Here is a 115,343-nt window from a genome sequence, read left to right on the forward strand (position 1 = left end):
GAAGCTCCTGCTTCTGACGAAACCACCTGAATCGAGCATTGCTTGACTCAATGGGTTTAATACCGAAAGCCGGTCCTCTTCATGGGGTCCGGCTTTTTTTCAATAGTGATTGCGAAGATGACTCGCGCAGAGACGCGGAGACGCAGAGTTGGATCGTGCCCGACCTCGTGGGATTGTCTAGCTTAGCCCCAGTTGCTTTTAGCTTGATTGGGATTAGTCTTGGCATAGCAACTGAACTACCACCGGCTGAAGCCGATGGGTTTTGGGATTCGTGAGCTTCGGACTGAAGTCCTTCGCTCACGAATTATTAGCCCCGGGATTTATCCCGGGGTTCCGAGGGAGTATCCAACCATCGGTCGAGCAAGAAGCGTTATCGAAAGGCGGGGCATTACCGAGACCGAAATGAGCCGCGGCCTATTTCGACCTCAGCAACGCTCCGTTGGCCAAAAATCTTAATAATTCGGTCGAACACCGACAAACCACCTGTTTCCCTGGGATAAATCCCAGGGCTAATAAGACCCTAAAGGTTTCGCTTGAAGGCGGGGGTTTTGACCCATCGCAAAGACAATAAACACCTGGGCAAACGATAGCAGACCTCTGCTGTCTCAGCGCCTCTGCGCGAGGTAGCGACTTCCCATTGAGCAATTAGCATGGCATCGTCACGTAAATCAGACATCGAAAAAGAGCAGCCGAGATGGCGTACTGCGGCGACGGTGGCAATTCTTTTACATCTGTTTTGCTTGAGCCTGGGCGTGTTGAGTAACGCCGGTCGCGAGTCGGCGATCCGTGGGGCATTAGGGAATGTGCCGCTCGCTCCCGCTTATCTTCAAGTCTTGGGGATGAATCGCTCTTATGAGTTTCCGATGGCTGGTGCTTCCGTGCAGGACGGCCAGCATATGTTGGTTGCCAGCGGCGAGTCGGAAAAGTTTCCTGCCTCGCTGCCCGCGGAAGCGATGTCTCGCTTGCGTCGAGCAAGGTACGAGACGCTGGCCTTCTGGACCGCTCAGTTTGATCGGACTTACGAGGAGAACACTGATGCTCGCACGGAGTTGCCTCACCAGATCGCATCAGCTTGGCTTGAATCGCTGGGGATCGACTCAGGCACCTACGAGCTGACCTGCTTGCGACAAGCTCCCGTCCGCTGGCAGAGCGAGGAAGACGGTAACACGGATTCCTCTGAGCCCGAATCGCTCATCCTCTTAAAGCTATTGTGGGACGAACCTTCTCGCGATTTGCTGGTGACACTCGTCGAGGAGGCGAGCCAGACGGCCACGGTGGTTGATCCCGACTCTGATCCTCGAACAACAGACGGGGAGCAGCCATGATCGGCATTGCCCGTCAGTATCTCTCCGAGCTTGCCGACGCGACCGGCATCGCCTGGAATCGGTTTTGGTTCGCGCCCAGTGGCAGCGAGACTTTGGGACTGGTACGCATCGGTGCGGGCGTCCTGGCGCTCATCACGATGGGCTCTTTCGGCAGCGATTTGCAGTGGCTTGTTGCCGGCGAGGGGATGTTGCCTCGTGATTTCGTTCGTGATCACTACCCGCTGTCGTTGTCGTTGTTCGACTTCGTGCCGGGCTCACTACTAACGCCCGTCTGGATCGCGACGCTAGTGGCTGCCGTGCTGATGATCTTGGGGATTGGCGGTCGGTGGTCGGTGATTGCGACGGCGATTGCTCTGCTTTCCTATTTGAATCGCGTTCCGCTGTTGGTGCAGCCTTACGAGACGGTTCTCTCGTTTGTTTTGATCTACTTGTGCGTAGGGAATTGCTGGGAACATCTCTGCTTGCGATTCAATCGCAAAGAAGTCACAGCGGCTAAGCCACGAGTGGCGAATCAGGTTTCGCTCCGGCTGATCCAAGTTCACTTGGCGGTGGTGCACGCGATGATGGCCATTGCTCAACTTACCGAGCCCGAAGGTGTCTGGTGGACTGGCGAGGGGATGTGGCTATTGGCTTCGCGTGAGGGGATGCCTCTGATTGATCTCAGCGCTTGGTTTGAGAATCGCAAACTGGCCAGTGGCTTGGCTCATATGGTCACTCTTTATCTGGCGGCGTTCCCGATTCTCGTGTGGGGACGCTGGACGCGGCCACTGGTGCTCGCGGCTGGGCTCGTCGTGTGGCTTCTCTTGCTAATTGTCAGTGGGCGCGTGATGCTCTGTCTGACGATGCTTACCGCGACGTTAGTGTTTTTGCCCAAGGAAGCACCGGCGGAGGCGTAGCTCCGCGGCTAGGTGGTATGCTGAATCTTCGCTCAATTGCCACGCGGAGCTGCTGTTGAAGCGACGAAACGTCGGCTACAATCTGGGCTCTTCCTTGATTCGCCTCGATCGTTTTCACTGGTAGCAGTTTAAGTAATCAGTTCTCGTAACCCGAAGCGTGAGCGAGGGGCCGTGCTCTTAGGGTTTTTCCCTCGCTTACGCTTCGGGTTACGATTTTTGAAACAACTTCTTAAAAAATGAACCCAAGGCACGACCAATCATGGCTGGTTACTTTCTCTCGACCCTAGATCGGGCGAAGTTTGAACAACTCATCACCAACCCCTCTGATGAACAGGCAACGCTGCTTGCCGAAGCGTTTCTCGAAGAGTTGGAAGACTTTTTGGAGGATGTCGAAGAAGAGTCGGATCGAGAATTGTGGCCAACGGATGAAGAGGGGTTAGCGGCGTTTATCAAGAAGCGACTGGCCATGCCTGACTGGTACTCGGACCTTTCGCTCGACAACGCGCTGGTTTGGGATCGGCTCCACGATTTGTTCTTTGACGAGCCGGGCGAAGAGATCGGCCTCGACCCGCAGATGTCTGACTACGAGAGCATCTACTGGGATTGTGCGGAGATCGCTGCCGCGCAAGGGGCTTCGCTGATGGCGGAACCGAAGTTCGGCAACAGCGGTTTCCGGTACCACGGCAAGCCGAGTGACGGTGGCGTGTACCCCATGTATTCCGTGTTTGCTGGTGAGGAGCTCAGTGAGCTTGCAACTCAAGTGAAGTCAGTCGAGAGCCACTTCGCCACGCTGGAAGAAGGTGAGGACACGCCGCGGGAAATGTTCTTCGAATGCCTCCTCCCGATGGTCACCGGAGCGGTAGAGAACGACCGCGTGTTGTGGGTGCAGACAGATACTTGAGCGACGGTGTTGGGAAATAGCCGCGAAGCGGCGCCAGCATGTAGCCAGGGGCGCATGCTCGTGGTGGCCTTTGGCGAGTGTCCGCGCCCGTGCTACGATCGATTCATCAGACCGTGGTTGCGCCGCCGTAGAGGATGAGTAGGGCTACTCTTCGGTTGTTTCGAGTTTGTCTGCGGCGGATTCTTTGTCAAGAGCATCTACTTCATCAGCAAAAGCTTCGGCTTCGAGGCGGTCACGCTCAAAAAGTGATTCGAGTGTGATGTCCTTCACGTCACCCTCGTAGTCATCGAGTTCGTAGGTGCCGTTTTCGTCAGTACCGTTTCTGCCAAGGCTGTAGAGTAAGAACTCTTCATCGCTAAGTCTTCGGTAGCGGAGTAAACCTCTTTCGGCGTCATACGGATCTACTAAGGAGTCAATTCCACCAATTGGCTTTGTCTCTTCTAGCATCTTTGGAAGTGCATTGTGTGCCTCTTGGAAGTCGATGATTGCCATCGCTGCAAGTAGCATGCGGGCTTCCATTTCTTCTGTTCGGAATACCTCGATAAGGTGATTGGCGTAATAAGAATCTGCGTCTTCAAAAACTTCTTGAAGGTGAATGCGAAGTTTACCCATCCAGCTTGAGGTTAGCACTTTCCAGTTACGGTTGCGTTTGACGATCTGTTGGATCGGTTCCCTAGAGAGTAGATGAGCAGTTACTCGTTGGCAGACTTGTGTTCTTTGTTGCGCGTTCAGTCTGTTACGAATCTCGCAGATCTGATAGTACGCGGTTCGATTCAGTGATGCCCCTATCAGGTGATGAGATTCTAAGCCGCCCTTAGCCGTCTTTCGCCCTAGGTCGACTAGATCCAGGTTGACCTCCAAAGCGTCTTGCCATTCTCGATTCACGGCATGAACGCTTGCGACCTCAGACAAACAACGTGCTAGACTTCGCAAAGCCTGGATGTCTGCGAAGTAGTCGGTGTTGGTAAACAAGTTCACCCGCGTTTGATAATCGATTGGGACGACCGAATCCAATCGCATAGCTTCCCGGGCCTGCCTGACTTGGTGTTCGACTTCCGCAACCGCTTTTTCTCTCTCAGGGGTTGGAGCAACAACTAAGCCGTAGATGGAGTCGTTGATCGTCGAGTTTTGCGTCTGTGTAGCCAAAGCAACGAGTCGGTCGTATCCGTTAGGGTCTGGGAGCTGGACTTCTGGTGCGTCAGGTGGATCGACGAATCGCCAAAAGGTGGCCAATAGCGGAAGAACCATTGCGATCAGCGATACAGATAGGAAGGTGAAAGTAGCAGCTTTCTTTCGAGGCTTCTGGCTACTCGCATAGACAAATCCACATAGCCAAAGGGCTACCAGTATCGATGAGCAAGAGGCAACGACACACCAAGCAAAGTTCTGTTGATTCAGCGAGCGTAGTTTGATGAAATCCCCAGCCGTTAATGACGGCCAGTTGGGTTCGACCGGAGGCCAACCATAGGTTTGGCTTGCAAAGTAGTTTACGAAGTAGTCGAAGCGTGCCAAAAGAATGGCTGATAGTATCGTGAAAAAGATGCAAGCAACTGCAACGAGCCATCGGTGGCTCGTTTTGACGACGACAGTCACCCAGGCGAGATAAGTCCACACGGCGGCAGACACGCCAATGCTTACGACATTTCCCCACGCAACTTCGTTGAGATCTAGAGAGGGTAGCCTCGCAGCTATCGCAGCCAGGTACGAAAGAACGATCATTCCCAGCAACAGATCCGCTAGCCCGAATCGTAATGACACAATGCGTTCCTTAGGTTGCCGTGTAGACCGTCGGCGACGCTTATCCCAGCGGTAAACGAGAGTCCCCAATGCAAACAACGCTAAAGCAGGTCCAACAAACCAAGCGCCTTGCCAAGCGGGCCCATTGATTTCTAGATTTGTCAAATTCGCTAAGAACGCTCCGGTATAAGCACACAGTACGACCGTTAGAAGAAAATCGAGCGCTCCGTATTCCGCGTTGTCAGGAGTAGATTTTTTTTCTTGGTCCTTGCAACGCTGTAACCCGCGGACAATTGAGATGACAAGTGCAACTACTGCTCCTTGTACCAACAAGGCTACCAGCAATTCGTACGCAGGGATCAATAGTAAGGGTGCAAGTACCCCAAGAAATGCCCCCGTCCGCACGAACCAATGCCGTTGACTAGTTGAAGCCCAGAGAGCCAGAAGGCCAGAGCACGTAAACGTGCAGATCATCAAGACGCAGAGAGCGGTAAGCATGACCTAAGGACTATACTTCGCTCCCTTCGCCATCGTACGAAACGCCTTGGCCTTTGCGTTGACCAGTTTGGCTGGGCCGTAGAATTTGACGAACCAGGTGCCGTGTTCTTTGGTGGGGATGATCAGGCCCAGCATGCGATAGCCGGGGCGGTCCGTTTTGGGACCGAAGGGGCCGCGGGGGGAGTCGGCGAAGGTGCCGCGGAGGTCGACCAGAGTGGATTCGACGCCGTCGCCTTTGATGGGTTCGACGTAGACGCCCTCTTTGTCAGCGGCAGGTGGGTTGCCCTTGTCGTCGGGCTTGAGGGCTTGTAGGCCGGTGCCGTCGGCATTCTTGAATTGGCCGATCCAACGGGCGACGTTGGCTTGGACGCCGCCGGTGGCGCTCATGAGGGTCATGCGGCCGGGGGTTGGTTCTTTCGCTTCTTTGTCGTCAGATCTGGCTGGGGCGATCGAGAACTCGTGCTTGAGGATGCGGCTGCGGGGTTGGACCTTTTTCCACTCGGCGGGCATTGAGAGCGTCAGAGCGCCGTCGGCCAGTTCCAGCGTTTGTAGCTTTTGTTTGGTTTCTTCTTTCGTTTCGCTCCCCGCTTGCGGCTGTGCTTCCGTTTGGGCCGGATCGGTTTGCGCACTGCTAACTGTTGGCACGGCGAAGACGCAAGCGAGTAGCAGCGCCGTAATGGCGTAGTTCGTTTTTTTCTTATTCAGTTTCTTGGAGAGGGAGGGCATATCTTAATTCCTTGGTGATCGAGGTTCGTGTTTCAAAAAGTGCCTCCTGAGCGTTCCTCAAGGTCTTCCTCAAGATCCTCAAGTTCTTCATCATCAGCTTCTTCGATGGGCTCTTCTTCGGCTATCTCTTCCTCTGGCTCTGCGACGGGAGCGACTCGCTCAGTTGAGTTGGTTGGCGGCTTGGGAGTTTCCAGCGACTTTGGCCACAGGACGTAGGCCAGCACGCCGCCGAGGGCGAGCGTCAGCACGGCTAGCACGATCGTGATGATTTGGTTGCGTTTCTTCTTCTTCTCTCTGGCCAAACGTCGCGCTTCCGCGGCGCCGGTGGTTGGGCTCTTCTCTTGCTTGAACGGATTCTGAGAAGCAACGGAAACCGAGGGCTCACTCAACGTTGCTGCGGCAGCGCCCATCGCAGCTGCGGGCTCAACGGGCGGGGCGATGGGGTTGGACGCGTTAACCTCAGCGATGGCTTCGGTGCCCGGCTTCCAATCTTCCCAGCCAGTGCGCCACGTCCAACTGTCGGCGGCGACACGGCCTTGTTCGATCCACTCTCGCATCGCCTCGGAGCCGGCCGGGCCGAACTGCTCGCCGGTTGCGCTGCGGACGTACCAGACCGTTTCGGTTGCTGGCTCTTCAGGCTGGGGCTCTTCGACAAGGGCTGGCGGCGCGGGTGGCTCCGGCGGGGAGGGTTCGGCTGGCGAAGGCTCCTGCGGAGTAGTTTCCGTAGCTTCGGGCTTTGCGTCGTTCGTAGGAATGTAGATCGACTGATCAAGGTCGGTCGGGCCGGTCTCTGGGGCAGCCGATGTCGGGGCTTCCGGCTGCGTTGGCTCTGCCTGTTGAGGAGCTGATTGTTTAGCGGCCGGTTGTTCAGAAGTTGATGCGGGCTGCTCTGCGGGCGCCTTCTGTTCGGCGCTGTTTTCGTTTGCTTCCTCAAGGGTAGGGATCAGCAGCTTCGTTTTGCACTTAGGGCAGATCGCACGCTTGCCGGCGAGCTCAGCCTTGACGTTGAGTTTGTGCCCATTGGGGCAGGCGAAACGGATGCCCATAGTGCGTGCGGACCGAAACGAGGGGTGGGCGAGAGTTCGCTCGCCATCGAAGAATGTTCCAGTTTCTAGTGTATCTGCACCTGCAAGCACCGAGAAGCCGCAGACAGGCCTTCTTGCTGTGATTATAGTGCCTTGCTAAAAGGATTGGCCGAAGGGTTCATCCCGTGGCGGTTCTAACGAATACAAGGCCCCGTTTGCTGGCGAACACGACAACGAGATCAATTGATGACGACTTGGGAAATCATTCTGCTGGCCATCGTGCAGGGGCTCACGGAGTTTCTCCCGGTGAGTAGCTCCGGCCATTTGGTCGTTGCCAATGCCGTGTTGGAGGCATTGGGCAGCGAGCCGGTGAAGGACCTCGTCGAGGTGAGCGTGGTCTTGCACTTAGGCACTTTGGCGGCAGTGTTGATTTTTTACCGGCGTCAAATTCTTCGGCTGCTCACCGAAGACAAGCGGGCGATCACGCCGTTGGTGATCGCAACAATCCCTGCAGTGATCCTCGGGCTGGGAATCAAGAAAGGGCTGCCAGAGAGCCTGGAAAAAACGGTCTTGGAAAGCCCGCTGCTGGCCGGCTTGATGTTTCCGATTACTGCAGCGGCGCTGTGGTGGATTTCGCGACAAACACCAAGCGACGGCGAGTACACCGAACTGACTCCCGGGCAGTCGCTCAAGATCGGCCTTCTGCAAGCGTGCGCTCTGTTGCCCGGCATCTCGCGCAGCGGGGCGACGATCGTCGGTGGTTTGGCCAGCGGACTGAAGCGAGAGCAGGCGGCAACGTTTGCGTTTCTGATGGCCATTCCCGCGATTGGGGGTGGCGGACTGCTGGAAGGAATCGAAGCCTACCAGGAAGGCACCACGGGGACGCCGATCGGGTTGCTGACGCTCGGCTTCTTCGTTTCGATGATCGTGGGCCTCGTCGCGCTGTCGCTGCTGATCCGCTGGGTGAAAGCCGGGCGGCTGGCGATGTTTGCCTACTACCTCGTGCCGCTGGGCGTGGCGGTGACGGCTTGGCAGTTGCTGCAGTAGTGTTGCCGATAGAAACTTATTCGCGATAAGGTTGGTTCTGCGGAGTAAGCAGGGGAACCGCTAGATGCCCCGCTCCTACTTCGCGTGAAGTTGGCACGTCGAGAATCTGCAGGCAGAGCGGCAAGATGTCGACGCTCCGCGGATTCGCTGGCAGCTCCATCTCAAGAGGAAGGCCCGCTGCGATCAACGGCGAAGTGCTGTCCAACGTGTGGAGCGAGCCGTGCGAACCTCTCTCGTGAAGTTCAGTGTCTGGGATCATGAACTCGCACCCGGGAACTGCCGTTGCCCAGAGATCGCCCGACTCTCTGGTGAAAGCAAGGGCAATGCGTTCGAGGGCGTTGGGGTAGTTTCCATAGGCGATTTTTCCATCCGCTTCGAGCCGAGCGTCGATCACTTCCAGATTGCCGTCCAGTCGCCAGCGATTTCCGTATTCGTCGGTGGGAGCCCCTCCTTGATCGTTGGCGTGGGAAAAGCTCAACTCACCGCGATCTCGGGTAGCAATGGTCCACCGCTCGCGTGATTCGGGGTCGTCGTCATTCGGCGATTGCCAGAAGACCTGATCGACGCGGCTATCGCAGAGTAGCTTCTCAACGATCTCTTGCCGTAACTGTTTTTGGTTCTCGCGTAAGTAGATTTGTGCCGCTCGCATGTTGGGGCAGACCATCAGGTCCTCTTCTCTGTCCCAACTGGTGCCTGCTTTTGCGAGTGAGAATGGAGCGAGCAGTTCTTCGAGTTGGATGCCGCGTTCCTCTTCCGATTCGGATTGATCCGTTTGCGAATGGTCACCAGTGACTAAGACGGAGACTTGTTCCAACAGTGCTTTCCATCCATCGCGTGCAACGGCGAAGCGTCCGAGACATTCATCAACTTTGACGACGGTTTCCAACGCTTGTTCAGGGCCGTGGTCGTGGCTGGCGTAGTCGTTGTCAGGGAAATAGGCGAGCGTGAAATCGGGCAGTTCCTCAGCTTCCGCGAGCGATAGCAGATACTTCCCGCTCGCTGCGTCGTTGAATCCATACCGGCTGAAGATCGTATCGTCGATTCGCGGTGGCTCGCTTGTTTGATCAGAAACTGCCGAGGAGATAAAGTCGCCCAGAAAGAGCTTTTGTGGGCCGCTGATTCTCTCCGGAAAGTTGGCACCTGGGAGCAGTTGCAACAGCAGCGGCACGTTCAGTTCATGGGGGACTTCGCCGCGAATGCAGAGGTAGTTGATGCAGGCAGTTTCAAGCCCGTGCTTCTCGATGAGTTGAAAAATCGACTTCGCACGCAGTTGCTGATAATTGAGTTGCTCAACGTAATCGCGAAAGAACTCGCCGAAGCCTTTGTTGATCAGCACCCAAAAATCGTCGCCCAAGTAAACGACTTTGTCTTGCGATTCGTCGTACCAGTAGTTGCCGAGAATCCCATGCCTTGCCGGATACTCACCTGTAGCGATGGTGGTCGTGGCGGCGGGCGTGATGGAAGGGAACGCGGGCGTGCAGCGTGGCACGAAGTGGCCCGCCTCGACGAGTTTCGCCAAGTTGGGGAGTTTCCCCTCTGCAAGAGCTGGCTCAATGACACGGGTCGCCAAGGCATCGATGACGACGAGCAGGACTTTCTTTTTCGCCATGAAGATGCCAAATCCACTAGGGGCATGAAAACAGCGGATGAGCCTAACGCCTTCTCATTGATTGAAAGGCTTCAGGCTCATCCGCTGCCAAGAGTCCTGCCGTTGGGACTCGAACCCAAGACTTCTGGATCCACAATCCAGTGCTCTACCAACTGAGCTACAGCAGGAGGTTAGCCGGGGCACCGACACGCTTTTGACGGTCAAAATGCCTCAGCGAATCGCCCAGTTTAAGGGGCTGAGGGACTGATGACAAGACGTTCAGGATGGCCAGAACTGGTGTCTAGCGGTTGAATAGTCCCGTTAAACACGCAAAATGATGAGCGGTCAGATAACGAAAAGGTTCAACAGAGATTCACAAACATGGGGCACTTCGTCTGCTGCCCGCTTCAAGGAGATCGCCCGCATGCCTGAGCCCGAAACGATTCGTCCCATCCGTATTGGTGTCTATGAGACCGTAGCATCAGCTGAGCAGGCAGTTGCCTCGCTGAAGGAGGCTGGGTTCACTGATAAGGAAGTCTCGGTCCTTTGCAGCGATAAGCACCAAGCACAAGAGTTCTCCGATGATCTCTCCGAGGTAGAAAACAACTCGGAGGCAGCGACTGCCGCGATTGCTGGCGGAGCCTTGGGGAGTTCGTTAGGCGGGCTGATGGCCTTGGCCGGTCTTGCCACGGTGGCCGGAATCCCCGTAATAGCTGCTGGGGCGTTTGCGGCCACACTTGCTGGTGGCGTTGTTGGTGGACTTGCCGGTGCGATGGTTGAGCGCGGATTTGATAAGGAGCCGGCAGACTACTTCGATCAAGCGGTGACCGAAGGGAAGATTTTGGTTTCCGTCGAGCCTGCCGATCGCGATAAGCAGCGGCTCGACCAAGCAGCACAGATCCTCAAGGATGCGGGAGCGGAGCCGATTTCGTTGCTAGAGGGCTAATACCCATTAGGTTGCTTTAACCGTTAAACTCCCCCCGAGCGACATACGCGGAAAATTGCTGGCATCTGTTGTCAGATGCACCATCGGTATTCGATACGTAACAAGCCAGGCCAGGTTCCTACCGTTACGACGAATATCATGCTTCTGCGGATTCCCTTCATTCTTGCAATCCTGACGTGTGGAACGCTTCTCTCGGGGTGTAGCTGCCCCTCGAAGTGTTGCCTGCCGCCGACGCCGACGGCGCCGTGCGTTTGCGAACCGGCTTTCCCGCCGGCAACGCCGCCCGATGTGGCAGCGACGGTGCCCGTCTACGACGATGCTAGCATTCTGCAGCCGTTGCCCGCCCCGAGCGAGACGTTCTGTCTGCTCGAACCAGCCACCTGTCAGTGCAACGCCGCGACGAACGCCAACCTTGCTAACCTGGTGAAGCTCGAACAGCATTGGGCGACGACCATCATCGAGTGCGATTCGCGGATCGTGCGTGAGAATCTGTGCCTCAACCGCGACTTGCTCGTGCTGCATGAGTACGATCTGCGAGCCGAGGCTGCCGCCGCCGCGATGGAGGCGTACTACAACTTGGCAGCGTTGGAAGCACGGCTGCATTATCTCGATCGTGCGATTGAAGAGAATAAGCAATCGCTGGCCCGGATTGACGCTCTCGTCGAGAAGGATCTGCCGACCGAAGGGCTTGATCGCGGGGAAGTAGAGATTGTGATCAACGCTCTGCACGATCGTCGGTTACAAGCCAACTACGCTCGTTTGCAGTTGAACGGCCAGTTGCAAAAGCTGTTAGCGTGTTGCTCGAACGAGTACCAATTCTATTGGCCAACGTTTGAGTGGGCACCCGACCTCACTCCCTTGGATGTGGCTGGTGAAGTGGCACAGGGAATGGCCCATCGCTCTGACATTCGCGGCCTACAGCTTGTGCTCTGCAAACTGGAGAAGCCAACGCTGCGTGTTGCCCGTGGTGTGCTGAACATTGCCGACTCGACGCTCGGCTCGGTTGAACCGACCGAGGGTTGGATTCACCGTTTGCGTTGCATTCGATGTAGCGACCATGAGGTGGATGTTCGCTGTAAGCAACTCGCGCTTTTGCTGACCGACACGGAGCAACTGGCTTCGGCCGAACTCAAGAACGCGGCTTACAAAGTTGCGTTGCAGCAGCAACGCGTGACCTTGGCACGCCAAGCCGTCGAAGACCGACGTGAAGCACTGTATCGCTTGGAAGCAAAGCGTGAGGTCGACGACATCACGATCTTTGAGATCAGTCGCGAACGGAGCCGCCTGTTCGACGCTGAGGGCGAGCTTATACAGCAGATCGCCAACCTAAAGATCGCCCGCGTGAAACTACGGATGGCTCAGGGCGTGCTTGGTCAGGAGTGTGGGTACACACGCATCCTCTGCACGGAAGGGTGCTGCGACGGGGCTTGTATGCGGTGTGGGAAGTAGAGCCGCCACTTGAGTACCTCATGTTGCGATTGGGTGGCTGGGGACGAGTGGAGCGAGCCCCCAGTTTTCTAGCTTCGAGGAAAGAGTAAACAACTGGGGGCAGCCTCAAGCTGTCCCCAGCCACCCGGACGCTTTCAGATTCATCCACGTTCTGGCGAACGTAGCTACCTTTTCGAGACAGCTGGCGAATCCTTTAGGTACCAGCGCCACCGCTTTTCGACGCCCTTGCTAATGCCGATTCGCGTCGTGTTCACGATGAGTGACGGATTGCTGCTCAATTGAACTTCTTGTCTCTTTAGTCTCTGTGCAACCCAAATGCCCGTTTGCTTGCCAAGTGGCGATTCGGTCATCTGGCGGTCGATTTCGAGTGCCTTGCACAGCTTCCCCGGTCCGGCGGCGATTCTTTCGATCTTTCCGCTGGACTGCTGAGCGTGCCAGGGCAGGGCAGTGTCGAATTCGACGGCGCGAATCAGCACGGCACTCAGTTCTCCATCGTCGCCGGTGACGATGTTGAAGCAGTGGTACATGCCGTAGATGAGGTAGACGTAGATGTACCCCGCCGGGCCGAACATTACCGCCGTGCGCTTCGTCTTGCGGCGATGTCCATGGGTGGCGGGGTCGCCGGCTTGGTAGGCTTCGGTCTCGACGATGGTTCCCTCGGTCTTCAGGCCGTTGATCTGGCGGATGAGGCGGCAACCGATGAGATCGCGAGCGACTTCAGGGGCGGGGCGGGCGAACCATTTGTGGGTGAGCATGCTTCAGGAATTCCGAATCAATAAATTGTGTCATTCCGACGGGAGGCTAGCCGACCGAGGAATCCGGTTTGCACTCTTGATGACTCAACACTGCTACCAACCGGATTCCTCGGTGGCTGGAAGCTCGGTCAAAATGACACGCTGGTCAACGCTAGCAACTGCGAGGCTCCCTATTTTACCTCTCTGCACTTATCCGCAAGATCGAACGCACATCCTGCCGATCACGATTGATGAAGCGCTTTTCTGAAGCCATTTTCGAAGACTCTACTCTCATCTCGATCGTGTCGTCCCATGCAACCTGCTCGTGAACAGGCTGGTCTGAATGTTATTGGAAAGCCGTCGGAGATTTCGGCGGCGCAGGTGCTAGCGGGTGAGGAGTCGCGGCATTGTCCCTACTGCTATGAGACGATTAGCGTTAACGCGAAGAAGTGCTGGCGTTGCCACGAGTACTTCGCGCCGCCGCGTGAGGATCTCGACGATCGGATGTTCCAGCTCGCCCGTCGCGAGGTGCTGCAAGACTGTCTGATCGATATCAAGAAGTGGATCACCCGGATCGGTATCGGCTCCGTTGCCGGACTGCTTTTGATTGGCACGCTCAGTCTCTTTCGCTTCCAAGACATGCTGGAAGATATGGTCGCCCGACGGGTGGAGGTGGTCAGCAGCCCGGTGCTCGTCGAAACGGTAGAGAAACTTGGCGAGACGGAGGATGTGCTGGATGACGTGCATGACAATATTCGGCTCGCCCAGCATCGCATTTCGCAGTTCGATCAAATGGACGATAAGCTTGTGCAAACGCATACGGCAATCGCCAAGATCGAAACCGCCAAGCAACGTTTGGAGAGCCGGGCTCAGCAGCTTGATTCGCAGTTCGAACAATTAGAATCGCGGGTGATCAGTGCGAAGCGAGAGCTGCGGGACGATCGTGATCGTAAACTCGAAGAGACGCTCGGCGAGTTCGCCAGCCAGGTGGTGACCTACGATAAGTTGCAAACGATGCTCACGGGTGCGAATGCTCCACAGAACCGTGAGCTTCTCACCGCACTAACGCCGATGCAGTTTCGGCGAATCAGCCTGATCAGCCCGTTCACCCTCTCGTCCGGGCATCCGACGGTGGTCTTTCTGCCTTCGGTGCGTTTGGAGTGGCACTTCGAGAATACCGAAGTCGGTGAAGTGCTGTATCGTGTCCACTACGACACGCGGCGGGACTTTAAGAGCAGCCACGTGGGAACCGGGACGACGCGGCTCACCAACTTCAGCTTGCCGCAGAGCTTTCCTCATGGACCGGTTTACTGGCGGGTTGAAGCGGTGGATGCTCAAGGCGTCGTGCAGGCCACCAGCGATATCGGCTATTTTGAGTATTACGCGAACAGCCTCGATCGGATTCGCAGCACGGGCGTGATTCGTATTGGCGTGGCGTGTGCTGCACAAAGTGAGTTCGCTTACTACGATGAGAACCAAGGCCAGCTCACGGGCTACGACATCGAGCTTTCACGCTGGCTGGCGGCTCGTCTGATGCCCACCATGCCTGAGGTGCGTCCGGTATTTATTGGCTACACTTGGAATCGTCTGCTGGAGACCGTCCATCGCAACGAGGTGGACTTCATCATCTCGACCATCACGATTACTCCGCAGCGTGAAGAAGAATACGGGCTGCGGTTCAGCAAGCCGTACTACTCGACTCGGCAGGCTTGCGTGGTCTGTGAGAAGGGAACGATTCACACCGCCACGGATTTACACAACCGCCGGATTGCCGTCCAAGCGGGGACATCCAGCGAGCCGGTTGGTGAGGCGTTCACGGAATCGACCAACCTGATGCGGGTTCCCAGTACGGAAGTGGCGTTTGAGAAACTTATTAGCGGCCAAATCGAGGCGGTGATCACCGACTACGACTTCGCCCAAAAAGAAGTCCGCCGCTTGAGCCGTCCGTGCAAGGTGATTCCGATTGCGTCGAGTGACTATCCGCAGGATTATCGCGGAATGCGTGTCGACCAATACGGCATTGCCGTGGCGAAGCCGGAGACGGATCTGCTAGAGCGAATCAACAACGCCCTCGACGCGGCGAAACGGCAAAACGTACTGCAAACGCTCAAGAGCCGTTACGTGAACCGTGATATCAGCTCGTTCGTGTTGCAGCCGCTGCCGGTTGAGCCTGCAAACCCAGCGTCGGTTGCGACGCCGATGATGGGGAAGAAGTTGCCGATTAACGTTTTGCGGCGGTGATAGCTTTCTAGGTGATTCCCGGGTGAGGCCTAGCTCGCCGGCTAATGACTGGCCACTGCCGACTGCCCCCTGCCCACTTTTAGGTTCGCCCAGCCAATACGCTACGCAGCTCGGACTCGAACGTTTTGCTCTCGTTCAGCACGGCTTGGAAGTCTTCTTTGCCGAGGGTGTAGAACGTCGTTTCTTCCAGTGCCCGTACGGTTGCGTTGCGGGGTTGCTCGGTGATGAGGGCGGCTTCGCCGAAGAATTGGCCTTGGCCTAGCTCGGCGACTTTTTGTTCTTTGCCCCCCTCTTCGACGATGACTTCTACGCTACCGGCACGGATGAGGTAGAACAGATCGCCCGTGTCGCCTTGCTGGATGACGGTGTCGCCGGGGAGCGATTGGAGGACCATCATCTTGTCGGCCATGTCGGTGAGCGTATTGGGCGTGAGCTCCGCAAACAGTGGGTACTGGCGGAGGAATTCGCAGATGACCGACGCTTCGACCACGGCAACGTCGCTCTTGATGTGGCCTTGGACCATGTTCACAATCCGGTCAGCGACGTCGAGGATGCGGTTGTCGTGCGTCACCATAATGACGGTGGCGCCCTCTTCCTTGGCCATCTCTTGAAAGAGCGTGACGACTTCGCGGCCCGTTTTTTCATCGAGGGCGGCGGTCGGTTCGTCTGCGAGGATGAGCTTCGGGCGGTGGACCAACCCACGGGCGATCGCCACGCGTTGTTTTTGACCTCCCGAGAGCGAGTTCGGCTTGTAGTGAATGCGGTGCCCAAGGTCGAGCCGCGTGAGCAGGTACTCGATCCGCTCCTTGGACTCTTTGCGCTTCATGCCTTGCAGTTCGCAGGCCATGTTCACGTTTTGGAAAGCGGTCAGGGATTCAAACAGGTTATGCGCTTGGAAAATGAAACCCATGTCATGACGGATACGGTTGATCTCGTCGCGGGAGGCACCGTTGAGCTCATTGCCAAGGACTTGCAGGCTGCCCTCACAAACGGTGCGCAGCGTGCCGATTAGCGTGAGGAGCGTCGTCTTCCCCGAACCCGAGGGGCCGGTCATGATGACGATTTCACCACGACGCACCTCCAGGTTGTTGTTAAAGAGCGCCTGCGTGCGCTGTTCGCCCTCGCCGAAGAAGTGATTCAGCCCGGCAACCTTGACGGTCTTTGGGAGCTGCGCTCCATCGGCAAACGCGCCGCTGGTGGCTGGCAAGGAAAGATTGGCGGTGGCAGTCATGACTATCTTCTTCGGTTCACGGTTTTGTCATTTCTCGGTCGGCGGGGCTCGGTCGGAATGACATAGGCGTTAGAACAAACTCGCTGGATCGGCGGACAGTAATTTTCGCACCGCCAATAAACCTGAGGCGATGCACATCACGATGGTTAACGTCAGAACGAATAACGCTGAAGGCGTGGACATCATTAGTTGCAGGCCGGTGGCATTGGCCAAGTAGCGGTAGACGCCCCAACTGACGAGCATCCCCGGGATGAAGCCGACGATTGCCAAGAGCAACCCCTCGACGGCGATCATGCGGACGAAGTAGCTGTCCTTGTAGCCCATCGCCCGTAGGGTGGCGAACTCCGACATGTGGTCGGCAATGTCGGTGTAAATCACCTGGTAGCAAATCACGATTCCGACGATAAAGCCGATGATCGTGCCGGCTCGGAAGATCAGGCCAATCGGCGTGCTGGCGTCCCAGAAGTTGCGCTCCTTGTCGCGGTATCCGTCGCGTGTGAGGACTAGCACGTCGTTGGGCAAAAGGCTTTCGATACGTGACCGGACGGTTTCGACATCGACGCCTTCTTCCACGTGAACAATGCCCAGGTCGACTACTTCTAACGGATCGCCAAATTGCTTGCGCTGGGGAAAGTATTTTGCAAAGTTCTTGGCGCTCATAACAAGGTTGCCGTCATGGGCGAAATCGGTCCCGAGTTCGAAGGACCCGGCCAGTTGCAAACGCTGGCCGGCAAGTTCGGTTGGCTGCTGGGAAAGCTCCGCGGGATCGTTGACCGGGAAGTCGAAATAAATCTCCTTGCTACGGACATCGATCAGTGCCGTGTCGGGCAGCCGGAGCTTGGGTAGTTGCTGGCTTATTCCCTGAGCATTAAAGACATACGGTTGGTTTTCGAGATGAAAGCCGATCGAGCGAATCGGATAGCCTTTCGACTTTTTGCCATCACCAAAGTTCTTTAACACCGAAAGGGTAAGTTCGGAGTAAACGGGATACGCCCCGGCCACGCCGTAGCAGGAGCTCGCCTGATTGATGCGTTCCTTGGGGAAACGCTTTTCCGCGGCGAGCGTATATTTCGCTTTGCTTACCAGGATGATATCGCCTTCGAGGTCGACGATCAGCTTCACCTGGCTGGCGAACAGGGCTTTGCGAAACCCGACCTGCGTGAACATCAGCAGCACGGCAAACCCAATCCCGGCCAGCGCAACCGCCAACCGACGCTTGTCATGCGTCAGGTTTTTCCAGGCGAGCGGTGTTTTGCGGAGGGTTGGCATACGAACAAGCGAATGGAGTGCGGTTAGAACAGATCAGCCGGGTCGGCTTGGAATAACTTTCTCAGTGCCGCCAGGCCTGAGACGACGCACATGACGACGGCCAAGCCGAGGACGATCGAGGCGATTCCAAGACTCATTGCCATCGGCATCCCGGAGTAGTAAGTCACCAGGTGGTAGAGTCCCCAGGAGATAAAGATCGAGGGGATGTAACCGATCAAGGCAAGTAGCACGGACTGATGGAGGACGACCGAGGTGAGGTAGCCGTTGGTGTAGCCCATCGCCTTGAGCGTGGCGTACTCGCCCATCATGTTGGCGATATCGGTCGAGAGCACCTGATAGACGATCGCCACACCGACAAATAACGCTACCCACACACCCAGCTTGAATATCTGCCCCAAGGGCATTTCTTCGACCCAGCGTTTCTCTTCGCGGAGCTTGACTTCGTCGCGGGTGAGGACCTCGACGTCGGCGGGGATCGCCGTCGGTGGGCCGTTTTCTTGGATCGGACCGAGTAGTTGTTGCAACTCCGCCTGTACGCTAGCTAGGTTAGCCCCTTCGGCGACGGACACGAGCCCGAAGTTGACTTGTTGCAGCGGTTGCCAGTAGCAGGCTTTGGCAAACCCATCGGGGTTAGTGATGCAAGCTCCGTTGGCGGCCAGGCCGGTGCCCAGCTCGAAGGTTTCAACGATCTTGAATCGTTCCTTGCCCAGGACCGTTTTCACGCCGATGTCTTGGGGGCCGAATTGCACTCCGTCGCGGGGGCCAAAGTCGTCCTTGGTTTTGCGATCGATGAGCAGGAAGCGACTGTCGGTGAGCTGTCTGACTTTTTCTCGAATCTCCGCGGGCCTGAAGGCGGGGTTGGCCGGATCGGTGCCCATGCAGATGATGCCTCGCCATTCGCCTTTGTAGTCTTTCGGCTTGGTGTTCTCTGGCTGCGGAGCTTGCCATTCGGTCAGGCCGAGGTAGAACGCCTTCGCGTCCTCAACTTCAGGCAGCGAGGCGGCTTGGTAGATTCGTTCGCGGGGGAAAGTGCGCGGATCAGTCAGGTGAAAGTAGGTTGGTGAGCGGAGCATGAGATCGAACTCAAGCTCATCGTAGATCTGGGTGGCGGTTTTTCGGACTGCGCCCAAGAAGCCCAATTGCATGAACATCAGAATGACGGCAAAGCCAACGCCTGCCAGCGCAACGGCAGTGCGGACTTTGTTGTGGACGAGGTTTTTCCAGGCCAGCGGAGTTTTCACCATGAGTTCATTCCTATGGTGCTGACTGGAAGCGACGCAGCATGAAGGCGAGTCTTTTGAGTTCCTGGGGGCGTGACTTTCGTGAGAAGACGCGAAGCGGGGAGGGCTTTGGTTGTCAGGAAACGGCAGTGTTTTTTGATTCGTCGCTTTTCGATTCTTCGCTTTCAGTTTCGTCCTTGGTTTCCGTCGAGGCAGTCTTTTCGTTTTGCTCTAGGGCTTGGAACTCGACGGTGACCTGCAAGCCGATACGGTCGGCAGCTTCGGCGGTCATGGCTTCCAGGAGTTGCTTCTTTTTCGCCTCGTCCTCGACCTTGGGATCTAGAACGATCCGGACATCGACAACCGATCGGTCGCTGGGGGCCAGCGGATTCCGGTTGGTGAGTTCCGGGTTGCCGATCATGGAACTGATCAGATCAACTTTGCCTTCGAGTCCGTCCTTAAACTCTTTCCCAAACGAAGCGCTTCGGATCACCACGCGCTGACCTTCCTTGATCTGGGTGCGGTCGCCTTCGTAGACTTCGGCGATGCACACCATTTGGCTCAGGTCGGCGACTTGCAAGACAGGCAACTGCGTAATGAATTCGCCTTCGTCAACATGTTTTTTGAGAACTGTGAGCGGCGGGTCACCCGGATTGCCTGGGGCACGCAACTCAGACTTCCGCAACGTTTCCTCAGTGACCTCGATTTCGAGCTTTACCACATCAGCCGGATTCATTCCTGCGAGCTGCTCAATATTGCTTTCAGCGATCTTGAGACTTTCCTCTGCAGCTTTGATCGCAGCGTTAGCGGCTTTCTCGGCAGCGTTCAAACTGTAGGAAAGCGATAAGTACTCCGATTCAGCGCGGGCGACTTCATTTTCTTTTCGCTTGAGTTCGTGATCCGTGACGAGTTCAGGATCTTCCTGCTGCAAGTTACTGAGAAGCTGGACATCGAGCTTGGCGATCTCGACTGCTTTCTCTAATCCGCCGAGTTTGATCCGCTGTGCCGCTATCTCATCCAGCTTCGCCTCGGCCTCTGCTTTGCTCGCTTTTGCTTGCTGCACTTGAAGCATGGCAGCGGACTTGTCGTACTCATGTTTCTTGGAAGTTACCTCCTGCTTCTTGCGGAGGGCTTCAAGTTGTTTCTCACCTAGTGAATCGCTTGAGAGTGAGGCAAGGCGGCTACCGGGCTCAACCGTTTTGCCTTCCTGGACACCTTCGGCATATTCAATGACCTGTTCACCGGGGATTGCACTAATGGAGATGATTCCGCCCGCCGGTTGAAGTCTCCCGAGAGCGACGACTTCGCGTGGCCCGGGGGAGGTTGCCCCACTGGTCTTTGGGGGAGCCTTGGTTGTCTGATCGCAGCCTGTTCCTAAGAACAGGGCAAAAGATAGCACGCAGACGCAGGATCGCAGGCAGTATGGAAAGCTAAGAGGCGTCATTCTTATTGCGATCGCTGAGATGATAATTGGCTGTGACGACAAACTTCCTAGCCGGTGCTGATTGATGATCGGCCTGCCTACAAATGCTGCCGATCCACAAATTTAGGGTATGCGCAGGCCCACCGAAGGACTTTCCCACCCTAAATTAACTACTCCGTCTAGAATGAGCAGACCTAGCCGACATGTCAAGCAAACGACCGTGACGCAAGTCTTAGGCGCATCGTCACTTAAACGCAGTTTCGGCTTGCTCAGCGAGATAGTTGCGAATATCTCAGTTGAGGCTTGTGCCTGCTATTTGCCGCAAAACTGGTACAGCCATTCGCAACCGTCAACTTCGTTATGAACGGTCGGCTCATTGGGAATCGCCGCTCTCACGCTGATCGGGTTAAAGCGTCAGATGCGGAGCGGTCTCTAGTGTGGCTACGATCCGGTATTGGGTGTTCGCAACCGGTTATGTCCACCTGACTTCTGCACAATCACTCTCAAGCAATTCAAGATGCGACTCTGGTCACTAAAACCGCCGAGCGATAAGCAGATTCGAGAGTTTTTCACGCAGCAGGCTGACCAGCCCGTTTCTTATTTCGAGTCGTCCCCCTTAGACAAGCAACCGCCTGAGGGGTTTGTGCTGGATGATAATCGGGTATTTCTTGGGAGCGGTGAACAGGCTTTTCAGCACGCTTGCGATGCACTCCGGCGTTGGGAAATGTACCCGCAGGGATGGATAAAGCTCGTACCTCACCGGCCGATTCTGCAGGCTGGTGCCGTCGTGATGATTGTCGCGAAGGCTCACGGGGTGTATTGGAAGAGCGCTTGCCGGGTCGTCGAAACTTTCGATCAGCAATACCCCGCCCCGTTGTCGGCAACTGGGCACTGCCTCCAGTCCTTCGGTTTTGTCTATGCAACGCTGCCTGGACATGTTGAATGCGGGCAGGAACGATTTTTGATCGTTCGCGACGCGAAAGATCAAGTTTGGTATGAGATTCGTGCGTTTTCTAAGCCTCAACATTGGCTAGCAAAGATTGCCTATCCGCTGGTCCGTCGATTCCAAAAGCGATTCTTTGCCGAGTCGATGTCTCGAATGGTTGCCGCCGTGGAAAAGGCAGGACCCCAGCACGGGGCAGCGACTACCCGGTCTGCGGCGAAAGGCTCGCCGATAGTGTTCTCAAACCGTCAGTAGGCCGTATTGGCGAGCTTCGTTAGCGAACACTTCGTCGTTGCCTGGCGTATCTGACCTGTACTCTCGGTGCGAGATTCGACACACTATCGTACAAGAGATGCCTGTATTGAGGTGATCGAGGTTTTTTCTAGGGAAGTCTCTTTAGGAACGGGTTTTTAGGAACGGGGCCTGCTAGCCATGAAACGACTCTCTGCTTTTATCATGGGAATGGTGGTTGGCGGTGCGTTGCTCTACATGGCGTTGCACTACCACTTGCTCAGGGCACAGGATGGAATGCACCTCGTCCCTAAGGCGGAAACTTCTTTGGCCGCTACCTACGTCGATATCCGTCAGTTTGGGCCTCGTGATTGGGCGAATCATCCCAAGCTTGCAGCAGCCTTGTTTGAATCGGGACAAGAAGATCTGATGAACTCGGCGATCGACGGCGCACTCCAAAACGGCATTGATCGGTTGCTGGGCGATCCGCAGAATCGCTAGAACCGCACGGACTAGCACGACTAGTCTCTGCGGAACTTCTCATGCTTGCCGTAAATAACGGGTTCTTCCTTACCGACGTTCGCTGCGTCAGAATTCGCGCAACAGTCACGTGAATCGAGTTGTTGGTTTTCTTCGGCTCAAGGATTCGATAATTCTCTTAGCGACCGTTTCGTCTGTCGCGCTGGCATGCGCTCCGAGGAGACGTGCAGCCTAGCGGCGTGGTCATCGAGTCGCGATTCGCTTTCCTCCCCAGCGATCTTTGTTAGGCAGGTACCGTGGAATTCAATCGTAATCAGTGGTTCTTTATCGGAATCTTCGTCTTGCTGTTGGGCATCCAGTTCCGCATGGTGACGGAGTACGTGCTCAACTCAGAGACGACGCAGTTTCTCGCTGAGCGTGCCGGCTCCGATGCTGATGCGGCGAATTTCAATCTGGCGACCGACATGGGCGCTTCGCCGCAGAAAGTTGTACGGCCACCCGATTGGCTCGGTTGGTGTACGATTTCGGTCGGCGCCGTCTTCGTGTTGCAGAGCCTTGCGATGAGAAAGCCGGGTGGATGATGATCCTTGTAAATAAGAAACACCTGGCGTACTTTCCCCCTGGGCGAACAGCATTGGTGCTGCTGGGGATGTTGGTCCTCCTGCTAAGCTGGCCCCCCGCTGCGCAGGTTCAAGGGAAGACCGGACCTTCGACAGAAAGCTTGCGATCAGAAGTTAGTCAAGCGGGCACGGACAGCAATAACAGTGGCAAATCGTTTCGCCTACGAGAAGGGACCAAAATCGAAAGCCGACTGGGGCGTTTCGAGCACAAGAGCCAATCGGCCACTTTCCGTACCGAAGATGGCTTGGTGTTCGGCAGCCTGCCGAATCTGAATTTGCAACGGATTCTTGAAACGCTCAAAACAGCTGACAAGCCGGAAACCATGTGGTGGAGCGTCAGCGGAATCGTGACCGAGTTTGGTGGGAAGAATCACCTGCTCATTACCAGGGCCGTCTACAAGGCTAGGGTCATTACGCCGTCCAGCGAGTCCGTGATTCCGTAGTCTCGCTCTCGTGTCATTTCGAGCCCCCGTTTCAGGCCACTTCCCTTTTCTCAGCTGTGAAGATCACTTCTCGCCTAGTCGATGGTGATTCGCTAGAATTAGGTACGTTCATAGGCCCCGGAACATCCCTTCAACAATAGCGGAAACGAAGCGAGTTATGGCAACCACGAAACGAATTGAGGTTAGCGAGTCTGCGTCCGTAACGGTCGTGCGGTTCAAGGATTCGAAGATCATCGACCCCGAAGCGATTCAGGAGTTAGGTTCCGAACTCTTCGACCTGATCGAGCGGGATAACAAGGAAAAACTTCTCCTAAACTTTGCCGACGTCGAGTTCCTTTCCAGCGCAGCACTAGGCAAGTTGATCACTTTCGAAAAGAAGGCCAAGCGATCTGGCGCACGGCTCGTGCTGACGAATATCTCCCCCGAGATTTTCCAAGTCTTTGCAATCACGAATCTCGACAAGTTGTTCGAAATCAAAGATACCGAAGCGGATGGACTGGCAGTTCTCTAGAATCTGAAGTCTGTATTCTCCCAGGTTGGCACCTCACGATTCGAAATCGCTTGCGATCTCCATGTCCGCGGAACACGACGCACGAACGCTGCAAACAACTTTGCCAAGTTCCCTTGATAGCTATCACGGGTTCGTGCAAAAGGTGCTTGATGAGTTAGAGGCCCTGGGCTGGCCCGGCACGCCCGACTTGTTTGCCATCCACATGGCCCTCGAAGAATCCATCAGCAATGCTATCCGCCACGGCAACAAAGAAGATGCTGGCAAAAAAGTCGAAGTCGAGTGCCGAATTAGCCCGAACGAGTTCTGGGCAAAAATCTGCGACGAGGGCGACGGCTTCTGCCCCGACGATGTCCCCGATTGCCGAGAAGAAGACCGCCTCGAAGTGCCAGGAGGCAGGGGGTTGGCTCTAATCAAGGCTTACATGACGCGAATGGAATATAACGACTGCGGCAATTGCGTAACGCTCGTGAAAGAGCGGGGGGAGCAGCCAAAGTCGGCCTGATAGCCGATTTCTAGCGGGACCTTCGCGAACCGACTCACCCTTGCTCTGGTCCGTTTTGTGGAGTATTTTTAGAGGTCTGAGAGGATATTCCCCTGTAGCTCAGTTGTCCATGATTTCAAAACTTGGGCAAGTCCCGACGCGTCTGGACTAACCGCTTTGTCTGCAGTAGAAAACAATCCGATCCCCTGTAGCTCAGTTGGTAGAGCAAGCGGCTGTTAACCGCTTTGTCGTAGGTTCGAGTCCTACCGGGGGAGCTAGGCCGTTCTGCGAGAAATCGCAGGACGGTGCCAGCTTCTGCAAAACGCTATTAAAACCAGCCGTTATTTCGCTCCCCTGCAGGGTCTCTCAGGTCGTTACTTATCACTGGCCACTGCTCGGTAACTCTTTCAGGTTCTTCTCCGCCTAAGATCGTATCAATTCCGCGTACTTCCTTAAGCGCAGCGAATTAAGTGCTGTCCGAATATCTCTGGGCGACGGGATAGAGCGGTGCTATGTCTTGAGACTGGCATAATCTCGCCTATTTCTATTCTCAATAAATCCTTACGTTATTGATTCTCTACTTGGAGGTAGACGGTCAGACTTTAAGTCGGGGCCCAAAGGCAAGTTTTCAATAGGAAAACAGTGAAATGGGCAAGGGAATTCTCAACGTATTTTGTGTTCTAGCTATTTTGGTTCTCTCACTATTGAATAGCAATTTGAATGCTCAGACCCTGCCTTCGGGTGTCCTCAGTGTGCCCGAGGATATAGCTTCAATAGGCGATTCGGCGTCTATTGGCTCTGACACAACTTTATACCTACGCGCTGGTGGCGTTATCGGCAAGCGTTTCGACGCAGGGAATAATGATGGGTCTAGCACCAATGTCGAAGTTAATATCTCGGGAGGTGCGGTAGACGATTTCTTTACTGCAAACTACGGCAGCGTGATAAACATCTCCGGCGGAACGCTCGGTCGTTCCGTTCGCGCCGGTGGAGTCCCAACTTCTTCGGAGAGAACCGTTGAGATGAACATTTCGGGAGGGACTTTCGGAGGATCTTTTTCTGCTAGACCTGGGAGCTTCGTAAGCGTTTCCAACGGTGAGTTTGACAACGATTTTCAAGCCTTTACCGGGAGCAAGGTAACCTTATCAGGCGGAGATTTTGGAGACGATTTTGAGGCCCATAGAGGAAGTCGCGTAAACATCTCAGGGGGCAATTTTGGTCTGGGATTCTATGCTCAAACGGACAGCGAGGTAAACATTTCCGGAGGGACTTTTTCCAGGAAGTTTTATGCGTCCACTGACAGCGCTGTGAATCTTTTCGGAGGAGAGTTTCTGATAAACGGTCGGACCCCGGCTTCCACACAGATTACTCTTTCAAGTTTAGACGTGTTGAGCGGGACGCTGGAGGATGGTTCCCCCTTCATCTTTTCTCAGTTAGGAAACTTCTCGGACAGGCTTAACGCAGTCAGCCTCGTTTCCAGGCCCCTACCAACTCTAAGCACGGTTCCCATAGCTGTAAGCAGCAACAATGCTCCCGCTGGATTAAGACCTGGCCAGAGTCTTATGCTCGCGGAAGGAGGAGTCTTGCCAAGGGATTTTTCGGCAACTAATGCGAAAATCATGGTTAACGGGGGCACTGCTGATTGGATGGAGGTTACGGGAACTCGTTTGGATATACTTGGAGGAAACGTCGGCAGTTTTCTGTATGCCTCCTACGGTAGCGAAGTAAATCTTTCCGGAGGAACTATAGGGGCTCGTTTCAAATCGCAAGGAAGCATTGTGAACATTTCCTCTGGCAGCATCGGAGATTCGTCGGACATTGAAAACGGAAGCAAGCTGAATATGTCTGGCGGTTCTATTGGCGAGCGACTAAGCGTTCAATCAGGTAGCGTAGTGAGCATCACTGGAGGGAAGATCGGCAATAAACTCAACGTTGAGGCTGATACAGTGATAGAAATCTCAGGCGGCGAAATCGGCGATGAATTTCTTGCAGGACCGGGTAGCCAGGTATCAATATCGGGCGGTTTCATAGGAGATAAATCTAGACTCATAACCAACACGCAGGTATCTGGAGGGACGTTTGGTCAGCAAGCTCGGGTCCGCGGCGTACTCTATGGGGACAACTTTCTGATTAATGGCGAACCTCCTACCAGGGATAGCCTCTATACGCCCCGATATGGCACTCTCACGGGCACGCTGAAGGACGGATCGCCGTTCATATTCTCTGAGTACAACTCTGACGACATTAGCAGTGTTGGCTTTGTCATAACCCCTATCCCGCCAGCTGACATGACGCCGATAACTATTAGTCGTGGAGTTGGTCCCAATGGGTTACGGCGTGGGCAAAACCTTACTTTGGACAGCGAGGGAATTCTCCATAAGAACTTCGCCGCAGTAGGGGCGACCCTCAAGATTCACGGAGGCACAGCGGAAAGGCTAGAAGTAGTAGAGTCTAAGTTAGAGATAGCTGGTGGAAATGTCGCGCTAGGGTTCAGCGCCTTTGGAGGCAGTGAGGTCCATGTATCCTCGGGGAAAGTGGGGGACCATTCAAAAAGCTACGATAGCGAAATCGAAATCTCAGGGGGATTCGTTGGAGATTACTATGTTGCAGGATCGGGCAGTAATGTGAACATCTCCGGCGGCGTAGTGGGCGGAGCTTTCCTGGCGGAGATTGGCAGCTCGGTTGCCATATCTGGCGGCACAGTTGGTGATGCGTTCTCGGGTTCCCGAGATACCGTTCGACTATCTGGTGGAACAGTAGGACGTAAATTTCAACCAGGGAGTGCAACAATTCTTGGTGGCGAATTCGTGCTAAACGGAATTCCACTTAGTGATTCTACGATCACTCAAACGCACCATGACATCTTGACCGGTACATTAGAAGATGGCTCCCCCTTTATATTCTCGGGTGCCCAAAATTCATTCACTTCTTTCATCGACTATCTCTATGATACGAACTTGGTCAATACTAGTGTTCCGCCAGTGGATATGTCTCCAATGATTATTGACGGAACAGATGCTCCGAATGGTTTGCGAGCTGGACAAACGCTTACGGTGAAAGAAGGTGGGGTCTTAGGAAACAACTTTGCAGCCGTTGATGCAACGCTCAATGTCGAGGCAGGTCTAGTAGAGCGGCTTGAGGTAGTCCGCTCCAAGGTGACCATATCAGGCGGCAGCGTTGGCGCGTCGTTTCACATACTGCCAGAAAGCGAAGTTACCATTTCTGGCGGCACTATCGGGCGGGTGTTCAAGATATTCGGAAGCGTGATGAATATATACGGGGGAGTTACTGAAGCTCGTGGCGAGGCAGATTCAGCTAGTATCGTCAATGTTGTAGGCGGCACTCTTGGCCGACAATTCATGGCTTACGGCAGCGAAGTGAATATTATGGGCGGGGTCGTGGAACCCTATTTTCAAGCCGATGATGGTAGCGAAGTCTATATCTCAGGAGGGATAGTCGAAGAGGGGTTTTCTGCTCATTGGAACACCGTTGTGAATATAACTGGCGGTAGGGTTGTCGAGTATTTTCAAGCAAAGTCTGGTAGTGAAGTCAACATCTCTGGAGGCAGTATTGGCCCCAGATTCATAGCCGACCGAAACAGCACCGTAAATATTTCAGGAGGGCATTTGGAAGACGATATCTTCGCCCTTTCTGGGGCCACCATCAACATTAGCGGCAGCCATTTCCAACTAAATGGCGTCCCCATCCATTCACTGGCATACCGACAGAAACTGGTGCTTGCAGAACGAGACGTGATACTCTCGGGGCTTCTCGAAGACGGTTCGCCCTTCAGCTACGGGCTCTACACTCAAGAGAATCAAGCATCTAGCTACTTTGCGAGTAACGTTACGCTGACAGTTACGTTAGTGCCCGAGCCACATGCTTCTCTTGCCGCTTTCTTCACTTTAGCAGCTCTATCTGGCCTGAGAGTTCGGGCTGATCAACGAAAAGTTTTTGGTGGTTGAGTACAAGGGACAACAAGCGGGCAATCCCGAAGAAGAGAAAAAACGCCAAGTCGGCCAAATGTGGGAGGCGAAAGCGCCCGAGCATCTGGCTTTCGTCTGGGCGACCAAAGAGGACTGGCAGGAAAAAATCCGCGCGGCGATCGAACGACTCATGCAGCCTGCGAAGACGACCACCTGAGAACCGCTAGTCGAAGTCCGGGTAGCTTTGTCAACTTGATCGTTTTCTGATGATAGAATCCTGCAATGAAATCCTATCTGCTTGCTGAGGTTCTGATGAAACCCTTTTGCTTGCTCGTTGCTTTGTTACCGTTTGCCCTCGGCTGTGGCCCCAGCCTGTCCGACAAACGCACGGTAACCTTGGAAGTGGGCGAGATCGTGGCGATCACGGTTGATGCCGTGGGGAAGGAACGCACGATCAAGGTTGCGGCGACTTCGACGGGTGGGTCGATTGACTTGCATGTCTATCTCAAGGCAGACGAACAGGCGATTGAGCGGATGATTACGCTCGGCAAGCCGCCTGAAAACCTGCTGGGGGTCGAGGAGGCGGCCGAGGTGATTGCTTTCGACGTGAAAGTGCCCGCAGATAAAGAAGCCGTGGTGCGATTGCAGTCGGCAAGTCGCGAGACCGCTGAAGTTTCCGTGGAGATTACTGCGGAATAGCAGCCTTCTCGGTCTGGCCTGCCTTTACTTCGTGAATCGCGTACAGATGCGTATCGGTCCGCACGATGAGTTCCCCTTCAGCGACCGCGGGTGAAGCCATGTGCTGACCGTCGAGTTGGTTGCGAGCGAGTACTTTCGGTTTGTTTTCGGTAGAGAAGACTGTGGTCTCTCCTTCGCGGCTGAAGAAGTAGATCGCGTCGCCAACGAGAAGTGGCGAAGCGGAGTAGCCGCCACCTAGTCGCTTCGACCAAAGTGGTTCCCCGGTTTCGGCGCTGAGGCATTGGGCGACGCCCATGTCGGTCACAGTATAGATGCGGTCGTTATGAAGTAGGGGCGAAGATTGAGTTGGCGCTTTGCGCTGGTTCTTCCATAGAACGTGCGAGTCGGTTACGTCCCCTTGGCCATCGGTGCGGATGGCGAAGATCCCCTTCCCGGTGAATCCGGAAGGGCAGTAGATGGTTTGTTCATCAGCAACCGGTCGTGGCACGACGGAGAAGCCGTGCCCGTGGTCGACGCGCCAGATTTCGCTCCCATCTTTAGGGGCGTAGGAAACGAACCACTGCGCGCCCGTGATGACGATCTGTTTCTTTCCGTGGTGGTCGATAACCAAGGGCGTGCAGTAGGACTTTCTGAAGTCGGGTTCTTGATCGCGAATCGGTGGGCGGTCAACGTTCCAGGCGATTTCGCCAGAGAGCTTATCGACCGCGACGATGAACTGCTTGTCGGCACCGTCACAGGTGAGGATCAACAGATCGTCGCACACAACGGGCGAGCTGCCTGGCCCGACGAAGTGTTCGATTTCGAAGGCCTTTTTCCAAAGGATGCTGAGGTCTTCCGTGTTGAGGCAAACCGTGCCGTACCTTCCAAAGTGGCAGTAGAGTCTGCCCGGCTCGATAACGGGGGTTGGTGAGGCGTAACTGTTTAGGGAATGGATCGCCTTCGGTTGGGCAACCTCGATGAGTTCGACATTGTGAAGCAGCTCGCCGGTTTGACGATCAACGCAGACGGCTCGGAGTGAAAGGCGACCCGAGAGTTCTAAGTCACTACCGATCGACTTGTGTTGCTTCGCAGCTTCTTGAAGTTCCGTGGGGTCGCCAGGAGTTTCGACGGCGGTCGTCATCCATATATGATTGCCCAAGACGACGGGCGAGGACCATCCGCGACCGGGGATAGCGGTTTTGAAACGGACGTTCTCGGTTTCACTCCAGGTCAGGGGGGTAGACTCGTCTGCGGCGATGCCTTGGCCGGTGGGGCCGCGGAATTCGGGCCAGTAAGGTTCGTTAGCAGAAGCTGATGAAGCGAAGAGAACGAAAAAGATAGCTAGGGATTTCATGGAAAGTGCTTTCAAAATCAGATGCACTGCAACGGGTGGCTGGGGACAGCTTGAGGCTGCCCCCAGTAGAATAACACAGAGGATTTAAGCGACTGGGGGCTCGCGGGGCTCGTCCCCAGCCACCCGATACCCGAACTATTTCTAATCTTGGTTTTGCCGCAGGCGAATGATTTCTTCCAACTTGGCGACAACTTCTTCTGGCGTCAGCCCATCGGTCATGACGGTAATCGAATCCTCTGCCAAAGCGAGACCGCCGTATTTGCGCTGGCAGTCTTGTTCGTCCCGGCGACGTTGTTTTTCCAGAACTCCTTCGTAGTCGACTTGCTCACCACGGCTGAGTAGATCCTCGTACCGTCGCTGGGCTCGTGCTGTTTCGCTGGCGGTAAGAAAGATTTTGCACTCGGCATCTGGGAAGACCACGGTTGCTTGGTCGCGTCCTTCAGTGACAATACCGCTCCCAGCTACGGCCGCTTGTTCGGCGAATTCACGTTGTAATTTGGTGAGGTGCTCGCGCACAGCGAGATTGTCTGCCGCGTGACGCACTAGAGAGGTGATTTCGAAGGTTCGGATTTCTTTAGTGACGTCTTTGCCGTCGAGCAGGACTTTGGTTCCGTCGAGCTGAAGCTCGACCGCCAGGGCGACTTGTGCGAGGGCGGTTTCGTCTGCGAGATCGATTCCTTTTTCATGGGCGGCTAGGGTGATGGCTCGGTACATGGCCCCCGTGTCGAGGAAGCGGAAGCCGAGTCGACGTGCCAGGTCAGCTGCAGCAGTGCTTTTCCCAGAGCCAGCCGGCCCGTCGATGGTAACGATCATGCGGATTCTGAGGGGGACAGTCGGCAGGGGCGGTAAGCGGTCGTCACGAACGCTTTTGAGAGGTGTCGGACGGAAGCCGCCTCGTTACACAGGCGTTACGTCGCGTTGATAGCCCTTTATCGGCGGAAACCGGCCCGCCTGCAAGCGGCACCTTTGTGTCTGACGACTTGTGACGTAACTCGAAGCCGATTCTATACATTGGTCGTTTCTTGACTAGAATGGAGCTACTTGCCGAAGTCCTGGGAAAATTTGACAGTCCAGCCCCAATCTCGATAATTCTCTAAGAGAGAAGCAGAGGCACGGGGGGCGGTAGCATAGGCTCATCTTCCAATCGCTACCGGCAAGTAACGGAAGCCACCGACTGTGAGTCGGCATCGAAGGTCTTGGACGAAGACGTTTGCGCCGCTCAATGGTCTGTTGAATCGATACGTCGTCGGAACAGAGGAAATCTAAGATGGCCAAGGGCAACGCGGTCTGGGGAATTGACATAGGGCAAACAGCGCTAAAGGCGTTGAAGTGCCGTCCTCACGAAACTGAGGAGCAGCAGCTCGTCGTGGAGTCTTTCGACTTCATCGAATACGAGAAGATTCTCACTCAGCCTGAGGCGGATGCTGAAGCGTTGGTGAAGGATGCGCTCGAGCAGTTTCTTTCGCGAAACGATCTGGCCGGCGATCAGGTCGCGATCTCCGTTCCCGGCCAGAGCGGCTTGGCAAGATTCATCAAATTGCCCCCTGTGGAATCGAAAAAGATTCCTGACATCGTCAAGTACGAAGCACGCCAACAGATTCCATTCTCATTGGAAGATGTGGTTTGGGACTATCAGCAGCTCACTGGTGGCAGCGAGGAAGATGGCTTTGCTTTGGAGCCTGAGGTCGGCCTGTTCGCCATGAAGCGAGATCAAGTGGCTCGCGCGCTTAAGCCGCTTGAAGAAGCGGGTATCGATGTTGACTACATCCAGCTCGCGCCCTTGGCCGTTTACAATTACGTTTGCTTCGATCGGCTCGGAGACCTCCGCAGCCAGTCCTACAACCCCGAGGACCCACCACCCTCGACGGTGGTGATTGCGATCGGTACTGATACTACTGACCTTGTGGTAACAAATGGCTATCGGGTTTGGCAACGGAATATCCCCATTGGCGGAAGCCACTTCACGCGCGCTTTAAGTAAGGAATTGAAGCTCACCTTCGCAAAAGCGGAGCACATGAAACGCAACGCGACGAAGGCGGACGATCCGAAAGCCGTCTTCCAAGCGATGCGGCCCGTGTTTAGTGACCTGCTGGCTGAGATCCAGCGCTCGCTCGGGTATTTTAAGAGCATCGACAAGTCTGCCAAAATTGGGGACGTGATTGCTCTGGGTAATGCCGTCAAGCTACCCGGCTTGCAACGCTATTTGGCCCAGAACCTTGAACAGCCGGTCAACGCCGTCGAGGAGTTTGCAAACCTCTCTGCGGGCAGCGTCTCTGGCACGGCGACTTACAAAGAGAATATTCTCTCGTTTGCTCCCGCCTATGGTCTGTGCGTTCAGGCAATGAACAAAGCAGAGATCGGGACCAATCTGCTGCCCGAAGAAATCGTGCGGACGCGTCTTATCCGGGCCAAGAAACCTTGGATGGTTGCTGGCGCCGCCGCAATTCTCGCTGGATTGACGTTTAACTACTTTACGCACGTCTCCGCATGGGCAGAGACAAAAACCGACGCCATGACCAAAGCGTTGGGCGACGCGGATCGAGTCGCTCAGAAGGCGGGTGGGTTTGAGAGTGAACGCAGTGCAACACGTACCGCGTTTGAGGAGATTCAGACGCTTAACGATGACCTGGTCAGCAATGTTGAAGGACGCTTGGCATGGCTCGAGTTAACGAAGGCCATCAATGCCGCCTTGCCACGTGACAAACGGCCAGTCGAAGAGCGAAAAGAGACCGCTGACGACATCATGTCACGTCAAGAGATCCACATCAAAGCGATGGATCAACAGTTCTTCGAGGATATTAACGCTGAGTGGTACGCCAACGTTGAGGAAGTCTACAAAGATGCTCGTTCTGGCGAGGCGGACGCTGAGGAGGCGGGTGACTCAGAAGAGGAAGCGGTCGAGGAAGACCTTGGCTACGACGACGAAGAGTCTGCCGGTAGTACCTTGGAGGGCTCTGGCTGGGTCGTCCAACTTACTTGCTATCACTACCACAATAAGCGCGATGGTCTTCAGCTTCTCGACTTTGTGAATGAGACGTTCGTGAAGAACTTGGAAGAAGCCACCGTGAAGCTACCCGACGGCCCCGGCGGAGAAGAGATCGATGTCCCCATTGCTGATCTTGGAATCAGCTACCCCTTCGTCTCGCATCAAAAACGCCTGATCAAGGAACTCAAAAACCCAGACGAAGCGCTGCTTGGTCCCGGCGGCAAGCCTCGTAGGACCACGGCTACCACAGAAGATGAGGATGAAGAAGGAGAAGAAGTCTCCAAAGATATCGAACTGCAGCGTTACGATTTTATCCTGCAGTTTGCTTGGACCCCCAAGACACGGGCTGAGCGAGAGGAGATTCGCAAGCAGCGTGAGATTGAAGAACAGGAAGCAGCTGAGGCTGAGGCCGCTGCGGAGTTAGACGAAGTTGCAGCGAACTAGGTTGTGAGTTCTTGCAGATCGTATTTATCTCAAAGAGCAGAAAACCAAGAGTGTATTAGCTATGGATCAAATAAGAGCTTTCTTTCGAGTCATGTGGCAGCAGCGGTTCTGGGTGCTGAGCATCACAGCGCTGATCGTCGCTTCACTATGCTGGATGCTTGCGGCTAGTGATATCGATAAGCAGTACCAAGCAGAGATCACGAAAGTGAAGGGTGGCTTTCAGAAAATCCAGCAGATCAACTCGACCCAGTTTCACGGGAATCCTGAGGTTAATGAGAAAGATCGCAAGCAGGCCCAGATACTCCGAAAGCGTGTTCTCAAACTGTGGGAAACACTCTACGAGAAGCAAAAAGAAGAAGCCCTCATCTGGCCTGAGGAAGATCTCAAAGCGAGGTTTGTCAACGAGATTAGCAACAAGCAGTTCGACGATAGCATCTCGCGAACCTCTCGTAATGTTTACTTCAACTACATCAAAGAGAACTTTGATGACCTGCTGACCATCGTCAAGGCGAAGGACGAGCGTAGTAGCACTGGCTCAAGAGGTGGTGGAGGTGAGTATGGCGGCGGCGAATACGGCGGTGGAGAGTATGGTGGCGGGGCCAGCTACACGCCAAGCTCACCCGACGAAGAAGACGATGACTACCTCGTCCGCTGGGTCGATCAGCAAGAAGTCGCTAACAAGATGGATTTCGAGAAAGCCCCTTCATCCCGCCAGATTTGGGTCACTCAAGAAGATCTGTGGGTTTATCAAACACTATTGAAGGTCGTGGCCAATACCAACCAAGCCAAAGGTGCCAATCGTCCCGACAATACGGCAATTCGTGCTATCTTGACTCTAAAGGTGGGCAAGGAGGCTGCCTCAAGCAAAGGAACTCAGGGAGGTATTCTCATGCCGGTCGCCCCCTCAGCCGGTGGAGGCGGTGAGTTTGGCGGTGAGTACGGCGGAGGCTATGGCGGCGGTGAAGCAGGAGGTTATGGTGGCGGCGAGTTCGGCGGTGAGTATGGTGGTGGTTACGGCGGAGAATTTGGCGGTGAATACGGGCGTGGCGGAGCGGGTGCCGATGACTCGACGTTACTGTCGGGACGTTACGTTGATGAAACGGGTACCCCGATTGAAGCCTCTGAGCCAAGTGAACTTGGAAAGACCTACCGCCGATTACCTGTGCGGATGGTCTTAGAAATGGACGAGCGTTGGATCCCCAAGGTGTTGGTCGAATGTGCCAATGCGACTCTTCCAGTAGAAGTCACTCGGTTACGCGTCAACCAGGATCAATCGGGTGAAGGTTTTGGCGGGACTTCTGGAGCCCGCGGCGGAGGGGGCGAGTATGGCGGCCGGGGTCAGAGCAGCTATAAAGGTGGGCTGCGTGATCTGTCGACCGTTGAAATCGAAGGTGTGGTCTCGATCTATTTCCCTCCGCAGCAGGAAGAGATTCCAAGCGTCGGAGGCGAGGAAGAGGAAGACCTATCCACGGCTGCTGCTGAGACGACGTTGAAATAGTTTTAGGTCAGAGGTAACTCCCCAAATTCGGAATGAGAGTTTCAAGATGAGTAAACAACTGAAAAGCGGCAATGCGATCGTCCGACTGTTACTCAAGCACGGCGAGAAAATCGTCATGCTAGGAATCCTCGCCTGCGCGGGGATGCTCGTCTGGTCCTCAATGGGCCGTGAGCGGCTCCCGGAAGCGAACTACCCTGACAAGCTTGAGAGCAATTCTCGACGGGCAGACCAACACGTTCAGAACATGAGCTGGGAGTCGTTCGACCCCGGGGAGCGGCTCGAAGCGAGCGCCGTCCCTCAGAGCTCGGGCGTGATGGATAAGATATCTGCCTCCGCATTTCCTAAGTTCAAGCACCCTTTAGAGCGTCCGGTGTTAGCGGCTGTCGGTTATCGGATGGACCCAACCTTGTTGGCCCCTATCGATTTGGAGGTGAATGCAGGCTCAGGCTTGTGGGCTTCAGCCGACGAAGACGAAATCCTGCGACGCCGGATTGAAGCCTGGAACAAGGCCAAGGAAGAGATACGCGAGAAGGAGCGTGCTAAAGAGAAAGCGGATCGGGACGCAAAGAAGAGTCCGCGTGGTGGGGGTGAGTATGGGGGAGGCGGCTACGGCGGAGAATTTGGGGGTGAGTATGGAGGCGGCGGTTATGGTGCCTCTGGAAGAGCCTCGACCGATCCCGATGGGGCCATTGTGGTGCGTCCCCGCGGTGGTCAGGTTCAGGGCTTCGAAACCATTAAAGAAACTTCCTGGGTTACCGTGCTGGCAAAAGTACCTTATGAAACACAAATGCAACTCTATCGCGATGCCTTGCAGAATGCCCGCGGTTATTCAGAGAAGTTGGATGCACCCCAATACTACGGCTACAAGGTTCAGCGAGCCGAGGTGATCAACGGCAAAACAGGCGAATGGCAAGACCTAGAAACGGTTAGCGATGCTTACATTCTGGAAATCCAAAAGGAATGGCCGCGTAATGCTCGACAACAGGAAGTTGCTGACAAGCGTTATGTGCACCCGATGCTGACCCACCCGTTACCTCCGATGGCGGTCCGCAGTTGGGGCGAGGACGTAACCCATTCTGACTTACCTTTGCCGAGCCTCGAGCCCATCATCGAAGAAAGTGCCGATGCTGAATCGAATGCGGAAGAAGGCGAGGTCGAACTTGATGCCTTCGGGAAGCCAATCGTTGACAAGTCGAAACGGAAGAAGGGTCGTGGCGCCTATGGGGGCGGTGAGTATGGTCGAGGTGGTTACGGTGGTGAATTCGGCGGTGAGTATGGTGGTGGTGGCGAGTATGGCGGGGGCTATGGAGGTGAATTTGGGGGTGGAGGCGAGTATGGCGGAGGTTACGGAGGTGAATTCGGAGGTGGCTACGGAGGCGAGTTCGGGGGTGAATATGGTGGCGGCCCGCCAACCTCTGCCGGGCCGCAAGAGTTGCCACAGTTTGTGTGGGATCAAAAGACCTCGGATCTGCTGTTCCGATACTTCGACAATACGGTCGTCCCTGGGCGGCGGTACCGCTACCGTGTGAAGTTTGCCCTTTATGACGTCAACGATGATCGCCCCGAGCGATTGCTCGACAAGACCGTTACGGAACGTCGTAAGGCGTTGTCGAAGGGTGCCCGTCGATTCCGCCTGACCGAGTGGAGCGAGCCGAGCCCTGTTGCCAGCGTCCCGCTGCCGGGTTTGATTTTTGTCGCTGGTGGTGAAGAGGCAAACAAGAGCAACTATAGCGACGAGCCGGAAGCGAAGCTCATTGTCAAAGCGCTCGATACAAAGTACGCCGCAGAAGTGGCCGTCTCGAAGTGGTTCCGCCGCGGAAGCGTGATCAACGTGCTGGACAATGCAGAGGTGATCTGGGCTTCAAAGTTCCAGCTCGAAGAGGGTGAGAAAGAGCCGAAGTTTCCGTTCTACACGGGGATGACGCTCGTCGACTTCTACGGTGGTGAACCCTTCACCAAGAAGAACGACAAGCTGACCCAGCCGACGCGCGCTCTGTTTATGGACGCCTCAGGAAGGCTCATCCGTCAGAGCGAACTCGACGATCTCGAACCCGTTGAGGAATTCAACGAGATCTTGGAATCGAAAGAATCGTCACAAGGGCGCGGCGGTGGCGGCTACGGCGGCGAGTATGGTGGTGAATTCGGTGGCGAGTACGGCGGGGGTGAGTTTTAGCCACGAATCGAACCGATTGAATAGCTTCACACGGTGGGTGCTTGCACCCACCGTGTGTTTTCTTTTGGGCTCGCCTTGATCAAGCGATTCTGTCCTGTCTGCATTGCTAGCGTTTGGGCGGTTCCTTGGATTTTTCTATTTGAGTCTAGCGACTGGCCTTGACCGCTCTTCGGCTGGCTAGTAATTATCCCACCCTTCTCGTAGGAATCTGCCCCGAAAATGCTTCGAGGCAGGCTCACAACTGCGGGTGGTTTGGGGCGTTCAGCCTAATTCACAAGGTTTTCTTGTGAGTTGCAGTGGATGCTTCAAACGGAAACTAGTAATTGATTCCGCTCAGGACGTCCTATTCGGCCAAAAGGATTTGGCTGAAACGAAGGGGCGTCTCGATAAGGAGAACTGAGTTGAAACGGACTTCAAACGTAATCGCTGCTGGTTTACTTGCACTGCTCACAGCTACGGCTGTTGGCCCTCTGGCGCTGGCCCAGGGTGGAAAAAGCAAGCTCGTGGTTCCTGAGAATCGCCAGCAATTAGACGCTTTAGTCAGCCAATCCCGAGCCGCTCTTAAGGCAGGTAACTTGGAGGAGGCGAACCGTCTGCTCACCGTTGCTGAACGCTCGGAGGTTCGTTATCCAAAGCTCCATTTTGGTGATACCGCGAAGAAGGTTCGCCAAGATTGGCTCAGAGTGACGGAGCAGGGAAGCAGCAAGCGACCTAGCTTTAATCCGTTGGCTGCGTTCAAACGACAGCCCGAGTCGCCGAAGCAAGATCCGTTTCTGGCCGGTACGACAGCCGCAGCCCAGCAGGTGAAGCTTCCCACTGAAATCAATGTGGTGAAACCTACAACAGTTGTTGAAGTGCCCGATGGCGAAACACAAATCATCGCTGGAGTGAAGCGCGATCTTACGAAAAGTGGTCGTGAAGCAAGTGACCATGCATTGCTGACAGCTCGCCAGGCACTGTCCGTGGGGGACTTGCCTCGTGCTCAGCAGTTCCTTGCTCATGCTCAACAGCAGCAGGTCGTCTATCAGGCGGATGAGGACTCGCCTGAACGCGTGCAAGCTTCGATCGACGAGTGTCGTCGGATCGCTCAGATTCGTAAAGCTGATCCACAGGGCGACTCTTGGCGGCACGCCTATGCGAAGTATTTAGTAGTTCAGTCTGAAGCACTCACCCATTGGGGCGATCTCGAAACGGCTGAGCGCACTGCCAGCGAAGCTGGACAGTTGAGCAATCAATTTGCTGCTAATGAAGTGGCACCTCAGGATGTACTGCAACAGATCGCGATGCTTCGCGAGCAAGCGAACTCGCAGACCGCTCGGGCAACGCAGCCCAGCCAAGTTGCGGCTCCAAACGCGATCAAGCAAGACAACGCAGTGACCCCAGCGGGTGCGGAAGTTCCGCAATCGTCTGGCGGAAACGTTCAATTGACGCAAGGAATCTCAGGAGGTTACGACGGGGAAGTGCTTCCTCTTCCGAAGCCAGCACCTGTCGATGCGAATGAACTGCTCAAGCAAGGTGAAGAGCTCTTGCGCAGCGGGCAGCGTGCCGCGGCATTGGATTCCTTCAAAGAGGCTTTTGAGAATAAGGACTCATTGGACCTCGTCAGCCAGCAGCGGTTGCAGGGCCACTTGCAGATGCTATCAGTTGCCCCGGCGGACAGCCGTGAGTTGCCTGCCCCTCAGGCTGGCGGCGGCCTGCTCGGCTCAGTGGATGATGAACGCTCCGTTTTGGCACGACAAATCTGGTCAGACGTGTCCAAGAAGCAATCCGAGGCGACGCGGATTCGCGAGCTCGATCCGCTCCGTTCGCGTGAACTGCTTATGGAAGCAACCAAGCTCGTTGAAGACTCGGGCCTTGATTCAAGGACTCAGGGACGGCTGCTTTCTAGCGTGAACAAGAATCTTGCTTCAACAGAGAAGTACATCAAGGACAACCAAGCAGAGATCGACCTCGAAGCGGCCAACCGTGCCGTGTTGGAGGAGAACGACCGTCGCAGCCGGATGAAGGTGGAAGTCGGTGAGCGAATTGCTGAACTGGTTGACCAGTTCAACAAGCTGAGCGATGAGCAACGTTTCGCCGAAGCTGAGGTCGTGGCAAACAAGTTGTACGAGATGGCCCCCAAAGAGTTGGTCGCCCAACAAGTTTGGCGGCAAGCGAAAACACGTCGTCGCGAAGACTTAAACCGCGAGATCATCGACAAGAGCGAGGAAGGATTCGCCGGGACGATGCTCGACATTCGTGGCGTCAGCGCTGATGCGATGGTCAACGCAACGCGTGACTATGGTTTCGGTCAGGACTGGGAACAGATTGCCAAGCGAAAGGGCTCAAGCGACTATACCTCGCGACGAAATGCTCGCGAGTTGGAGATTGAGCAGAAGCTGAAAACGGACGTTAGTGTTAGCTATAACGAAACTCCGCTCGCTTCGGTTATTGAGGGTCTGTCCGACCTAGCTGGGGTGAACATTCACCTTGATCCACTCGGCTTGAGCCAGCAGGCCGTACGATCGGATACACCAATTACGATTGATCTCAAGCGACAGGTGTCGCTCAAGAGCGCACTGCAACTGATCCTTGAGCCTCTCGGCCTGACTTACACGATCAAGGACGAAGTGCTGAAGATTACCAGCGAGGAAATTCGCGATGGTGATGTGATGGTCGAAACCTACAACGTGGCTGACCTGGTCATTCCCATCCCGAACTTTGTGCCAAGCACGAATATGGGACTCCAAGGTTTGATCAACGATGCCTATGCCGCGACGGCCATGACGGGCAATCTCGGCACGCCTGGCCCAATGGCGGGCTTGGTGGACAGTGGCGGAGTTGCGCCGGCCGCGGGACCGCTCGGACGTAATCAGCTTGGCCAAGCGAACTTCGGTGGCCCCGGTACGGGGAGTGTCTCTTCCCAAGGGAGCGGACCTCCGCTGGGTGGAGCTGCAAATGCTGACTTCGATTCGCTGATCGACTTGATCGTTTCGACCGTCGAGCACGATAGTTGGATGGAGAATGGTACGGGTGAAGGGGAGATTCAACCCTTCCCCACCAACCTCAGCTTGGTAATCAGCCAAACGCAGAGAGTCCACGAACAGATTCGCGATTTGCTTGAGCAACTGCGTCGTCAACAAGATTTGCAGGTGACGATCGAAGTACGGTTCATTCGGCTCTCGGATGAGTTCTTCGAGCGGATCGGAATCGATTTCGATTTTAACATCGAGGATAACATTCCCTTTGTCCCTGTGACGGAGGGTGCTGGGGCTCAAACCTCTTATGCCCCAGGCCAGCCAAGTTCTATCGTCGGTATTTCTGGAGCCAATGATGGCAACGCCGGACCCTTGTTCAACGTGGCTCTGGACACTGAGTTTCGTCAGGGATCGTTCACGCTCTCCAACCCTCAATTTGGAACACCGAGCGACTTCGCGACGTTTGGCTTCTCAATCCTGAGCGACATCGAGGCGTATTTCTTCATCACGGCCGCCCAGGGTGACCGTCGTGCGAACCAGCTCAACGCACCGAAGGTGACGCTTTTCAATGGACAACAGGCGATCGTTGTGGATACCGCGTTCGTGCCATTCGTGATTAGCGTGATTCCAGTGGTCGGTGAGTTTGCTGCTGCCCAGCAGCCGGTGATTGTGGTGCTCTCCGAGGGGACGATGATGACGGTGCAGGCAGTGGTTTCTGATGACCGGCGTTATGTCCGTCTCACCCTGGTGCCATTCTTCAGTCAGATTGGTGACGTGCAGACGTTCACTTTCGATGGTTCAGAAACCACGACGAACACCAGCAACACCACCGATGGTGACGATGATGGGAATAACGAGTCGGACGACAACTCTCAGCAAACCATCCGTAGCGGTACGACGGTCCAGTTGCCGACGTTCCAGGTGATCTCGGTAGCAACAACGGTAAGCGTCCCCGACGGTGGCACGGTGCTGCTTGGTGGTATCAAACGATTGCAGGAAGGTCGTAATGAGTTTGGCGTACCGTTGTTGAGTAAGGTGCCGTACTTAGATCGCTTGTTCCGTAACGTGGGTATCGGTCGCGAAACCGACAGCCTGATGATGATGGTCACGCCACACATCATTATTCAGGAGGAAGAGGAAGAACGACTGGGACTATCGTTCTAGCTTGAAGCTAGATCGATCTCGAGAATCTCAACGTCGCGCGGAGCCGGATTGGTTTCGTGCGACGTTTTTTTTAGTGGGCAGTAGGCAGTAGGCAGTAGGCAGTGAGTAGCCGGGGAGCTACGCCTCCCCAGGTGCAGCGGTATTCTCTAGGGCTGTGCGTGTTAGAATTACGTCAGAGCGCGGTACAAGTTCCCGCGGCGAAACAGTTCTCAACTACTAATGAGCCTAAACATGTCAGTACGTTTGATTCTTCTCTCCGCAGCACTGGTGATGCTCACTGGCGTGGCCATTGGTGCGTTCGGGGCCCATGGCTTAGGTAAGGCACTCGACCGACTAGGCCGTACAGACAACTTAGAGAAACGGGCCGAGTGGCTCGAAACTGGTGTGCGGTACCAACTCTATCACGGCCTAGCCCTGCTCGGGCTGGCCTGTTTAGCAATGCAATTCCCGCAAAGGCAATTGGGATTTGCTGCCATCGCTTTTTTGCTCGGCGTGGTGTTATTCAGCGGCTCGCTCTACGCGATGACCCTCGGACCGGAGCCTTGGAGAAAACTTGGGATGATCACGCCGATCGGTGGGCTGGCATTCCTCGTGGTGTGGGGGCGGTTGGCGTACTATGCTTGGACCAAGATCGAGGCTTGAAGCCGTGTTTTCCAAGAAAAGTCGACGTCAACTGGTTGCGACCTCGGCCATACGTGATGAATTTTCGATCCGTTTCGCTCGGTCGCTCATGGGTGGGGCACCATAACCCAGGGTACGATCACACTCGCTGGGGCTCGTGATGATCGAACCCTGGGCTATGTTGCGTAACGCCTTCGGCGTATTTGATTACTCGCGCGCTACAAAAGGTTTCAACGAAAAAACGCGACGTCGCAAGTTCTACCCACGACGCCGCGCTTTGCGAATAACACATCTTCTCGGTTTCAGAGAAACCAACTCATTCTGCTCAAGCGAGCTATACCGCTTGCAGAAACTCCAACTCCTTCGCGAGTCGCTTCCGAGCTACGTGCAAACGTCGTTTGATGGTTCCCAGCGGAGCGGCGAACTCGTCGCTCATTTCGTGCAAAGTGCGCCCCTTCAAGTAGAACGCAACCAAAGTGCTGCGATCCAACTTCGCCAGGCGGTTCAAGCCGTCGTGCAACTGGCCGACGCGTTCGTCGCCGAGCAGCGATTCCAAAGCGACGGAATCCTCGCCCACGACGCTCTCCAAAGTCTGAGGCTCAACAGCTACCGACTTCGGACGTCGAACGCTGCGGTTGATCGCTTGCCGAACGGCAATCGACTTCAACCAACCTGCGAAAGCCGCAGGCTCCTGCAACTGGTAGAGCTTCTGGAACGCCTTGATGAACACCTCTTGGGCGACTTCCTCGACGTCCGCGTGATCGCGAAGCCGCTGGTAGCAGACTCCGTACACCATGCGCTCGAACCGGCTGTACAGCTCGTTGAACGCGCCGTTGTCGTCCTCTTGCGAGAGGACGACCAACTCGGCGGTGTCTAATTCGCTGTAGTCAACAGGGATCGACTCAGGTGCAACGAAAGCGTTGGACTCTTCGGTAGCAAATTGGGGTTCTAATGATGCTTCAAATAAGGCAGTAGCCATGGTTCTCTCGAATCTGGCCCTTGAAAGCCCTCACTTGTGGAGGATGCTTTGGAAAGGCCGTGAAGTGTTCAGCAAAGGATCCGGTGGAGCAAAACCGTGGGTGCTAGCGAGTAGCACAGGTTCCGCTCAGTGGAGCGAAGCAAACCGATGTGAGTTAGGCGATTTCTCGCGGTAACTTGCGGCTTGCTAGCCGGCGGCGACGTGACGCTTGGCAAAGCGTTTTGTCTGGCCTTGTTTCGTGGCTGCATAACACAGTCCGCGATAACAGGTGGCCGTCGCCGGCGTCGTAATCGGGGATGCCGTTAACGTAGGCATTCCCAACCACATCGCGTGGAGTCGCGCCATCCAAGTGGACGCAGCTAGGGCATGCGCTAGCACCCCTAGCCGATCAACTAGGTGATCGACGACGACTCTTGCTGATTGGCCCAATACGGGCAGGCGCTGTGAAAAGCCACTGAGGGTCGAGTCATTGCGCACAATCAGCTTGGCACTGAAACCTGCGACGATGCCGCGGGCGATGATGTTGCCAAGGTTGCTGATATTTGTGATTGCAATACGCATAATGACCCTCGTGCGCTCTTAACGCCGTTCGAGAGAGTTTGGCAGTCTTTGCGAGGCATCGTTGCCTCGGGGAACAAAGGATCTGCACTGCTTCTAAGTGAAGTGTGTCAGGGGGAAACCGTCAGGTCAAGCGAAAGATGAACTGCGATCCTGAGCCTAAAGGACCAGATTTCCCACTGAACGCCCCTAAGACTACTACATCGGGCGTTGGGTTCGCGCGAATGGGAAGAAAAAAAGGGAAATCCTAGTTCGGACGCAAGTTATTACCGTGCAGTACTTTAAGGCAATATTTGCCGGGGCCATTGGCTCCGAAGGTGGCCTCGATCTACGCAGAGCGAACTAACTAAAGACCTTCTCAAGCAATTCATCGTCTAGCCACGTCTGGTTGGAGGACTCTGCTTCGCTTTCAGCGAGGGCTAGCTGATCGATAGCCACTGGTTCGGCCTGAAGGACCGAATCGGTAGTTCCGCCAGCGATCGCGAAGACCACTTCGAGTGGAGCATGATCTGCGGCGGGTTCTTGTTCAGATTCCTCGATGCTTGTTTGCAAGTGCATGGCCTGGGCCGCATCGAAGAGTTCGGCATCGAGTGACGGTGTTGCGATTGCAGCGAGACTACTTGCCACTGTGGTCGACGGCGAGGATTGTCCGTAGTTGTCTTGCCAGTCGGTGAGGTCGGTTGCGTCGTAGGGGTTTGAGAAACCGCTTTGCCACGTGAGGAAATCAAAACCATCGGTGTCGCCGTCACTGTCGAAGTCGCCGGTAGCTGTGGATTCGACCGCTTCGACGGCGAGGATCATCGAGCTGACACGTCCGCCGCTGTCTGGGAAAGTCACCGAAACCGTGTTGTTTGTCGCCAGCAGATCCATCGACACGGGGATTTCGATCATGCCGAAGAAGTCGTCGCGATTGGCTTGGTCGTAGCCCTTCCAGTCGACGGGAACGTCGACGTTCGTTCCGTTGACGGTGACGACGGGCGCTTTTGAACGATCGTGCTTGCGACCAATGCTCATACGCAAGATCCCTTCGCCCTCACTGGCGGTTTCGACGCCGTTGAAATTGAAGGTGATTGCTTGACTCGCATTAATCGATTGAAGGTGCGTCGAGGTGTAATACTTCTCCGAGTGGACCGTCTTGTTGAATTCGATCGGGGAATCGAAGTTGTAGACCAGCACCGCCGTTCCGCCCGTGTTGAGCGTGACGCTCTCGGGTGCCGTGGTTTGGTTGGTTTCCGTGTAAGTCGGCGTGCCGTTGATGGGGACTTCCATCTCCCGAATCTCGACGTTCTGCAAGCCGTCTAACCCGGAAAGGAAATTGAGATCGACGGTCTGTGTGTTGTCCGCCAGATTGTTGACGGCTACGTAAGCCGTGTTGCCATCGACAAACAGTTGAGCTTGAATGTCAGGGTCGGAAGTGTCGATCACCCCACGTTTGCCTTGGACGTCTTTCCAAAGGTCAAAGAAGTGGATGCGCCAGGTGTACTCGAAGGTTCCGTTACAGTTGCCACCGCTGTGATTGGCGAGCCTCCAAAGCGCCCCGCCGTAGGGCTCGCAATTATTGGCCGGGTTCAGGAACCACTCCGACTTGTCGGTGATGAACGGCACGCTGATCAGGACATCATCTTCCCGCTCCAGAAAATTGAAAAGCAGATGATTGATCGAGCGGAGGCTTTGGGCGGAGCGAAGGTCGCTGTAGGTGTCGCCGTAGCCCTGCTCAATCCCGCCGTACTCGGTGAGAGCATGCGGTTTGACGACGCCCCACTTCGCGTAGCTGTAGGTTTCGACCAGATCGAGAATGGCCTCCGAATTGCTCCCTGACCGGCGATTGTTCTGGCCCGTGACGTTCACACCGTCGTAAAGGTGCACCGAAAAAGCGTCCATATGGTCGCCGGCGACATCCATGAACATCTTCATCCGGGTGTCCCAGTGGCCAAAGTCCCAGAGCTCCATCGAAGGCCACGCGCTGGCGTACCCCACGACGTTCATGTTGGCCAAAGCGGGCGTGTTATCGACGGCTTCACCAATGGCGGCGTATAGCTCGGCCATCTTCTGACGCATCGCTGCTGTGCTGGGAGCATCGGAGAACTCAGAATCCCCGGCGTGCACAAACGGCTCGTTCATGGGCTCGTAGAACTCGGGGACGTCGTTGACGACGGTTGTGTAGTAGGTCGTCACCCAATCGGCAGCGGCTTGCACGTCGGTGTCCCAACGGAGGGCATCCCGTGGGTGACCAGTGTCTACCATTCGATAAACCGGTCGCACTGACTGATCCGAGGAAGGTGTGACGTTAGGATAAACGCCGACTTGCCCTGTTTGGTTTCTTGCATAGGGAAGGGGGCCCCAGAAACGACGCCCGAACTCGACATCGTATTCGTTTCGGAAGGCGGTGATTTGGGAATCAGAGCCTGCGCCAGAATGAAACGTGAAATACTTGTCGCGATCTAACTCCGAGACATCGCCCAGGAAACGCTGTGTTTCCAGATCGACGGAGACGGTCACCGGTTCGGCCGGTTCCGTTTCATCGATCGTGATCGAAAAGTCGAAGCTTACGCCATCTTGTCCCTTAGCAGAGCCAGCACCAGGTCCGTCTGGTCCGAGGCCGACGTAGATCGTATCTCCCGCGGTAAGGTTGCCCAACACGGTATCGAAACTTCCTGAGCTCGCTGGAGCGAGGCTCAACAACTGGGACACGGGTTCGCCATTAACATGGACTGAGACTTCGACGCCATCGCCGTACATGCCATTACGGGTAACCAGACTGTCGGTGATTTCGTAGTGCCCAGCCTCGGTTACGGTGTACGCGGCGATCGCGTAGCGATCAATTCCTCCCGAATCCGCTTCGTCCACGCCGGAGCCCGAGTGAGCGAAGGTTTCGCCCAAGTAGGGGAACTCAGTCGTCGCAGAAGGCCGGTAACGCCAAGCCTCGTGCGTCATCGCGGCGTAATTGGTTGGTGTGCCGAATTCGCCGCTGGCATTCCACAGATATTGCCAGTTGCCCGACGGGCTGGGGGCCGAATAGTCGTTGACGTAATCCGCGACGACAACGGCCAGCAAGTTGCGTGGTTCAAGTTGCTCGAATCCGTAGTGATTTTGCCGAGTTGAACGACGCTGTAGACGTCGACCAAGGTCTGTAAGTTGTGGCTTCATCCTGTTCCGTTAATTCAAATGAGAAAACCAAGGAAAAGACACGCTGAGGTGTGCATTCTCACTAGAATAATGTCTCCGGTGTTGAATAGGTGCCTTTCTCTTTGAATGACCTTATTGCCTAATTCACCGTGTTTCTCCTCGTCACTTGCGGTAATTTGTAGACAAAAAGAGGCAGGCCCGAAGCTAGGTCCGCTGCGAATCGATGATCGAAAGGTTTGCGAATTGTGACTTGGCGGTTCCAAGATATGGTGCCGCGAAACGAAACACGCTTTCATTCGCTACTCTTCAAGGAGATCTCCATTGGACGCTATTCGCATTAGCGACGTCACCAAGACCTACGGGGAACACACCGCGGTTTCGGATCTTTCGCTGACCGTGCCGCGGGGATCGCTGTACGGATTCATTGGACCCAACGGATCGGGTAAGACGACGACAATCCGGATGATCTTGAGAATCATCCAGCCGGATTGCGGATCACATTAGCACTCTAACTCTCGCGCTTCCGACGAATCCACCAGCACACGGGCAGTAGGGCACTGATTACCAGGCTCATGCCCCCGGGCTCGGGCACGGCGGCGAGTGGCGTTCCGCCGGGGCCGGTGGGGTGGACTTCTAGGGTGCCGTATTGGCCTGCAAAGACTCCCAGGTCCGCGGCGTCGGTGGTTTCGTCGCCGTTGGCGTCCCCCTCGCCCCGTTGCCACGCGAGGAAATCCTCACCATCGACGGCTCCGTCGAGATCGAAGTCCGCATCCTCGAAGTTTGCGGGGGCGGTGCTGGGATCAACGATGAGGACGCCAGCGTTGATCAGGTCTTCGACCGTGCCACTGAGCGTAGTATCGAGCAGTACCACGAGGCCTGTGAAATCCCCGCCCACATCGCCATCTTGGTTCACGAAGAGCCCGGGGTGAGTTGAGTTGTCTCCTGAGTCGGTGAACGTTCCGATCGAGACAAAATCGTTGATGTCATCGGTCGCCGGATCATACCCTTGAAGAATGCGTGAGAGGTCGAGCGTGTCAGCGTGTGTGCCGCTGGTCGTGAAATCGTTGACTAATTCTTCGAATTCGTCGAAGTGCGTGAAGACGATCGAGTTACTTCCATCGCCTGCATGAATCTCATCACGGCCTAAGCCAACATACAAGATGTTATTACCAACGCCGCCAGAGAGAACGTCATCCCCCGAGTTGCCAGCAAGCTCATCATCGCCTTCATCACCAGAGAGAAAATCGTTACCGGCATTCGCCCAAATGATGTCGTTCCCGTCGCCACCCAGAACGAAGATTAGGCCGTAGGTGAGGGAGTTGGAAGTCAGGTCGACCAGATCGTCACCCTCGCCCGCGTCGATAACTTCTGTCTGCCGCAGGCGCGCCGTGCTGGGGTCTTCGGCGAAGGGGCTTTGGAGATCATGGAGGAAAAAGGCGTCGCTGCCGTCAGTGAGCACAAGTGCGTCGCTGAAGTCGTCTCCCCCATCGTACAAATCGTACGTTTGATTGTAGCCCGCGAGCGATACCCGCTGCCCACCGTTACGAGGATTGGCCGGGTCGCCCGCATTGCGCGTGATGAAACTAGCCCCACGCTCTGCCGCGAAGTCGTTCCAAGTGTTATCTGCGTTGAAGTAAAGGTTGTCCGTGTCCGGGCCGCCATGCAACGCATCCACGCCAGCACCGGCGTTGAGGAAGTCGTTGCCCGCGTCGCCGTTTAACAGGTCGTTTCCCTCATGTCCGATAAGAAGGTCATTCCCATGACCGCCATATAGATCATCGTGACCACTAGCACCACTCAAGATGTCGTTGTCGTCCTCACCGCGAAGTTCATCATTGCCCGGCCCGCCGTTGATCTCATCGTCGCCGTCGCCGCCGAAGATGGTATCGTGGCAGGCATTCGCCCAAATAAGGTCGTTGCCATTGTTGCCAAGAATCGTCGTGTCGCCGTAACGCAGGGTCGGGTGCGACAGAATGATCACGTCGTTGCCATCACCACCTTCCATAATGTCAATCCAAGAGACGACTTGCTCTCCTTGATCGCTCGTCAATTGAAGGAAGTCACTTAGTGGAGTAAAGATAAGAGAATTATCGCGTGTGTCCCCGGTGTACTCCCCGCTGTTGACGTTGTAGAGCCCTTGAATCGAAATCTGTTCATTGGTGTAAGGGTTCTGCAGCGTCAGGTCGATTTGGGTTTCCGTGCCGTGAAAGCCAAAGATCGCGCTCGTATTTCCTACCACTGGGGGATCGGGCGCACCAGAATGATCACAAGGGTACTCGCCGGACATTGACGCGGCAGGATTGGTCGCGCGGCTGACGAAATCGAAGAGTGCGTGCTCCTCACGAGCCAAGTCAGCAGCAGAAGGAAGCGGCATCAGGAGGGGCCTTGCAGCAAGAGGAGGGTGGGCAGGACGAGCGATCCCGGGTGCGTTTATGTTAAGGCACAGCACCACGCCCCGCCAGAGTAGGGGGCAAAAATGTAGCCCTGTCGCTCCGCGACAGGAATCGCAGAAGCTGTGAGGAACTTCGCACCTCTATTCAATGATGTAAGTCTTTTGACGGCTTCAGCTTTCCTACCGCGGAGCGGTAGGGCTACTTGGGGTGTCGCTCCGCGACAGGAACTGTGGAAGCTGGGTGGGGCTTGGACGACCGCCTGGAAATCGGGCGTATCTGAAGGATGCTGCTTTCCTACCGCGGAGCGGTAGGGCTACGGTTTGCAGTGAACATAAACATATGTATACTTATTGGCATGAGCGATTGTTTGTGGCCGCTGCAAGTTTTTGACCCGGCGAGCGAGTTCACGGTGGTGGAGAGGAAACTACCGCATTGGGCGCAAGCAGGAACTGTCTGTTTCATGACTTGGAGGACGATCGACTCAATCCCCCGATCCGTATTAAGGCGTTGGCGCGCAGAACAAGACGATTGGTTGTGGGAGCGCCGCATCGACCCGCGGGCTTCTGATTGGAAGACGCAACTGAAACATTTGGATACTCGATTGCTCGGTGAGTTCACTCGCAAGTTTGCTCGACGTTGGCATCGGCATCTCGATAACTGTCATGGCGACTGTCTCTTGCGAGAGCCGTGTCTCGCCCGCATTGTGAGCGACAGTCTTCTCAAGTTTGATGGCGATCGCTATCAAGTGACTGATTTCATCGTCATGCCCAACCACGTTCATCTGCTTGCCTCCTTTGCTGATGCTGAGGCCATGCTGAAGCAGTGTGCCGGTTGGAAGCACTACCATGCGCGATTAATCAACAAACAGGTGGGACGGTCAGGGCATTTTTGGCAACAAGATGGCTTCGATCACTTGGTTCGCTCGGTCGAGCAGTACGAAGCCCTGCGTCGTTACATTGCCAGCAATGGTGATAAAGCCGGACTGAAGCCCGGCGAGTACCTGCACTTCACCAGTAGCCCTATCGCTCCGCGATAGGAAACGCAGAAGCTGAGTCGGGTATGGGCGACCGGCAGGTTTTGAGGTGTTTATGAAGGCTCCGGCTTTCCTACCGCGGAGCGGTAGGGCTACTTGTGGCTGCCCTCCGGGAAAAATTCGGGCATAATGTTGAGAGCCCGACATCGATGCCGGGGCTACGCCGTTTTCCCGACGCGAATTGACACGCCCTATGCCCGATCAAAATGAACCGTCGCCGCCGATTGCCCCCGCTTGGGACTTGCACAACAGGCCCGAGGCGCAAGAGCGATTGGCAGCGGAGTGCCCGCGGGTGCTGGCCGAGTTACGGCAAGCAAGTGAGCAGGAGCAGCTTGCGTTTTTGCTCGACACACGGGAGGTGCATCACCGGTTGTTCGAGCCGTTAACCTCGGCGGGTGAAGAGGAAATGGCCGGAACCTATCGGGGCGAGCCGGGGACGATTCTCGCTGAACGCCGCGCGGTGATCACTTACCCGGACACGCCGGGCTTAAAAGAATACGACGTCACCATGCATCCGCGTGATGTGGCTCGTTCCATGGACAATCTGAACGTACTGATCGAAACAACGTGGCAAGAGCGGCTGCCTGCAGAACGACACTTAACCGCTTGCGCGCGGATATTCGCGTTGGTCTGCCTGATTCACCCTTACGCCGAAGGCAATGGACACATTGCACGGCTGATGCTCACACTACTGGCAGAGCGGGGTGACATCGAAGTGAGCCCCGAGTGGACGATTCACCCGCGGCCTTACGACAACACGGTAGGTATCGCCCTGCAGAACTACCAGCATTACCCGGGGATGCTGGAGCAACTGCTGAAAGAATGGTTCGGCGTGTGGCGGGGGAATTACCCGCGATAATCCTCGTGGCACTGACTGCACGATTGCCCCACTCGCCCTGCCGCTTCGCGCGCCTTGGGGAAATCGCCTACGCTGGCTGCGTCACTAACTTCGCTGGCGCTGGTTTGCAGCGCGCGGGCGTATTCGAGATAACCGTCGTCGTCCCAGTAGTCGTATTCTTCGCGTTGGACGATTTCGCCGAGGGCGGAGAGCAGCTGGGCCTGTTGTTGGAGCTTTTCGTTTTCGCGTTTGAAGGCGCGTTCGTTGGCGAGCATCGGGCCGACGTTTTCTTGGGAGGTTTCCATCCAACGCATGAGCAGTTCGCGGTCGGCAAGTGTGCTCCACTTGGGAAGCTCAGCCGGTTCGATGGTAGGACGCTGGCCGCGGAGGAGGTCCTCAAGGTCTTGCTTGCGGAGTGTGGCATCGCGATAGCTTTGGTCCGTGGCGACTTTGCAATTCTCGGCTGTTTTGGCGAAGGCCATTCGCAGCCCGGTGGCTTCCTGCTGCCACCGTGGTTTTTTATCGTGTTCGGCGAGGATTCCAAACAGCACGGCCAGTTGGGCAAAGCTCTGACGGCACTCTTGAAAGCCGCCCGACTTGAAGCGGCTAGGGTTGGCCAACGGCGTGCGGAGGGTGTTGGCGACGCGTTTGATTTCTTGCGTGACCGTCTCCGCACTGATCCGCTGAGACCACGCGAAGCCTCCAGTGGCGGGTTGCTCACCGGCGGCGTTTTTCGAAGCTAATTGTGTGTTCGTAGTGTTTGCTGATGCCGGCCGTTCGCCGACGAGATGCTCGCGGGCGTCGTCGAAGAAGGCGTCGAGAACGTCGCGTGACCATACGGGAGGTTTGGCGCGTCTCGGGGGTTCCTTCGAATGTCCAAGACTTGGAACGAAGCATGCGAATACGAAATTAAAAGCCAAGGCGAATTTCATAGACAGTTTATTGGACTGAAGTTAAAGACTATTTCCGGAAGATGTGTCTTATTCTGGCGATTAGTGATTGTGGTTTCTTACAAGAGGAGTGGCTGACTGATCGCAAATCATAGAACGAGTCGATTTGGACTTCGAAGCCAAAGGATTCAAGCATGCCCTTCAAAGGGTCAGTGCCACCAAAGGGAAATGACCATGGATCATAGACCAATTTGCCTGCACCTTCGGTATATGATAGTGATACAAGTTCGTATTCGCCTGCAAGCAAGCAGTCTAGGATATCCTCAAGAGGCCAAGAAATCTCAGACGTGAGCAATTCTACTGCAGTTTCATCAAGTAAATCTAACCAAGCTGGATTGTCTACTAATTCGTGACGTTGACCGTCTTCGAGAGCTGGATTATCCGTTTTGACTTCTTGCAAGCGACTAAAGACACGAGCTAGGCAAGGAAATCGTTCGGCAGGACCGGTGAATTCAATTCGAAAGTCACACATCAATTGACTCTTGCTCAGATTCGCATGGTGCGTTGCGCTATCGCTCACGCGCCCTCAGCTTGTTCGATTCTCTAAACGCGGTTTTCAACGAACACGATCAACTGCCGAATAGCACCGAAATGATACGCGAGATGAACTGCTGATCCGATTGCTCCCGTCAGAGCGATGCGGTCCCATTCTCGCGGCTCTTGAACGGCGGCGATCCAATTTTGTGATTCCTTTTCTAGCTCCGCGACCAGGCTCTTCCACTCGTCCTCGTTGACGGTTTGTTTTTGCCAACTCGCGTTCCAGTCAGCGTCGGCAAAGGGGTTTTCTTCTCCCCCGGCCCAGCGGTTTAGGAGTGACAAGCCATAAACCAAATGATGCGTGTGGGAGGCGATTGAGTTTTGTCCGGGAGTTGGTTGCTGTGAGGCGACGGCGGCTGGCAGGTTCTTTAGTGTTTGAGAAAGCCCCAAGTCGCCGGGGTTGAGTATCCAGGAAGCATCGTCGGCAGGGCCGAACGACAGCTCTGTGAGGAGGTCGAGGAGGGCATGGAAAGTGAGGTCGGTGTTCATCGTCGGAAATTCTGCCTCTCGATTACTCCTAGATACTTGTCAACAAATGACGCGAATCTCACGAATCTTGTTCGCCATAAACCCATTCGTGAAGTTCGTGTCATTCGTTGACAAAACTCACGGGTGCCCAGCTCGCTCTCAATGGTGTATTTTGGGTGCTTTGCAGCGTCTCTTAAACATACACAATTCCCGTAGAAATAACATGAACGCCCAAGAAGCCCTTGCCGCCGCTGAGCAAGCCGTCGCAGACGAAAAGCTGACCGCTAGTGCCCTTGAAAACCTCAAGTGCTGGCTCACGGAGTCGCGGTATGCGGACTATGTCGATTCAATTTGCCAGCACGTGGCGGACGAGAAGTGGCAGAAGCTGGACGATGTGTTTTGGACCGTCATCCCGTTTGGCACGGGTGGTCGGCGGGGAACGATGTATGAGTTCGGCAGCAATGCGATTAACGAGCGGACCATTGGTGAGAGTGCCCAAGGGCTGGCGAACTACACAAAGGAGCATAATGAAGGTGGTGAACTTTCTTGTGCCATCGCCTACGATACGCGGCATCGGTCGGTGGAGTTTTCCAAGCTCTGCGCGGAAGTGATGGTCGCGGCGGGGTTCAAGGTCTATTACCTCCAGGGGCACCGCAGCACGCCGGAGTTGTCGTTCCTCGTGCGTTACAAAAACTGCTCGTGCGGCATCATGGTCACGGCAAGTCACAACCCGCCGAGTGACAATGCAGTGAAGGCGTACTGGTCAACCGGCGGACAGTTGCTGCCGCCGCATGACAAGGGCGTGATTGACAAAGTGATGAACGTGGAAACGATCGAGCGGACACCGTTTGACGAAGCGGTTGCCGCGGGCAAGATCGATATCTGCCAGGACGAAGTAGACGAGGCGTATATCTCAGCGGTTCTGAAACAGTCGACCGACGGACCGCGGGATTTGAAAGTCGTCTATTCGCCACTGCACGGCGTTGGAGCGACGGCGGTTTGCCCGGTGCTGGAGCGAGCCGGCTTTCAGGACGTGGAAGTCTACGGCCCGCACGCCGAGCCGAGCGGCGATTTCCCCAACGTCCCGGGGCATGTTTCTAATCCGGAGCGGCCCGTGGTTTTCGATGAGATCGTCGAGCATTGCAAACAGGTCGGTGCCGATCTGGCCGTGGCGAGCGATCCTGATTGTGACCGGATTGGTTGCTCAGCACCGCTCACCACAGCAGAAGATTCGGACTGGGATATTCTCACGGGTAATCAGATCGGGGCGTTGCTTGCCGACTACTGTTTGGAAGTTCGCAAGGCGGCGGGAACTTTGACGCCGGAGAATTTCAACATCATCACTCTCGTCACGACGCAACTCACGAGACGAATAGGCGACAGCTACGGTGTAAAGACCGTGGACAACCTGCTGGTCGGCTTCAAGTGGATTGCTGGAGCGATTGATGCCGGGGGAGCGGACAATTACGTCCTCGGCACCGAAGAGTCCTACGGCTACATGGCCGGCACGCACGTTCGCGATAAGGACGGCGGCGTCGCGGCGTTGCTACTCTGCGAACTCGCGGCCAAGCTCAAAGCTGAAGGCAAGACGCTTCATGAAAAACTGGAAGACCTCTTCTGGCAGCACGGTGCCCACGCGGAACGAACCGTCAGCGTGATGATGCCCGGCAGTGAAGGGATGGATCGCATGAAGGAGGTGATGGCCAGCTTCCGAAGCGCCCCGCCGGAATCGATTGGCGGAAACCAAGTGGCTCAGATTCGCGATTACCTGAATCAGACAGTCACCGTCAGCGGCGAAGAGCCTAAGCCCTTGGAAGGCCCGCACGGAGACTTGGTGATTCTCGACCTCGCTCTCGAAGGCAACTACATTGCCATCCGCCCCAGCGGCACCGAGCCGAAGATCAAGCTCTACATGTTCGCCTGGGAACCCGCGGAGCAACTCGCTCACATGGGGCGGACACGGGAAGAGTTGGAAGAGCGGCTGGATTCGTTTGAGAAAGACCTGCGTGGGTTTGCTGGGGTCTAGCGTAGTTTTTTGAACACGGATCGCACGGATGACACGGATTTTGTTTGATCCAATGCAGTGATCCGTGAAATCCTTGTCCCGACGCGTCGGGATGTTCAAAACTCCGGCCCACCTTCTCTGAATGGTCGGACACGCCTAGGATGAATGGCATGTCGGATGAGGATGATCAGTTGCCGGAGAGTGAGCCTGTGCAGACGCAAGGAGAGTTCTTTCTCCTCGCGGCTGAAAAGGTGCGTACGAAGTTTCCCGATACGCCGGGTGTCTATCTGTTCCTCGACCAAAAGGGCAGGGTGCTCTATGTCGGGAAGGCGAAGAATCTGAAGGCCCGGGCGAGCAGCTATTTTCTGAAGGCAGCGGCTGAGGATCAGCGGACCGAGCAGCTCGTCAAGGAAGCTTACGACATCGACTTCATGGATGCCGAGAGCGAGGTCGACGCGCTGCTGATGGAAGCACGGCTGGTGAAGGACGTACAGCCGAAGTTCAATCGGGAACTGCGTGACGACAAGAGTTTTCCCTACTTGCAGATCACGACGCACGAGGATTTCCCGCGGGTAGAGATCACCCGTGAACCGCGAACCACGGGGGCTAAGCTCTACGGGCCGTTTGCTAACGTGGGGCAGCTTCGTGGGGCGGTGCAAGTATTGCAGCGCGTTTTTCAGTTCCGGAACTGTTCGCTCGACATTGAGGATGGCGACGAGAAGTGGCGGTGGTTTCGGCCTTGCTTGTTAGCTTCGATTAAGCAGTGTACAGCACCCTGCAACTTACGTATTAGCAAGGAAGAGTACCGGAAGGACATCGCCCGGCTAAAAAAGTTTCTCGACGGCAATCGGAAGTCGTTGCTCAAAGAAATGGTCGCCGAAATGGAGGAGGCGTCAAAGAACCTCCGCTTCGAGCAAGCTGCCCGGCTGCGGGACGAGATCAAGATGCTCGAGTCGATCCACGACAGAGGCGATCTTGAGAAGCATGAACAGCCGGAAGTGTTTTACGTTGATCCAAAGAAGGGGCTGGCCGGCCTGCAGAAGATATTCAAATTGCCCGAAACGCCGCGGACGATTGAAGGCGTCGACATCGCGCACCTCGGCGGCACGGAAACCGTCGCGAGCCTCGTTCAGTTCATCGACGGGTTGCCGTTTAAGCCGGGCTATCGCCGGTTCCGCATTCGCGAAGTCCAGGGCATCGACGACTACGCGAGCATCCACGAAGTGGTCAGCCGCAGGTTCAAGCGTTTAAGTGACGAGGGTGATGTGTTCCCCGACATCCTGCTGATCGACGGCGGCAAGGGGCAACTCGGCAAAGCAATCCAGGCGTTCGAAGCCCAGGGCATGACGCCGCCGTTGTTACTGTCGCTGGCGAAGAAGGAAGAACTGGTCTACCGCATGGGCGAGCCGGAGCCAGTCAAGATCAGCCGTCATGCGTTTGCGTTGCGTTTGCTGCAATACGTGCGGGATGAATCGCACCGGTTTGCGCAGCACTATCATCACTTGCTGAGGCGGAAGAAGACATTGGGGGAGAAGTAGTTGGCAGAGCCAGTGGCACCCGGCGTCCTTCGGAATCGCCGCAGCGGTCATCGCAAGTCAGGAATCAGCTGCAACGCATCTCCGGCGACATTTCGGAACAGGCTGAAGTGTCGCTGATCGACGGTGAACACAGTGTCGATCGATTCGCGAGCCGCTAAGTGGGCAAGGCAGGCATCGGCTAGATCGATTTGTTGGTCGCGATACTTGGCGAGGACTCCGCCAACCTCGGTGATTTCGCCGACATCAATGTCGAGCACTTCGTAGACGCCGTCGTGAATCATTTCTAAGAACCGATCTACTAGATCAGGTCTTGAGCGTAGCAGGTAACAGGCTTCCGTAATGACGGGCCAACAAGTTAGCACGATGTCAGGTAGATTCGATGCCGTGTGCGCACACTGATTGTGGTGTTGATCCTTGGAATCAAGAATCGCCACAATAGGGCCTGTGTCAATCAGTATCCGCTGGGGCACGCGATTCTCCGAAGCCTTTCATGTGGTCAGGGTTTGTGCTGAGATCCCCGGGGCCTTCCATCGCCCCTATCAACCCATACTCTTTCATAGCATCGTACAAACTTCGTCCCTCACGTGGTTCCCGGCGTGGGCGAGCGACACGTGAGAATAACTCCGCAAGCAGTTCCGCAGCGGAACGGCCTGTTTCTTTCGCACGCTTCGCCAGCAACTCACGCTGCTCTTTCGTGAGTTCGATTTTATCTGGGTTCTCTGCCATGGTCGTCACCTCTTGCAAGCATGTTACCGCAAGTCTGATTCGAGTTCCAATTCTGGTTGGCTTAATTGCTCCTCTGTGACGGCTAAGCCGCGAGCGGGAGGCGGTCTTCGAGAAGCGATTGGCGTTCGTTCGCACCTGTGAAGCGTCGCAGGGCAATTGCCGCTAGGTGGCCGCCGAAGGCGATGCTGGTTTTCATCGCGTGTTCGAGCGGACGTTTCCGACCGACGAGGGGAATGCAATCGAGGTCGCATTCGGGGTCGGGGGTGGTGAGGTTCATCGTGGGTGGGGCGTAGCCGTCGCGGAGGGCGAGGATTGTGAGGGCCGTTTCGACCGCGCCGGCGGCGTTCACTAAGTGGCCGAGGACGGCTTTTGTAGAGCTGACGCAGAGGTCGCCGACTTGGTTGTCAAACGCATTGCGGATGCCGCGGCTTTCCATCACGTCATTCTGCTTGGTGCCGGTGCCGTGGGCGTTAATGTAGCCGATGTCACTCGGGGCGAGCCGCGACTTGCGGAGGGTTTCCCTGAGCAAGTGCGTGAAAGTGGTGCTGTCGGTGCTGAGGTCGGTCACATGATGGGCATCGCCGCAGAGGGCGCCGCCAGTGATTTCGGCATAGATTTGCGCGCCGCGATTGATGGCGTCCGTCTTGCGCTCGAGAACCATCATCGCGGAGCCCTCTCCCATGACGAAGCCTGAGCGGTTGGCATCGAACGGACGGCAAGCTTGGCTGGGATCGTCGTGCTTGGCAAGCACGCGCATCTTATCAAAGCCGGCAGCGAGCAAGGGGTGAATCGCTTGAGCGCCGCCGGCAAGGATCTTATCGCACTGGCCATCCTGAATGGCACGCGCTCCTTGTAGCACGGCAACGGTTCCACTGGCGCAGGCGGTGGAGTTGCACAGACGTGGGCCACGGAAGTCGAAATGCTGGCCGACCGTGTAGGCAGTCGTGTTTGGAAGAAGTTGCCGCCACCAAAGGTTCGGGCTTGCTTCGATGGGTGTGCCAACACGGGTCGCTTCGTTGAGCGGCATGTCGCCCGTGTTGACGGCAACGGATGAGCCGAAGCGTTCGCGGTCGATTTCCAACAGATTCAACCCGCTATCGTCGAGTGCCTCGTGGGCGGCTTGCAGGGCGAAGGGGACGTTGCGTTGTTCGGGCGTATTTGCCGGCGTGCTTTCGACGACTGCTCCGAGAAGTCGTCCCGGTTCGATGCCCGGAAAGTCTGTCAGCGGCTTGATTCCGCTTTGGCCATTGCAGACGGCCCGCCAAGTGGCCTCGCGGGTCTCGCCCGCGGCGGTGACCATGCCGATTCCTGTGATGACGATCGAATCGTCCATTTGCTTCCCGTGTTTTCTTTGCTGACGCGTGGTGGGCGAGTTTCGACCGCTCTGGAGAGGGCCGTGCGATTGGAATAATTAGGAGATTTCGCCAGATGCCGCCAGTTCGGTTTCACGATTAAGAGAATAGGCAGGCGGCTGGGGATTGAGGATCAGAAATGCAGTGCTATCATTTTTGTGTGGGTAATAGGCCCATATAAATTTTTGATAGATAAAATTTGTGGGAAAAACGCCCAATTTACTCCACGGAGGGGTTCACCGTCGGCGGAATGTCGTCATATTTAGGTTCATCACATGGCAACACTTGCCCAAGACAACTATTCGGAACTGTTTCCGGAGCTGTTTGTAGGTGAGTGGAGCCGTTCGCTGGATGAGCGTTACCGTGTTTCGCTTCCCGTTGATTGGGCGGAGGCGATTTCAAGCGACGCAAGCGAATGCACCTTGGCGAAAGAACGGCCTGGGTGCGTGAGTGTCTGGCGAAGTGAGGATTGGCAGCACTGGCTCGCCGAGGGGCTCGAGCTTGTGCTAGGAAAAATCAAGAGTGGGCGACTCGCCCGTCAAGGAGACGAAGTGCAGATGCTGGGCCGTTTGTTATCGACCCGGCATAAAACGATCCCCATCACCGGACGAGGAAGAATATCGATCCCCGACAGCTTTCGTGAGTTCCTGGGAGTTGAGCCAGGAGGCACGCTGTTGGTCGTTGGAGCGGCCACCTGCATCGAGCTGTGGCGCCCTGAGGCCTGGGGAAATCATATTGGAGAACACATGCCTGGCTTCCGCGAGTTGTTTGAGCAACTCGCCAGCTAGATCACCAGGATTCTATGGAGCTATACCACGCCCAGTCGGCAAGTTGAATTTTATTTAGCCTTTTCATTTACCCGATTCGTTGTCACCGGATCCGGAAATGCAAGTCGCTTACGGAAGGGCTAACCTTGGCTACGGATGCCAAACAGAAGTGACCGACTGGGTGTGGTGTTTTCTTTCTGCTCCGCGAAATGTGGCGTCTCTCGCGACTCTTTTTTTGAACCACAGAGGATACCGAGGTTCATAGAGAAATGTATTTCCTTCTTTCTTACGGATACCACTCAGTTCCCCACTCTAAGCAGACAGTCGGTTTTAATTGAAATCGAAGTGGCAGCAGGCAAGGCTCACGGAATGTGATAACCATTGCTTCGACGCCCTCGCCTGTGGTGAGTTCCATACTTTGAACCCAACGAAGTTTCAGTTGGCCAGCGGGTAATTCGTGAAGCCACCACCGAAGCAACACTTCACATTCAAGCTTCCAGATTTCACAACGAACCCTACACGTCTCTCGTTGGGAATCAAAGAGAACCAGCCCTTCATCCTGATTCTTAGGATCACATTCAAAGAAAGACAGCAATTCCCAATCTTTCGGAAACGGTTCAATCATGCCTCCGTGTTCTCCGTGCCCTCTGTGGTTCAAATCCTACTCGGTCACAATTGGCGAGGGCTTTTCCGGTGTCGGTGAAGCGTCCGGCGTGCTGATGAAGGCCATGCGGAGTTGGTGGAGGAGGTCGCGGAGGGTGGTCTCTTGCTGCTCATCCAGGTTGCCTTTGGTTTTCTCTTGGATGACTTCGAGCATGTCGATCGCGTAGCGGGCTTGCTCTTTGCTCGGGTGCGGTTGGCCGGTGGCGGGGTGGGGGATTTGGCCCATGCCGACCATTGCTTCGGTCATGAAGATACTGACCAGCATTTCGAAGGAGGCCTCGGGGAACATGCCGGCCCCGGCGGCGGGGTCGCCCTCGCTCTCGGTTGCTTGTTTCTCAGCGGCTTCCTTCTCTGCGGTGACTTGGGATTTCCAATCCTCGTCGATGATGATTTTCTTCTTTTCTGGGTTTTGGCCCGCGGGTTGTTCAGCTTCCGACATTGCTTTGCTCCTCTTTGGTAGCCTGTGCCTGCTTTGATTGGCTGCGGCGATTTTGCCGATGCTCGACCGCCGCTCCGACAAACCCGGCAAATAGCGGCTGGGCTTTGGTCGGTTTCGACTTGAATTCAGGATGGTATTGTACGGCAACGAACCAAGGATGGTCGGGCACTTCAACGATTTCAACGAGCGAGTTATCTGGGCTCGTACCGGCAATCCGTAAACCGTTCGCTTCGAAGCGCTGGCGGTACTGGTTGTTGAACTCGTAGCGATGACGGTGCCGTTCTTCGATCTCGGTGGTGCCGTAGCACTTGGCAGCGTGGCTTTCGGGGTCGAGCTTCGCAGGCATCGCGCCTAGCCGCATCGTGCCGCCCTTGTCGGTGACGTTCCGCTGATCGTCGAGGAGGCAGATGACTGGTTCGCGGGTTTGGTTGTGGAACTCCGTGGAGTGGGCATCCTCGATGCCGCAGACATTGCGGGCGAACTCGACGACGGCGCACTGCATGCCAAGGCAAATGCCGAAGAACGGAATGCCGCGTTCACGAGCGAAGCGGATCGCTTGGACCTTGCCTTCGATGCCCCGTTCGCCGAAACCTCCTGGGACGAGGATGCCGTCGTAGCCGGAGAGCAATCGTTCGGCCCCTTCGGATTCCACTTCTTCGCTTTGAATCCTGGCGACACGAATCTGAGCGGCGTGGGCCATGCCCGCGTGGTCGATGGCTTCGTAGATCGACTTGTAGGCGTCACGATGCTCAGCGTATTTGCCGACGACGGCGATGCTGATCTCGTGCTGGGGGTTGCGGAGCGTGCTGAGCAGATCGTGCCAGGGGGTGAGATCGGGCTCGGGGGTTTTCAGTTGTAGCTTCTGGCAAATCAGCCGGTCGAGTCCGTGGTCAACGAGGCTAATGGGTACTTCGTAAATCGAGAAGTCTTTGTCCTTCTCTTCGATCACTGCGTCGTAGGAAATGTTACAGAAGAGAGCGATCTTTTCGCGGTCTTCACGGCTGATCGAATGCTCGCATCGGCAAATGAGAATGTCGGGTTGGATACCGATCTCGCGAAGCTGGCCGACGGAGTGCTGTGTTGGCTTCGTTTTTAGTTCGCGAGCCGCTTTCAAGTACGGCACGAGCGTCAAGTGAATATAGAGACAATTCTCTTTGCCCACGTCGAGCGCGAACTGACGAATCGCTTCCAAGAACGGCAGGCTTTCGATATCGCCGACCGTACCACCGATTTCGGTGATGACGACATCCGCGCCGTCATCGCCCCCTTCACTATCAGAGCCGCCGGCTAAGCGTTTGATGACCGATTTGATCTCGTTAGTGATGTGCGGGATGACCTGAACGGTCTTGCCGAGGAACTCCCCGCGGCGTTCTTTGTTAATGACTGACTGATAAATTTGGCCGGTCGTGTAGTTGGAATCGCGCGTTAGCGGTGAGTTGGTGAAGCGTTCGTAGTGGCCGAGGTCGAGGTCTGTCTCGCTGCCGTCGTCGAGGACGTACACCTCGCCATGCTGATAGGGGCTCATCGTGCCGGGGTCGACATTGATGTACGGGTCGAGCTTCTGCATCCGCACTTTGAGGCCGCGACGTTCGAGCACCATGCCGATCGAAGCACTGGTGAGGCCCTTGCCGAGCGAGCTGACGACGCCGCCGGTCACGAAAATATGCTTTGCCATGAGATGCCTGTGGGTAATCCGTTGCCAGGAGTGAGAAATGCCACAGGGATTGTATTGTAGGTGAATTTGGGGTTGAGCGGTAGTGTCAGAAACGCCAGCGCACTGCAACCTAGCCCGCGGCGCAAGCCTCGGGTTCTGTAGCGGAGTTGCTGAACTTCCGAACCCGAGGCTTGCGCCAGGGCTAGGGGTTATCCATAAGGGAGGCGATAACACAAGGCTTTCGTCTCACCGATACATCTGCCCGTGCCCCTCCGCTTCAAACGCATTCTTCAGGTGCGTGATTTCCGGTTGGGCAGACTCTTTGGGCCAGATGACCTCAATGACATCAAAGCGGCTTGGTGTTTCGAGCAGGCCGTGGCCTTTTTGGAAGGCGAGAGCGGCGCGTGTCATTCGCGAGCGGCGGGTGAGATCGACCGCCTCAGCAGGGCGGCCTTGGTCGGCGCGGCGACGGGTTTTGACTTCGATGAAAACGAGCGTCCGCCCGACCTTCTTCGTACCTTCGACTGCGATGATGTCGATCTCGCCGAAGCGGATTCGCTCGCGCGTGGCGACGATTTTGTAGCCTTGCTTGCGGAGATACTTGGCGGCAGCTCGTTCGCCCCTCTGTCCTAAGGAAAGATGGCCTCCGAGAGATACGGGGCGTGTGCGTTTGGAAAGCCATTCGCGAATGGAGCTGAGAATCATCACACGCTTATTCTACGTGCATCGAAAGTAGCCCGCGAGCTACGTCTCGCGCGGAGACCCTCAGGAAAGGCTCCGCGCGACGCATAGGTCGCGGGCTAGCGAGGCTTGTTTTCGTCAGGCCGAGCTTACTTCGCACGCTCGACGCGGCGTTCCTTGAGGCGGACGGCCTTGCCTTGACGCTCGCGGAGGTAGTAGAGCTTCGCACGTCGGGTCACGGCACTGCGTTTGACCTCAATGTGGTCGATACGGGGCGAGTTCACGGGGAACTTCCGCTCGACACCTTGGCCCGCCACGATGCGGCGGACGGTGAACATCTCTTTCGAGCCCGAACCGTTGCGGGCGATCACGACGCCGGAGAAGACCTGAATGCGTTCCTTCTCGCCTTCGAGAATCTTCGTGTGGACATCGACGGTGTCGCCAATCTCGAACTGCGGGCGTTTTTCTTTCATGCTCGCTTGTTCGACAGATTTGAGAATTTCGGATTTGTTCATGGCTTAGGCCCTTCGTTTCGGATTCTTTTTTGGTTGTTTAGGCCGTTGCAACAAACGTGACCGGGCCGTTGTTCGAGGGCTGTCAGCTCTCAGCCGTCAGCTCTCAGCTACTTGTTGGATGATTTTAGTTGGCGGTTAATGCTCTTTCTCGAAAGCTGATAGCCGATGGCTGACAGCTGATAGCTACTCGTCGAGAAGATCAGGCCGTCTCTGCTTGGTTCTCTCTAAACTATTCTCTTCCCGCCATTTGGCTATTTTTTCGTGGTCGCCGCTGAGTAGTACCTCGGGGACTTCGTGGCCTCGGTATTCTCTTGGGCGGGTGTATTGGGCGTATTCGAGGAGGCGGTTTCCGGTGGAGAATGAATCGTAACGGTTACTGTCTTCGTCGCCCAGGACGCCGGGGACGAGTCTCACGACCGCGTCGACCAGCACCATCGCGGCGACCTCGCCGCCGTTGACGATGAAGTCTCCTAGGGAAATCTCCTCGGGTTCTAAAATGTCACAAATGCGTTGATCGAAGCCCTCGTACCGCCCGCAGAGCAGGATGAGCCGCTCTTGCGTGGCGAGGCGTTCGACGACGCGTTGGTTTAACTTCTCTCCGCCGGGAGTCAGCATCACGACTTTGCCAGCCGTGGGCGTCAACTCTCGGACGGATTCAACTGCTTCAACAATTGGTCCCACTTGCAGGACCATGCCGGCTCCGCCTCCGAAGGGGCGATCGTCGACTTTGTGGTGCTTTGTGTCGCTCGACCAGTCGCGGATATTGTGCAACTGGATGTCGACCAGGCCGTTTTCGATCGCTAGGTTCAACAGGCTCTGGCTCAGGTACCCGGGGAACATCTCGGGGAAGAGCGTGAGGATGTCGAAACGCATAGTTGCACGGCATGGTGACGGCTAAGCCGACGAGCGGCTCATTAGGTCGGACACTACTCAGCGGGTTTCTCTTCCTCTGCGGGAGCTTCTTCGGTTGTTTCCTCGGCTGCGGCCTCTTCAGCAGGAGCTTCCGCTGCGGCTTCTTCACCACCCTCGGCAGCAGCTTCCTCAGCCGGAGCCTCCGCTTCAGCAGCGGCAGCTTCTTCCGCGGCCTTCGCCTCTTCGGCAGCTTTTGCTTCTTCTGCCTTCTTGGCTTCCTCAGCGGCTTTGCGATCGCGCTCAACGGTGACCGGTTCGCCAGCGTCGGGGACGGTCTTCGGGGCGGCGTGCTTTTCGCGGGCCGCAGTGTAGGCTTCGGTATGCGTCCCGTTGGTGCCGTACTTCTTGATCAGCGTACCGACGCGGTCGCTCGGCTGGGCACCGACGCTTAGCCAGTAGTCGATCCGCTCGTTGTTGAGCGTCGCCCGGGCGTCGGTGTCGGCGATTTGGGGGTCGTAGGTGCCGAGCTCTTCGAGCACTCGCCCATCACGGGGGGCTCGCTTGTCGATGGCACAAATTCGAAAAAACGGTCGATGGGTCCGGCCCATCTTCTTCATGCGGATACGTACCGCCACGGCGCTACTCCTATTTCTAACTGGTCCTAGCCGATAATTCTGTGGGAACATCCCACGTGTTGGTCGGACAACCCCGGTGAAGGGGCGCAAGCCCAGCATTGTGGCAGATTTAGGGGCGGGTTGGCAAGTGCCGGACGGGTGAAAATTTGGGGGCTACGGGAACCGAAAGGGGCTTCAGAACGACCTCCGCTCTGCACTCTTCTATTGGTTTTGTCTCTTTTCAGTTTGCGAGGTATAATGGGGTGCGTGATAGCTCAATTCCGAGATCGAGGGACGGAGGATGTTTTTAATGGGCTAGCGTCGAGAGCGGCAGCGAAAACCTGTCCGAAACAGCTTTGGGGTGTCGCACGCAGGAAACTTGACCAGATCAACCGAGTCAGCGATCTGCGTGATCTGGCCATTCCTCCTGGTAACAAATTGAAGCCCTTACGTGGGGATCGCCGAGGTCAGCACAGTATTCGCATTAACGATCAGTTCCGCATTTGCTTTCGTTGGGAGAGGGGAGACGCTTATGAAGTCGAAATCACCGACTACCACTGAAGAAGCCGCTCAAGCAAAACTCGTTGAGCGCCGACTCCCCAGCAACCGTCCGCCGACGCATCCTGGGGAGATGCTCAACGAAGAATTCTTGAAGCCGTTGGGGATTTCTCAATCGGCACTTGCCCGACGTCTCGAAATCTCGTTCCCGCGGGTGAATGAAATCATCCATGCCAAGCGGAGCGTCACCCCTGACACGGCCCTTCGCCTAGCACAGGTGCTAGGGATGCCGGCTGACTTTTGGTTGGGACTGCAATCCGACTGGGATTTGTGGCACGCCATGAGAAGCGAAGCGACGAAGGAAATATGCAAGCTGGAGCCGGTTCGTCGCTCGTAGGCAACTACGCTTTCAGGGTCTAAAGAGGCCGTGCTTCTTGTGAACCGTGGCGGAAATTCAGGATGCGAGCCACGCGATTTGACTCGTCGACAGTGAAGAGGAACAGGCAACTTCCGACGAGAAGCATACGGATCTCCAGTTCTTCGAACTCGTTCTCAGGAGCCAACGGGCAGCGGTTGGGGAGCTTTTCGAGGGAGAAGATTTTCTCCAGCGCCCGTTCCCACCAGCGGATGCCGTTATCCTCGGAGCCTGTTTGCTCGGCGAGGTAGTCGAGATGCTTTTCGACGCCCGCTAGCGTCTCGTCAGAAATGGTCACCCGGTAGGTCTTCATTGGGGTGACGGCAGTCCGCGCTTCTTAGCCAGATCGATGAGTGCTTGCCGGGCGTCGTGTTCCGCGCCGGCTTTCATCCGCTCATTGATGCTCACGCACTCAGCGGCACTTTCACGCAACTGTTTAACGCTCATTCCTCCGCGGGGATCGAAAGTCGCTACCTCAACCAGCGCGTCAATGTAGGAAGGCACATCGGGGTAGCCGGTTGCGGCGGCTAGCTGAGAGAGCTTCTCGAACTGGGCGTCTGGGAGTTGGAGGTTGTGCATAAATTCATTATGGCGTGTGACGGTGGGGTGTCAAAGACGAAGAACCGGCAACTAAAACGGTATGTCATCCGTTGGCGGTATCAACTCGGCAGCTACTGGTTCGGCTTCTTTGCGTTGGGCACTGTCAGTAATCGCACGCAAAAACTTCACAGCCGCACATACGTTATTGAATATCAATAGACTCTCGTGATAGGTCAGTAGTTGGTTGTCGTGAGCGAATGATCTGTTGTTTCTCACGTGATTGAATGACTCGAAAATCGAGATCGTTGATTTCAGTATTCTTTCCGCCATGTCAGATTCTATCAGCCCTTCAGAGCGGAGGTGCTTTACATACTCGCCGAAAACAGCGTGCAGGGCTTTCTTAGGGTTCGCGTCGATTCCAGCTTCAACGCACAGTTTTCTGATGTACTTGATCAGGAATGTGTGAAGGCGATCTAGGCCTTCTTCTGTCTTGTGTTTCTCTACCGACTCGCGAACTGATTCTGCGAGCGCTTCAAACGCTCTGTCATCTGACACAGCCTTGATAGCATCGATCTCCGGGACAGGAGACTCATCAAGCAATCGCTGAGCAATAGCCTTGCACTCGTCAATGTCGTTTGTATCAACGGCATGGTTTGACATGGTGGCCAATTCAATCATTGCATCGATTGAGTTTGCTACAACATGGTTTGGTTCTATCTTCCAAAATGCACGAAGCCTTTTTGCCTTAGACGTTCCGTTCTCGTAGTACTTCTGATCATCAATGTCGACACGGGCTGCTTCGACCATGAATTGCTGGAAAGTAAAATCAGTGAAATCAAGGACGTACCCACCTGCCATACGAAATAAGTCCTCAAGCTTCTTTCTCTCGATAAAGGTTAAATTAGACATGTTATGCCACCCGTTCGGGCAATGATTGAGCAATTGAGCTTCGGGATACGCTGCTCAATCCTTGGGTTCGCGCTATGCTGCGAGTTGAATCACCCCCCACGCTTCCGCCTCCGCGCCTCCTTCGCCCGAGCCTTACGCGCGGCCGCCTTCTCCTTCGGGGTCATCCGTTTTCCAGTACTTTGCTTCTTCTTGGTGATCGTCCCCCCGCTCACGGCGGCGGCTTGCATTTCGCGGGCCATTTTCATGCGTTCGCGGACGCCTTTGCCGGCCATGGCGGTCATCATTTGGGCCATCGCGTCGAACTGTTTCACCAGGTCGTTGACTTCGTTGGGCTGCACGCCGGAGCCCTCGGCGATGCGGCGGCGGCGGCTTTGGTCGATCACTTTACTTGGGTTGCGTTTCTCCTCGGCGGTCATCGCGTCGATGATGCCGAATAGGCGTTTCATGTCTTTCTCCGGGTCGATGTCGCCCATGGCGTCCATCATGCCGCCCATGCCGGGGATCATGCCCATCACTTTTTGTAGCGGGCCGAGCTTGGTGATTTGGCCGAGCTGCTTGCGGAAGTCGTCGAGCGTGAACTCGCCCTTGCGCATCCGCTCTTCCTGCTTGGCCATCTCGTCCTGATCGAATTCGCGTTGGGCTTTTTCGACCAGCGAGAGAATATCGCCCTGCCCGAGGATGCGGCCTGCCATGCGATCGGGGTGGAACTCCTCGAGCGCGTCGAGGTGTTCGCCCGTGCCGATGAACTTGATCGGCACCCCGGTGACTTGCTTCACCGAGAGCGCTGCCCCGCCGCGGGCGTCGCCATCGAGCTTGGTCATGACGACGCCGTCGAGCTCGAGCGCTTCGTTAAACGCCTTGGCACTGTTGACGGCGTCTTGCCCCGTCATACCGTCGACGACCAGCAGCGCCTGGTCAGGACCGCACTGGCGGTCGATGTTGGTGAGCTGGCTCATCAGCTCGTCGTCCACGTGCAAACGACCGGCGGTATCGAGAATTACAACGTCGACTTCTAGTTTCTTTGCTTCCTTGACCGCGGCGTTGCAGACCTTCACGGGGTCTTTGTTGGTGCGGTCGGAATAGACGTCGATGCCGAGTTGCTCACCCAGCACGTGCAACTGGTCGATTGCCGCGGGGCGTTGGAGGTCGGCGGCCACCAGCAGCGGCTTGCGGCCTGACTCTTTGAGCATCCGTCCGAGCTTGCCGCAGGTGGTGGTTTTTCCCGAGCCCTGCAAGCCGCACATCATGAGGACGGTCACTTCGCCCTTGCCTTTGAGGTGGAGCGAGTGATCGACCGGGCCCATGAGGTCGATGAGGGCCTGGTGGACGATGCCGACGACCTGCTCGTCCGGGTTGAGCGACTTGAGGACCTTCTCGCCGACCGCTTCCTCGGTGACCCGCTTCATGAACGCGCGGACGACCTCGAAGGAGACGTCCGCTTCGAGGAGCGACTTCTCGACGAGCTTCAGCCCGTCGCGCATGTTCTTCTCGGAGAGCTTTCCTTTGCCGCGGAGGGTCTTGAAGGCACTGCCTAGTCCGTCTTGTAGTCCTTCGAACATGCTGAGCTACTCGTTTGTTTCTGCTGGAGTATTTGGGACAAAAAAGTGATTGTATCGGAAAGTTAGGGGTAGCAGCAATCGTCGGGCTGGGGTTCGAAGTCTCGCGGGGAGGCGTAGAGAGATTTGATTTAGCCGCTGATGAACGCTGATAAACGCAGATGGGGTCAACTTGTTCATTACTATTCCGGGTAGAGAGTATTGTTTTAGTCCTCAAGGCAGCCAACAGTTCCCAGAATCAAATCCGCGTTTATCGGCGTTTATCTGCGGCTTGCTAATAGTCACTCTGCGTCTCCGTGTCTCTGCGCGGGACCTATTCGGTAGAACCCAACCAGTCGTCATAAAGCGTCCGGGTTTGCGGCTGATCGCAGGGAGTGTCGTTCTGGAGAAGGGTGCGAGTTGGACAGCTACGCGGGGGTGACGCATGTTTTGCTTGGAGAGTCTCTTTAATCCTTGGATAAGTCCCCAAACTCGGTTGCTGTGATGACGACACCACTCATGGATCCCTCGCTGGTTGCAGGAAGTGTTCTCGCTGACGAAGCGTCTGGCATTGTTCCTCCCTCGACGCCTAACGGCGAAGACGCAAGCGGGGGGACGCCGAGTTCGCTGAAAGGCTTTTTGCCTGCGGAGCCGGCGTCGCTCGAAGATTGCGGTCTGACGGGGCCAGATGTTGAGAATCTGTTGCTTCGTCTACTGCTGTTTCGTGGAACGGCGACCAGTTGGGCGGCGACCGAGAACTGCGGGCTGCCTCGGCCTTTGGTCCTCGAAGCGTTTGAACGCTTGCGTGCGGAACTGCTGGTTTCGATTAAAGGGTCTTCAGGGCTGGAGGACTATGTCTTTCAGTTGACCGAAGCGGGGCACGATCACGCGCGGCGGCTGTCGGAGCAATGCACCTACGCAGGTGTTGCGCCGGTTTCGCTGGAGGCTTACATTGACTCCGTCGAACAACAGTCGCTGAAGCATAGCAAAATCACACTAGCTGATTTGAAGGAAACCCTCCACGAGTTGAAGCTGACAGGCGCATTGCTTAGTCAGCTCGGCCAAGCGATTAACGATGGTCGCGGCTTGTTCCTCTATGGCCCTCCAGGAAATGGTAAGACGAGCGTTTCCGAACGCGTTGTTAGCAGCTTTGGGGAGTACGTGTGGATACCTCACACGGTAACGATTGATGGCGAGTTGGTGCGCCTCTACGATCCACGGAGCCACGTGGCCGTTGACGAAGCGGAAGTGAAAGAACTGCTTGGTGAGTTTGCTTGGGACCGTCGTTGGATCTTGATTCAACGTCCGACGATTGTTGTCGGTGGCGAACTGACGATGGCGCAGCTTGAGTTGCAATACAATCCTTCGACAGGCATCTGCGAAGCGCCCGTGCAGATGCGAGCGAATTGCGGAGCGTTGGTGATTGACGACTTCGGTCGTCAACGGATGCCGGCCTCAGAGATGCTCAATCGGCTGATTGTGCCCATGGAAAAGCACTACGACTTCTTGAACATGGCCAGCGGGCGGCAGGTGAGTACGCCATTCGAGATGCTGCTGGTGTTCAGCACAAACCTTGAGCCGGGCCAGTTAGTCGACGAAGCTTTCTTACGGCGGATTCCTTACAAGATTGAAGTGGCAAGCCCCAGCGAGGAACAGTTCACCGAGCTGTTCTTGCAGTTAGCACGCAGCAATGAATGCACGTGTAATCCGCAGGTGGTTGAATACCTGATCGAACGCCACTTCCGCACGAAGAACCGGCCACTGCGGTATTGCCACCCTCGGGATCTCTTAAGGCAAATTACGAATCTTTGTGATTTCACGGGGGTTCAGAAAGAGGTTTCGCGCGACACGGTGGATGTGGCGGTGCATAACTATTTTGCTGGGCTGTAGTCCGAGGTTGCTGTAAGCCTAGTGACGGCTAAGCCGCAAGCGGTTGGGTTAGCGCTTTGCGAATGTTCGCGCTTGCTTGGCGATTTCAACGCCGACGTCGGCGTTCCAGGCTTCGAGGAGTGCTTGGTAGCCTGCCCCGACTTCGCCTGAGCCAACCGGCTTGCCGTTTAGCCGTACCACGGGAAGCAAACACACCGAAGTGCTGGCGAAGTAGATTTCGTCAGCGTGGGTAAGTTCTTCTGGGGTGATGTCTGCTTGCTCGCAGGAAACGCCCAGTTGCGCTGCGACTTCAAACACGGCTTGTTGGCTGATTCCTGGAAGGACGAATTCGTGCCTCGGGGTGACAAGCCCGCGATCTTTGAAGTAGGCGATCACGTTGGCAGTCGACCCCTCACCAATGTTGCCGTTCTGATCGAGGAGGATCGCTCTAGCCCCTGGCGTTTTCGCATGAGCTTCGCGATCAGCCAGGTAGTAATGTATGCGGCTGCGGCATTTGAGTTCCGTGGGCCACGTGTTGCCGGGCGTTTGGCGTGTGTCGACGATTTCAGCGGCGATTCCTGTTTCGTAATGCTCTGCCCAAGTCGCGAAGGGAAGGGGATTACCGTGGACGCAGACATTGGGTTTGCTGCCGTCGAACGATTTTCCCGGTGTGATGAACGCAGCCAGTGACCAATCGTCGCCCGGTTGCATCGCAACTGAGTTCTTTTCGACAAAGTGGTTGAGGGCAGACTCGACCTCTTTCGCGAGCGTCGGATTCCAGCCGACGATTTCGAGCGAGCGTCGCAACCGATGCATGTGCTCATCCCTACGATACGGTTCGTGATTGAACGTACGAAGACGCTCGACCACCGTGACGCCCATGAGAAAGCCGAGATCATCGAGCGCGATGCTCAGTGAGCTTTGGGGAACCCAATCGCCATTCCAGTAAGCCGTGACGTCGTGCATGGTTACTATTGTAACCTGTTCTGAGCCGAGAGGCGTTAGCTCTCCGGTCTGCTTGCGAGCGTGCAACCCGACGGCTTACGCCTGACGGCTCGGAGCTGTTAGGAACGCGAGTCCCGTTGGTACTCAGCGACGGCGGTATTTGCTGGCATACGTTTGGCGACGACCTGGTCGCGGAGCGAGCCAATCTGCGGCGCGGCTGCCAGATACTTGTGCAGCGAGTGATCGCGTCCCACGCCGCTGGTGGCATCGAGCGAGCGGAACTTGCCGTGGATCTTCGTTAGCGAGCGAGCCGCGATGCCCGCATAGCCGAGCGCAGTGGCACCACGGTCGCCAACGCCGAGGGCGTAGAACTTCATGGCGGGGTCGTGGCGATTGTTAACGAGCGTGAGGCTGTCAATCATTTTTCCGGCACGACCGTGGTAGCCCCGCGGGGTGAGCCAATTCTGGTGAACGGCACCGGCAATCAGCACGGTAGGAATTGTAGGGCGGCTGGGGTGTTCGCGGTGCGTGAGTTTTAGCCCGCTCAAGCTGCCACCAGCCAGAAGATGCAACGTGCCTGTGGTCACGCGAGCCCCGTAGCTATAACCAACGATGCCCACGGGAGTATTCGCGGGCAACTGATCGATAACCCAAGCGAGTTGCCACGCGACCGGACGACAGCGTGCCGCTTTCACTTGGTAGTCCTTTAATTGGCCGCGAATTTGTTCTGATGGCCAAGACCAAATAATGAACCGCAGTTGCGACACTGGGTTTCTACGAGCGAGTTTCTCGTAAACCTGCAAGCCGTGTGGCTTGTCGATGCCACTAGGGATGCGATTGCCGTGGACGTAGACGACCGTAGGTGTTGCGTCGTTAGCGATGGCGCTCCAAGGCGCGGTTTTCCAAACCAGTTTGCCACTGGAGTTGCGAAAGAGTTGTTCGCAATGTACTCCCGAACGCATGGCCCCGGCGCTGCACTTCGTGCCGATGCCTCGTGTACTCACGAGGAATATTTGATCCTGTGCGGATGCCTGTCGCGCACCGCTTACGCAGAGCAATAGCAACAGCAGCAACCGCCAAGGGTTGGATGGGGTGGGTGACTTCATGTCTCGCGGGAGAATGGACGTGAACTTATTCGACGTACATGCTTACCGCTTCGTGCGGTATGCAGAACTTTGGCCCGACTCCGAGATTTGATTTATGGCGGGCTATGGAAACGTAGCACGCAAATTGCAGGTGTGCGGTTAGGTTTTCAAAAAAATCCGAGATGTACGATTCAGTTGCTCGCGTTGTGTGCTTCTATTGGCTGTTGCGAAAAGAAATCACTAAAAAAATTCTGCGTTGCGTTTGCACATCATTTCTTGTGAGGTACGTTTGAATGCCCTCGATTGCGCTGTCCCCATCCTGAAGCAGTGCCTTTGGGGTCCCCCCATTGGCTGAGAGGCTTGTGCAACGAAGCACGGTTCGTCTCAGCTCCCTCCCCAAGCGAAGCGTGCGTCCCTGCTGGTTTCCCTGACCGGCACGTTCGCACTCCGTAGGAGTACGGATCATGAGGAAAGCACTAGCATTCTTGTTGTTGGCTGCGGTTACCGCTGGTAACGCAGGTTGTACGAGTTGTGTTGGAAAAGTACGCAGTCTGTTCCGTCGTGGCGCCCCGTGCGGCACAACGACCGTGGCTCCTGCTCAACTTGGTGCGCCTCTGGTGATGCAGGCGCCTCCCATGATGCAGGCCCCGCCGATCGTTCAAGCGGCCCCCATCGGGGCGGCTCCGGTTTGCGTTCCTTGTCAGCCCATGTGCTGCGAGCCGTGCGGCGACGTATGCGGTTCCTGCGGCGACTGTGGCTGTGGTTGCGGACAGGGCTGGATTAGCGGATCCAGCGGCTACTTCGGCGGTTATGTGGGCGGTGGCGACGCGAGCTGTGCGGAATGCAACAGCGGCGTGGTTTACGACGGTGCTCCTTACGAAGGCCAAGTGATCGAGGGAGGCGTGGTTGATCGGGACTACTCGGGAAGTTCCTCATCGCCGAGTCCTAGCGGAAGTGGTAGTCGCGAAGACGATCCGCGACCTTCGAATCGTCGAGGCTACTAAGAAGAGCACCTGTCGCGTCGCAAGCGAAGCGGCAAATGGTAGAACTGAAAATCGTTACGAGCCGTCTTGCCGTGCCATCCTGAACACGGTCGGGCGGCTTTTTTTGCGCCCTTTGAGTTTTAATCGCGCTTTTCCAAAGCGAAAGCGTTCGAGGTATGATGAACGTATTGGAACCGTGTTGAACGATGAGTGATGAATGATGAATGGTTGGAAGACGCTTCCGAAACTTTTTTACGCCACGTTGATCGCTTACGGCTTGGCCGTGAACATCGCGCAAGCACAGATCGCGGCTCCCGCTGACAACGAGGCTCCACTCGTTGAGTATGGCCAAACGGTCGAGTTCCAAATCAAAGTCGGGGTAACGGTCAAAGCCACTCGGGGCGCTGTGCAGAATATCTTCTCGACGGTCCCCGTGCCGATCAATTTTCCTGAACAGGAAGTGATCGTTGAGGAGGAAGACATCACCGCCGAGGTTGAAGACTGGCGGATTCGCGACGTGAAGGGTGGTGAGGCCAAGCAATTGGCTTTGAGTATTCCGCGTCTCAATTCCGGTGCTGAAGCGCGGGCGTTGTTGACCTATCGCGTTCGCACGAAGACCATTTCGCCGCCAGAGGAGACCGATCACTTTGCGATTCCTAAGAAGGTTGACCGCGACCAGCGGATTTACTTGGGTCGGAGTAAAAACATTGACGTGAATCATCGGAAGATTCGTGGTGCCGTGAAAGAGGCTCTCGCCGAATTGTCCAAAGAGGCGAGCGACTGGGATAAGGTCGAGGCGCTTTACGATTACGCCTTCGACAAGATCGAGTACGTCGAAGGTGAAAACATCTCTTCGGTCGAAGCGCTGAAACTTTGCAAAGGCGATTGCCAAGCGGTGAGCGTACTGTTCGTGGCCATGTGTCGCACTGAGAAAATCCCCGCGCGGATGGTTTGGGCGCATGAACATCAATACGCGGAGTTTTACCTTGAGGATGGCGAGGAGCGTGGTCAGTGGTTCCCCGTTGAATCCGCAGGGACGAAAGCCTTTGGCGAAATGCCCACGGCTCGCGTCATCATGCAGAAGGGCGATAACTTCCAAGTGCCTGAGAAGAAACGCGAGCGGCTGAACTACGCGACCGACTTCCTGATTGGCCTGCCAACGCCTGGTGGCGGTAAGCCGAAAGTGAAGTATTACCGACAATTATTCTAGGTAACTGTGGACTTTGGTTCGCCTTGCGTGCCGCGACTTCTGTTCTTGGCTATAATCTCCACTGCTGAGCGATTGCTCAGATTCTGAGGGGGATATGGAACACTAGGAGGTCGCGAGATGAGGGGGCGCATTGAATCGCTAGAGCCGAGGCTCTTGCTCACAGCAGTCAACGCGGGTGGGCCGGCCATTGGAATGTTTGCCGCGAGCAATTCGTTCACCGGCGGCACGAATTTTACCTCTTCGACGCCTGTCGACGTGTCCGGAGTCGTCGATCCGGCTCCCGCTGCTGTCTACCAGACGGAGCGAACCGGTTCGAATGGCTCCGACTTCACCTATCTGCAATCGGGGCTCATCCCCGGGAACTCGTACGACATACGGCTTCACTTCGCGGAGATCTTCTGGTCCGCCAGTGGCCAGCGGTCCTTTGACGTTGAGATCAATGGCACGAAAGTGATCGACGACTACGACGTCTTCGTGGAAGCCGGCGGTGAGGATAAGGCCGTCATCGAAGAGTTTACGGCAACCGCTACCGCCGGTGGGCAGATTACGATGGAGTTTCTCACGGAGGTGAATAACGCGAAAGTGAGCGCGATCGAAGTGATTGGTGAAGTGCAAGGTGGCGAGCGGGTGCTGTTTGTGCGTGGCGGCGATCGCACGGGCGGTTTCTTGGAAGCGGGTAACGATTTTCAACGCACGGAGCAGCTCGCGGACATTACCAACTTTTCCACCAGCGGCGGCAATCACGGTTGGGGTACGCTTGCTACCACACTCGAAGGCGCAGGTTTTGTCCTTGAGCAAATCACCGAAGGTTCTGAAACCTCATCGGGACCAGCGGCGGGGATTCATATCGACTTCGAGACCATGAACCTCGACCAGTACGATGCGATCGTCCTTGGTTCGAACAATGCCGTTTACGATACCGCGGCAGTTGATGCGATTGAGGATTACATACGTGGTGGAGGCGCTGTCCTATTCATTTCGGACGCGAACTTCGGTGGCAACTGGGCCGATGCGTCGAACTCTGATCAGCAGTTCCTCGACCGCTTCGGTTGGACGATGAATCAAGATCAGGGGACGTATACGATCTCGCGTTCTAGCGGTGAATTCCTCGTGCCTGATCATCCGATCTTCAGTGGCGTGAACTCGTTCGACGGAGAAGGGGTCACGCCGATCATGGTGGGTTCACCTGGCACTGGCGTCACGGAGACAATTCTCGCTCGGGCGGAAGGCAATACGCGTGTGAACACGCCACCGTTTGGCGGTAACATGCAGGGTGGCTCTCGACCTTCCACAGCGAACGACGCCGTGTTGGTTGTCGCCGACGCAGACGATGGGCGAATTGCCGGGCATTACGACCGCAACACGTTCTTCAACCAAAATGGTGCTGGGACCAACATCAACCGACTAGACAACACCCAGTACGCCATCAATCTGTTTAGTTGGCTGGTTGGACGGTTCGAACCTTCTGCCGACTTCGATAGTAACGGAACGGTTGAGGGGCTGGATTTCCTGGCGTGGCAACGGGGCTCGGGGACGACTTCGGGTGCAATTCGCAGCGACGGCGATGCGAATCTTGATGAAGCCGTGGATGCCCAGGATCTGACTGTCTGGCAAGAGACATACGGCGAAACGACAGCAGCGGTTGCCGCTTCTCAAACCTCTAGCGATCTGATTGCCCTAGCAGCGCGTGCGTCGGAGAGCAACCAGGACGTCGAGGAACGGGACGCATTCTTCGCGGAGCTTGAAAGCCGTTTTTCGAGTTGATCACGAAGTAGGCCGTAACAAGGTCTAGTGCCGTTACGGCATGGCGGCTCTTCAATTGTTAAGTGCCGTAACAGCACTGTCGCTCGTTACGGCCTACTCCGTTAGGAACTTATCTGCTTCGCGTTTCTGTTTCGCGACTAGCCAAGCGTTTCGTCGTGTCCTCCAGCGAAGTGCGACCAGCAAAGCGGAGTTTGCCGTCTTCGATTTGAAGAGTTTCAAGTTGACGCCGTTGCCCGACCGAGGAGATTGCTGCCGCTAGAGGAAAGAGCGCTACGGGCGACCCCTCTTCTTCAGTCCAAGCCAAGGGGATTTCCATCTTCTCGGCACCCGCAGCGATCTTCCGCGCGATCTTGCTTGTGGAAATAGGCAGCGAGCCCGCATGGGCACTATCCAATCGGATGCCCAGCATGTCGGCGTCCACGATTCTGGGGGTGGCGACCAGTGTGATCACGGTACTGATCTTGCCTTCGCGATATCGCAAGCCCAGTGTGATGTGATCGTCCTCGAACGCTACGCGCGGATCTGTGAGCGACTCGGGGACTCGCTCCGCGTACTGTGCCATGAGGGCAATGGCTAACCAGCCGTTGATTTGCGAATCGGTGAATTCCGTCTGCCAGGGTTTGGGCTTCTTGGTTTCGTCGATTAGACGAGCGACACGGTTCTTTAACTCTTCGCTTTCGGCTTGAAGCTGAGGGGGTTCGACTTTGAGTGCCTGCTGATAGAAAGGCGACACGTCTTGCAGAGCACGCCATGCCCAGAACGTGGTTCCCGCGGTGATGAGTAGCAGGCTGGCGAGTGTCCCAACAAGATACTTCTTAGGGCGCTTCATGCGGAGCTTCTCCTTCGAGGGGAGGTAGAAGTGTCTTCCATGACTCTTGCTCGTCGGCGGGAAGCGTAGGAGGCCCCAAGACAGGGGTCAATGTTGAGACCCGCAGAGTTTGAGAGGGAATTGTGCTAGCATGGCGATGCTAGCCAATCCGGCTAAGCCGCGCTCGGCTGACGTTGACCGTGCTTGCGTAAGCACTAGAATCTTGACTCGCTTTCCCCGCTTTCCAGTCTCACAGACCCATGTCCGACGATTCCTCCACCGCAACGATTTCCAACGAAGCTGGCCCGCCCGCCGAAGACCTTTCGACTTTGGAGGCCAATCGCCGCGCGAAACTGGCCAAGATTGAAGAGTTAGGCCACGATCCTTGGGGTAGCCGCTTCGATGACCGTTCCTTAATTGGCGAGATTCGTACCCGTGCTGGAGAGATCGTCTACAAGGTGCCCAGCGAAGATGGCGGGGAGACTGTTCATGAGCTTCCGCCGTTGGAGAGTGAAGAAGACCGTAAGAACTTCCGTCAGTGGAAAGCGGATCAAGGACGAGGCGAGTTGGTTGGCCCGAAGGTCCGTGCTGCGGGCCGGATTGTGCTGCATCGTGACAAGGGGAAGCTGCACTTCATTGACATTCGCGACCTCACGGGTGACCTGCAGGTCATGGTCGGCATGAAGCAGGTGGGCGACGATTGGGAACTGGCCCAGCAATTCGATCTGGGCGATCTGATTGGTGTCGACGGAACACTGATCCGCAGCAACACGGGCGAGCTTTCGATTCTTGCCGAGAAGCTGCACTTCATGGCGAAGTCGATCGCTCCGCCACCTGACAAGCACAGCGGCCTGCAAGATCCCGAGTTGCGTCAGCGACAACGCTACCTCGATTTGATCCATACCGACGGGGTGCTGCCGCGATTTTTGGATAGGACGCGGATTGTCGCTTCGATTCGTCAGACGCTTGGCTCGCAAGGGTTTGTCGAGGTCGAAGGCCCCACGCTCCACGGCATTGCTGGTGGCGCGGCGGCGAAGCCGTTTCAGACGCATCACAATGCATTGGACATAGATCTGAATCTGCGGATCGCGTTGGAGCTTCACCTCAAGCGGCTCCTTGTTGGGGGCATCGAGCGCGTTTACGAACTAGGCCGCGTCTATCGGAACGAGGGAATCAGCCAGAAGCACAATCCTGAGTTCACGATGCTTGAGGTCTACCAGGCCTACGGCAATTACGAGTCGATGATGGACCTGACCGAGGCGTGCATCGTGAACGCTATCGAAGCGATTCAGCCCGAGGGCGAAGCGAATTACTGCTTGCCGTGGGGCGAGACAACCATCGACTTCAAGCCGCCATTTGCGCGGATGACTTACAACCAGTTGTTCGCCCAACACGCAGGTGTCGATCCGAACGACGAAAAGGCAGTCGCGGAGTTGGCCCAATCGATTGGCATCCCAACCGCGGATCGTCACCCTGACGTGATCAAGAACGATGTGTTCGAAGAGAAGGTCGAGGATGCGCTCGTGGGCCCCGTGTTCGTCACCGACTACCCGGCGAGCATCTGCCCGCTGACCAAGCGGAAGCGGGACGATCCGGGCATTGCCGAACGGTTCGAGCTATTCATCCAAGGCATGGAGGTCGCCAATGCCTACACGGAGCTGAACGACCCCGACCTGCAAGAAGAACTGTTTAAGACGCAGCTCTCTGGACTGAGCGAAGAAGATTCGATGGCCAAGATGGACCACGATTTCATCCGCGCCCTCCGCCACGGCATGCCCCCGGCGGGCGGTTTGGGGATTGGGATTGATCGCTTGGTGATGCTGCTCACGGGGACACAATCGATTCGTGATGTGATTCTGTTCCCGCTGTTGCGACCGGAGAAATAAATCATAACCCGAAGCGTAAGCGAGGGAGAAGCTGTGCAAGAGAGTCCCCTCGCTTACGCTTCGGGTTACGAGATAGATGTAAACATTATGTGACAAGAAACCCAAGGATGGGTCGATGTACAAACTTCTGCTCTGCTGGCGATATCTTCGCACGCGTTATATTGCGTTGATCTGCATTGTGAGCGTGACGCTCGGCGTGGCGACGATGATTGTCGTTAACAGCGTCATGGCCGGTTTTACGCATGAGATGCAGGCACGGCTCAATGGCATGTTGGGCGACGTGGTGATTGACGCTCGTAGCATGGATGGCGTGGCGGATGCGAAGCAGCACATGGAGACCATTCGCCAAACGGTTGGCGAGGAAGTCGTCGGTATGTCGCCGACCGTTACGGTACCCTCGCTGCTGTACTTCGATGTCTATGGCCGGGATGGCACGCAGCAGAGTGTCACGCGACAGGTCACGCTCGTGGGAATCGATCAAGAAACCTACGCGGGGGTGAGCGAGTTCGGCAAGTACCTGCAGCATCCTGAGAATCGTAAGCAGCTTGATTTCCAGTTGCGCGAAAAAGGCTACGACACGATTGATTCCCAAGCGGAGGACCCTGCGAAAGCGAAGCCTCGTAAGCAGATGGAAACTGCCGGCTGGGGATATCGCCGCTACAAAGGCATGCTCGAAAAGCAACGCGCCGCGATTGCTGCCGCAAAAGCATCGACGGGCTCCCCCGCTGAGCAGGCCGGCGTGTTCGATCCGTTTGCCAAGCAGGCGGCAGAGAACGGAGAAGAGCAGGGTGTCGACTTCGATCCCGAGACGGAACAGCACGCAGGAATTGTGTTGGGGATTGGTATCACGGGGATTCGGCTCGCTGATGGTTCGGATCACTTTCTCGCCTTGCCTGGCGACGACGTGAAGGTGAGCTTCCCAGGCGTGTCGAAGCCTCCCAAGGCGATCAGCGAGTTATACACGATCGTCGATTATTACGAGAGCAAGATGAACGAGTACGACGCGAACTTCGCATTCGTGCCGTTGCGAGCTTTGCAGGAGAGCCGCGGGCTGGTGGATCCGACGACCGGCATCGGCAAGTTCTCTTCAATTCAGATCAAGCTGAAAGAAGGAGCGAACGCAGAAGCCGTGCGCGATCGGCTGCGTGAGGTCTTCCCGGCTGAGTTGTACGTCGTGAGCACCTGGCGCGATAAGCAGGGGCCACTGTTAGCCGCGGTACAAATGGAAACGGCTGTACTCAACGTCTTGCTGTTCATGATCATTGCCGTGGCCGGTTTTGGCATCTTGGCGATCTTCTACATGATTGTCGTCGAAAAGACACGCGACATTGGGATTCTGAAATCGCTAGGTGCTTCGGGCTCGGGCGTGATGGGAATCTTCCTGACCTATGGCTTTAGCCTAGGGTTGGTTGGGGCTGGGGCCGGTTTCATTCTCGGCTGGTTGTTCGTTCGCTATATCAATGAGATTGCTGACGGGCTCGGGAAGCTGACGGGCACGCCTGTGTTTGATCCTTCGGTCTATTACTTCTACAAGATCCCCACAATCGTCCAACCGTTTACGGTGGCGTGGATTCTCATCGGCGCGGTATTGATTGCCGTGACGGCCAGTATTCTCCCGGCGCGTAGAGCGGCGCGGCTTCATCCTGTGAAGGCACTTCGTTACGAATAGGAATGTTATGAGTAGCACACTCGCTAGTAGTCCATTGAGCCACGCGAAGGTTGCGCCGCGAGCAAACCCATTTCGGCTGGTCACCAGTGACAACAACGACGCGATGGCTAAGCCGATGAGCGGTGGTTGTTTGGGGTGTCGTGGGCTGTTTAAGAGCTACCAGAAGGCCACGGTTGGGATCCCTGTGCTGCAGGGCGTGGACTTCAGCGTGAACGAAGGTGAGTTTGTCGCCATCATCGGCCAGAGTGGTAGCGGAAAGAGTACGTTGTTGCATTTGCTGGGAACACTCGACAAGCCGGACGCAGGTGAGGTTCTATTCGAGGGCAACCGCATTGATAACCTTCCCGCGGCGAGTCGCGATCTTTTGCGGAACCGTTACTTTGGGATGATCTTCCAGGCATATCATTTGTTGCCGGAGTTGTCGGCTTTGGAGAATGTGCTCGCCCCCGTGTACATTGCCGAATCGACCATCGGTTATTGGAGAAACCGCAAACGGTACCGTCAGCGGGCGATTGAGTTGCTGGAGCTTGTGGGCCTTTCCGACCGAGCGAAGCACAAGCCGAGTGAGCTTTCCGGGGGCGAAATGCAACGGACGGCCATTGCCCGGGCGTTGATGCTAGAGCCCTCCGTCTTGCTAGCGGATGAACCGACCGGAAACCTCGATCGTTCGACCGGCGAGCAGGTCATGCAAACCCTTCGCGAGTTGAATCAGCGGCAGAACCTCACTATCATCATGGTGACGCACGACCCGTGGATTGCCGAGCAGGCTGACCGCACGGTGCAGATTGCCGAGGGTCGGATTGTGGGATAGCAAGCAGTCGCTCATCTGTTGAGCGAACCTGCAGGTCTGTCACTCTGTCGTAAAAGGCATGCCTTGCGTCTTGGTAGGAACCCTTCACGACGGCACCCAACGATTCACCCTTCATCACTCATACTTCATCACTTCTACCCATGTCTCGCCAAGTCTCGATCAACGGTAAGCTCGTCCCTCAAGAACAGGCGACCGTAAGCGTCTTTGATCATGGCTTGCTTTACGGTGACGGCGTGTTCGAAGGGATGCGGATTTACGGTGGGAAGGTGTTTCGGCATGAGCAGCACATCACGCGGCTTTATGAATCGGCCCGCGCGATATGTTTGGAAATCCCGATCAGCCAAGCGGACATGCAGGCCCAGGTGGATGCCACAGTGAAAGCGAACGGGCTAGAAGATGGCTACGTCCGACTGTTGGTCACACGCGGTGCGGGGACTCTGGGGCTCGACCCCAACCGTTGTAGCAATCCTCAAATCATTGTGATCGCTGACAAGATCGCCCTCTATCCGCAAGAGTATTACGACCACGGGTTGGAACTGATCACAAGCAGCGTGATTCGCAACCACCCAGCAGCGCTTAGCCCACGGATCAAATCGCTCAATTACCTGAACAATATCCTCGCGAAGATCGAAGGATTGAAGGCTGGTTGTGTCGAAGCCCTGATGCTCAACCACAAGGGTGAAGTCGCCGAATGCACCGGCGACAACTTGTTTCTAGTGAAACATGGCCGACTGCTGACGCCGCCACTCAATGCGGGCATTCTCGAAGGCATCACCCGCAATGCCGTGCTAGAACTTGCCCGCGAAGCGGGGATGGACGTGGCGGAAACTTCTCTCACCAAGCACGACGTTTACGTCGCCGATGAGTGCTTCCTGACCGGCAGCGCTGCTGAAGTGGTGCCCGTGGTGAAAGTTGATGACCGGGTGATCGGTGATGGTAAGCCGGGGCCAATGACGCTTGATCTGAAGAAGCGGTTTCATGAGTTGGTGCGTAGCTGATGGGACGCGGATGAACGCGTATCGGGCGGATTACAACGGATGCGTTCACACATCTGTCAATCGCTACGCTACTTCCTACCACTGCCGCTGGGTTTGATTATCATAAATTGATCTATCAAACGCCCTGTGGCGGCCAGCAAAGCTGATGTCGGCACAAACTGATTCTTCTCGCAGTGCCATGCCCGTCTCGGTTTCCTGTCCTCATTGCCAAGCAAAGTACAAGGTTGCCTCTGCTGCCATTGGTAAGAGCGCGACGTGTGCGAAGTGCAAGCAGAAGTTTCCTGTTATTGCACCAAGCAAGGATGGTAGTCAACCAGACTCGAAGCCCGCGCAATCTTCTAAGGCTAGCATCGCGCAGCCGCCGAAGAAGCCGCTTTCTCAAGCAAAGCCAAGCGCCTCTGGCAAAAGTAAAAAGTCATCGCCGTCCCCGAAGTTGACTCATCAGCACTTGGAAGCGGCCTTTGATAAAAAGCTGAAGAAGAACCGACCCTCGATTGCCTACCGCATTGGAATTATGCTTGCTGCGATGACAATGGTCGGACTAGTCGCGGTCTATCTCTTGTTGATCGCCGTCTGCTGTTACGGGGTCTACTATCACTTCGTCAACCACACGGGAATGCTCCAGATGCGTGGCGGCGGTCGCGCGAGGGTGCTGGTGTTCCTGGTTTATGCTGCACCGGGCATTATTGGACCAATCATCATCTTTTTTCTTATCAAGCCGTTGCTTGCAAGACCGGCCAAGGTTGAACGGTTTCGTTCGCTCAATCGTGATAGGGAGCCCCTGTTGTTTGACTTCGTCGAGAAGGTCTGCAAAGCGGTCGGTTCGCCTGTTCCGAAGCGAATTGATATTGATTGCGATGTGAACGCCTCGGCTTCGTTCCGCCGTGGATTCTTGAGTTTCTTGGGTAGAGACTTGGTCCTGACAATTGGTTTGCCAGTGGTTGCCGGATTGTCACTACGAGAGTTTGGTGGCGTGCTTGCTCACGAGTTTGGCCATTTTTCGCAGGGTGCGGGGATGCGGCTGTCGTATGTTGTTCGCTCCATTTCGTCTTGGTTTATGCGGGTGGTTTACGAGCGCGACCAATGGGATGAGACTCTTTCTTCTGCCACCGAAGATGTAGATATCCGGGTCGGATGGATCATCTTAGTTGCCCAAGGAGGTGTGGCTCTTGGACGTGGCGTGCTATGGGTTCTCATGCATATCGGGGTCGGGGTAAGCGGATTATTGCTGCGGCAAATGGAGTTTGACGCAGACCGGTGCGAAACACGTTTCGCGGGGCACAAGGCCTTCGCTTCCACGTCGCGGAAAATGCGCCTGCTCAGTGTCGCCTCGGAACTATCAAATGCCCAGATTTTCGAACACCTTGGCAGCCGCCGACTTGTGAAAGACTTGCCAGCATTAATCCTCCTCAACACCAAGATGATGCCTCCGAATATCGCCGATGAAATCGTTGGCGAGGCTCTCAAGGAGAAGACGAACTGGTACGATACGCACCCGTGTGACGCTGATCGGATTAAGGCTGCCGAGAAGTTGGGCGACGAGGGGGCGTTCAGCTTGAAAGCTCCGGCCGCAGCCTTATTCACGGACTTCAAAGGTCAGTCCGAGGCGACCACTTGGCACCTTTACATGGGGACCTTTGGGGCCAATGTGCCGAAAGATTCGCTTGTTGGGCCAAGGGAGTATATCACGGCGTCGAAGGCGGGTTGGGCTGAGGCCTAGTCGTGAGAAAGAGCTAAGCGAGTTTTCTCACCGGCTCAGGAACTCCTTCGCCTCAACTTTCTCAAAGCTCGCCAGATACTTCCGCGCTTCATCCAGCCGGTTACGGTCAGCGCGAGAGAGTCGCCAACTGAAAAGATGCTTCGCGCGGACATCGACATCTTGGCCGGCGATGCGGCGGTTGATTTCTTCGGGGACGACCTCGTGTTTGATGAGCTTTTGATTCAAGATCAAACGCGGTCCGGGAGGGGGAGTGCTGTGCAGCATGCAGTTGAGGCGGGCGTACCAATCGGTGAATTCGCGATACCGCGTGAGGGCGGCTTTGCTATCGGCGGGGGTCGTGCGAACCTCGTAGCTCCATTGGGGGCTGCGTAGGGAGAGCTGCCCAGTGTTTCTGGAGAAACCTTCTTGGAACACCGGTTGGGCAGAGAACTGCATGATGGGGTCGTTCTGCTTGGTGGCCCAATCGGCCAGCTTCCGCATTAGTGTATCGACTTTGGAGGTGGGCACGACGGTGCGTTGCCGCTTCTCCGGGTTGAGCAGGATGAACTCCCCCTCGCGTTCTTTGGTGGCGTCGCGATAAACCACGATCTGCGCAGGTTTTTCTGCGAAATCATAGACCGCTTCCTTCTCGAAAATGGTCACGCTTTGGCTGACCGGTTCTTCTTCTTGACCGATGAAGACATCCGTTTCGATGCGAAACTCTTCAGCGGCTTCAGCAAGCAAGGATTGAGTCAGACAAATCGATAGGGCGAGAAGCGTGCTAGCGAATCTCATGGTTTGCGTACCACGGGTAGAGACTGAAAGACGGGGATTTCACTGGCCGTAGAGTACGCAATAAGCGATAGCTGCGTAAATGTCAGTCCGACCTTTTGATGATGCTAGCTACGAATGACTCGCGCAGAGACGCGGAGACACAGAGAAGTCATGAGAGCCGCAGATGAACGCTGATAAACGCAGATTCCTAGCGAGACTTGTTGAAGAGCAATTCTGCAGCGAGTCGGGTAAGTAGAAGAATGCTGGGCGTTGTGGTTCTCAGCTGATTCCAAAGCAAAAGTGACATCTGCGTTTATCTGCGTTCATCTGTGGCTAAACCTCTGCGTCTCCGCGTCTCTGCGCGAGATTCACACTTCGCCATTCTGTTCGATTTGCCAATCGTCCAGATGAATCTCCACGTTCGCCCGCCCACGGAAGTGGTTGATCACCGGTCGGAAAGCGATAGAAAGCTCCCCGTTGATTGCTGCCAGCTCATCGCACCAGTCGCCGCCGCCGAAGGCGACAGCGCGGATTTTCACGCCGTGCTGGTCGAAGGTCATTGAGAGATGCCGTCCGCCGCCGCCGATCCGTTTCGGGGCTTCAGAAAGTCGGACGTTGCTAGCACTGAGTACCGGGCGGTGGTTGCCGTGGCCGAAGGGGGCGAGGCTTTCGATTTGCTGGACGGTTTGCTGAGTGAGACAATTAAGCGCCGTCTCAGCATCGACGCTCAGTTCGGCGAGGCGATCCTCGCTGGAGATTTCTTGACGGACGACCTCGAAGAACTGGCGGCGGAACTCGGGGATTTTTGCCTCGGTGATTTTCAAGCCGGCAGCAGCAGCATGACCGCCATGAGACTCGAGTAGATCATCACAAGCGGCCAGAGCTTGGTGCAGATTCAACCCGCGGGCGCTCCGTGCAGAGCCAATTCCCGGCTTCACGCCGAGCGGATCGCCGGCGATGAGGATCGTGGGCAGGTTGTACTTTTCGGCCAGGCGTCCCGCGACAATTCCGATGACGCCCGGGTGCCAGTCGTGGCTGGAGAGGACGAGTGCCGGGTCGTTCTCTGGATCGAATTTCTCTTTGGCCTGTTTGTCCGCCGCGAGCAGCATACTGCGTTCAAGCGACTTGCGTTCCTCGTTCAACTCGTCCAGATAATGGGCGAGCTTTTCTGCTCTGGTGGGGTCGTCGGTGGTCAACAGTTCCACGCCGATTTCTGCCTGCCCAAGTCTCCCCGCGGCATTCAATCGCGGTGCCAGTTGAAAGCCGAGATGTTCCCCTTCGAGTTGGCGTTTTTCGTTGAGCTTGGTGACCTTGATCAAGGCTTCCAGCCCCAACGGCGGCGAATGCGTGAGGCTGTTTAGTCCGTGGTGGACGAGGATGCGGTTCTCATCGACGAGCGGTACGACGTCGGCGACCGTTCCCAGTGCCGCAAGGCCGACCGCTTGCAGGAGAAAGTTGCGCATGCGGTCAGTGACTTTCTTTTCGCCGCTCGCTTGTTGTGCGAGTGCCCAAGCGAGTTTGAAAGCGACGGCTGCTCCGCACAGACCAGGAAAAGGATAATCGCTGTCAGGAAGGCCCGGGTGAATGATGGCAGCGGCTTGCGGCAGTCGCTCGGCGCACTGATGGTGGTCCGTGACGATCAGCGTCATGCCTAGTTCCGCCGCCAAGTCTGCTTCGGCAAGACTGGCGATGCCGCAATCGACGGTGACGATCAGGTCAGTTTTCTGCGCGGCAAGTGAGCGAATCGCTTCCGTGTTGAGGCTGTAGCCTTCATCAATGCGGTTGGGCACGTAGTAGTGAACGTCGGCGTTGAGCAGGCGGAGGCAGCGATAGAGAATTGCCGTGGCGGTCATGCCGTCGGCGTCGTAATCGCCGTAGACGACGATGCGTGAGTTCGCCTGAACCGCACCCCATAAGATTTCTGCTGCTCTAGTATTGCCTGGCAACAGGTCTGGGTCACGAAGACCCGTGAGCTTTGGTGCTAAGAAAAGCTTTGCCTCATCAGGCTGGCTGATTCCGCGAGCGATGAGCAACTGCGCGACGACGGTCGAGACCCCCGCGGAACGCTCCAACTCCGCCACGCGGGAAGGATCGTGCCGATGAATTCGCCAGCGCTTGGGCATGAGTGCCTGTGGCTTCCAGCCGCAGTGATGCAAAGAGAATAAGAGGCAGGGAAGAAATACTGGGGCTGGAAGCCCCAGCCACGAGGCTTACTTTTTCTTCTCTGTGTGCATCGTATGCTTGCGTAGCCGTGGGCAATACTTCTTGAGCTTCAGCTTTTCGCCGCCCATTTTTCGGCGAATCGTGTAGTTGTAGTCGCCGGTCTCTTCGCAAACGAGGAAGACAACTTCGACTTTCTTTTTGCGTTTGCCGCCGCTTTTCTTGGCCATCGGTCTAGAGTCTCAGAAATGGAGGAATAAAGCTGGTATTCAAGCGTTTATGCGAATCGCGTAGTGTACCCCGATCCACTCGGGTCTTCCAGTGGTGATTTCTTCGGTCCGCCGAACCCCAGCTTGCGGGTATAATCGAGGCAGGGGAGGGCAGTGCTAAACAGTCGAAAAGCCGGCACGGAGACTGGCAACCCGAGACCGGAACACTCTCGCTTGGCGACGAATCGTTGACTCCTTCACCCCCAAATACGCCGCCAGCGGAATTGCCGCCCCAGACCAAGGAGTCGGGAGGCACTCTTGAGAATGGGGTTCCACGTGCCTCGCATGTCGAAGTCACGCTGCCGCCATTGTTCTCTAACGAGCTGAGTGAAGAGAAACAGCATGAGTCTCAATCACCGTCGGTTGGCCGTTTCATTGGCAGGAGTTCAGCCTGGCTGGTGAGCGCAGCGATCCATCTGCTGATCGCCCTGGCTCTCTCAGCATTGTTCTTTCAGCTTCGCAAGAGCGAGCCGTTGGAGTTGACGGCTCTGTCGAGCGTCGAAATTGACGAGTCGCCCGACTTTCTGATTGATGAGAGTAGCGACCTGAGCGCAGGCATGGATTTGCCAGGGTCGCCCGACCTGACGATTGGCTCCACCGAGAGCGTGGCGGCTGAATTGGTAACGGTGCCGCAAGTCGAGGCGGTTGAACAAGTCGCCGTGTTGCCCTCGATGCCTTCGTTCAACACGGCGATCACTTCTCCCTTGAAACTGAAGGGGGGCGGATTCGACGCCCGCAGGGTTGGCAATCGTCGCGAAGCGGCACTTGCTGGCGGAGGCACCGATGCTAGTGAGGCCGCGGTTGAAGCGGGACTTGCTTGGTTGGCCGCCCACCAATGGGAGGACGGTTCTTGGCGATTCGATCTTGAGGCTTGTCCGAACTGCTTGGGCAATTGTCGCGACTCGGGTTACTTCCGTTCGAGCACGGCATCGACAGGACTCGCGCTGCTTTGTTTTCTAGGAGCAGGTTACACCCATCAGGACGGGCCTTATCAGGACGAAGTGAAAAGCGGGTTGTATTATCTCTCCGAAGTGATGGCAATCACTTCGCACGGCGGAGATCTGCGCGATCGTTTTATGAGCAACGAGGTCGGACGCGACCCTGGTATTTTGGCGGCAGTCGATCTTGTGCGTGGGGGTGGCGACAACATGTACTCGCACGGCATCGCGACCCTGGCGTTGACCGAAGGCTATGGGATGACGCGCGATTCCGAGCTGAAAGGACCGGCGCAGGAAGCTGTGAATTTCATTGTGAACGCACAATACGAAGATGGTGGCTGGCGCTATTCACCAGGTTTCGAGACGCCCAGTCGTGGCGACACCACGGTTAGCGGCTGGCAAGTGATGGCGCTGAAAAGCGCGACGCTCGGCGGATTGAAGGTTCCCTATGAAACGTGGCTGAAGATCGAAGGTTTTCTCGATTCAGTCCAACGCGAGGATGATAAGTATCGCTATCGCGTTGGAGAAAAGCCGACGGGCAGCAACACGGCGATCGGTTTGCTCTGCCGCATGGTCACCGGCTGGCCGCTCAGCCGTCCGCACCTGCGGAAAGGCGTGGCGAAACTGGGCACCGAACGGCCCGATCGGAACCACATGTACTTCAACTACTACGCTTCGCTGGTACTTCATCATGCCGGGGGTCGTGGCTGGACGAAGTGGAACCCCAAGATGCGCGAGTACTTAATCGAGTCGCAAGCCCGGCGGGGACACGAGCGCGGGAGTTGGTACTTCCCCGAAGCGCATAGCACGCAAGGGGGACGGCTCTACACAACTGCGATGGCGATTATGACCCTTGAGGTCTATTACCGGTACATGCCGTTGTATCGGGAGATGGCGCTAGAGGCGCAGTAGCTTTTTGAGATTGCGGAGACTTCACGCTAGGTGTGTGAACTCTTTTCCACCGACGACACAGAAAAAAAGTGAGGATAAGCCCGGCTGCTAGTTGAGGGCACAACTGGGCTTGCAGACCGAGCTTATCCTCGAAACTTCTCTAGGGAGAGGAGTGATTTGGCGAAGAGTCGATTGGAAAAGGAGCTGAAAAAAGGTCGTCCGCCTCGCTGCTTCTCAAAAGTTGACCCAAACCTTGGATAAGGGCAACGACGACAGGGGCAGGTGGCGCTCGAAAAACAGACGAAGACGGACGACGGGTGGTTACGCAGTCAGGGGCAGGAAGACTGCATAACCAGTTAATGAAACCGGCTACAAACGAATCAAGGTAACAAGGCAAGTGCGACAGGCACTCTTAGGCTCTGGTGAATTGGGCAGTTAGAGGGAGAGATCGACACACATCCGTGCGAAGACTCTCGGCAGCCTGGCGATCCCATCTTCTGGGACCCATGGCTTTGCGTGCACGGCCTTGCGACCGGCTTGCCCTGAGCGAATAGTCTGGCGTTCAATTCTTGGACGCTACTGAACCCTATGTCGCGTTTTGGGGGTAGTCAAATGCGTTTTCCAAGTTTTTTTGAGCCACCGAGAAAGCTAGGATCGCAAAGTAAGAAACCACAGATGAACACTGATAAACACGGATAAGAATTCTCTTTTGTGTCCTGCAAGAGCACTATCTGTGTCGATCTGTGTTCATCCGTGGTTCCAATAGTTTCTGTTCACTATCGGCAGTTTAGCTCTACTTCCACTCCGGCTTACGCCCCTCCAGTTGAGCAGCAATCCCCTCCGCTGCTGCCTCAGTGGTTCTTGCCGTCGCGTCGATGACGGCTGCCGCGGAGAGTTGGGTCGAGAGCGTTTCGCCGAGTGTTTCGTTGATCAGCCGTTTGGTTAGTTGAATGGCTTCGGGGGCCGAGCCTGCAATCTCGCCGGCTAGGGCGTTCGCGCGGGCCCAGGTTTGATCGTCTTCGACCACTTCGTGAAACAAGCCGAGGCGATGGCCTTCGGTGGCGTCGATTTCTCCTGCGGTGAGTGCTAAGCGGGCGGCATTTCCAGCACCGAGTCGGAACGAGACGAGTGTTGTCGCCAACCCGCCCACCAAGCCCATCCGCGTATCAGGAACACCAAACGTGGCACTTTTTCCGGCAACCACGCAGTCAGCCGCGGTAACCAACGCTGCCCCTGCGGAAAGGGCTGGGCCGTTGACGGCAGCGATTACGGGCTTGGTGATTTCCATGACTCGGACTAGCAAATCACGCAACTGGCCGGCCTCCTCGCCCCACTGCTTCACTTGATCCTCGGGGGATAACGCTTCTTGATTCGGCTGGGGCTGCAGACCTGAGCAAAAGTGGTTGCCGCTGCCGGTGAGTACCAGCGCGCGGACTGCCTTTGTGTAGTAAAGATCGTCCAAAGCTTCTTCGAGTTGGCCTACCATTGCAGCGGAGAGGAAGTTTCGCTCGTCCTCGCCATCAATGACAATGGTACCCGTATGGCCTGAAGTGCTTACCTTGATCGAGTTGCTCATACGTGCTGGGTGTAGTTGAAAGACTTAGAACCATTCTTTCGCGGGTCGAGTGTCGACCGCAATGTCAATTTGATCGCGTGGAATTCGCGTTGGCCAGGCCTCGCAGACCGCTTGCACTTGTGGGGGAGCTGAAATCCAAGTGACATAAGGACCAACTTGCGCGACCTTTTGCGCAAATAGGTTTAACCAACTCTCGCACTGCATCTGGTCATCCCCCAGCAGACGTATAAGGTAACTGCAGGCGTCCTTCTCTGATCTTTGCGGAAGCATTTCATAATAGCAGCCGGCTACGGGCGTGGTCGGGGCCTGTGCCCGATTCGGGATTTCCGCCGGCAAGCTGCTCAGGAAGTCGGCAGCGACTTCTCTTGACCGGAAGACAAGCTCCATGGTCGTTGCGAAACGGGCGTGAATTAGACTTAATCGCCAAGTCCCATCGCTCGCTGCGCCTGCCACGCCAGAGACGTTGGTGAGACTCGGGCTGACTTCTGAAACTTCCACGTCTGACCATTCAGCGTTGACATCTGCGGTTGAGAGCAGGGGGCGTGTCCGCAGTTCGGCTATTTCACCGGCACCGTCACGGGCATCAATGCCCACTGTGAAGTTCCCTTCGTGAGCAACGCTCCCAACAACTACGGGGAGGACACTTTGCGAAGTGAGCGACCGACGGTGCGAAAGCTCGTGCGTGAGTTCCGCAGCAGCCGCTGCTCCGGCGATTCTTTCTAGCTCATCCCACTGCCAATCGTATTGATTAGCAGCCTTGGCGATCACGCTGGCCGTGGGATCGCAACAACCGGCTATTACAACGCGGGCTCCCTCAGCGAAAGCCGCTTCGATCGGCCCAGCGCCGATTTGTAGGTCAGCGGCCAAGAGCTTGTGGTGCTCTAAGTCGATGCCCTCGCCATTCGCTTCATGCTCGAATCGTTGCCCTTCGAAGTAGAGCTGGTCGAGCATCGGTAAGAGATTGCTCCCGCGGACAGCAGAGATGAGCAGGTCGCCACAGCCTGCATCAACCAGTTTTGCCGCCGCCGCTTCGACACAACCATAGGCGTTTCCCCAACCCGCGTCGGCAAACACATGGAGGTTGGGCTCAAGGTAAAGCGACTTGGTGAGTTGCCCAAGGTGCGTTGCAAACGACTGATTGAAGTCGGGGTAGACCCAGTCCTCGCCGGTGGGATTCACGACCCGAGCGCGGCGATAGCGAAGATTCAGAAGATCGAGACCCTGTGCGGCAACAAAGGCTTCCAGCCCGTTGATGGGTCCCTCGACAGTGGCTTCGATGGTTGCAAATCGCATGGCTCTGTTGGGTTAAAACTCCTTTCTCTCATTGGACTGTAACCGCGATGTTGCTCCTACCGTAGCCGCGAGTTTTCTGTTGCACAGTTTCTGTTGCAAAAGGGCAACGCAAGTCCGGCGGATGTTGACCAGATTCAACCAGGTTCGCTGAACAAACAGTGCTCTTTGCGGCGGAATGGAGTCGCAAGTCTTTTTGTGACAATGGTTTGCGGCATTTTCCCTGGGTGGCTTTTTAGCATCGGCACACGGACTGCGACTGAAGGGAGCGTTCCGATGCTCGTCAATCGCAGGGAGGAAGCCACCGTGTCTAAGCAAACCCCGTCTCGTCAAACCGCCGCTAGTAAATCGCTCATGAACGGATCGACCAATAAGGGTGCCACAAATAAGAAGGGCGCAACCGCGGAGAATGAACTGGTGGAGTCAGCCGAGCATTCCACGGGCTCGGGCACGGCGATCGACGATCCAGTGCGGATGTATCTGATGCAGATGGGCGAAATCCCCATGCTCGATCGTGACAAGGAGATCTCCGCCGCGAAACAGATCGAAGCGACACGCGAGCGTTTCCGTCGGACGATGTTGTGCAACGACTATGTTTTGCACGCGGCAGCCGAGTTGTTGCAGAAGGTGGCTGATGGTGAGTTGCGGCTTGATCGGACGATTGAAATCTCCGTGACGAACACCGCGGAGAAAAAGCGTATGCTCAAGCGGATTGGCCCGAACCTGGAGACGATTCGCCACTTGCTAGGCGAGAACCAGAAGGACTACCGTGTTGCCGTCAGCACCTCAGAGACCGCCAGAACGAAGCGGGACGCTTGGCGACGATTGGTTGTGCGTCGAAATAAAGTCATTCGGTTGGTTGAAGAACTAAATCTTCGGATTCAGCGCCTGCTGCCGATCATGGAGCAGCTCCATGAGATCGCGCATCGGATGGCGACGGTCAAGAAGCACTTGGCAGATCCCGAGCACTGCCTGCTGAAAGACAACGAGCATGAACTCCGCCAGGAGCTTCAGTACTTGATGAAAATCACGCTAGAGACACCAGCGACGATTGCTCGACTGGTGCGACGTTCCAATGAGCGGAAGCGGCACTACGATCTGGCGAAGCGGCAACTCTCTGCCGCCAACCTGCGACTGGTTGTCTCGATCGCCAAGCGATACCGCAACCGTGGCATGAGCTTTCTCGACCTTATTCAGGAAGGCAACACTGGCTTGATGCGGGCAGTTGACAAATTTGAGCACGCACGCGGCTACAAGTTCAGCACCTATGCGACCTGGTGGATTCGCCAAGCGATCACGCGAGCGATTGCTGACCAAAGCCGCACGATCCGCTTGCCGGTCCACATGATCGACACGATGAGTAAGATTCGTGCCGTGAGCAGCGAGTTTGTTCAGGAGAATGGCCGAGAGCCTAATCCGGAGGAGATTGCCGAGATCGCAGGTCTCTCGCTCGAAGATGCCCGCTGCGTGCACAAGATGACGCGTCAGCCTTTGTCTCTCGATCAGCCAGTGGGCGATCACGAGGACAACTACTTTGGTGAGTTCCTGGAAGAGAACCGCGATGAGGACCCGCTCTACGATACGAACTTGGAAGCTCTGAAGGAGCGTCTCGAAGAGGTAATGACTGAACTGACTTATCGCGAACGAGAAATCCTCCGCTTGCGATACGGTCTTGCTGATGGTTACACCTACACGCTGGAAGAAGTCGGCAAGATCTTCTCGGTGACACGCGAGCGGGTTCGCCAGATCGAGTCGAAAGCAGTTCGCAAACTGCAATCGCCGTATCGGTCGCGGGCGCTGGCGGGCTTCTTGGACGGAGCGGAAGAGCAGTTGCCGGTGGAGATGCAGTAAGTGGCTGGAGGCCCCAGCCACGGTTAGTGCGAACTAAAGCTCGCGATCTCCAACCGTACGAGTTGTTCCGCCACAATCCCTGCTGACTCCGGCCTGCGAAGTGGGTCTTTGGATAAGAGCCGGTGCACCAGCGACGCGACCGCTTTGGGAGTTTCCGGTTCACGCTCACGGATGCAAACCGGCTTCGCTTCGCGGTGCATACGCACGAGTGACTCGGCATCTTTGGCTTTGTGAGGGACAACGCCGGCCAGCATTTCGTAGAGCATAACGCCGAGGCTGTAGAGATCAGCCCGTAGGTCGCAGGCCAGGCTTGAAGCGACAACCTCTGGGGCCATGTAGTTGAGCGTCCCGAACACTGGCTGGGTCGCCCAGTGCTTGGCTTCCCCGGGAGTATGTGCAAAGCCAAAGTCGAGCAGCGTTGCGTGACCATCTTCGGCTAGCATCACATTCGCGGGCTTGACGTCGCCGTGAACCATGCCGGTACTCGAATGCAGGGCATCAAGTGCTTCGGCGACCTGGCGGACGAGCCAGAGCGTGACGGACAAGGGCAGCTTGCGTTCGCGCTTCAGCACATTGGCGAGCGATTCTCCTTCGAGCCGTGGACTAACGATGTAGAACGGTGGCTGTTGCACTCCGGCGGAGAGGATCGGTAACAGGTTGGGGTGAGTCGCCCGACGCCCTACCCAAGCCGCACGGCGCTGCATCTCGATGGCCCCCGCATCGCGCCACCACTCTTTTCTCAAGACTTTGATGACGTATGAGGCGCGTTGCTCCTCGGGCGCATCGGCGGGACGGGCGAGGTAGACGCGCGCCAAGTCACCCTCGTTCAGCAGACGTACGAGCTGCCAAGGACCGATGCGGCCAATTGCCTTCTGCCGCGTACCTAGTGGTGCCTGTGGGGATATTTCGGAGGTCGCTTGAGGGGAGCGACTGGCGGAGGGCTCAACAGTGGCCATGCGCGGTGCTATCACTAAAGAAGTTTTGGGTCGAAAAGAGCGTTGCTACCTGTCGGGAACAGGTTGCGACTGAGAGTATCAATCGGCCCAAGTCGAGGCGTGACTCGACGCCCGGTTTGCAAATTCAGTGGTAGAATGGCGAGTTCTGCTAGCACCGGTGAGAAGCTGTACCGACCGTGGCGGGTTTGCCATTGCGTATCCGTTATCCGCCGAAGTATTTGGTGAGAGTGGCTCTGGCGACAGCCGGATCGTCAGTGCCAGCGACAATCGCTCGGCCATCGGCAAAGAGGGTAATCTTGTAGTCCTCTGTTTCTAGGCGGAGTAAGAAGGCGTTGACGGTTACCTTCCCAAGTTTCGAAACTTTCTCAGCAACAGCCGAGAGCGTTGGACTATCACTGCTCGTTGGGCTGATTTGCACGGCGTTGCGACCGCACAGAGTCACTGTTGTGCTTCCCCGTTTTCCTTCAAGCCAGGGGAATTCACCCGTCACGCAGGTTTTGCATTGCGGTTCCTCCACGCGACGAGCCACTCCTACGTCGCGTAGTTGGTTGTTCCAGAGGTCAAGTACCCGTAGTTTACGATTGACCGCTTCGAGGTTCCCGCTGAGTATTTTTAATGTCTCCATCACTTCCCAAGCGGCAATCGTTTGCACGATGGGGTTCAGCACGCCTGCGGTGTCGCACGTGGGTTGCAGTTCTGCCGGTGGCGGCTCGGGCATGAGGCAGCTCAGGCAGGCCGTCTCGCGGGGGAGAATCGCCATTGCTTGCCCTTCGGCCCCGACGCAGCCGCCGAATACCCAAGGCGTGTTGTTGGCAACGGCGTAGTCGTTGATTAGGTAGCGAACCTCGAAGTTATCAGTGCCATCGACGATTGCCTCGCAGTCTTCGGCTAGCGTCTTGATGTTATCGGCTGTCACATCGGCAACATGAGGCTCGACGGTCACGGTTGAGTTGATCTCCTGGAGATGCTTCGCTGCGGCAACCGCCTTGGGGAGATTCGCGGCGACGTCCGCCTCCGTGTACAGCACTTGGCGGTGGAGATTGTCGAGTTCGAGGAAGTCGCGATCGACAATCCGGACATGCCCCACGCCAGACCGCACGAGCAGTTCTGCCGCGACGGAGCCCAATGCACCGCAGCCGACGACCAGCACTTTTGACTTGCCTAACTTCTCCTGGCCGTCCTCACCCAACGAAGCGAAATTCACCTGCCGTCGATAGCGCTGAGCGTGGTCGAGCTTAGACTTGGGTTCACTCATCTGATTAGGGTTCATCCAACAAAATAGCCAGCACAGTCGAACTCGGGGGCTAGATACGCTTGCAGCTTATCGCACTTGTTTCTTATCTCACCAGTTATTGAATCTGCCAACTCTCGAACCATGATCGGTTTGTTGATGGCGGAAAGCCAACTTGGTGGTCGTTCTCCCGGTTGCAGCTCAACGAGGATTGCGTCTGCCAAATAAGCAACGGACTCTTGCGTAGCATCAGCAGTGATCGCGTGCGCTAGTTTCAGTCCATCGTACTCTTTTGAAATCGTTGATCCATCAAATACTGCGAAGACTGCCGCGGGATACCAAGTTAGCATTGCGAGCTGACTGGCTTGCGACGACTGACCACGCAAATCGACAACGAGCGGAACGCCGGACTCACTCGCCTTTCTCAAGATGTCTTCAGAAGGACCTTCGGTAAAAACTGTGAGTTCCAGTTCACGTGCGAGATCGGCTTCGAATTCTGAGACGCTGCCGCCTCGCAGAACGGTGCGTTTCCCTTCGAGGCGAAGATTCTGATGGTGAATATCCCAACGATTGATGCCCAAGCGGTGTTCAAATTGCAGGGAGGTGCCGTCCTGCAAGTTCACTTCGAGCTCGATCTCGTAGAGAAACGGCAATCGGGGCGACCAATAGCACGGTTCGGTAACGAGTAGTTCTTTGCCTTCAAATGAGAAAGTTGATGGCAATGTCTTAGAGAATCGACATCTTGGTCCCCGCAAGATGCCTGTGACGCTTTCAATTTGCTCCACCGATTGATCGTGGAATACGAGCGTCGCGGTGGTATCCGTGGCGTTGCGCGTTTCTACGGTGAGCAAGTCGTGGAGCTTCATTTCATTCAATCTCCTCCTCCTCGGCAGCCAACGCATACTCTTTCGTCTTCTGCAAAGCCTCACGCAAATACCGCCCTGTAATCGATCGCTCATTCGCGGCCACTTGCTCCGGGGTTCCGGTGGCGACCACTTGGCCGCCTTCTTCTGCCGCACCGGGGCCGAGATCAATCACGTAGTCTGCCGCCTGCAACACCAGAGGATGATGCTCAACCACCACGAGCGAGTGTCCCATGTCCGTCAGCGACTGAAAACAATCCAGCAGTTGCATCACGTCGGAATTGTGCAAGCCGGAGGTCGGTTCGTCCATGAGGAACAGAGTTCTTCCTCGTTTCGCTGCGGAAACGTAGTTGGCCATTTTCAGTCGCTGGGCTTCGCCACCGGAAAGCGTATTGGCCGCTTGGCCCAATCGCAGATAATCAAGCCCCATGTCGATCAGGCATTTCAATCGCGTGAGGATTTTCTTCTGACCGCGAAAGAAGGTGAAGGCTTCACGCACCGAGAGGTCCAGCACGTCAGCGATGCTGAGTCCCCGGTAACGGATTTCGAGGACTTCGCGTCGGTAGCGAGTGCCTTGGCAGTCGGCACAACGCATGAAGACGTCGGCCATTAGTTGCATGTCAACTTGGATCGACCCGTCCCCTTGGCAGGTTGGACAGCGACCGCCATCGACATTGAAGCTGAAGTGTCCGGCTTTGAATCCGGCCGCCTTGGCGTCGGTCGTGCCGGCGAACAGAGAACGAATCGGGTCGAACGCCTTCACGTAAGTGACGGGGTTGGAACGCGGCGTGCGGCCAATGGGCGATTGATCAACCATGATGCAGTCGTCGAGTTGACTGACGCCCACAAGATCGTCGAATTTGGCGTTCGTGCCATTCGTATCCAGCTTCAAACCTTGGGCGACCGCCGGGTAGAGGGTTTCGCCCACGAGAGTGCTTTTGCCCGCTCCGCTAACGCCGGAGACGACGCAGAGCATGCCAAGTGGAAAATCAACGGCGAGTCCTTCTTCACTACTTCCACGCAGGTTGTTCTCGCGCGCCCCGCTTAGTTTCAGCCAACCCTGGTTTGTCTCGCGACGTTTTTCTGGAAGTTGCAGGAAGCGGCGTCCCGAGAGCCAATCCCCCAAGCGACTGTCAGGCGACTGAAGCATTGCGTCGTATTTGCCTTGGAAGATCACCTTGCCGCCGAACTCACCCGCACCAGGGCCCATTTCGACAACTTCGTCCGCGGCTTCGATCAGTTTCTCGTTGTGTTCAACCAACACGACCGTGTTGCCGCGATCTCGAAGGGCAGTGACGGCTTCGACCAGCCGTGGTACGTCGGCGGCATGCAAGCCCGCTGAGGGTTCATCCAGCACGTAAAGCATTCCCGTGAGATTTGAACCCAGGGCGGATGTCAGCGCAACGCGTTGGGCTTCTCCGCCGGAAAGTGTTCTTAATGGACGCGCGAGTGACAGGTGCCCCAGGCCGATCCGGTCGAGGTACTGAAGTCTTTCCTGCACTTGCGAAAGCAAGAGGCGACCAACGACTCGCTGTGACTCATCTAGAGGGGCCGTTTCGAACCAACGACTGCTCATCTCGACCGGCATATCGACGACGTCGGCCAGACTCTTCCCGGCGATTTTCACAGCAAGTGCTGCCGGATTGAGCCGCGCGCCCTGGCACTCAGGGCAAGAAGAGTAGCTTCGCCAGCGGCTCAAGAAGACGCGGATGTGCATCTTGTACTTGCGGCGCTCGAGCCAAGCAATGAAGCCATCAAGTCCGCCAAAGTCGCGTTCAGGAACGCCATGAGTGATCAGATCGAGATGTCTTTGGTTGAGCTTGGAGAAGGGAACATCAACCGGCAGGTCGTAGTCGTCGGCTAACGCCAGCAGCTCTTCGAGCTCGTGGTTGTAGGAGGGCGTATTCCATGGGGCGATCGCCCCTTCTTTAAGGCTTTTGCTCGGATCAGGAACGACCAAGTTCATGTCGAGCTCGGTGATATTGCCGAAGCCTTCGCATGCCGGGCACGCGCCCAGAGGATTGTTGTAATTGAAGAGCTGAGGTTGAGGATCAGGGTAGTCGATCGCGCAGGTTTCACAGCGAAGTCGCCGGCTGAAAACATATCGTTGCCAAGTTGAGCCAGCGAGAGTCGTTTGCTTATCGGTTTCGACACGCTCGTTCTGCGACCAAACGAGGGCAACACCTCGCCCTGCTTCCATGGCGTTTTCCAGGGAGTCGTGCAGTCGCGTTGTCGTTTCAGTGCTGAGCTTGATGCGATCGGTGATGACTTCAAGCGTATCGGCTTCGCGTAGCTGTCCTGCGAGTTCGGGGGTGAGTTCGACGACTTCTTCTCCCAAGGCCAAGCGGCGATAACCGAGCGAGATCAGATCAGCCAGCCATTCCTCGTTGGTTCGTTCGCTGCCGCGTTGCGAAACGAAACCGATCATCGCTCGTGTACCTTCAGCGAGTTGTGAGAGAGTCTGAGCGGCAAGATCGGCAGAAGTTCGCTCGACTTTTTGGCCGCAGGTATGGCAGGTGATCTCGCCGATGCGGGCGAACAAGAGTTGCAGATGCTCGTTTATCTGCGTCGCGCTGCCGACGGTCGCTCGGCTGGAGCGGCTGACGGTTTTCCGCGTCACCGCGATTGAGGGGGGAATGCCTTCGATGCTTTCCGCGTCAGGCTTGTCGAGCTGTTCGAGGAACTGTCGCGTGTAGGTGGAGAAGCTTTCGATATAACGGCGTTGTCCCTCCGCGTAGAGCGTGTCGAGCGCCAGGCTCGTCTTGCCGCTGCCGCTGACACCGCAGAAAGCGATCAGCTTGCCGTGCGGCAAGTCGAGATCAACATTGCGGAGATTGTTGACCGCAACGCCACGTACGCGGATTTCGTCGAAGGATTCGACGTCCTCAGTGGCAGTGGTGGTCTGGGGAGGATCAGTAACGGTTGATGCTGTAACTGTTGACATAGTGGGAGTTCAGAATCGGCAGTCGTACAGCCGGGGCTATTTAGCTACGTGCAAACAGACCAGCTTACCGCGCCGGGGTTCGAGTTGCTACAATGCGTGCCATGCCAAGCAAGAAACGGAAGAACCTTTTCTATATCCTGTTGATTCCCGTCGGGATCGTATTCGTCGTCACCGCTTGCGCTTACGGCTACATGGCGTTCACGATTGCCAACGCCGCGGGGGACGCGGCCAAGCAGGCGGGGCATCCCCTGTTTTCCTGGCTCAGGACCAACGGCGATTGGCTCATGCTCACCGAACTGGGCGTGCTAGCGGTGCTGACCATCGGCGCGATGGTGCTTGAAGCCAAGCAGGACGCGGATGAATCGCAGGAACAAGCCGAATAGGACATTAGACAGGATTTACGATGAACAGGATCGGAAGTTGAGAGATTTCGTAAGCAAGGACAATCATATCATGTTGATCCAGTAAATCCTGTCAAAAACAGAAGTGTCAATATTCATGCCAGATGTCGCCCAGCAGATTGAAGCCCTTCGCCAGGAAATCCGGCGGCATGAGCGGCTCTATTATGTCGACGCCAAGCCGGAGATATCAGACAAACAGTTCGACGAGCTTCTCAAGCGCCTTGAAGCACTTGAAGCAAAGCATCCCGAATTCGTTACGCCAGACAGCCCCACGCAGCGTGTCGGTGGTCAACCCATCGATGGATTCCAGACCGTGCCTCATGCACGGCGGATGTACTCGATTGACAACAGCTACAACGAGGAGGACCTCACGAAGTGGGCGAAGCGTTGCTTCGAAGCGATTGATCCTGCGTTTGGCAATTACGCTGCGGCATTTGAAGAAGTCGACCAGGCCGAAGCAGAAGTGAAAGGGCAACGAACGGACGAAGCCAAGAAAGTACGCAAACTGGCGAAAGAAACGCGTGAAGGGTTACACTCGGCGTTAGCGGCTCAAGTGGAAGTTGCTGGCCAGGAGGGCTTTCCCATTCCCGGCGGCTACATCGCCGAGCCAAAGATTGACGGCGTCGCGATTAACCTGCGCTATGAGCGTGGGCAGCTAGTTCAAGCTTTGACGCGCGGCGATGGTACTTCGGGGGATGATGTCACTGCTAATGTGCGAGCGATTCGCTCGGTCCCGTTGGTACTACAAGGGCCGGAGTCCTTCAGGCCTCCGGAAATCCTCGAGGTTCGTGGCGAAATCTTCATGCCGCAGAAGGAATTCTTGCGACTGAATGCAGAAGCGGAAGCTGCGGGGAACGAGCCGTTTGCCAATCCGAGGAACGCGACGGCGGGGACGCTCAAGCAGCTTGATCCAAAGGTTGTCGCCGCCAGAAAGTTGCAGTTTATTGCTCACGGTTCCGGGGAATTGAGCGAAGAGATTGCCGACCTGGGAATTGATGCTCATAGCAAACTGCTACAGCAGATTGCCGCGTGGGGTGTGCCGATCAACGCTCGGAACCGCCAATGTGAATCGATTCGCGAGGTGCTGCGTGAGTTGGAAGCGTTCGACACGGAGCGACTAGAACTCAGCTACGGGGTGGATGGGGTCGTCGTGAAAGTCGACCGCTACGATTTCCAGCAGCAGCTCGGCTACACGAGCAAGTTCCCACGTTGGGCGATTGCCTACAAGTACGCCACCGAACAAGCGGAAACGACGGTCCTGGAAATCCAGTGGCAGATGGGCAAGACCGGGAAGCTGACACCGCGGGCACGGATGGAGCCGGTGTTCGTCGCGGGGACGACCGTGCAGCATGCGACGCTTCACAACTTTGGCGAACTTGAACGCAAGGACGTGCGGGTTGGCGATCAAGTGATCATTGAGAAGGCCGGCGAGATCATCCCGCAGGTCGTACGCTCGCTCAAAGAGAAACGTCCCGCAGGCGTCGAACCAGTCGTCCCGCCGTCGGAATGTCCCGAATGTGGCAGCGAAGTCGAGCCCGAGATTGGCAACAATGGACGAGAGACCGGTCGTTATTGCATCAACCCGGAGTGCCCGGCCCAGTTGCGCGAGCGGCTGATGCACTTTGCTGGTCGCGGCCAGATGGACATTGATGGGCTTGGCGAGAAGGCGATCATCCAACTGGCCGACGCGGGGCTACTCAATTCGTTCGGTGACATCTTCTGCTTGAAAGACCATCGCGAAGAGATGCTCAAGCTGGAACGGATGGGCGAAAAGAAGGTCGACAATCTTCTCGCTAGCATCGAAGAGGTCAAATCACGCGGCTTGGCACGTGTGTTGGGTAGTTTGGGGATCCGGCACGTCGGCTCGACCGGCTCGCGTATCCTCGCCGAACACTACGGCACGCTTGACGCACTGATGGCAGCAAGCGAGGAGGATATCCGCACGTTCAAAATCAACGGTCGCGAATCGGGCATCGGCGAAGAGATCGCCAAGAGCCTCTACCACTTTCTGCACAGCGAACGGGGCCAGTTCGTCTTTCAGGAACTCCGCGAAGCGGGCGTCGATCTCACCGAGCCGCAACCCGAGGCGACCGAAGGCGGCTCGCAACTTTTCGCAGGCAAGTCCCTCGTCGTGACCGGCAAGCTGGAACAATACAGCCGCGACGAAATTCACGACCTGATCCGCCAACACGGCGGTCGCGCGGCGAGTAGTGTCTCGAAGTCGACGGACTATCTGATCGCTGGAGAGAAAGCCGGCAGCAAGTTGGCCAAGGCGGAGAAGCTTGGGGTGGCGGTGATTAGCGAGGGGGAGTTTTTAGAGATGTTGTCACAGGCTCTAGACCCAGATGGCTAGGCCTAGGGGTTCTAAGTGTTTTGGTCATGCTTTCGCAGAAGAATGATGTAAGGATTGCAATGAATTACTGGTTGTTCAACGCGGAGAAACAGCCCCAGTTATCTCGGAATGCTGAGGATATTTGGTTTGAGGAAAACATGGGGTACTCAGCCAATGAACGTGAGAAGTACGGAGTCCCACTTGGAAAAATGGTCCCAGGTGATCGCGTGCTTATGTATGTGAATAACAAAGGATACGTTGGTATCGGGACTGTTACAGCTAGTTGGAATGGCAAGGGTTATAAGCAAAAGCATGTCTATAAAGGATGCGATTACCCTGAGTATAGGATTTCAATCAATTGGCAGTACGATTTACGCCGCACCCCATTCGAGATTGGATGGGTGTCTCCGCAGTTTCTATGTTCTGTTACAAAGCCAGAGTTACTTGAGCGTATCAAGACAGTATTGGATTGTGCATCCAAGGGTTACTTACCGCGACCACTCGCTGAAGAAGCGAGTGAGTATTTACCAACTGATGAGGACGAAAGGCAAGAAGCCCATCGTCAAGTGAAAGAGCGCCGCGGTCAGCGTGTTTTCCGCGACAAACTTCTGAAGCGATATGGAAAGCGATGCCAAGTTACGGGTAGTGAACTCCTAGACGTAATAGAAGCAGCGCACATCAGACCTCATCGAGGCACCAAAGATCATCATGTAGGCAATGGCATGCTGTTAAGAGCAGATGTACACACACTGTTCGATCTCGACCTGATAGGCATAGAACCAGGAACACTCAAGATTATTTGCTCGAAGAACATAAAGCATGAATACGCTAATGTCGTTCGCAATCGGCTTCTGGTTACTGAAGGCAATCGCCCTTCAGAAAAAGCTCTTCAGTATCGGTATAAGCGATTCTGTTATCGCCAGTAGTGGACGCAAAGCTTTGTCGTAATATGTGTCTACATCACCCACAAACAGGGATGAATAGTTCACTCAACCCGTATCAGCACCTCATTCCTTCGCAAAAACCCCGGCGTCCACGGGGGATCGTAGCCGGCGAATTCGTAATTGTCTTTGCCGACGAGTTCCTTTTCTGCCAGCCACTTTTCGAGCTTCGCCTTTGCTTCGGCAATCTTCGCTTCGGTCATCTTGCCGGAGAAGCGGATGACGGCGAAGCGTCCGCCTGGGCGTTTACGCACTTTCACTTGTGTGCTCGTGGGTTCGGGAACGTTGTCCGCGGCGACTTGCTTGGGGACGACGAAGCCCATCTGACCTGATTCCTCACTGTCACCGGCTTCCATGAAGACGGGTACGGTCATGGCGACCTTTTGTTGCTGCTCGTTCTCGCCGCTGATGTAGCCGAACAGTCGCATGAAACTTCCATCGCCGCTGCCGTCACCCTCTGGTGATCGCGAACGCATTTCGGTGGTTGCCAAGACCAACTCGGGATAATCACGGATTTCAAAGTCGCCTTCGGACTCGACCACGGTATACTCAGCCGCTTCGTAGGCCGTTCGCGAGGTGTATTTCCAGGCCAGAAAGCCAACGACGATTAGCGTAGTGAAGAATCCATAGAGAATCATTTTCTTGCGCTTCATTGTATTCGCTTAATAGGTGGTCAGAATCAGATAGAGTCGAGTCCCGGCAATCTGCAAGTCTTCAAGTGGTTTCGTTCGCAGGTACTCCGTGGATTCAGAATCGTGCTAGATAGCCGCACCTCATGACCTACCCTCTCGACCAAATCGCCCTCGTTGCCCTCATCATGGCTTTTGGCAGCGTTGTCCAGGGTGCGGTTGGTTTCGGCTCGGGGTTGTTAGGAGTACCGTTGTTGGTCCTCGTCGGGTTTTCGATTCCCGAAGCGGCGACGATCAATCTCACTTCGACCGCTGTGCAAAACATCGCTGGGGCCTGGAAACTACGATCGCATCTTGTGAAGAGTGAACTGGTCCTGCCGGTGACGTTTCGATTGTTGGCGATCCCTTTTGGTACTTATGCCGCCTATCTGGTTGATCAGCACTTCAACTTGGCGCAGTCGAAGCAGCTTGTCGGCTTCTTTTTACTGGTGGTCGTGAGTCTGTTATGGGGGCTCCGCGTCAAGCCAAGAGAGTCCCTGGGCGTCGGTTGGCAGGCGCTGGCGTTTGTTTCTTCGGGGTTTCTGATGGGCTTTGCCGCGATGGGGGGATCGCCGATGGTGATCTATGTGAATGCCTTGGACTGGACCGCGCATAAGTCGCGGGCGCTGCTGTTCTTCTGCTCGGCAATTGCGTTGCCGGTGGTGGCGGCTTCTTTCTGGTGGGACTACGGCAGCAAGGTTTTGCCGGCTGCGACGACGGCGCTAGTGGTGATGCCGGTGATCTTGATCGGTTTGAAGCTGGGTCTGAGTTTGGGGCATCGGCTATCGAAGCCCTTGTTTCGGCGGATTACGTATGTGTTGATTCTGTTGGTTGCGGTCGCCTCGATATTAGCCCCGTTGTTCTAATGGGATGCCACCAATCATCATAACCCGAAGCGTAAGCGAGGGAGAACGCTGGTTGGCGTTCTCCCTCGCTTACGCTTCGGGTTATGATTTTACGGACCCCTACTAGCTAGAATCTCTTTGATCGTCAGCAACTTCAACATCTCGCAGTCGATGATCGAAGAGAAACGGTCCGAAGGGAAAGACTGCTGCGATAATCCCTGTGATGGCCAGCTTGTGCGGGATCGGTACGCGTGAGATCGCGACCCAAAAAGCAACGCCCAAGCAAACAAACAGAAAACCATGCGCGGAACCGACAATCCGCACTGCCTGGGGCATGTCGGCGAAATACTTCAGCGGCATGGCGACGCCGAATAGCAAGAGCGTGGAGACGCCTTCGACGAGGCTGAGTGTTCTCAGGCGGCTGAGGAATTTGAGATCACGATCCATTGGCGGTTTGCTAAGGTTGGATGACAGCGGGCAGTTCTTTCCCTTTCTCGATGAAACGAATCGAGAGAGAATTCACGCAGTGCCGCGTATCTTTCGGAGTTTTCCTCTCCCCGTGAAAAACGTGGCCAAGATGACCGCCGCAATTTTTGCAGACGATCTCGGTGCGGCGGCCGTCGGGGTCAGGGTGGCGGGCGACGGAATTGGGTAGTTCGTCGTCGAAGCTCGGCCAGCCGCAGCCGCTGTCGAACTTATCGTCTGAGCTGTAGAGCGGCGCATTGCAACGGCGGCAGAGGTAAGTGCCCTCGGCTTTCCAATCGTTGTACTCGCCGGTAAAAGGGCGTTCGGTCCCTTTGTTGACGATCACGTAGGTTTCTTCGTCGTTGAGCGGGTTGTATGCTGTGTTCTCACTATCCATCGGACTCCTAACTCTTTGCTGGGCAGGGTTTACGTCGAACTCAAATCAAGATCAGTCTGTTGATCAGGTGCGACTTCTTTCAGGCCCGTCTCGTCATCGTTGTTGAGTAACAAGGTGTGCTGGATTCGGCCTGAAGGATATGGGGCTTTCGTTTGCAATGCCCATCTACGGGTGGGTAGACTACGGTCTCTCCACGTCGGTCGTCCCCGCGGGTTTTTTGCTTTCAACAATCAGCATTGAGCAACACCATGTCTCCTAAGTCGATGTTCCGTAATCTTCGCGATAAAGCTAACCGTAGTCGTCGAGTCAAGTTTTTCAAAGGCCGTTCGCTGAAATACGAGATTCTTGAGGGACGCCGGGTGTTGAGCGTCTCAGGGCCGATGGGGATCAACGAATGTGCGCCGGAGTTTGTAGACTCAGCGATGGACGGCCTCACAGCTCCGGTAACCTCGGCGCAGTTCCGACCCGGTGAGGCCATCACCTTTAGCGTTCCCGTCAGTAACAGCAACTATGGCGATGGCGGCGCAAACGCGACAGCTTTAGAGGATATTTTCCTCTCACTCGACCCTGACGAAGCCATACGCAACAACGGAGCGACGGCCTCAGGCGCTACGCTAACTTTCGATTCTGCGAACAATGAGTGGGACTTTAGTTGGACGCCCAGTGAAGCCCAGTTGGACGCAAAACGAATCGCAGCGGACGCCGAAGCCGCCATGACGGGGGATGAGCCGGACTATAGTTTCCGATTCTTCATCATTGCCAGTGATGATGGGAGTGGCGTAGACGGCGGGAACAACGCGCAAGGGACACCCCTTTCAGATTCCTATGCGTTTCGGCTGAACGTCAACGATAACCCGGTCTTCGACTTGGATGTCCCTAACGATGGGTTCATGTTCACGGAAAGAGATCCCAATACCCCCATTGCTGACACCGAAGTGCCGTTGGTTGGCCCGAATTTTGGGATTAGTTTCGCGAGAGGTGGCACACTCAATTTGGTCGAAGTACGGATCAAATCTCCGCTGCCAGGAGAGACCATTCAGGTGGACGAAAGCGTCTTGGCACCGAATGATCTTGAGCTCGCTGGGCCGAATGGAGCTACAAGTCTTATTATCCGCACCACCATGGGTGTGCAGCCTACCGTCGAGCAATACGAAAACGTGTTGCGCACGCTCACTTACAATAGCACCTCGGATGATCCAGCGGTGGAACGACTCATCGAGGTGAAAATCACCGATGACGGCAATCGTTTTGCAGCACAAGATGCGCGGGTTGTGATCACTCCGACAAACGATAAGCCCGACCTCGAAGAAATCCCTAATCAATCCGTTGCTTTCGGTGAGACGGTCATGGTGACTCTCAACGCCACTGATCCGGACGCGGGGATCAATTCCAGCCGACCGAGTGATTCGATCATCTTCCAGATCACCAATAGCAGTCTCTCAGGGGGGATGATTGCCGCGCCACTACAAACCGTTCGCAATTCACAAGGTGCGTTCTCAACGACTTTCACATTCCAGCCAACCGCGGAACAGATTCAACAGATTAAGAGCAATACTCCTGCTGGTGTCACGCCGTTTTTCGAGTTTACGATTTCCGCCACCGATAACAGCACGAATCGTACAGGCTTTAATGAAAGCCCCGCCGACACGGAGACTTTCCGCATCACCATTCGTAACGCTTCTCCAGTTGCTGTAGACGACGTTGCCTACCCGAATGAGTTCGACATCAGTGAGGACGCGGACGCGACGCTGCTGGGACTTATGGGCCTGATTGACTTGCTAGACAATGACAGCGACCCCGATGGCGATCCGCTTGTGGTTTCGGGAGTTTCTGTCAACGGAACGCAGTTCAACGTTGGTCAGCAGTTCACGCATCCGTCGAGTGGTGCCTTGATCACGGTCGATGAGCAAGGCCGTGTCACTTACGATCCGAATGGTCAGTTCGAGAGTCTTGATGAGGGTGATGAAGTAACCGATACGTTTACCTACACCATCAGTGATGGGAATGGTGGCACCGATATGGCGAACGCGACGGTCACCATTCTTGGCCGCAACGACGCTCCAACACAAAGGCTCGACAATCAGAATATGCCTCTTGTGCCCATGTTCACAATAGATGAGCAATCTGGTGCGAACGATCTGGATCCGATGGTCTTCTTCGCTGCCGTCGATGATGTTGATGAGGAGGACAACGCCGGCACTTTCAGCTTGGGCGGAGTTTTGGCTCAGCAGGGCTTCTCCTTTGACAGCGTCAACCGGCGGATTTCTTTCAATCCGAATTATCTCGCGGACATTCCGATCAACGATACCGTCGAGATCGATTTTATTGCCCGTGTGGAAGATAGCAGCGGAGCCGTGGTCAATGTGCCTTCAAAGATTACCGTACGTGGGGTAGACACGCCTCCGACGACGCAGACGGACTCCTATGATGCCAACGAAGATGAAACGCTGTCTGTCACGGACCGTGCGTTCGGCGTCTTGGGTAACGACTCCGACGATGGCGGCAACGCTGCTTTGACGGTTTCGCAGGTGAATGGACAGACGACCAACGTGGGCATGGAGCTTGACGTTATGGACACAACGGGCACTTACAACGGCAAGCTGACGGTCAACTCCGATGGAACCTTTACGTTTGACCCTCAACCGGGCGTTCCGGGTGGTTTTGATGATCTCGGTGCCAACGACTCGGCGACCGTTCAGTTCAACTACACCGCCAGGGATGCTAACGGCGGTGAAAGTGTCCCTGCTCAGACGGTGACGATTACTGTCGCCGGAAGGAACGATGCGCCCGATGCCGTTGATGATGGCGGAGCGAACTTCACGACCAACGAGGATACGGCGCTTGTCGGTGCTAACGTCTTAGACAACGATCAGGATATTGATGGCGATTCGCTGACGGTCTTCGCGGTCAACGGGATGAACTCGGGAGTTGGCACAAATCTGCCTGTGACTAGTACTGGAGGACGTGACGCTACCATTATGGTTGGGCAATCTGGCGAAGTGACGTTTGACCCGAGCGGGATATTCGATTCGCTTGGAGCGGGCGAGAGCGATACGATATCATTCACCTATTTGGCCGTCGATAGTCTCTCTAATAGCAATACGGCCACGGTGACGCTCACGATCACTGGCGTCAACGACGCCCCCGTGATTGATCGCGGGCAACTGGCTAGTGCGATTCAGCAGGCTCTGGGCCGCAGCACAACGCCCGATCTGAGCCAGCCGATCCAGGTCCAGCGGAATAATCTGTTTAGCTTCGATTTCGCTGCGACAGTCTCTGACATCGACACCCCAGTTCCAGGCGTCACGTTTTCACTTTCTGAGAATGTCCCCAACGCGCAGAACCAACCGAGCATTAGCAACGGAGGGCAGTTCACTTGGACACCTAGTGCTAACGGCACCTTTACTTTGACGTTTGGAGCCGTGAATTCTGATTTCAAAGCGGACAATGTCACGATCACATTTGAAGTCGTGAACGTCGTGATCTAGAGGCACGAACTAGAAACCAGCCAGTCCGCTGAACTTGTTAAACTTTGATGATTAGGCAGCCGATGATTCTGGTAGCGGTAGCTATGCGCACATTCAGCGCACCTGCCGCACTGCAGGGGGGCACACTTGTGCTAGCATCGTGACCTGGGTTTTCGCCTCAGGCATGATCGAAGGTGTGCCGAAGTGAGTTGCTACTTCGATTGGCTCTCGAAACTGCCTTTTAGACTTATCCCGCGTGCTGCTGTCGCGCTGGTGGCTTCGATGATTCTGCTTCAGCCAGCGTACGCGCAGAAGCAGCGATTTCCTGCACGCTCGGGCAGTCATTTCGCAGAGCGCGACTTTGCCGAAGTTGCGGCAGAGTTCAATCCTGAGTTGCGTGCAGAAACGTCGCCGCCTAGCGAAGAGGATCTCAACGACCTTCGCCAAGTCGATGCCAAGCAGTCTGCCGACTACGGTCAGCGACCAAGCTATCTGCTTGAAGACGATGCCTCCCGAGCTTTGTACAACGAGGAGGTTGATAGCGCCGTCGATGACTTCGTCGAGCAGGTGGCTTACTGCGATGAGCCCTCGTGCGGTTGCGATGACCCAGCATGTGGTTGCCCCGAGGCTAGCTGCGGATGCGAGTCGAGTTACGGATGTGAAGCGAGCTGCGGCTGCGATGATGGCTATTGCGACGTTGGTTCTTGCAAGTTGGACTGCGGTTCGTGTATTGAAGATCCTTGTTGCTCGCTTGGCGGGTGCGAAGCTTCATGTGGCGGCAGCACTTTTCAGGTTGGAGTCGAGTACGTTCTCTTAAAACCGCGTTTCAGCCAGAACAATGCGCTGACAGTGATGACGAGCAATGGCGCAAGCGTTGAGACGTTCACCGAGCGAAGCTTCGACTATGACCTGGAGTTCTCCCCCCGGGTATGGCTGGGTATGAGCCTCAGCGACCACTGGGGATGGCGAGTGACTTGGTGGGAATTTGATGAAAGCCCCGCCGTCGAATCTGCCTCTCCCGCGAACGGATTTGGCCGGGTTTCCCATCCTCACTTCGGCGACTTTGACCCAGTCGCAGACGACATCGACATTTCGACGAACGTCCCTTCGGATGTCTTCACGGCTGCCAGCGGACTGGATGTCTACACGATTGATTTGGAAGCCCTCAAGCGAAGCCGTTTGAATGCTTGGAATCTCGAAGTGGGCTACGGCATCCGCTACGCATCGAGCGAACAGAACTACCTTGCTGAGTTACGCAACAGCGTGAACACGCTGCGCGGCAGAATCGACTTTTGTCAGTACCTGGAAGGATTTGGCCCAACGGTCTCGTTGGCAGCGAGTCGTCCTCTCTTCGGTAAAGTTCGCCTGATGGGCTCGGCACGAGGCTCGCTCCTGTTTGGCGACGGAGAGTCCGTGATGGTAGCCGGTGAAGATCTCGACCTATCGACACCGTTCACCACGACACGGACAACCTTGCGTGACGACCTTCTATCCATTGGCGAGGCCCGGGTCGGTCTACAATGGCTGGGCGACGTTCACGATAATGGCCTGCAGTGGATGTTCTCCACAGCAATGGAAGGCCAAATCTGGGGCAATGCGGGGAGCGCCTCCAGCGAGGACGCCGATCTCGGTTTCTTCGGTTTCAATGTCGGTGGCGGCGTCATGTGGTAGGCGAGTTTCTCATCGCAGCTTGAACGGCTATCTCGCCTACTCCTCGCGATTCTACATTTGCGCCTCTTTCGTCGCACTTTCTGACTTTTTCTTGCGATCTGTTGTCATCTCTGACAGCCGGAAATTGATTGTTCTTTGGGAGAGTTCTCTCGTCCGCACCGGCTACTTGCCTAAATCGGAGAGAGCTTCCCAAAAGCCTGCAATTTCGCTCTCGGGAGAAGGAAGTCAGTCATGTCTGTTGTCAAACGATTGAATCTAGCGCTGTGTGCTGCACTTACGTCGCTAGCACTCGCCTTAACGCCGTCTTCAGCCGCAATTCGCACTTGGGTAGGAGGGAATGACCCTTGGGATGGGGATATTTTCAATTGGACCGGGATCGACGAGCCCGATCCCGATGACGATGCCGTGTTCAATACCGACAATGTGGTTGACATGGCGATGGACAACGAGATCCAGTCCCTAGACCTCTCAAATAGCATCACGCTCAATACGAAGAACCACTTTCTTGACGTGAACGGACTGATCACGCTCGCCGGAGCTGGTACGACGATTCGTGCTGGTGAGAACAATCTGGTGGGTCTTCCTCCGACTTCCGTATCGACTTACGGCGTAACGGTTGGAAACGGTGCCACCTATCAAAACGCGGGCTTCACTAGCATGATTGACCCTGCCGGAATTGGTCTGTTTGACATTGAAAGTGGTGGCACACTCTATGGCAACGGACTCATTCGTAGTGGCGATGGAATTGGCTCACCAACGGTTGTCTTCAACAACGACGGAGTGATCCGTCCTGGAACGGTCACGACGGGAATCGTGCTGGTGGGCGGAACTCCAGCAGCTCGAACCTTGACGCTTGCAGCCATTGATGGCGATGCACGCATTGATCTGGATGGCGTTACAGGCGGTGGTGCGCTGGACATCACGCGGAATCAGACTCTGGACATTGATGTACAGGTTGACGACGACTTCGACGGTGTGATTGACCTTGGTCACAATTCGACGCTTGATATCGAGGATGCCTGGGAGTTCGCCGGCACAATGAATGTTGAAAACGGTTTTGTTCCCGAGTCGGGGACTTTTCCTTTCATCATTCCCGCAATTCCCGCTGACGTCGCTTACCTCCAGGGGGGAGCGATCACCATGAGCGAGTCAACCACCACGATCAACGTGCTCGACAGCGACGGTACTTTGCAGTTTGATACAGCGTTCACGGCAAATGACGGGACGATCAACAACAATAGTCGCATCATTTTCAATGACGACGCCACGATTGGAGCAAGTGTCGACTTTCAGATGAATGGCGTCAACGCTGGGTTTACCGTCGGGGCCGGTGCCACCGTCACGATCAACGACGACGACATGGATTTCGATGGTGGCGGAGCGTCAACTAACGAGATCATTGTTGAAGCGGGTGGATTCCTTGATATGAATCTTGACTCCTTTGAGGGCAACGATCGTGCTGATGGGTTTCTGACGCTTAACAGCGGTTCAATGTCGCTGAATGTGACTGATGGCTCTTGGACGATGGAGCGTCGGCTGACACTCAATAATACGAATGGCACCGTGCCGACGGTGTCTGGCAGCGATATCCAGATTGGCGACGACGCGACCCTGGGGATCTCGAATGACGCGGACGTGCGTGTTGAGGGCAACGGTGCTTCACGGATTGCCGCCAACGTCACCTGGAACTCCGATGCAGAAGTCGACGTCGCCGCAGGTGCGACGCTTGCCGTGACTGGTTTTTCAACTTTCAATACCGTAGATCCGGGAGAGGCCGCGTTGTTCAATGGCCCAGGCAACATCTTCTTTGCTGGTGGGCAGGTCGGTGAAGAAGTGGTTCTGAACTTCAGTGGTGGAACCGTCGGATTGGACGGGGGCGGAGTTCCCATTATCTTCCTGAATGCCCCCGACTTTACGCTCGACGCTCCGCTGATCATCAACGCCGCAGAATTGGACAGTTACGGGCGTTCGGTAGTTTTTCCCGCCCCGGACGTTAGCGAGCTCACGATCAACACAACATCTGGTGGCAGGCTCGAAGTCAATCTCGACGACGCCAATGATGCTTGGACCGTGAACAGTAGCGGTGTTCTTAACGTCAACAGCAGTGGAATACTTTACCAAACCTTCTTGACTGGCAACGAATTAGAAATGGAAGGAACGATGAACGTTGACGGTTTTGCGCAGACGAACGCACGGATGGCGATCAGCGGCACGGTAAATATGAACGATGGCTCGGTAAGTCTACGATTCAGCGGCGGCGACCTCGTCAACGTGAACCGACTCGAAGGCGGCACGATCAATGGTCCCGGCGAGATCTCGGCTACTTCCGGAAGAGCCCTCGTTGGAAACGGTACGATCAATGCGAGTATCGATTTCGACGGCACTAGCCAGCTACTCGCTGACGACGGCACGCTAACGCTCACCAGCGCGATTCAGGATGTGGGAACCCTCGGTACTGCCGATAGCGACGGTATCCTCGAAGTCACTTCTGGTTGGACTACCAGCGATACCGATCTCGTGAGACTCCTTGGTGGAGAAGTCCGTGGGGCGACCATTACCAATGATGGTGCAGGTGGAATCGTCGGTAACGGGCTCGTCTCCGCTCGCGTGGTCAATACGACAAACATCAACGCTCAAAACGGTGGCACACTCATCGTTGAGACTGCCTTGAATAACAACGATTGGGACGGAGCAACGAACTCTGGACAGTTGATCGCCTCCACGGGCAACCTGGAATTACGCGATAACGCGGCCTTCCTTTTCCAGGGGCAAGTTACTGTGGGATCTGGTCAAAACGTGTTCGCCAACGGCTTCGAGATCGAATTCGAGCCAACGGCTACGTTGAACCTAACCAACGGTCTGTACCGTTCGACCAACGCCACGGACTTCGGTGGTGACATCAACGTCTTCGCCGGCGGTGCTTCGCGGATTCAGATTTCCGGGACTGCCGTGTTCGAGAATGGTAGTTCGGCCATGCTCAATGACGATCTGTTGCTCGACAATGCGAACTCAGTGGTTCAGGTCGGTGCCTCTTTCGTCGGAGGTGGCGACCTAGTCAACCTGCCGAACCGAACCCTGACACTGCTCGATGGATCGGTCGTTGGAGTCCAGGTTGTTAACGAAGGCAACCTTGAGATCGACGGTGCGGGAATCGGGCGTGCTGATGCAGCAGACTACGTGCAAGCCTCAACGGGCGTTCTGAACATTGACCTGATGGATACCATGCTGGGGGACTTCGACCGTCTTGTCTTGAACGGTCAGGCCGAGTTGGACGGCTTGCTTGATCTGTTCCTCACAGGCGGTTTCGTTCCAACGTTGGGAGATACATTCAACATCCTCTCAGCAACAGGAGGCATCAACGGCGTATTCAGTGCCATCGACCAACCGCTAACGATGCCTGCAGGCTTGGAGTTCGATGTGAACTACCTCGGCAACATCGTTCAGTTGGAAGTCATCAACTCACCGCTGTTCACGGCCGACTTCGACAACGATGGCGATGTCGACGGCATGGACCTTGCCGAGTGGCAGGGTGATTACGGCCTGAATGCTGACAGCGATGTCGAGCCCGATGGGGACTCGGACGGTTTGGACTTCTTGGAGTGGCAACGCCAGTTCGGCAGTGGTGTCGCTCCGGCAGTGGCCTTCAATACGAGCGTACCCGAGCCAAGTACAGGAATACTTTTCCTGCTGGCAACGAGCAGCCTGATCTCTAGAAGGCGACGCTAGTCGCGTCGCGTGCGGGAGAGGCGTCTGGCCGGGGTGCTTCAGCACCCCGGCCAATGCCTCTTGAAAAACTTAGGGAGAAAGCGACTCTTCTTCCAACCCAAGCTTCTTCATTTTCTTGTAAAGCGTTGTGCGATTCACGCCCAAAGCGTCAGCAGTGGCGTTCCGATTCCAAGCGAACTGCTCGAGGGTTTCGAGAATGATTTGTCGCTCAGGACCTTCGAGGGCTTCTTTGAGCGTCTTCTGGCCAACACGCGGGATCGCAATCGCTGGCGAGCCCACAATATCCTTCGGCAAGTCACCTGCAGTGATGACCTCAGTCTTGCCTAGAAGTACGGCCCGCTCAACCGCGTTTTGCAGCTCGCGAATATTGCCGGGCCAGGGGTAGGACTCCAAAGCGGCGAGAGCATCGTCGCTGAAGCCAGCCACTTTGCGGTTAGTGTCTTCTTGCAACTCGTTGAGGAAGTGCTGTGCGAGTAGCGGAATGTCGCTGCGTCGCTCGCGAAGCGACGGTACGTTGATATTGATGACGTTGACGCGGTAGTAAAGGTCCTGTCGGAATTTTCCTTCGGCAACCGCTTCGGCCAGGTCTTCGTTCGTCGCTAAGATCAC

93 protein-coding genes, 2 tRNA genes and 1 riboswitch (1 of these 96 cut by a window edge) are annotated in these 115,343 nt (G+C 55.9%); of the genes, 47 read left to right on the top strand and 48 right to left on the bottom strand.

Translation table 11 applies throughout. From position 1 onward, the window contains the following. Positions 1–650: 650 nt before the first annotated feature. The 3 genes from RIB44_02325 to RIB44_02335 all read left to right on the top strand — a co-directional run bounded on the left by RIB44_02325 (position 651) and on the right by RIB44_02335 (position 3,122). A complete protein-coding gene (locus RIB44_02325; GenBank protein ID MEQ8615409.1) occupies positions 651–1,325 on the top strand; it encodes a hypothetical protein in 675 nt (224 codons plus the stop codon). Then, a complete protein-coding gene (locus RIB44_02330; GenBank protein MEQ8615410.1) occupies positions 1,322–2,221 on the top strand; it encodes a hypothetical protein in 900 nt (299 codons plus the stop codon). The genes RIB44_02325 and RIB44_02330 overlap by 4 nt, the downstream gene beginning before the upstream one ends. A gap of 259 nt (positions 2,222–2,480) precedes the next feature. After that, entirely contained in the window at positions 2,481–3,122 is a 642-nt protein-coding gene (locus RIB44_02335; protein MEQ8615411.1) for a hypothetical protein, read from the top strand. A gap of 144 nt (positions 3,123–3,266) precedes the next feature. Here the strand turns inward: RIB44_02335 and RIB44_02340 are convergent, their stop codons facing one another. From RIB44_02340 to RIB44_02350, 3 genes are all read right to left on the bottom strand, one after another. Further along, a complete protein-coding gene (locus tag RIB44_02340) occupies positions 3,267–4,880 on the bottom strand; it encodes a hypothetical protein (GenBank protein ID MEQ8615412.1) in 1,614 nt (537 codons plus the stop codon). Between the two features lie 480 nt (positions 4,881–5,360). After that, positions 5,361–6,083 carry a hypothetical protein gene (locus RIB44_02345; protein MEQ8615413.1) on the bottom strand — a complete coding sequence of 241 codons (723 nt, stop codon included), beginning with the start codon at positions 6,081–6,083 and terminating at the stop codon, positions 5,361–5,363. Positions 6,084–6,115: 32 nt separating this feature from the next. Further along, positions 6,116–7,129 carry a GYF domain-containing protein gene (locus RIB44_02350; GenBank protein ID MEQ8615414.1) on the bottom strand — a complete coding sequence of 338 codons (1,014 nt, stop codon included), beginning with the start codon at positions 7,127–7,129 and terminating at the stop codon, positions 6,116–6,118. A gap of 225 nt (positions 7,130–7,354) precedes the next feature. Here RIB44_02350 and RIB44_02355 point away from each other — a divergent pair, with 225 nt between their 5' ends. After that, the gene (locus RIB44_02355; GenBank protein ID MEQ8615415.1) at positions 7,355–8,155 is read left to right on the top strand and encodes an undecaprenyl-diphosphate phosphatase; all 801 of its coding nucleotides are present in this window, start codon (positions 7,355–7,357) and stop codon (positions 8,153–8,155) included. A 16-nt stretch (positions 8,156–8,171) separates the two neighbouring features. Here the strand turns inward: RIB44_02355 and RIB44_02360 are convergent, their stop codons facing one another. Both RIB44_02360 and RIB44_02365 read right to left on the bottom strand, forming a co-directional pair. Beyond that, positions 8,172–9,764, bottom strand: a complete 1,593-nt coding sequence (locus tag RIB44_02360; protein MEQ8615416.1) for an alkaline phosphatase family protein — start codon at positions 9,762–9,764, stop codon at positions 8,172–8,174. A gap of 94 nt (positions 9,765–9,858) precedes the next feature. After that, positions 9,859–9,931: transfer RNA gene (locus RIB44_02365), tRNA-His, on the bottom strand. A 236-nt stretch (positions 9,932–10,167) separates the two neighbouring features. Between RIB44_02365 and RIB44_02370 the strand changes: the two genes are divergently transcribed. Together RIB44_02370 and RIB44_02375 are read left to right on the top strand one after the other, a co-directional pair. Further along, the gene (locus RIB44_02370; protein MEQ8615417.1) at positions 10,168–10,689 is read left to right on the top strand and encodes a general stress protein; all 522 of its coding nucleotides are present in this window, start codon (positions 10,168–10,170) and stop codon (positions 10,687–10,689) included. A 75-nt stretch (positions 10,690–10,764) separates the two neighbouring features. Then, positions 10,765–12,138: a TolC family protein gene (locus tag RIB44_02375; protein ID MEQ8615418.1), complete on the top strand. Its 1,374-nt coding sequence runs from the start codon at positions 10,765–10,767 to the stop codon at positions 12,136–12,138. A gap of 164 nt (positions 12,139–12,302) precedes the next feature. Here the strand turns inward: RIB44_02375 and RIB44_02380 are convergent, their stop codons facing one another. Next, positions 12,303–12,893 (bottom strand): DNA-3-methyladenine glycosylase, encoded by a 591-nt coding sequence (locus RIB44_02380; protein ID MEQ8615419.1) that lies wholly within the window; start codon positions 12,891–12,893, stop codon positions 12,303–12,305. Between the two features lie 291 nt (positions 12,894–13,184). Here RIB44_02380 and RIB44_02385 point away from each other — a divergent pair, with 291 nt between their 5' ends. Next, the gene (locus RIB44_02385) at positions 13,185–15,113 is read left to right on the top strand and encodes a transporter substrate-binding domain-containing protein (GenBank protein ID MEQ8615420.1); all 1,929 of its coding nucleotides are present in this window, start codon (positions 13,185–13,187) and stop codon (positions 15,111–15,113) included. A gap of 79 nt (positions 15,114–15,192) precedes the next feature. Here the strand turns inward: RIB44_02385 and RIB44_02390 are convergent, their stop codons facing one another. From RIB44_02390 to RIB44_02405, 4 genes are all read right to left on the bottom strand, one after another. Then, entirely contained in the window at positions 15,193–16,344 is a 1,152-nt protein-coding gene (locus RIB44_02390; protein MEQ8615421.1) for an ATP-binding cassette domain-containing protein, read from the bottom strand. A 69-nt stretch (positions 16,345–16,413) separates the two neighbouring features. Next, entirely contained in the window at positions 16,414–17,613 is a 1,200-nt protein-coding gene (gene devC / locus RIB44_02395) for an ABC transporter permease DevC (protein ID MEQ8615422.1), read from the bottom strand. A 23-nt stretch (positions 17,614–17,636) separates the two neighbouring features. Further along, complete coding sequence (locus tag RIB44_02400; protein ID MEQ8615423.1) at positions 17,637–18,857, bottom strand: FtsX-like permease family protein; 1,221 nt, start codon at positions 18,855–18,857, stop codon at positions 17,637–17,639. A 112-nt stretch (positions 18,858–18,969) separates the two neighbouring features. Then, on the bottom strand, positions 18,970–20,232 hold the full coding sequence (locus RIB44_02405; GenBank protein ID MEQ8615424.1) for an efflux RND transporter periplasmic adaptor subunit: 1,263 nt from the start codon (positions 20,230–20,232) through the stop codon (positions 18,970–18,972). 541 nt (positions 20,233–20,773) lie between these two features. Between RIB44_02405 and RIB44_02410 the strand changes: the two genes are divergently transcribed. The 10 genes from RIB44_02410 to RIB44_02455 all read left to right on the top strand — a co-directional run bounded on the left by RIB44_02410 (position 20,774) and on the right by RIB44_02455 (position 28,590). After that, positions 20,774–21,454: a DUF1990 domain-containing protein gene (locus tag RIB44_02410; GenBank protein MEQ8615425.1), complete on the top strand. Its 681-nt coding sequence runs from the start codon at positions 20,774–20,776 to the stop codon at positions 21,452–21,454. 177 nt (positions 21,455–21,631) lie between these two features. After that, positions 21,632–21,931: a hypothetical protein gene (locus tag RIB44_02415; protein ID MEQ8615426.1), complete on the top strand. Its 300-nt coding sequence runs from the start codon at positions 21,632–21,634 to the stop codon at positions 21,929–21,931. Between the two features lie 275 nt (positions 21,932–22,206). Continuing rightward, entirely contained in the window at positions 22,207–22,491 is a 285-nt protein-coding gene (locus RIB44_02420) for a hypothetical protein (GenBank protein MEQ8615427.1), read from the top strand. Then, on the top strand, positions 22,488–22,973 hold the full coding sequence (locus tag RIB44_02425) for a hypothetical protein (GenBank protein ID MEQ8615428.1): 486 nt from the start codon (positions 22,488–22,490) through the stop codon (positions 22,971–22,973). Before RIB44_02420 ends, RIB44_02425 begins: the two co-directional genes overlap by 4 nt. 157 nt (positions 22,974–23,130) lie before the next feature. Then, complete coding sequence (locus tag RIB44_02430) at positions 23,131–23,484, top strand: STAS domain-containing protein (protein ID MEQ8615429.1); 354 nt, start codon at positions 23,131–23,133, stop codon at positions 23,482–23,484. Positions 23,485–23,545: 61 nt separating this feature from the next. After that, a complete protein-coding gene (locus RIB44_02435; protein ID MEQ8615430.1) occupies positions 23,546–23,986 on the top strand; it encodes an ATP-binding protein in 441 nt (146 codons plus the stop codon). A gap of 181 nt (positions 23,987–24,167) precedes the next feature. Beyond that, a tRNA-Asn gene (locus tag RIB44_02440) sits at positions 24,168–24,240 on the top strand. A gap of 372 nt (positions 24,241–24,612) precedes the next feature. Further along, positions 24,613–27,930 carry a hypothetical protein gene (locus RIB44_02445; GenBank protein MEQ8615431.1) on the top strand — a complete coding sequence of 1,106 codons (3,318 nt, stop codon included), beginning with the start codon at positions 24,613–24,615 and terminating at the stop codon, positions 27,928–27,930. Then, positions 27,923–28,108, top strand: a complete 186-nt coding sequence (locus RIB44_02450) for a hypothetical protein (protein MEQ8615432.1) — start codon at positions 27,923–27,925, stop codon at positions 28,106–28,108. Before RIB44_02445 ends, RIB44_02450 begins: the two co-directional genes overlap by 8 nt. A 65-nt stretch (positions 28,109–28,173) precedes the next feature. Continuing rightward, positions 28,174–28,590, top strand: a complete 417-nt coding sequence (locus RIB44_02455) for a hypothetical protein (GenBank protein MEQ8615433.1) — start codon at positions 28,174–28,176, stop codon at positions 28,588–28,590. Here RIB44_02455 and RIB44_02460 read toward each other — a convergent pair. Further along, positions 28,577–29,923: a PQQ-binding-like beta-propeller repeat protein gene (locus RIB44_02460; GenBank protein MEQ8615434.1), complete on the bottom strand. Its 1,347-nt coding sequence runs from the start codon at positions 29,921–29,923 to the stop codon at positions 28,577–28,579. The genes RIB44_02455 and RIB44_02460 overlap by 14 nt on opposite strands. Positions 29,924–30,064: 141 nt before the next feature. Next, complete coding sequence (gene cmk, locus RIB44_02465) at positions 30,065–30,736, bottom strand: (d)CMP kinase (protein ID MEQ8615435.1); 672 nt, start codon at positions 30,734–30,736, stop codon at positions 30,065–30,067. Between the two features lie 454 nt (positions 30,737–31,190). On the opposite strand from cmk, the gene pilM reads away from it, so the two are divergent. The 5 genes from pilM (at position 31,191) to RIB44_02490 (ending at position 41,787) form a co-directional block, all read left to right on the top strand. Next, the gene (pilM, locus tag RIB44_02470) at positions 31,191–33,353 is read left to right on the top strand and encodes a type IV pilus assembly protein PilM (GenBank protein ID MEQ8615436.1); all 2,163 of its coding nucleotides are present in this window, start codon (positions 31,191–31,193) and stop codon (positions 33,351–33,353) included. A gap of 61 nt (positions 33,354–33,414) precedes the next feature. After that, a complete protein-coding gene (locus RIB44_02475; GenBank protein ID MEQ8615437.1) occupies positions 33,415–34,851 on the top strand; it encodes a hypothetical protein in 1,437 nt (478 codons plus the stop codon). A gap of 46 nt (positions 34,852–34,897) precedes the next feature. Next, on the top strand, positions 34,898–37,024 hold the full coding sequence (locus RIB44_02480) for a hypothetical protein (GenBank protein ID MEQ8615438.1): 2,127 nt from the start codon (positions 34,898–34,900) through the stop codon (positions 37,022–37,024). A gap of 401 nt (positions 37,025–37,425) precedes the next feature. Next, positions 37,426–41,145: a hypothetical protein gene (locus tag RIB44_02485; protein MEQ8615439.1), complete on the top strand. Its 3,720-nt coding sequence runs from the start codon at positions 37,426–37,428 to the stop codon at positions 41,143–41,145. A gap of 231 nt (positions 41,146–41,376) precedes the next feature. Further along, entirely contained in the window at positions 41,377–41,787 is a 411-nt protein-coding gene (locus tag RIB44_02490; GenBank protein ID MEQ8615440.1) for a DUF423 domain-containing protein, read from the top strand. A gap of 313 nt (positions 41,788–42,100) precedes the next feature. On the opposite strand, the gene RIB44_02495 is transcribed toward RIB44_02490, so the two are convergent. From RIB44_02495 to RIB44_02505, 3 genes are all read right to left on the bottom strand, one after another. After that, the gene (locus RIB44_02495; GenBank protein ID MEQ8615441.1) at positions 42,101–42,745 is read right to left on the bottom strand and encodes a sigma-70 family RNA polymerase sigma factor; all 645 of its coding nucleotides are present in this window, start codon (positions 42,743–42,745) and stop codon (positions 42,101–42,103) included. A gap of 186 nt (positions 42,746–42,931) precedes the next feature. Beyond that, positions 42,932–43,306: a hypothetical protein gene (locus RIB44_02500; GenBank protein MEQ8615442.1), complete on the bottom strand. Its 375-nt coding sequence runs from the start codon at positions 43,304–43,306 to the stop codon at positions 42,932–42,934. Positions 43,307–43,645: 339 nt separating this feature from the next. Continuing rightward, a complete protein-coding gene (locus tag RIB44_02505) occupies positions 43,646–46,450 on the bottom strand; it encodes a hypothetical protein (protein ID MEQ8615443.1) in 2,805 nt (934 codons plus the stop codon). A 300-nt stretch (positions 46,451–46,750) separates the two neighbouring features. On the opposite strand from RIB44_02505, the gene RIB44_02510 reads away from it, so the two are divergent. After that, positions 46,751–46,933, top strand: coding sequence for an ATP-binding cassette domain-containing protein (locus RIB44_02510; protein ID MEQ8615444.1), 183 nt, complete (start codon positions 46,751–46,753; stop codon positions 46,931–46,933). A 4-nt stretch (positions 46,934–46,937) separates the two neighbouring features. Here the strand turns inward: RIB44_02510 and RIB44_02515 are convergent, their stop codons facing one another. Further along, positions 46,938–48,803, bottom strand: a complete 1,866-nt coding sequence (locus RIB44_02515; protein ID MEQ8615445.1) for a calcium-binding protein — start codon at positions 48,801–48,803, stop codon at positions 46,938–46,940. Between the two features lie 374 nt (positions 48,804–49,177). Here RIB44_02515 and RIB44_02520 point away from each other — a divergent pair, with 374 nt between their 5' ends. Then, positions 49,178–49,858: a transposase gene (locus tag RIB44_02520; protein MEQ8615446.1), complete on the top strand. Its 681-nt coding sequence runs from the start codon at positions 49,178–49,180 to the stop codon at positions 49,856–49,858. Between the two features lie 190 nt (positions 49,859–50,048). Then, positions 50,049–50,714, top strand: a complete 666-nt coding sequence (locus RIB44_02525; GenBank protein ID MEQ8615447.1) for a Fic family protein — start codon at positions 50,049–50,051, stop codon at positions 50,712–50,714. Here RIB44_02525 and RIB44_02530 read toward each other — a convergent pair. From RIB44_02530 to RIB44_02540, 3 genes are all read right to left on the bottom strand, one after another. Continuing rightward, a complete protein-coding gene (locus RIB44_02530) occupies positions 50,702–51,625 on the bottom strand; it encodes a cytochrome c (GenBank protein MEQ8615448.1) in 924 nt (307 codons plus the stop codon). The genes RIB44_02525 and RIB44_02530 overlap by 13 nt on opposite strands. Before the next feature lie 28 nt (positions 51,626–51,653). Then, positions 51,654–52,115 (bottom strand): hypothetical protein, encoded by a 462-nt coding sequence (locus tag RIB44_02535; GenBank protein MEQ8615449.1) that lies wholly within the window; start codon positions 52,113–52,115, stop codon positions 51,654–51,656. Positions 52,116–52,186: 71 nt separating this feature from the next. Further along, positions 52,187–52,669 (bottom strand): DinB family protein, encoded by a 483-nt coding sequence (locus RIB44_02540; protein MEQ8615450.1) that lies wholly within the window; start codon positions 52,667–52,669, stop codon positions 52,187–52,189. A 202-nt stretch (positions 52,670–52,871) separates the two neighbouring features. Here RIB44_02540 and RIB44_02545 point away from each other — a divergent pair, with 202 nt between their 5' ends. Together RIB44_02545 and RIB44_02550 are read left to right on the top strand one after the other, a co-directional pair. Then, a complete protein-coding gene (locus RIB44_02545; GenBank protein ID MEQ8615451.1) occupies positions 52,872–54,674 on the top strand; it encodes a phospho-sugar mutase in 1,803 nt (600 codons plus the stop codon). Positions 54,675–54,823: 149 nt separating this feature from the next. After that, positions 54,824–56,191, top strand: a complete 1,368-nt coding sequence (locus tag RIB44_02550; GenBank protein MEQ8615452.1) for an excinuclease ABC subunit UvrC — start codon at positions 54,824–54,826, stop codon at positions 56,189–56,191. A gap of 47 nt (positions 56,192–56,238) precedes the next feature. Here RIB44_02550 and RIB44_02555 read toward each other — a convergent pair whose 3' ends face one another. The 3 genes from RIB44_02555 to RIB44_02565 form a co-directional block, all read right to left on the bottom strand. Further along, positions 56,239–56,661, bottom strand: a complete 423-nt coding sequence (locus tag RIB44_02555) for a PIN domain-containing protein (protein ID MEQ8615453.1) — start codon at positions 56,659–56,661, stop codon at positions 56,239–56,241. Beyond that, positions 56,639–56,917 carry a hypothetical protein gene (locus RIB44_02560; GenBank protein MEQ8615454.1) on the bottom strand — a complete coding sequence of 93 codons (279 nt, stop codon included), beginning with the start codon at positions 56,915–56,917 and terminating at the stop codon, positions 56,639–56,641. Before RIB44_02560 ends, RIB44_02555 begins: the two co-directional genes overlap by 23 nt. Before the next feature lie 82 nt (positions 56,918–56,999). Then, on the bottom strand, positions 57,000–58,250 hold the full coding sequence (locus RIB44_02565; protein MEQ8615455.1) for a beta-ketoacyl-[acyl-carrier-protein] synthase family protein: 1,251 nt from the start codon (positions 58,248–58,250) through the stop codon (positions 57,000–57,002). 294 nt (positions 58,251–58,544) lie between these two features. Here RIB44_02565 and RIB44_02570 point away from each other — a divergent pair, with 294 nt between their 5' ends. After that, entirely contained in the window at positions 58,545–59,057 is a 513-nt protein-coding gene (locus tag RIB44_02570) for a division/cell wall cluster transcriptional repressor MraZ (GenBank protein ID MEQ8615456.1), read from the top strand. 640 nt (positions 59,058–59,697) lie between these two features. On the opposite strand, the gene RIB44_02575 is transcribed toward RIB44_02570, so the two are convergent. The 6 genes from RIB44_02575 to rpsP form a co-directional block, all read right to left on the bottom strand. Continuing rightward, the gene (locus RIB44_02575) at positions 59,698–60,138 is read right to left on the bottom strand and encodes a DUF1844 domain-containing protein (protein ID MEQ8615457.1); all 441 of its coding nucleotides are present in this window, start codon (positions 60,136–60,138) and stop codon (positions 59,698–59,700) included. Continuing rightward, the gene (locus RIB44_02580; GenBank protein MEQ8615458.1) at positions 60,125–61,813 is read right to left on the bottom strand and encodes a CTP synthase; all 1,689 of its coding nucleotides are present in this window, start codon (positions 61,811–61,813) and stop codon (positions 60,125–60,127) included. Before RIB44_02580 ends, RIB44_02575 begins: the two co-directional genes overlap by 14 nt. Positions 61,814–62,038: 225 nt before the next feature. Then, positions 62,039–62,497, bottom strand: a complete 459-nt coding sequence (locus RIB44_02585) for a YraN family protein (protein ID MEQ8615459.1) — start codon at positions 62,495–62,497, stop codon at positions 62,039–62,041. Between the two features lie 125 nt (positions 62,498–62,622). Next, entirely contained in the window at positions 62,623–62,988 is a 366-nt protein-coding gene (gene rplS / locus RIB44_02590) for a 50S ribosomal protein L19 (protein MEQ8615460.1), read from the bottom strand. 183 nt (positions 62,989–63,171) lie between these two features. Beyond that, positions 63,172–63,861 (bottom strand): tRNA (guanosine(37)-N1)-methyltransferase TrmD, encoded by a 690-nt coding sequence (gene trmD, locus RIB44_02595; protein MEQ8615461.1) that lies wholly within the window; start codon positions 63,859–63,861, stop codon positions 63,172–63,174. 53 nt (positions 63,862–63,914) lie between these two features. Further along, the gene (rpsP, locus tag RIB44_02600) at positions 63,915–64,475 is read right to left on the bottom strand and encodes a 30S ribosomal protein S16 (GenBank protein ID MEQ8615462.1); all 561 of its coding nucleotides are present in this window, start codon (positions 64,473–64,475) and stop codon (positions 63,915–63,917) included. A gap of 511 nt (positions 64,476–64,986) precedes the next feature. Between rpsP and RIB44_02605 the strand changes: the two genes are divergently transcribed. Further along, a complete protein-coding gene (locus RIB44_02605) occupies positions 64,987–65,349 on the top strand; it encodes a HigA family addiction module antitoxin (protein ID MEQ8615463.1) in 363 nt (120 codons plus the stop codon). Positions 65,350–65,368: 19 nt separating this feature from the next. Here the strand turns inward: RIB44_02605 and RIB44_02610 are convergent, their stop codons facing one another. The 4 genes from RIB44_02610 to ffh are packed head-to-tail and all read right to left on the bottom strand — an operon-like array spanning position 65,369 to position 68,375. Beyond that, on the bottom strand, positions 65,369–65,680 hold the full coding sequence (locus tag RIB44_02610) for a hypothetical protein (GenBank protein ID MEQ8615464.1): 312 nt from the start codon (positions 65,678–65,680) through the stop codon (positions 65,369–65,371). Further along, positions 65,677–65,946: a hypothetical protein gene (locus tag RIB44_02615; GenBank protein MEQ8615465.1), complete on the bottom strand. Its 270-nt coding sequence runs from the start codon at positions 65,944–65,946 to the stop codon at positions 65,677–65,679. Before RIB44_02615 ends, RIB44_02610 begins: the two co-directional genes overlap by 4 nt. A 51-nt stretch (positions 65,947–65,997) precedes the next feature. Next, positions 65,998–66,849 (bottom strand): abortive infection family protein, encoded by an 852-nt coding sequence (locus RIB44_02620; GenBank protein ID MEQ8615466.1) that lies wholly within the window; start codon positions 66,847–66,849, stop codon positions 65,998–66,000. A gap of 56 nt (positions 66,850–66,905) precedes the next feature. Further along, positions 66,906–68,375 (bottom strand): signal recognition particle protein, encoded by a 1,470-nt coding sequence (ffh, locus tag RIB44_02625; GenBank protein MEQ8615467.1) that lies wholly within the window; start codon positions 68,373–68,375, stop codon positions 66,906–66,908. 480 nt (positions 68,376–68,855) lie between these two features. On the opposite strand from ffh, the gene RIB44_02630 reads away from it, so the two are divergent. Beyond that, positions 68,856–70,241 carry an AAA family ATPase gene (locus tag RIB44_02630; protein ID MEQ8615468.1) on the top strand — a complete coding sequence of 462 codons (1,386 nt, stop codon included), beginning with the start codon at positions 68,856–68,858 and terminating at the stop codon, positions 70,239–70,241. A 48-nt stretch (positions 70,242–70,289) separates the two neighbouring features. Here the strand turns inward: RIB44_02630 and RIB44_02635 are convergent, their stop codons facing one another. Together RIB44_02635 and RIB44_02640 are read right to left on the bottom strand one after the other, a co-directional pair. Next, a complete protein-coding gene (locus RIB44_02635; GenBank protein ID MEQ8615469.1) occupies positions 70,290–71,186 on the bottom strand; it encodes an aminotransferase class IV in 897 nt (298 codons plus the stop codon). Between the two features lie 98 nt (positions 71,187–71,284). After that, the gene (locus tag RIB44_02640; GenBank protein ID MEQ8615470.1) at positions 71,285–72,271 is read right to left on the bottom strand and encodes a hypothetical protein; all 987 of its coding nucleotides are present in this window, start codon (positions 72,269–72,271) and stop codon (positions 71,285–71,287) included. A gap of 443 nt (positions 72,272–72,714) precedes the next feature. On the opposite strand from RIB44_02640, the gene RIB44_02645 reads away from it, so the two are divergent. From RIB44_02645 to RIB44_02655, 3 genes are all read left to right on the top strand, one after another. After that, positions 72,715–73,254, top strand: a complete 540-nt coding sequence (locus RIB44_02645) for a hypothetical protein (protein ID MEQ8615471.1) — start codon at positions 72,715–72,717, stop codon at positions 73,252–73,254. Between the two features lie 199 nt (positions 73,255–73,453). Next, the gene (locus tag RIB44_02650) at positions 73,454–74,443 is read left to right on the top strand and encodes a transglutaminase-like domain-containing protein (GenBank protein MEQ8615472.1); all 990 of its coding nucleotides are present in this window, start codon (positions 73,454–73,456) and stop codon (positions 74,441–74,443) included. A 117-nt stretch (positions 74,444–74,560) separates the two neighbouring features. Then, complete coding sequence (locus RIB44_02655; GenBank protein MEQ8615473.1) at positions 74,561–76,207, top strand: malectin domain-containing carbohydrate-binding protein; 1,647 nt, start codon at positions 74,561–74,563, stop codon at positions 76,205–76,207. A 109-nt stretch (positions 76,208–76,316) separates the two neighbouring features. Here RIB44_02655 and RIB44_02660 read toward each other — a convergent pair whose 3' ends face one another. Further along, complete coding sequence (locus tag RIB44_02660) at positions 76,317–77,036, bottom strand: hypothetical protein (GenBank protein MEQ8615474.1); 720 nt, start codon at positions 77,034–77,036, stop codon at positions 76,317–76,319. 239 nt (positions 77,037–77,275) lie between these two features. Between RIB44_02660 and lysS the strand changes: the two genes are divergently transcribed. The 5 genes from lysS (at position 77,276) to RIB44_02685 (ending at position 84,099) form a co-directional block, all read left to right on the top strand. Then, positions 77,276–78,901, top strand: a complete 1,626-nt coding sequence (gene lysS / locus RIB44_02665; GenBank protein MEQ8615475.1) for a lysine--tRNA ligase — start codon at positions 77,276–77,278, stop codon at positions 78,899–78,901. Between the two features lie 115 nt (positions 78,902–79,016). Continuing rightward, positions 79,017–80,570, top strand: a complete 1,554-nt coding sequence (locus RIB44_02670) for an FtsX-like permease family protein (protein ID MEQ8615476.1) — start codon at positions 79,017–79,019, stop codon at positions 80,568–80,570. Positions 80,571–80,577: 7 nt separating this feature from the next. Next, positions 80,578–81,381 (top strand): ABC transporter ATP-binding protein, encoded by an 804-nt coding sequence (locus RIB44_02675; GenBank protein ID MEQ8615477.1) that lies wholly within the window; start codon positions 80,578–80,580, stop codon positions 81,379–81,381. A 140-nt stretch (positions 81,382–81,521) separates the two neighbouring features. Then, a complete protein-coding gene (gene ilvE / locus RIB44_02680) occupies positions 81,522–82,379 on the top strand; it encodes a branched-chain-amino-acid transaminase (protein ID MEQ8615478.1) in 858 nt (285 codons plus the stop codon). 433 nt (positions 82,380–82,812) lie between these two features. Next, positions 82,813–84,099 carry a M48 family metallopeptidase gene (locus RIB44_02685; GenBank protein ID MEQ8615479.1) on the top strand — a complete coding sequence of 429 codons (1,287 nt, stop codon included), beginning with the start codon at positions 82,813–82,815 and terminating at the stop codon, positions 84,097–84,099. Between the two features lie 27 nt (positions 84,100–84,126). Here the strand turns inward: RIB44_02685 and RIB44_02690 are convergent, their stop codons facing one another. From RIB44_02690 to rpmG, 3 genes are all read right to left on the bottom strand, one after another. Continuing rightward, positions 84,127–84,873 carry a hypothetical protein gene (locus tag RIB44_02690; protein MEQ8615480.1) on the bottom strand — a complete coding sequence of 249 codons (747 nt, stop codon included), beginning with the start codon at positions 84,871–84,873 and terminating at the stop codon, positions 84,127–84,129. Between the two features lie 347 nt (positions 84,874–85,220). Next, complete coding sequence (gene recJ, locus RIB44_02695) at positions 85,221–86,975, bottom strand: single-stranded-DNA-specific exonuclease RecJ (protein MEQ8615481.1); 1,755 nt, start codon at positions 86,973–86,975, stop codon at positions 85,221–85,223. 87 nt (positions 86,976–87,062) lie between these two features. Then, positions 87,063–87,242 carry a 50S ribosomal protein L33 gene (gene rpmG / locus RIB44_02700; GenBank protein ID MEQ8615482.1) on the bottom strand — a complete coding sequence of 60 codons (180 nt, stop codon included), beginning with the start codon at positions 87,240–87,242 and terminating at the stop codon, positions 87,063–87,065. 227 nt (positions 87,243–87,469) lie between these two features. Here rpmG and RIB44_02705 point away from each other — a divergent pair, with 227 nt between their 5' ends. Beyond that, positions 87,470–89,131: a terpene cyclase/mutase family protein gene (locus tag RIB44_02705; GenBank protein MEQ8615483.1), complete on the top strand. Its 1,662-nt coding sequence runs from the start codon at positions 87,470–87,472 to the stop codon at positions 89,129–89,131. A gap of 451 nt (positions 89,132–89,582) precedes the next feature. Next, a riboswitch (cyclic di-GMP riboswitch) is annotated at positions 89,583–89,662 on the bottom strand. Positions 89,663–89,903: 241 nt separating this feature from the next. Here the strand turns inward: RIB44_02705 and RIB44_02710 are convergent. Both RIB44_02710 and RIB44_02715 read right to left on the bottom strand, forming a co-directional pair. Beyond that, positions 89,904–90,686, bottom strand: a complete 783-nt coding sequence (locus tag RIB44_02710; protein ID MEQ8615484.1) for an enoyl-CoA hydratase/isomerase family protein — start codon at positions 90,684–90,686, stop codon at positions 89,904–89,906. Between the two features lie 24 nt (positions 90,687–90,710). Beyond that, a complete protein-coding gene (locus tag RIB44_02715) occupies positions 90,711–91,979 on the bottom strand; it encodes an acyclic terpene utilization AtuA family protein (protein ID MEQ8615485.1) in 1,269 nt (422 codons plus the stop codon). A 303-nt stretch (positions 91,980–92,282) separates the two neighbouring features. Between RIB44_02715 and RIB44_02720 the strand changes: the two genes are divergently transcribed. Further along, complete coding sequence (locus tag RIB44_02720) at positions 92,283–93,827, top strand: sigma-70 family RNA polymerase sigma factor (GenBank protein MEQ8615486.1); 1,545 nt, start codon at positions 92,283–92,285, stop codon at positions 93,825–93,827. Between the two features lie 23 nt (positions 93,828–93,850). On the opposite strand, the gene RIB44_02725 is transcribed toward RIB44_02720, so the two are convergent. From RIB44_02725 to uvrA, 4 genes are all read right to left on the bottom strand, one after another. Beyond that, positions 93,851–94,783, bottom strand: a complete 933-nt coding sequence (locus tag RIB44_02725) for a serine/threonine-protein kinase (protein MEQ8615487.1) — start codon at positions 94,781–94,783, stop codon at positions 93,851–93,853. 202 nt (positions 94,784–94,985) lie between these two features. Next, positions 94,986–96,038 (bottom strand): ThiF family adenylyltransferase, encoded by a 1,053-nt coding sequence (locus tag RIB44_02730; GenBank protein ID MEQ8615488.1) that lies wholly within the window; start codon positions 96,036–96,038, stop codon positions 94,986–94,988. Positions 96,039–96,049: 11 nt separating this feature from the next. Further along, positions 96,050–96,880 carry a hypothetical protein gene (locus tag RIB44_02735; GenBank protein MEQ8615489.1) on the bottom strand — a complete coding sequence of 277 codons (831 nt, stop codon included), beginning with the start codon at positions 96,878–96,880 and terminating at the stop codon, positions 96,050–96,052. A gap of 1 nt (position 96,881) precedes the next feature. Beyond that, complete coding sequence (uvrA, locus tag RIB44_02740; protein ID MEQ8615490.1) at positions 96,882–99,821, bottom strand: excinuclease ABC subunit UvrA; 2,940 nt, start codon at positions 99,819–99,821, stop codon at positions 96,882–96,884. Positions 99,822–99,922: 101 nt separating this feature from the next. Between uvrA and RIB44_02745 the strand changes: the two genes are divergently transcribed. The 3 genes from RIB44_02745 to RIB44_02755 all read left to right on the top strand — a co-directional run bounded on the left by RIB44_02745 (position 99,923) and on the right by RIB44_02755 (position 103,480). Further along, entirely contained in the window at positions 99,923–100,204 is a 282-nt protein-coding gene (locus RIB44_02745; protein MEQ8615491.1) for a hypothetical protein, read from the top strand. Between the two features lie 115 nt (positions 100,205–100,319). Then, a complete protein-coding gene (ligA, locus tag RIB44_02750) occupies positions 100,320–102,575 on the top strand; it encodes an NAD-dependent DNA ligase LigA (GenBank protein MEQ8615492.1) in 2,256 nt (751 codons plus the stop codon). Between the two features lie 26 nt (positions 102,576–102,601). Further along, positions 102,602–103,480, top strand: coding sequence for an HNH endonuclease (locus tag RIB44_02755; protein ID MEQ8615493.1), 879 nt, complete (start codon positions 102,602–102,604; stop codon positions 103,478–103,480). 59 nt (positions 103,481–103,539) lie between these two features. Here RIB44_02755 and RIB44_02760 read toward each other — a convergent pair whose 3' ends face one another. Continuing rightward, positions 103,540–104,148 carry a heme-binding protein gene (locus tag RIB44_02760; protein MEQ8615494.1) on the bottom strand — a complete coding sequence of 203 codons (609 nt, stop codon included), beginning with the start codon at positions 104,146–104,148 and terminating at the stop codon, positions 103,540–103,542. A gap of 122 nt (positions 104,149–104,270) precedes the next feature. On the opposite strand from RIB44_02760, the gene RIB44_02765 reads away from it, so the two are divergent. After that, on the top strand, positions 104,271–105,029 hold the full coding sequence (locus tag RIB44_02765; GenBank protein ID MEQ8615495.1) for a TSUP family transporter: 759 nt from the start codon (positions 104,271–104,273) through the stop codon (positions 105,027–105,029). A 102-nt stretch (positions 105,030–105,131) separates the two neighbouring features. On the opposite strand, the gene RIB44_02770 is transcribed toward RIB44_02765, so the two are convergent. Both RIB44_02770 and RIB44_02775 read right to left on the bottom strand, forming a co-directional pair. Next, positions 105,132–105,455 (bottom strand): DUF3817 domain-containing protein, encoded by a 324-nt coding sequence (locus tag RIB44_02770; GenBank protein MEQ8615496.1) that lies wholly within the window; start codon positions 105,453–105,455, stop codon positions 105,132–105,134. A 10-nt stretch (positions 105,456–105,465) separates the two neighbouring features. Further along, complete coding sequence (locus RIB44_02775) at positions 105,466–105,870, bottom strand: methionine-R-sulfoxide reductase (protein MEQ8615497.1); 405 nt, start codon at positions 105,868–105,870, stop codon at positions 105,466–105,468. A gap of 248 nt (positions 105,871–106,118) precedes the next feature. Between RIB44_02775 and RIB44_02780 the strand changes: the two genes are divergently transcribed. The 3 genes from RIB44_02780 (at position 106,119) to RIB44_02790 (ending at position 114,734) form a co-directional block, all read left to right on the top strand. After that, entirely contained in the window at positions 106,119–109,358 is a 3,240-nt protein-coding gene (locus RIB44_02780) for an Ig-like domain-containing protein (GenBank protein MEQ8615498.1), read from the top strand. A gap of 183 nt (positions 109,359–109,541) precedes the next feature. After that, on the top strand, positions 109,542–111,008 hold the full coding sequence (locus tag RIB44_02785; protein ID MEQ8615499.1) for an Lpg1974 family pore-forming outer membrane protein: 1,467 nt from the start codon (positions 109,542–109,544) through the stop codon (positions 111,006–111,008). A gap of 231 nt (positions 111,009–111,239) precedes the next feature. Continuing rightward, on the top strand, positions 111,240–114,734 hold the full coding sequence (locus RIB44_02790; GenBank protein MEQ8615500.1) for a PEP-CTERM sorting domain-containing protein: 3,495 nt from the start codon (positions 111,240–111,242) through the stop codon (positions 114,732–114,734). Between the two features lie 69 nt (positions 114,735–114,803). On the opposite strand, the gene RIB44_02795 is transcribed toward RIB44_02790, so the two are convergent. Continuing rightward, positions 114,804–115,343 carry the final stretch of a sigma-54 dependent transcriptional regulator gene (locus tag RIB44_02795; protein MEQ8615501.1) on the bottom strand. 837 nt of this gene lie beyond the right edge of the window, so only the last 540 of its 1,377 coding nucleotides appear in the window; its start codon lies beyond the right edge, outside the window; it ends in the stop codon at positions 114,804–114,806.

The organism is Lacipirellulaceae bacterium (genome assembly GCA_040218535.1).
Classification (GTDB): domain Bacteria; phylum Planctomycetota; class Planctomycetia; order Pirellulales; family Lacipirellulaceae; genus Adhaeretor.

Bases quoted from the DNA above. Each gene is read 5' to 3' on its own strand.
- RIB44_02730 (MEQ8615488.1), bottom strand. From the start codon at position 96,038: ATGAGTGAACCCAAGTCTAAGCTCGACCACGCTCAGCGCTATCGACGG.
- RIB44_02725 (MEQ8615487.1), bottom strand. From the start codon at position 94,783: ATGGCCACTGTTGAGCCCTCCGCCAGTCGCTCCCCTCAAGCGACCTCC.
- RIB44_02615 (MEQ8615465.1), bottom strand. From the start codon at position 65,946: ATGCACAACCTCCAACTCCCAGACGCCCAGTTCGAGAAGCTCTCTCAG.
- RIB44_02345 (MEQ8615413.1), bottom strand. From the start codon at position 6,083: ATGCCCTCCCTCTCCAAGAAACTGAATAAGAAAAAAACGAACTACGCC.
- RIB44_02385 (MEQ8615420.1), top strand. From the start codon at position 13,185: ATGCAACCTGCTCGTGAACAGGCTGGTCTGAATGTTATTGGAAAGCCG.
- RIB44_02545 (MEQ8615451.1), top strand. From the start codon at position 52,872: ATGAACGCCCAAGAAGCCCTTGCCGCCGCTGAGCAAGCCGTCGCAGAC.
- RIB44_02505 (MEQ8615443.1), bottom strand. From the start codon at position 46,450: ATGAAGCCACAACTTACAGACCTTGGTCGACGTCTACAGCGTCGTTCA.
- RIB44_02745 (MEQ8615491.1), top strand. From the start codon at position 99,923: ATGCCAAGCAAGAAACGGAAGAACCTTTTCTATATCCTGTTGATTCCC.
- lysS (MEQ8615475.1), top strand. From the start codon at position 77,276: ATGTCCGACGATTCCTCCACCGCAACGATTTCCAACGAAGCTGGCCCG.
- RIB44_02375 (MEQ8615418.1), top strand. From the start codon at position 10,765: ATGCACCATCGGTATTCGATACGTAACAAGCCAGGCCAGGTTCCTACC.
- RIB44_02575 (MEQ8615457.1), bottom strand. From the start codon at position 60,138: ATGTCGGAAGCTGAACAACCCGCGGGCCAAAACCCAGAAAAGAAGAAA.
- RIB44_02535 (MEQ8615449.1), bottom strand. From the start codon at position 52,115: ATGTGTGACTTTCGAATTGAATTCACCGGTCCTGCCGAACGATTTCCT.
- RIB44_02490 (MEQ8615440.1), top strand. From the start codon at position 41,377: ATGTCAGTACGTTTGATTCTTCTCTCCGCAGCACTGGTGATGCTCACT.
- RIB44_02690 (MEQ8615480.1), bottom strand. From the start codon at position 84,873: ATGAGATTCGCTAGCACGCTTCTCGCCCTATCGATTTGTCTGACTCAA.
- rplS (MEQ8615460.1), bottom strand. From the start codon at position 62,988: ATGAACAAATCCGAAATTCTCAAATCTGTCGAACAAGCGAGCATGAAA.
- RIB44_02585 (MEQ8615459.1), bottom strand. From the start codon at position 62,497: ATGATTCTCAGCTCCATTCGCGAATGGCTTTCCAAACGCACACGCCCC.
- RIB44_02500 (MEQ8615442.1), bottom strand. From the start codon at position 43,306: ATGCGTATTGCAATCACAAATATCAGCAACCTTGGCAACATCATCGCC.
- ffh (MEQ8615467.1), bottom strand. From the start codon at position 68,375: ATGTTCGAAGGACTACAAGACGGACTAGGCAGTGCCTTCAAGACCCTC.
- trmD (MEQ8615461.1), bottom strand. From the start codon at position 63,861: ATGCGTTTCGACATCCTCACGCTCTTCCCCGAGATGTTCCCCGGGTAC.
- RIB44_02645 (MEQ8615471.1), top strand. From the start codon at position 72,715: ATGAGGAAAGCACTAGCATTCTTGTTGTTGGCTGCGGTTACCGCTGGT.
- RIB44_02540 (MEQ8615450.1), bottom strand. From the start codon at position 52,669: ATGAACACCGACCTCACTTTCCATGCCCTCCTCGACCTCCTCACAGAG.
- RIB44_02660 (MEQ8615474.1), bottom strand. From the start codon at position 77,036: ATGAAGCGCCCTAAGAAGTATCTTGTTGGGACACTCGCCAGCCTGCTA.
- uvrA (MEQ8615490.1), bottom strand. From the start codon at position 99,821: ATGTCAACAGTTACAGCATCAACCGTTACTGATCCTCCCCAGACCACC.
- RIB44_02445 (MEQ8615431.1), top strand. From the start codon at position 24,613: ATGGGCAAGGGAATTCTCAACGTATTTTGTGTTCTAGCTATTTTGGTT.
- RIB44_02475 (MEQ8615437.1), top strand. From the start codon at position 33,415: ATGGATCAAATAAGAGCTTTCTTTCGAGTCATGTGGCAGCAGCGGTTC.
- ligA (MEQ8615492.1), top strand. From the start codon at position 100,320: ATGCCAGATGTCGCCCAGCAGATTGAAGCCCTTCGCCAGGAAATCCGG.
- RIB44_02560 (MEQ8615454.1), bottom strand. From the start codon at position 56,917: ATGGCAGAGAACCCAGATAAAATCGAACTCACGAAAGAGCAGCGTGAG.
- cmk (MEQ8615435.1), bottom strand. From the start codon at position 30,736: ATGATCGTTACCATCGACGGGCCGGCTGGCTCTGGGAAAAGCACTGCT.
- RIB44_02530 (MEQ8615448.1), bottom strand. From the start codon at position 51,625: ATGAAATTCGCCTTGGCTTTTAATTTCGTATTCGCATGCTTCGTTCCA.
- RIB44_02435 (MEQ8615430.1), top strand. From the start codon at position 23,546: ATGTCCGCGGAACACGACGCACGAACGCTGCAAACAACTTTGCCAAGT.
- RIB44_02335 (MEQ8615411.1), top strand. From the start codon at position 2,481: ATGGCTGGTTACTTTCTCTCGACCCTAGATCGGGCGAAGTTTGAACAA.
- RIB44_02630 (MEQ8615468.1), top strand. From the start codon at position 68,856: ATGACGACACCACTCATGGATCCCTCGCTGGTTGCAGGAAGTGTTCTC.
- RIB44_02325 (MEQ8615409.1), top strand. From the start codon at position 651: ATGGCATCGTCACGTAAATCAGACATCGAAAAAGAGCAGCCGAGATGG.
- RIB44_02710 (MEQ8615484.1), bottom strand. From the start codon at position 90,686: ATGAGCAACTCGATCAAGGTAAGCACTTCAGGCCATACGGGTACCATT.
- RIB44_02355 (MEQ8615415.1), top strand. From the start codon at position 7,355: ATGACGACTTGGGAAATCATTCTGCTGGCCATCGTGCAGGGGCTCACG.
- RIB44_02390 (MEQ8615421.1), bottom strand. From the start codon at position 16,344: ATGACTGCCACCGCCAATCTTTCCTTGCCAGCCACCAGCGGCGCGTTT.
- RIB44_02770 (MEQ8615496.1), bottom strand. From the start codon at position 105,455: ATGGATCGTGATCTCAAATTCCTCAGCCGCCTGAGAACACTCAGCCTC.
- RIB44_02370 (MEQ8615417.1), top strand. From the start codon at position 10,168: ATGCCTGAGCCCGAAACGATTCGTCCCATCCGTATTGGTGTCTATGAG.
- RIB44_02455 (MEQ8615433.1), top strand. From the start codon at position 28,174: ATGAAATCCTATCTGCTTGCTGAGGTTCTGATGAAACCCTTTTGCTTG.
- RIB44_02525 (MEQ8615447.1), top strand. From the start codon at position 50,049: ATGCCCGATCAAAATGAACCGTCGCCGCCGATTGCCCCCGCTTGGGAC.
- RIB44_02350 (MEQ8615414.1), bottom strand. From the start codon at position 7,129: ATGGGCATCCGTTTCGCCTGCCCCAATGGGCACAAACTCAACGTCAAG.
- RIB44_02565 (MEQ8615455.1), bottom strand. From the start codon at position 58,250: ATGGACGATTCGATCGTCATCACAGGAATCGGCATGGTCACCGCCGCG.
- RIB44_02550 (MEQ8615452.1), top strand. From the start codon at position 54,824: ATGTCGGATGAGGATGATCAGTTGCCGGAGAGTGAGCCTGTGCAGACG.
- RIB44_02410 (MEQ8615425.1), top strand. From the start codon at position 20,774: ATGCGACTCTGGTCACTAAAACCGCCGAGCGATAAGCAGATTCGAGAG.
- RIB44_02330 (MEQ8615410.1), top strand. From the start codon at position 1,322: ATGATCGGCATTGCCCGTCAGTATCTCTCCGAGCTTGCCGACGCGACC.
- RIB44_02415 (MEQ8615426.1), top strand. From the start codon at position 21,632: ATGAAACGACTCTCTGCTTTTATCATGGGAATGGTGGTTGGCGGTGCG.
- RIB44_02380 (MEQ8615419.1), bottom strand. From the start codon at position 12,893: ATGCTCACCCACAAATGGTTCGCCCGCCCCGCCCCTGAAGTCGCTCGC.
- RIB44_02675 (MEQ8615477.1), top strand. From the start codon at position 80,578: ATGAGTAGCACACTCGCTAGTAGTCCATTGAGCCACGCGAAGGTTGCG.
- RIB44_02580 (MEQ8615458.1), bottom strand. From the start codon at position 61,813: ATGGCAAAGCATATTTTCGTGACCGGCGGCGTCGTCAGCTCGCTCGGC.
- RIB44_02520 (MEQ8615446.1), top strand. From the start codon at position 49,178: ATGAGCGATTGTTTGTGGCCGCTGCAAGTTTTTGACCCGGCGAGCGAG.
- RIB44_02605 (MEQ8615463.1), top strand. From the start codon at position 64,987: ATGAAGTCGAAATCACCGACTACCACTGAAGAAGCCGCTCAAGCAAAA.
- RIB44_02430 (MEQ8615429.1), top strand. From the start codon at position 23,131: ATGGCAACCACGAAACGAATTGAGGTTAGCGAGTCTGCGTCCGTAACG.
- RIB44_02480 (MEQ8615438.1), top strand. From the start codon at position 34,898: ATGAGTAAACAACTGAAAAGCGGCAATGCGATCGTCCGACTGTTACTC.
- RIB44_02610 (MEQ8615464.1), bottom strand. From the start codon at position 65,680: ATGAAGACCTACCGGGTGACCATTTCTGACGAGACGCTAGCGGGCGTC.
- RIB44_02790 (MEQ8615500.1), top strand. From the start codon at position 111,240: ATGTCTGTTGTCAAACGATTGAATCTAGCGCTGTGTGCTGCACTTACG.
- RIB44_02650 (MEQ8615472.1), top strand. From the start codon at position 73,454: ATGAATGGTTGGAAGACGCTTCCGAAACTTTTTTACGCCACGTTGATC.
- RIB44_02755 (MEQ8615493.1), top strand. From the start codon at position 102,602: ATGCTTTCGCAGAAGAATGATGTAAGGATTGCAATGAATTACTGGTTG.
- devC (MEQ8615422.1), bottom strand. From the start codon at position 17,613: ATGCCAACCCTCCGCAAAACACCGCTCGCCTGGAAAAACCTGACGCAT.
- RIB44_02735 (MEQ8615489.1), bottom strand. From the start codon at position 96,880: ATGAAGCTCCACGACTTGCTCACCGTAGAAACGCGCAACGCCACGGAT.
- RIB44_02515 (MEQ8615445.1), bottom strand. From the start codon at position 48,803: ATGCCGCTTCCTTCTGCTGCTGACTTGGCTCGTGAGGAGCACGCACTC.
- RIB44_02635 (MEQ8615469.1), bottom strand. From the start codon at position 71,186: ATGCACGACGTCACGGCTTACTGGAATGGCGATTGGGTTCCCCAAAGC.
- RIB44_02760 (MEQ8615494.1), bottom strand. From the start codon at position 104,148: ATGAAGCGCAAGAAAATGATTCTCTATGGATTCTTCACTACGCTAATC.
- RIB44_02400 (MEQ8615423.1), bottom strand. From the start codon at position 18,857: ATGGTGAAAACTCCGCTGGCCTGGAAAAACCTCGTCCACAACAAAGTC.
- RIB44_02655 (MEQ8615473.1), top strand. From the start codon at position 74,561: ATGAGGGGGCGCATTGAATCGCTAGAGCCGAGGCTCTTGCTCACAGCA.
- RIB44_02460 (MEQ8615434.1), bottom strand. From the start codon at position 29,923: ATGAAATCCCTAGCTATCTTTTTCGTTCTCTTCGCTTCATCAGCTTCT.
- RIB44_02780 (MEQ8615498.1), top strand. From the start codon at position 106,119: ATGTCTCCTAAGTCGATGTTCCGTAATCTTCGCGATAAAGCTAACCGT.
- RIB44_02360 (MEQ8615416.1), bottom strand. From the start codon at position 9,764: ATGGCGAAAAAGAAAGTCCTGCTCGTCGTCATCGATGCCTTGGCGACC.
- RIB44_02640 (MEQ8615470.1), bottom strand. From the start codon at position 72,271: ATGAAGTCACCCACCCCATCCAACCCTTGGCGGTTGCTGCTGTTGCTA.
- RIB44_02775 (MEQ8615497.1), bottom strand. From the start codon at position 105,870: ATGGATAGTGAGAACACAGCATACAACCCGCTCAACGACGAAGAAACC.
- pilM (MEQ8615436.1), top strand. From the start codon at position 31,191: ATGGCCAAGGGCAACGCGGTCTGGGGAATTGACATAGGGCAAACAGCG.
- RIB44_02670 (MEQ8615476.1), top strand. From the start codon at position 79,017: ATGTACAAACTTCTGCTCTGCTGGCGATATCTTCGCACGCGTTATATT.
- recJ (MEQ8615481.1), bottom strand. From the start codon at position 86,975: ATGCCCAAGCGCTGGCGAATTCATCGGCACGATCCTTCCCGCGTGGCG.
- ilvE (MEQ8615478.1), top strand. From the start codon at position 81,522: ATGTCTCGCCAAGTCTCGATCAACGGTAAGCTCGTCCCTCAAGAACAG.
- rpmG (MEQ8615482.1), bottom strand. From the start codon at position 87,242: ATGGCCAAGAAAAGCGGCGGCAAACGCAAAAAGAAAGTCGAAGTTGTC.
- RIB44_02765 (MEQ8615495.1), top strand. From the start codon at position 104,271: ATGACCTACCCTCTCGACCAAATCGCCCTCGTTGCCCTCATCATGGCT.
- RIB44_02715 (MEQ8615485.1), bottom strand. From the start codon at position 91,979: ATGCGATTTGCAACCATCGAAGCCACTGTCGAGGGACCCATCAACGGG.
- RIB44_02570 (MEQ8615456.1), top strand. From the start codon at position 58,545: ATGGCAACACTTGCCCAAGACAACTATTCGGAACTGTTTCCGGAGCTG.
- RIB44_02425 (MEQ8615428.1), top strand. From the start codon at position 22,488: ATGATGATCCTTGTAAATAAGAAACACCTGGCGTACTTTCCCCCTGGG.
- RIB44_02495 (MEQ8615441.1), bottom strand. From the start codon at position 42,745: ATGGCTACTGCCTTATTTGAAGCATCATTAGAACCCCAATTTGCTACC.